General features: G+C 69.8%; 92 protein-coding genes and 1 pseudogene (1 of these 93 running past the window's edge). 39 read left to right on the top strand and 54 right to left on the bottom strand.

Annotated elements, in window-relative coordinates:
• The first annotated feature begins 677 nt into the window (after nt 1–677).
• Nucleotides 678–1,688, top strand: coding sequence for a tryptophan--tRNA ligase (trpS, locus tag ACWFRJ_RS30020; protein ID WP_453537637.1), 1,011 nt, complete (start codon nt 678–680; stop codon nt 1,686–1,688).
• Between the two features lie 46 nt (nt 1,689–1,734).
• Here trpS and proC read toward each other — a convergent pair whose 3' ends face one another.
• From proC to ACWFRJ_RS29995, 5 genes are all read right to left on the bottom strand, one after another.
• Nucleotides 1,735–2,547: a pyrroline-5-carboxylate reductase gene (proC, locus tag ACWFRJ_RS30015; RefSeq protein WP_453537634.1), complete on the bottom strand. Its 813-nt coding sequence runs from the start codon at nt 2,545–2,547 to the stop codon at nt 1,735–1,737.
• Between the two features lie 75 nt (nt 2,548–2,622).
• Nucleotides 2,623–3,360, bottom strand: coding sequence for an ABC transporter permease (locus ACWFRJ_RS30010; RefSeq protein ID WP_453537631.1), 738 nt, complete (start codon nt 3,358–3,360; stop codon nt 2,623–2,625).
• Nucleotides 3,357–4,154 carry an ABC transporter ATP-binding protein gene (locus tag ACWFRJ_RS30005; RefSeq protein WP_453537628.1) on the bottom strand — a complete coding sequence of 266 codons (798 nt, stop codon included), beginning with the start codon at nt 4,152–4,154 and terminating at the stop codon, nt 3,357–3,359. The genes ACWFRJ_RS30010 and ACWFRJ_RS30005 overlap by 4 nt, the downstream gene beginning before the upstream one ends.
• 121 nt (nt 4,155–4,275) lie before the next feature.
• Complete coding sequence (locus ACWFRJ_RS30000; protein WP_453537625.1) at nt 4,276–5,037, bottom strand: class I SAM-dependent methyltransferase; 762 nt, start codon at nt 5,035–5,037, stop codon at nt 4,276–4,278.
• A 56-nt stretch (nt 5,038–5,093) separates the two neighbouring features.
• On the bottom strand, nt 5,094–5,606 hold the full coding sequence (locus tag ACWFRJ_RS29995) for an EamA/RhaT family transporter (protein ID WP_453537622.1): 513 nt from the start codon (nt 5,604–5,606) through the stop codon (nt 5,094–5,096).
• Nucleotides 5,607–5,807: 201 nt separating this feature from the next.
• Between ACWFRJ_RS29995 and ACWFRJ_RS29990 the strand changes: the two genes are divergently transcribed.
• Entirely contained in the window at nt 5,808–8,102 is a 2,295-nt protein-coding gene (locus ACWFRJ_RS29990) for a protein kinase domain-containing protein (protein ID WP_453537620.1), read from the top strand.
• A gap of 54 nt (nt 8,103–8,156) precedes the next feature.
• Here ACWFRJ_RS29990 and ACWFRJ_RS29985 read toward each other — a convergent pair whose 3' ends face one another.
• The 3 genes from ACWFRJ_RS29985 to ACWFRJ_RS29975 all read right to left on the bottom strand — a co-directional run bounded on the left by ACWFRJ_RS29985 (nt 8,157) and on the right by ACWFRJ_RS29975 (nt 10,401).
• Nucleotides 8,157–8,450, bottom strand: coding sequence for an SH3 domain-containing protein (locus tag ACWFRJ_RS29985; protein ID WP_453537617.1), 294 nt, complete (start codon nt 8,448–8,450; stop codon nt 8,157–8,159).
• A 121-nt stretch (nt 8,451–8,571) separates the two neighbouring features.
• Nucleotides 8,572–9,651 carry an alkene reductase gene (locus tag ACWFRJ_RS29980; RefSeq protein WP_453537614.1) on the bottom strand — a complete coding sequence of 360 codons (1,080 nt, stop codon included), beginning with the start codon at nt 9,649–9,651 and terminating at the stop codon, nt 8,572–8,574.
• A gap of 99 nt (nt 9,652–9,750) precedes the next feature.
• Nucleotides 9,751–10,401 (bottom strand): SAM-dependent methyltransferase, encoded by a 651-nt coding sequence (locus tag ACWFRJ_RS29975; protein WP_453537611.1) that lies wholly within the window; start codon nt 10,399–10,401, stop codon nt 9,751–9,753.
• A 236-nt stretch (nt 10,402–10,637) separates the two neighbouring features.
• On the opposite strand from ACWFRJ_RS29975, the gene ACWFRJ_RS29970 reads away from it, so the two are divergent.
• Nucleotides 10,638–11,210, top strand: a complete 573-nt coding sequence (locus tag ACWFRJ_RS29970; protein WP_453537609.1) for a helix-turn-helix domain-containing protein — start codon at nt 10,638–10,640, stop codon at nt 11,208–11,210.
• A gap of 116 nt (nt 11,211–11,326) precedes the next feature.
• Here ACWFRJ_RS29970 and ilvD read toward each other — a convergent pair whose 3' ends face one another.
• The 4 genes from ilvD to ACWFRJ_RS29950 form a co-directional block, all read right to left on the bottom strand.
• Nucleotides 11,327–13,180 carry a dihydroxy-acid dehydratase gene (ilvD, locus tag ACWFRJ_RS29965; RefSeq protein WP_453537606.1) on the bottom strand — a complete coding sequence of 618 codons (1,854 nt, stop codon included), beginning with the start codon at nt 13,178–13,180 and terminating at the stop codon, nt 11,327–11,329.
• Nucleotides 13,181–13,349: 169 nt separating this feature from the next.
• Nucleotides 13,350–13,982: a TetR/AcrR family transcriptional regulator gene (locus tag ACWFRJ_RS29960; protein WP_453537603.1), complete on the bottom strand. Its 633-nt coding sequence runs from the start codon at nt 13,980–13,982 to the stop codon at nt 13,350–13,352.
• Nucleotides 13,979–14,803, bottom strand: coding sequence for a sugar phosphate isomerase/epimerase family protein (locus ACWFRJ_RS29955; protein ID WP_453537600.1), 825 nt, complete (start codon nt 14,801–14,803; stop codon nt 13,979–13,981). Before ACWFRJ_RS29955 ends, ACWFRJ_RS29960 begins: the two co-directional genes overlap by 4 nt.
• Nucleotides 14,804–14,950: 147 nt before the next feature.
• Nucleotides 14,951–15,883, bottom strand: a complete 933-nt coding sequence (locus ACWFRJ_RS29950) for a Ppx/GppA phosphatase family protein (RefSeq protein ID WP_453537597.1) — start codon at nt 15,881–15,883, stop codon at nt 14,951–14,953.
• Between the two features lie 71 nt (nt 15,884–15,954).
• On the opposite strand from ACWFRJ_RS29950, the gene ACWFRJ_RS29945 reads away from it, so the two are divergent.
• A complete protein-coding gene (locus ACWFRJ_RS29945) occupies nt 15,955–16,788 on the top strand; it encodes a hypothetical protein (RefSeq protein WP_453537594.1) in 834 nt (277 codons plus the stop codon).
• Nucleotides 16,789–16,933: 145 nt separating this feature from the next.
• Here ACWFRJ_RS29945 and ACWFRJ_RS29940 read toward each other — a convergent pair whose 3' ends face one another.
• The gene (locus ACWFRJ_RS29940) at nt 16,934–18,667 is read right to left on the bottom strand and encodes a BACON domain-containing protein (RefSeq protein ID WP_453537591.1); all 1,734 of its coding nucleotides are present in this window, start codon (nt 18,665–18,667) and stop codon (nt 16,934–16,936) included.
• A gap of 192 nt (nt 18,668–18,859) precedes the next feature.
• On the opposite strand from ACWFRJ_RS29940, the gene radA reads away from it, so the two are divergent.
• Nucleotides 18,860–20,269, top strand: a complete 1,410-nt coding sequence (gene radA / locus ACWFRJ_RS29935) for a DNA repair protein RadA (RefSeq protein ID WP_389901612.1) — start codon at nt 18,860–18,862, stop codon at nt 20,267–20,269.
• Nucleotides 20,270–20,348: 79 nt separating this feature from the next.
• Nucleotides 20,349–21,473 carry a DNA integrity scanning diadenylate cyclase DisA gene (gene disA, locus ACWFRJ_RS29930; RefSeq protein ID WP_383274788.1) on the top strand — a complete coding sequence of 375 codons (1,125 nt, stop codon included), beginning with the start codon at nt 20,349–20,351 and terminating at the stop codon, nt 21,471–21,473.
• Nucleotides 21,474–21,565: 92 nt separating this feature from the next.
• Here the strand turns inward: disA and ACWFRJ_RS29925 are convergent, their stop codons facing one another.
• Nucleotides 21,566–22,390 (bottom strand): hypothetical protein, encoded by an 825-nt coding sequence (locus ACWFRJ_RS29925; protein WP_453537587.1) that lies wholly within the window; start codon nt 22,388–22,390, stop codon nt 21,566–21,568.
• 185 nt (nt 22,391–22,575) lie between these two features.
• On the opposite strand from ACWFRJ_RS29925, the gene ACWFRJ_RS29920 reads away from it, so the two are divergent.
• Nucleotides 22,576–23,241 (top strand): phosphatase PAP2 family protein, encoded by a 666-nt coding sequence (locus tag ACWFRJ_RS29920; RefSeq protein WP_453537584.1) that lies wholly within the window; start codon nt 22,576–22,578, stop codon nt 23,239–23,241.
• Between the two features lie 41 nt (nt 23,242–23,282).
• On the opposite strand, the gene ACWFRJ_RS29915 is transcribed toward ACWFRJ_RS29920, so the two are convergent.
• The gene (locus tag ACWFRJ_RS29915; protein WP_453537683.1) at nt 23,283–23,936 is read right to left on the bottom strand and encodes a response regulator transcription factor; all 654 of its coding nucleotides are present in this window, start codon (nt 23,934–23,936) and stop codon (nt 23,283–23,285) included.
• Between the two features lie 29 nt (nt 23,937–23,965).
• On the bottom strand, nt 23,966–25,621 hold the full coding sequence (locus ACWFRJ_RS29910; protein WP_453537581.1) for a sensor histidine kinase: 1,656 nt from the start codon (nt 25,619–25,621) through the stop codon (nt 23,966–23,968).
• Nucleotides 25,622–25,805: 184 nt separating this feature from the next.
• Between ACWFRJ_RS29910 and ACWFRJ_RS29905 the strand changes: the two genes are divergently transcribed.
• The 5 genes from ACWFRJ_RS29905 (at nt 25,806) to cseC (ending at nt 30,383) form a co-directional block, all read left to right on the top strand.
• Nucleotides 25,806–26,750, top strand: coding sequence for an A/G-specific adenine glycosylase (locus ACWFRJ_RS29905; RefSeq protein ID WP_453537578.1), 945 nt, complete (start codon nt 25,806–25,808; stop codon nt 26,748–26,750).
• Between the two features lie 229 nt (nt 26,751–26,979).
• Nucleotides 26,980–27,528: a SigE family RNA polymerase sigma factor gene (locus ACWFRJ_RS29900; RefSeq protein WP_453537575.1), complete on the top strand. Its 549-nt coding sequence runs from the start codon at nt 26,980–26,982 to the stop codon at nt 27,526–27,528.
• A gap of 20 nt (nt 27,529–27,548) precedes the next feature.
• Nucleotides 27,549–28,169 carry a hypothetical protein gene (locus tag ACWFRJ_RS29895; protein ID WP_453537572.1) on the top strand — a complete coding sequence of 207 codons (621 nt, stop codon included), beginning with the start codon at nt 27,549–27,551 and terminating at the stop codon, nt 28,167–28,169.
• A 9-nt stretch (nt 28,170–28,178) separates the two neighbouring features.
• Nucleotides 28,179–28,892, top strand: a complete 714-nt coding sequence (gene cseB / locus ACWFRJ_RS29890; RefSeq protein ID WP_453537569.1) for a two-component system response regulator CseB — start codon at nt 28,179–28,181, stop codon at nt 28,890–28,892.
• A gap of 105 nt (nt 28,893–28,997) precedes the next feature.
• On the top strand, nt 28,998–30,383 hold the full coding sequence (gene cseC / locus ACWFRJ_RS29885) for a two-component system sensor histidine kinase CseC (protein WP_453537680.1): 1,386 nt from the start codon (nt 28,998–29,000) through the stop codon (nt 30,381–30,383).
• 82 nt (nt 30,384–30,465) lie between these two features.
• Here the strand turns inward: cseC and ACWFRJ_RS29880 are convergent, their stop codons facing one another.
• Nucleotides 30,466–32,217, bottom strand: a complete 1,752-nt coding sequence (locus ACWFRJ_RS29880) for an MDR family MFS transporter (protein WP_453537566.1) — start codon at nt 32,215–32,217, stop codon at nt 30,466–30,468.
• Between the two features lie 157 nt (nt 32,218–32,374).
• Between ACWFRJ_RS29880 and ACWFRJ_RS29875 the strand changes: the two genes are divergently transcribed.
• Nucleotides 32,375–32,986, top strand: a complete 612-nt coding sequence (locus tag ACWFRJ_RS29875; RefSeq protein ID WP_453537563.1) for a TetR/AcrR family transcriptional regulator — start codon at nt 32,375–32,377, stop codon at nt 32,984–32,986.
• A gap of 23 nt (nt 32,987–33,009) precedes the next feature.
• Here ACWFRJ_RS29875 and ACWFRJ_RS29870 read toward each other — a convergent pair whose 3' ends face one another.
• The gene (locus ACWFRJ_RS29870) at nt 33,010–33,672 is read right to left on the bottom strand and encodes a M23 family metallopeptidase (protein WP_453537560.1); all 663 of its coding nucleotides are present in this window, start codon (nt 33,670–33,672) and stop codon (nt 33,010–33,012) included.
• Between the two features lie 499 nt (nt 33,673–34,171).
• Between ACWFRJ_RS29870 and ACWFRJ_RS29865 the strand changes: the two genes are divergently transcribed.
• Together ACWFRJ_RS29865 and ACWFRJ_RS29860 are read left to right on the top strand one after the other, a co-directional pair.
• Nucleotides 34,172–37,369: an NACHT domain-containing protein gene (locus ACWFRJ_RS29865; protein WP_453537557.1), complete on the top strand. Its 3,198-nt coding sequence runs from the start codon at nt 34,172–34,174 to the stop codon at nt 37,367–37,369.
• 18 nt (nt 37,370–37,387) lie between these two features.
• Complete coding sequence (locus tag ACWFRJ_RS29860; protein WP_453537554.1) at nt 37,388–40,501, top strand: NACHT domain-containing protein; 3,114 nt, start codon at nt 37,388–37,390, stop codon at nt 40,499–40,501.
• Here ACWFRJ_RS29860 and ACWFRJ_RS29855 read toward each other — a convergent pair.
• On the bottom strand, nt 40,491–40,910 hold the full coding sequence (locus tag ACWFRJ_RS29855; protein ID WP_453537551.1) for an ATP-binding protein: 420 nt from the start codon (nt 40,908–40,910) through the stop codon (nt 40,491–40,493). The genes ACWFRJ_RS29860 and ACWFRJ_RS29855 overlap by 11 nt on opposite strands.
• Before the next feature lie 364 nt (nt 40,911–41,274).
• Between ACWFRJ_RS29855 and ACWFRJ_RS29850 the strand changes: the two are divergent.
• The 6 genes and pseudogenes from ACWFRJ_RS29850 to ACWFRJ_RS29825 form a co-directional block, all read left to right on the top strand.
• Nucleotides 41,275–41,424 (top strand): annotated as a pseudogene (locus ACWFRJ_RS29850) (helix-turn-helix domain-containing protein); the annotation flags it as partial.
• Between the two features lie 84 nt (nt 41,425–41,508).
• Nucleotides 41,509–42,177, top strand: coding sequence for a DUF5753 domain-containing protein (locus ACWFRJ_RS29845; RefSeq protein WP_453537677.1), 669 nt, complete (start codon nt 41,509–41,511; stop codon nt 42,175–42,177).
• Complete coding sequence (locus ACWFRJ_RS29840) at nt 42,174–42,359, top strand: DUF397 domain-containing protein (protein WP_453537548.1); 186 nt, start codon at nt 42,174–42,176, stop codon at nt 42,357–42,359. Before ACWFRJ_RS29845 ends, ACWFRJ_RS29840 begins: the two co-directional genes overlap by 4 nt.
• 73 nt (nt 42,360–42,432) lie before the next feature.
• Nucleotides 42,433–43,200, top strand: coding sequence for a VOC family protein (locus ACWFRJ_RS29835; protein WP_453537545.1), 768 nt, complete (start codon nt 42,433–42,435; stop codon nt 43,198–43,200).
• A gap of 208 nt (nt 43,201–43,408) precedes the next feature.
• Nucleotides 43,409–43,861, top strand: a complete 453-nt coding sequence (locus tag ACWFRJ_RS29830) for a PPOX class F420-dependent oxidoreductase (protein ID WP_453537542.1) — start codon at nt 43,409–43,411, stop codon at nt 43,859–43,861.
• A gap of 170 nt (nt 43,862–44,031) precedes the next feature.
• Complete coding sequence (locus ACWFRJ_RS29825) at nt 44,032–46,596, top strand: NACHT domain-containing protein (RefSeq protein ID WP_453537539.1); 2,565 nt, start codon at nt 44,032–44,034, stop codon at nt 46,594–46,596.
• A 151-nt stretch (nt 46,597–46,747) separates the two neighbouring features.
• Here the strand turns inward: ACWFRJ_RS29825 and ACWFRJ_RS29820 are convergent, their stop codons facing one another.
• Nucleotides 46,748–49,273 (bottom strand): ATP-dependent Clp protease ATP-binding subunit, encoded by a 2,526-nt coding sequence (locus ACWFRJ_RS29820; RefSeq protein WP_383267724.1) that lies wholly within the window; start codon nt 49,271–49,273, stop codon nt 46,748–46,750.
• Between the two features lie 441 nt (nt 49,274–49,714).
• Here ACWFRJ_RS29820 and ACWFRJ_RS29815 point away from each other — a divergent pair, with 441 nt between their 5' ends.
• Nucleotides 49,715–50,308, top strand: a complete 594-nt coding sequence (locus ACWFRJ_RS29815) for an SCO3374 family protein (protein ID WP_453537536.1) — start codon at nt 49,715–49,717, stop codon at nt 50,306–50,308.
• On the opposite strand, the gene ACWFRJ_RS29810 is transcribed toward ACWFRJ_RS29815, so the two are convergent.
• From ACWFRJ_RS29810 to ACWFRJ_RS29760, 11 genes are all read right to left on the bottom strand, one after another.
• The gene (locus tag ACWFRJ_RS29810; RefSeq protein WP_453537533.1) at nt 50,287–50,625 is read right to left on the bottom strand and encodes a histone-like nucleoid-structuring protein Lsr2; all 339 of its coding nucleotides are present in this window, start codon (nt 50,623–50,625) and stop codon (nt 50,287–50,289) included. The two genes, ACWFRJ_RS29815 and ACWFRJ_RS29810, sit on opposite strands and share 22 nt — an antisense overlap.
• 223 nt (nt 50,626–50,848) lie before the next feature.
• Entirely contained in the window at nt 50,849–51,382 is a 534-nt protein-coding gene (locus tag ACWFRJ_RS29805) for an amino-acid N-acetyltransferase (protein WP_453537530.1), read from the bottom strand.
• A 9-nt stretch (nt 51,383–51,391) separates the two neighbouring features.
• Complete coding sequence (locus tag ACWFRJ_RS29800; protein ID WP_453537674.1) at nt 51,392–51,847, bottom strand: BlaI/MecI/CopY family transcriptional regulator; 456 nt, start codon at nt 51,845–51,847, stop codon at nt 51,392–51,394.
• 227 nt (nt 51,848–52,074) lie between these two features.
• Entirely contained in the window at nt 52,075–52,245 is a 171-nt protein-coding gene (locus tag ACWFRJ_RS29795; protein WP_383267737.1) for a hypothetical protein, read from the bottom strand.
• 13 nt (nt 52,246–52,258) lie between these two features.
• Entirely contained in the window at nt 52,259–52,909 is a 651-nt protein-coding gene (locus ACWFRJ_RS29790) for a hypothetical protein (protein ID WP_453537526.1), read from the bottom strand.
• Between the two features lie 93 nt (nt 52,910–53,002).
• On the bottom strand, nt 53,003–53,425 hold the full coding sequence (locus ACWFRJ_RS29785) for a hypothetical protein (protein ID WP_453537523.1): 423 nt from the start codon (nt 53,423–53,425) through the stop codon (nt 53,003–53,005).
• 138 nt (nt 53,426–53,563) lie between these two features.
• Nucleotides 53,564–54,370, bottom strand: a complete 807-nt coding sequence (locus ACWFRJ_RS29780; protein ID WP_453537520.1) for a type III pantothenate kinase — start codon at nt 54,368–54,370, stop codon at nt 53,564–53,566.
• Nucleotides 54,371–54,377: 7 nt separating this feature from the next.
• The gene (gene nadC / locus ACWFRJ_RS29775; protein ID WP_453537517.1) at nt 54,378–55,361 is read right to left on the bottom strand and encodes a carboxylating nicotinate-nucleotide diphosphorylase; all 984 of its coding nucleotides are present in this window, start codon (nt 55,359–55,361) and stop codon (nt 54,378–54,380) included.
• Nucleotides 55,362–55,363: 2 nt separating this feature from the next.
• Entirely contained in the window at nt 55,364–57,103 is a 1,740-nt protein-coding gene (locus tag ACWFRJ_RS29770) for an L-aspartate oxidase (RefSeq protein WP_453537514.1), read from the bottom strand.
• Entirely contained in the window at nt 57,100–58,101 is a 1,002-nt protein-coding gene (gene panC / locus ACWFRJ_RS29765; protein ID WP_453537511.1) for a pantoate--beta-alanine ligase, read from the bottom strand. Before panC ends, ACWFRJ_RS29770 begins: the two co-directional genes overlap by 4 nt.
• Entirely contained in the window at nt 58,098–59,033 is a 936-nt protein-coding gene (locus ACWFRJ_RS29760) for a Rossmann-like and DUF2520 domain-containing protein (protein ID WP_453537508.1), read from the bottom strand. The genes panC and ACWFRJ_RS29760 overlap by 4 nt, the downstream gene beginning before the upstream one ends.
• Nucleotides 59,034–59,180: 147 nt before the next feature.
• On the opposite strand from ACWFRJ_RS29760, the gene ACWFRJ_RS29755 reads away from it, so the two are divergent.
• A complete protein-coding gene (locus ACWFRJ_RS29755) occupies nt 59,181–60,377 on the top strand; it encodes a threonine aldolase family protein (RefSeq protein WP_453537505.1) in 1,197 nt (398 codons plus the stop codon).
• On the opposite strand, the gene ACWFRJ_RS29750 is transcribed toward ACWFRJ_RS29755, so the two are convergent.
• Nucleotides 60,334–60,579 carry a hypothetical protein gene (locus ACWFRJ_RS29750; protein WP_453537502.1) on the bottom strand — a complete coding sequence of 82 codons (246 nt, stop codon included), beginning with the start codon at nt 60,577–60,579 and terminating at the stop codon, nt 60,334–60,336. The two genes, ACWFRJ_RS29755 and ACWFRJ_RS29750, sit on opposite strands and share 44 nt — an antisense overlap.
• A 217-nt stretch (nt 60,580–60,796) precedes the next feature.
• On the opposite strand from ACWFRJ_RS29750, the gene ACWFRJ_RS29745 reads away from it, so the two are divergent.
• Complete coding sequence (locus ACWFRJ_RS29745) at nt 60,797–61,909, top strand: DUF5937 family protein (protein ID WP_453537671.1); 1,113 nt, start codon at nt 60,797–60,799, stop codon at nt 61,907–61,909.
• Nucleotides 61,910–61,930: 21 nt separating this feature from the next.
• Here ACWFRJ_RS29745 and ACWFRJ_RS29740 read toward each other — a convergent pair whose 3' ends face one another.
• Both ACWFRJ_RS29740 and ACWFRJ_RS29735 read right to left on the bottom strand, forming a co-directional pair.
• Nucleotides 61,931–62,605: a response regulator gene (locus ACWFRJ_RS29740; RefSeq protein ID WP_453537499.1), complete on the bottom strand. Its 675-nt coding sequence runs from the start codon at nt 62,603–62,605 to the stop codon at nt 61,931–61,933.
• 110 nt (nt 62,606–62,715) lie between these two features.
• Nucleotides 62,716–63,918, bottom strand: a complete 1,203-nt coding sequence (locus ACWFRJ_RS29735; protein ID WP_453537496.1) for a sensor histidine kinase — start codon at nt 63,916–63,918, stop codon at nt 62,716–62,718.
• A gap of 161 nt (nt 63,919–64,079) precedes the next feature.
• Here ACWFRJ_RS29735 and ACWFRJ_RS29730 point away from each other — a divergent pair, with 161 nt between their 5' ends.
• Nucleotides 64,080–65,066 (top strand): SAM-dependent methyltransferase, encoded by a 987-nt coding sequence (locus tag ACWFRJ_RS29730; protein WP_453537668.1) that lies wholly within the window; start codon nt 64,080–64,082, stop codon nt 65,064–65,066.
• Here the strand turns inward: ACWFRJ_RS29730 and ACWFRJ_RS29725 are convergent.
• Nucleotides 65,031–66,182 carry an NADH-quinone oxidoreductase subunit D gene (locus tag ACWFRJ_RS29725; RefSeq protein WP_453537493.1) on the bottom strand — a complete coding sequence of 384 codons (1,152 nt, stop codon included), beginning with the start codon at nt 66,180–66,182 and terminating at the stop codon, nt 65,031–65,033. The genes ACWFRJ_RS29730 and ACWFRJ_RS29725 overlap by 36 nt on opposite strands.
• 63 nt (nt 66,183–66,245) lie before the next feature.
• Here ACWFRJ_RS29725 and ACWFRJ_RS29720 point away from each other — a divergent pair, with 63 nt between their 5' ends.
• The gene (locus tag ACWFRJ_RS29720; RefSeq protein ID WP_453537490.1) at nt 66,246–66,782 is read left to right on the top strand and encodes a PH domain-containing protein; all 537 of its coding nucleotides are present in this window, start codon (nt 66,246–66,248) and stop codon (nt 66,780–66,782) included.
• Nucleotides 66,779–68,122 (top strand): PH domain-containing protein, encoded by a 1,344-nt coding sequence (locus tag ACWFRJ_RS29715; protein WP_453537487.1) that lies wholly within the window; start codon nt 66,779–66,781, stop codon nt 68,120–68,122. Before ACWFRJ_RS29720 ends, ACWFRJ_RS29715 begins: the two co-directional genes overlap by 4 nt.
• A 109-nt stretch (nt 68,123–68,231) precedes the next feature.
• Here ACWFRJ_RS29715 and ACWFRJ_RS29710 read toward each other — a convergent pair whose 3' ends face one another.
• The 4 genes from ACWFRJ_RS29710 to ACWFRJ_RS29695 all read right to left on the bottom strand — a co-directional run bounded on the left by ACWFRJ_RS29710 (nt 68,232) and on the right by ACWFRJ_RS29695 (nt 71,901).
• Nucleotides 68,232–69,269, bottom strand: coding sequence for a hypothetical protein (locus tag ACWFRJ_RS29710; protein WP_453537484.1), 1,038 nt, complete (start codon nt 69,267–69,269; stop codon nt 68,232–68,234).
• Between the two features lie 174 nt (nt 69,270–69,443).
• A complete protein-coding gene (locus tag ACWFRJ_RS29705) occupies nt 69,444–70,424 on the bottom strand; it encodes an ABC transporter substrate-binding protein (protein WP_453537481.1) in 981 nt (326 codons plus the stop codon).
• A gap of 71 nt (nt 70,425–70,495) precedes the next feature.
• Nucleotides 70,496–71,176, bottom strand: a complete 681-nt coding sequence (locus tag ACWFRJ_RS29700; RefSeq protein WP_453537478.1) for an ABC transporter permease — start codon at nt 71,174–71,176, stop codon at nt 70,496–70,498.
• The gene (locus ACWFRJ_RS29695; protein WP_453537474.1) at nt 71,173–71,901 is read right to left on the bottom strand and encodes an ABC transporter permease; all 729 of its coding nucleotides are present in this window, start codon (nt 71,899–71,901) and stop codon (nt 71,173–71,175) included. Before ACWFRJ_RS29695 ends, ACWFRJ_RS29700 begins: the two co-directional genes overlap by 4 nt.
• Nucleotides 71,902–72,033: 132 nt before the next feature.
• Between ACWFRJ_RS29695 and ACWFRJ_RS29690 the strand changes: the two genes are divergently transcribed.
• On the top strand, nt 72,034–73,191 hold the full coding sequence (locus ACWFRJ_RS29690; protein ID WP_453537471.1) for an ABC transporter ATP-binding protein: 1,158 nt from the start codon (nt 72,034–72,036) through the stop codon (nt 73,189–73,191).
• Between the two features lie 63 nt (nt 73,192–73,254).
• Here ACWFRJ_RS29690 and ACWFRJ_RS29685 read toward each other — a convergent pair whose 3' ends face one another.
• Nucleotides 73,255–74,373, bottom strand: coding sequence for an alpha/beta hydrolase (locus tag ACWFRJ_RS29685; protein ID WP_453537468.1), 1,119 nt, complete (start codon nt 74,371–74,373; stop codon nt 73,255–73,257).
• A 187-nt stretch (nt 74,374–74,560) separates the two neighbouring features.
• Here ACWFRJ_RS29685 and ACWFRJ_RS29680 point away from each other — a divergent pair, with 187 nt between their 5' ends.
• The 6 genes from ACWFRJ_RS29680 to ACWFRJ_RS29655 all read left to right on the top strand — a co-directional run bounded on the left by ACWFRJ_RS29680 (nt 74,561) and on the right by ACWFRJ_RS29655 (nt 79,524).
• Nucleotides 74,561–76,411, top strand: coding sequence for a phosphatidylglycerol lysyltransferase domain-containing protein (locus ACWFRJ_RS29680; RefSeq protein WP_453537465.1), 1,851 nt, complete (start codon nt 74,561–74,563; stop codon nt 76,409–76,411).
• 30 nt (nt 76,412–76,441) lie between these two features.
• Nucleotides 76,442–77,314 (top strand): dihydropteroate synthase, encoded by an 873-nt coding sequence (gene folP / locus ACWFRJ_RS29675; RefSeq protein WP_453537462.1) that lies wholly within the window; start codon nt 76,442–76,444, stop codon nt 77,312–77,314.
• The gene (locus tag ACWFRJ_RS29670) at nt 77,311–77,865 is read left to right on the top strand and encodes a nuclear transport factor 2 family protein (RefSeq protein WP_453537459.1); all 555 of its coding nucleotides are present in this window, start codon (nt 77,311–77,313) and stop codon (nt 77,863–77,865) included. Before folP ends, ACWFRJ_RS29670 begins: the two co-directional genes overlap by 4 nt.
• Nucleotides 77,866–77,998: 133 nt before the next feature.
• Nucleotides 77,999–78,358, top strand: coding sequence for a dihydroneopterin aldolase (folB, locus tag ACWFRJ_RS29665; RefSeq protein ID WP_383267804.1), 360 nt, complete (start codon nt 77,999–78,001; stop codon nt 78,356–78,358).
• Nucleotides 78,355–78,966: a 2-amino-4-hydroxy-6-hydroxymethyldihydropteridine diphosphokinase gene (gene folK, locus ACWFRJ_RS29660; RefSeq protein WP_453537456.1), complete on the top strand. Its 612-nt coding sequence runs from the start codon at nt 78,355–78,357 to the stop codon at nt 78,964–78,966. The genes folB and folK overlap by 4 nt, the downstream gene beginning before the upstream one ends.
• Before the next feature lie 72 nt (nt 78,967–79,038).
• Complete coding sequence (locus tag ACWFRJ_RS29655) at nt 79,039–79,524, top strand: DUF3180 domain-containing protein (RefSeq protein ID WP_453537453.1); 486 nt, start codon at nt 79,039–79,041, stop codon at nt 79,522–79,524.
• A 98-nt stretch (nt 79,525–79,622) separates the two neighbouring features.
• Here the strand turns inward: ACWFRJ_RS29655 and folE are convergent, their stop codons facing one another.
• The 6 genes from folE to dacB all read right to left on the bottom strand — a co-directional run bounded on the left by folE (nt 79,623) and on the right by dacB (nt 87,520).
• A complete protein-coding gene (gene folE / locus ACWFRJ_RS29650) occupies nt 79,623–80,228 on the bottom strand; it encodes a GTP cyclohydrolase I FolE (RefSeq protein WP_453537450.1) in 606 nt (201 codons plus the stop codon).
• Nucleotides 80,229–80,347: 119 nt separating this feature from the next.
• Nucleotides 80,348–82,372 (bottom strand): ATP-dependent zinc metalloprotease FtsH, encoded by a 2,025-nt coding sequence (ftsH, locus tag ACWFRJ_RS29645; RefSeq protein WP_453537447.1) that lies wholly within the window; start codon nt 82,370–82,372, stop codon nt 80,348–80,350.
• A gap of 203 nt (nt 82,373–82,575) precedes the next feature.
• Nucleotides 82,576–83,136, bottom strand: coding sequence for a hypoxanthine phosphoribosyltransferase (gene hpt, locus ACWFRJ_RS29640; protein WP_389901979.1), 561 nt, complete (start codon nt 83,134–83,136; stop codon nt 82,576–82,578).
• Between the two features lie 51 nt (nt 83,137–83,187).
• On the bottom strand, nt 83,188–84,297 hold the full coding sequence (gene tilS, locus ACWFRJ_RS29635) for a tRNA lysidine(34) synthetase TilS (RefSeq protein WP_453537443.1): 1,110 nt from the start codon (nt 84,295–84,297) through the stop codon (nt 83,188–83,190).
• 237 nt (nt 84,298–84,534) lie between these two features.
• Nucleotides 84,535–85,656, bottom strand: a complete 1,122-nt coding sequence (locus ACWFRJ_RS29630; RefSeq protein ID WP_453537441.1) for a zinc-dependent metalloprotease — start codon at nt 85,654–85,656, stop codon at nt 84,535–84,537.
• Nucleotides 85,657–85,906: 250 nt separating this feature from the next.
• On the bottom strand, nt 85,907–87,520 hold the full coding sequence (gene dacB / locus ACWFRJ_RS29625; protein WP_453537438.1) for a D-alanyl-D-alanine carboxypeptidase/D-alanyl-D-alanine endopeptidase: 1,614 nt from the start codon (nt 87,518–87,520) through the stop codon (nt 85,907–85,909).
• An 85-nt stretch (nt 87,521–87,605) separates the two neighbouring features.
• On the opposite strand from dacB, the gene ACWFRJ_RS29620 reads away from it, so the two are divergent.
• Together ACWFRJ_RS29620 and ACWFRJ_RS29615 are read left to right on the top strand one after the other, a co-directional pair.
• Complete coding sequence (locus ACWFRJ_RS29620) at nt 87,606–88,094, top strand: inorganic diphosphatase (RefSeq protein ID WP_135330561.1); 489 nt, start codon at nt 87,606–87,608, stop codon at nt 88,092–88,094.
• A gap of 164 nt (nt 88,095–88,258) precedes the next feature.
• Nucleotides 88,259–89,947 carry a threonine/serine exporter family protein gene (locus ACWFRJ_RS29615; protein WP_453537435.1) on the top strand — a complete coding sequence of 563 codons (1,689 nt, stop codon included), beginning with the start codon at nt 88,259–88,261 and terminating at the stop codon, nt 89,945–89,947.
• A gap of 36 nt (nt 89,948–89,983) precedes the next feature.
• On the opposite strand, the gene ACWFRJ_RS29610 is transcribed toward ACWFRJ_RS29615, so the two are convergent.
• Complete coding sequence (locus ACWFRJ_RS29610) at nt 89,984–90,676, bottom strand: DedA family protein (protein ID WP_453537432.1); 693 nt, start codon at nt 90,674–90,676, stop codon at nt 89,984–89,986.
• Between the two features lie 136 nt (nt 90,677–90,812).
• Between ACWFRJ_RS29610 and ACWFRJ_RS29605 the strand changes: the two genes are divergently transcribed.
• Nucleotides 90,813–91,181: a YbjQ family protein gene (locus ACWFRJ_RS29605; protein WP_453397058.1), complete on the top strand. Its 369-nt coding sequence runs from the start codon at nt 90,813–90,815 to the stop codon at nt 91,179–91,181.
• Nucleotides 91,182–91,257: 76 nt separating this feature from the next.
• On the opposite strand, the gene ACWFRJ_RS29600 is transcribed toward ACWFRJ_RS29605, so the two are convergent.
• Nucleotides 91,258–92,016: a MerR family transcriptional regulator gene (locus tag ACWFRJ_RS29600; RefSeq protein WP_453537428.1), complete on the bottom strand. Its 759-nt coding sequence runs from the start codon at nt 92,014–92,016 to the stop codon at nt 91,258–91,260.
• A 193-nt stretch (nt 92,017–92,209) separates the two neighbouring features.
• Between ACWFRJ_RS29600 and ACWFRJ_RS29595 the strand changes: the two genes are divergently transcribed.
• Nucleotides 92,210–93,631 carry a glutamate decarboxylase gene (locus ACWFRJ_RS29595; RefSeq protein ID WP_453537425.1) on the top strand — a complete coding sequence of 474 codons (1,422 nt, stop codon included), beginning with the start codon at nt 92,210–92,212 and terminating at the stop codon, nt 93,629–93,631.
• A 66-nt stretch (nt 93,632–93,697) separates the two neighbouring features.
• Here the strand turns inward: ACWFRJ_RS29595 and ACWFRJ_RS29590 are convergent, their stop codons facing one another.
• The 3 genes from ACWFRJ_RS29590 to ACWFRJ_RS29580 all read right to left on the bottom strand — a co-directional run bounded on the left by ACWFRJ_RS29590 (nt 93,698) and on the right by ACWFRJ_RS29580 (nt 96,244).
• Complete coding sequence (locus ACWFRJ_RS29590) at nt 93,698–94,537, bottom strand: ABC transporter permease (RefSeq protein ID WP_453537422.1); 840 nt, start codon at nt 94,535–94,537, stop codon at nt 93,698–93,700.
• The gene (locus tag ACWFRJ_RS29585) at nt 94,534–95,505 is read right to left on the bottom strand and encodes an ATP-binding cassette domain-containing protein (RefSeq protein ID WP_453537419.1); all 972 of its coding nucleotides are present in this window, start codon (nt 95,503–95,505) and stop codon (nt 94,534–94,536) included. Before ACWFRJ_RS29585 ends, ACWFRJ_RS29590 begins: the two co-directional genes overlap by 4 nt.
• A 97-nt stretch (nt 95,506–95,602) precedes the next feature.
• Nucleotides 95,603–96,244, bottom strand: a complete 642-nt coding sequence (locus ACWFRJ_RS29580; protein WP_453537416.1) for a PadR family transcriptional regulator — start codon at nt 96,242–96,244, stop codon at nt 95,603–95,605.
• Between the two features lie 43 nt (nt 96,245–96,287).
• On the opposite strand from ACWFRJ_RS29580, the gene ACWFRJ_RS29575 reads away from it, so the two are divergent.
• Nucleotides 96,288–96,992, top strand: a complete 705-nt coding sequence (locus tag ACWFRJ_RS29575) for a bleomycin resistance protein (RefSeq protein ID WP_453537413.1) — start codon at nt 96,288–96,290, stop codon at nt 96,990–96,992.
• A 32-nt stretch (nt 96,993–97,024) separates the two neighbouring features.
• Here the strand turns inward: ACWFRJ_RS29575 and ACWFRJ_RS29570 are convergent, their stop codons facing one another.
• The 3 genes from ACWFRJ_RS29570 to ACWFRJ_RS29560 form a co-directional block, all read right to left on the bottom strand.
• Nucleotides 97,025–97,570, bottom strand: coding sequence for a DinB family protein (locus ACWFRJ_RS29570; protein ID WP_453537410.1), 546 nt, complete (start codon nt 97,568–97,570; stop codon nt 97,025–97,027).
• Nucleotides 97,571–97,707: 137 nt separating this feature from the next.
• Nucleotides 97,708–99,165 carry an aldehyde dehydrogenase family protein gene (locus ACWFRJ_RS29565; RefSeq protein WP_453537407.1) on the bottom strand — a complete coding sequence of 486 codons (1,458 nt, stop codon included), beginning with the start codon at nt 99,163–99,165 and terminating at the stop codon, nt 97,708–97,710.
• 57 nt (nt 99,166–99,222) lie between these two features.
• A protein-coding gene (locus ACWFRJ_RS29560; protein WP_453537405.1) for a helix-turn-helix domain-containing protein crosses the window boundary here: on the bottom strand, nt 99,223–99,502 show its 3' portion. 584 nt of this gene lie beyond the right edge of the window; only the last 280 of its 864 coding nucleotides appear in the window; its start codon lies off the right edge, out of view; it ends in the stop codon at nt 99,223–99,225.

The raw sequence follows: 99,502 nt of genomic DNA, 5'->3' as shown, positions 1-99,502 counted from the left end.
TTTCCTCCGGGCGCTTCCCTTCGGTGTTTCTTTTTTGTCTTGCTGTGTTTCGTTCTTGCGTTTCCGACTCTATCAGACTCTTTCGTGTCCGATTTCCCTCGGTGCCTTTCAGGTTTCCGCTCCGGCCTTTCGGCTTTCGCGTTTCCCTTTCCGGCGAGTCCGACTCTACCAGATCCTTTCGGGCCTGATTCCCAGTCAGCGGGGTTTGTCTTCCCGGCTGTTGGGCCGTTCCGACGAGTGAGACTTTAGCGGAATCCTGGCTCCCGATCCAAATCGGGGCGTCCTTTCGAACGCGGATTCCTCATTTCGCAAAAGCGCATGAAAACGAGCAGACGGCGGGGCATCGAAGATGACACGACATCGATCGTTTGAATGGTTCTGTTCTTGCGGAATGGCTGCCCGGGGACCGACCAAGGGTCGACGCTCACGTCGGGCAACTCGGAGAACACTACGTACGCGGTCTTGGCGTGTCAACCCTGGTCCGTGCCGCCCCTCGCTCGCTACTGTAGGAGGCGTGACAACGCATGCGCACACCCAGCTGTGGTGGGCCGCCTGACGGCGGCCGTACACACGCATGTACTCAACGGCTGCCGACTCGGCGGCCGTTTCTTGTTTCTCCCCCTGGAGGATCCGGAGCCCGGTCGTCGGGCCGGCGGTCCTGACCAGGAGGTGGAGAGATGACGAGGATCTTCAGCGGGATCAAGCCGACGGGGCATCTGACCCTGGGGAACTACCTGGGCGCCGTGCGCCAGTGGGCAGAGGTCGATCAGCACCGCGCCGAGTCGCTGTTCAGCATCGTCGATCTGCACGCCCTGACCGTGGACCACGATCCCGGTCGGGTGCGCAGGCTCAGTAGGCAGGCGGCGACACTGTTGCTCGCGGCGGGGATCGATCCCGAGCGGGCCACCGTGTTCGTGCAGAGTCATGTGGACGAGCACGCCCGGCTCTCGTATCTGCTCGAGTGCGTCGCGACGGACGGCGAGATGCGGCGGATGATCCAGTACAAGGAGAAGTCCGCGCTCGAGCGGGCCCGCGGCGGGAGTGTGCGGCTCTCGCTGCTCACCTATCCCGTGCTGATGGCGGCGGACATCCTGGCGTACGGGGCCGATCAGGTGCCGGTAGGGGACGACCAGGTGCAGCACGTCGAGCTCACCCGGGATCTGGCCGTGCGGTTCAACCAGCGGTACGGCCATACGTTCGTCGTGCCTCGGGCCACGTATCCCAAGGTGGCCGCCAGGGTCATGGATCTGCAGGATCCGATGTCGAAGATGGGCAAGTCCGGCGATGCGGGCGCCGGGATCGTCTATCTGCTCGACGAGCCCGACGTCGTACGGAAGAAGATCCTGCGCGCTGTCACGGACAGCGGGAGCGAGGTCGAGTACGACCGGGAGGCGAAGCCGGGGGTCTCGAATCTCCTGGAGATCCTGGCGTCCTGTGAGGGCGGGAGTCCCGAGGGCTTGAGCGGTGTGTACGAGACGTACGGAGCCTTGAAGAAGGACACCGCCGACGCCGTCGTGGAGATGCTGAGGCCCTTGCAGGAGAGGCACAAGGAGTTGGTCACCGATCCCGCGTACATGGACGAGGTGCTGCGGCGGGGGGCTGCGCGGGCCAGAGAGATGGCCAGGCCGACGGTGGACGCCGCCTATCGCGCGATCGGCTTGCTGCCGCCGGTGAGCGAGCCGCAGTAGGTGCTGGTCGAGGGGCGCGCGCCCTCGCGCGCCCCGAGGCCGGACGTCAGCTGTTGTTGCCGGAGGCCAGTTCGCGGCTGCGGTCGCGGGCTGCTTCGAGGGCGGCGATGAGGGCTGCTCGTACGCCGTGGTTCTCGAGTTCGCGGATGGCGTTGATGGTGGTGCCCGCCGGGGACGTGACGTTCTCGCGGAGCTTGACCGGGTGCTCGCCGCTGTCGCGGAGCATCACGGAGGCGCCGATCGCGGCCTGGACGATGAGGTCGTGGGCCTTGTCGCGGGGCAGGCCGAGGAGGATGCCCGCGTCGGTCATGGCCTCGACCAGGTAGTAGAAGTACGCCGGTCCCGAGCCGGAGAGGGCGGTGCAGGCGTCCTGCTGGGTCTCGGGGACACGCAGGGTCTTGCCGACTGCGCCGAAGATCGCTTCGGCCTGGGCGAGGTGCGTCGCAGTGGCGTGGCTGCCTGCGGAGATGACGGACATGCCTTCGTCCACGAGGACCGGGGTGTTGGGCATGACGCGGACGACGGGGGTGCCGTCGGCGAGGCGCTCTTCGATGAAGGCGGTGGTGATGCCCGCGGCTGCGCTGATGACCAGGCGGTCGGACGTGATGTGCGGGGCGAGTTCGTCGAGGAGGCGGCCCATGTCCTGCGGCTTGACCGCGAGGATGAGAGTGCCGGCCTTCTTGGCGGCCTCGGCGTTGCTGACGGGGTCGACTCCGTAGCGGGTGCGCAGTTCCGCTTCGCGCTCGGAGCGGCGGGTGGTGACCACGAGGTCGGCGGGGGCCCAGCCGGCCCGGATCATTCCGCTGAGGAGGGCTTCGCCGATCTTGCCGGTGCCGAGGACTGCGACGGGCTGGGGCATGTGAGGGTCACCCTCCAGGTGCGGGGCTAGCGGGTCAGCGCTTCAGCTGGGTGGGGTCATCCTCGCATTGGTGGGTCAGGCCGTGCGGCGGCGGAGGGTGGCGGCGCCGAGCGCGAGGACGAGTACGGCGCAGCCCGCGACGATGACGGCGTCGCGTACGAAGGTGCCGGTGACGGAGGGGTGGCGCAGGACTTCGTTCATGCCGTCCACGGCGTACGACATGGGCAGGACGTTCGAGATCGCTTCGAGGGCGGGCGCCATCTTGTCGCGCGGGGTGAACAGGCCGCAGAGGAGCAGCTGGGGGAAGATCACGGCCGGCATGAACTGGACGGCCTGGAACTCGGAGGCCGCGAACGCCGAGACGAAGAGGCCGAGCGCCGTGCCGAGCAGGGCGTCGAGCAGCGCGACCAGGAGCAGCAGCCAGGCGGATCCCGTGACATCGAGGCCCAGGGCCCACAGGGCGAGGCCGGTGGCGAGGATCGACTGGATGACGGCGATGAATCCGAAGGCGAGGGCGTAGCCCGCGATGAGGTCGCCCTTGCCGAGGGGCATCGCGAGGAGGCGTTCGAGGGTGCCGGAGGTGCGTTCGCGGAGGGTGGCGATGGAGGTCACCAGGAACATCGTGATGAGGGGGAAGATGCCGAGGAGCGAGGCGCCGATGGAGTCGAAGGTCGCCGGGCTGCCGTCGAACACGTAGCGCAGGAGCAGCAGCATCACGCAGGGGACGAGCAGCATCAGCGCGATGGAGCGGGGGTCGTGGCGGAGCTGCCGCAGGACACGGGCCGCGGTGGCGAGGGTGCGGTGGGTGTTCATCGGGGGCTCCTGGTGGGGGTGGTGGCGTCGCTCTTGGCTGCGGCGGTGGCCTCGTCGACCAGGTGGAGGAAGGCCGCTTCGACGGTCTCGGAGGCTGTACGGGTGCGCAGGGCGTCCGGGGTGTCGTCGGCGAGGAGCTCGCCTTCGCGCATGAGGAGGAGGCGGTGGCAGCGTTCGGCCTCGTCCATGACGTGCGAGGAGACGAGGATCGTGGTGCCCCGGTCGGCGGCGATGGAGTGGAAGAGGTTCCACAGGTCGCGGCGGAGTACGGGGTCGAGGCCGACGGTGGGTTCGTCGAGCACGAGGAGTTCCGGGGCGCCGAGGAGGGCCACCGCCAGGGAGACGCGGCTGCGCTGGCCTCCGGAGAGGTTGCCCGCGAGGGCGTCGGCGTGGGTCGTCAGGTCGACGTCTTCGATGACTCGGGTGACGTGGTCGCGGCGGCGGTGGGTGGCGGGGCCTCGGCCGGGGTCGAGGACGGCGGCGAAGTAGTCGAGGTTCTGGCGGACGGTGAGGTCGTCGTAGACGGAGGGGTCCTGGGTGACATAGCCGATGCGGGAGCGGAGGCCGGGGGCGCCCGCCGGGTGGTCGAGGACGTTCAGGGTGCCGGTGACCTTGGCCTGGGTGCCGACCGTCGCGCGCATGAGGGTGGATTTGCCGCATCCCGAGGGGCCCAGTAGCCCGGTGATCTGGCCCTTCGGGACGGTGAAGTCCAGGGCGCGGAGGACTGTGCGGGGACCTCGGACGACGGTCAGGCCCCTCGCCTCGATGGCAGGAGGTTCGTCGATATTCATCATGTGATGATTATTGCGCGCCGGGCTGCGGGGACGTCAAGGGCGGGCGGGTGATTTCGGGGGTTGTGACGGGTGGCGGGCGCTGCTTTGCGCCGGGGTGGCGGGCGCTGTCGTAAGGGGAGGTTCAGGAGGTGGGTCGGGGTGCCAGGAGGAGGTCGGTTGTGTAGGTCTCCTCGATGAGGCCGTCCGGGAAGATCTTCAGGAGTTCCGTGCGCTCCTCCGCGAGGAAGGCGGCCGTGCGTTCCTTGCCGAGGACCAGGAAGGCCGAGTGGCTGCCGATGTTGGCGAGGTGGGAGTCGACAGGGATACGGCGGCTCCAGCGGACCCGGTCCCTGCGGAAATCCAGGGCCGTCGTCAGCTCGCTCGTCCGGTCCGCGGTGCGCCGCGCGCCGTCGTCGAAGCCCAGGCAGCGGGCGATCCTCGTGTCCTGCGCGGCGATCCACTCCAGCGTGTGGTCCGCGATGTTCCACCACAGGGCGAGCGCGCCGCCGGGGCGCAGCACGCGGACGGCCTCGGGGACGGAACGCTCCTGGTCCGTCCAGTGCCAGGCCTGGGCGTACGTGATGAAGTCGGCCGAGCCGTCAGCGAACGGCAGGCTGTCGCCGTCGCCCCGCACCAGGGGCACGGCGGGCAGCGTACGGCGGAACTCCCGCGCCATTCCCTCGCCCGGCTCCACCGCGACGACGTGGGCGCCGCGGTCGGCGAGGAGGGTGGTCGCGATGCCCGTGCCCGCGCCGACGTCGAGGACACGGGCGCCGGTGAGGGAGCGGCCCGCCAGGTTCTCGACGGCGTCGAGGAGGGCGGGCGGATAGGAGGGGCGGTGGGCCGCGTACTGGGCGGCCGCCGCGTTGAAGGAGTGCGCGCGACGCGAAGATGCTGCAGTCATGCGGTTCAGTCTCGACCCGTGGCCCCGGGCCGCGTCACTCCCTCACTCGTTGCGGTTCAGGCCTTTTTCTTCTTCCGGGACGGGTTGCCCGTGCGCCGTGACGTGCGCTTGGCGTACTGCTCGCGGGCCGTCTCGTACTCCTCGCGGTGGAGCTTCTCGCCGGGGGCCTCGGTGAGGGAGCGGAAGAAGTAGGCGAGGAGTACGCCGACGAAACCGATCGTCATGAGGCCGAGCATCGACGACTGGGACGCGGGGTCGTGGCGGCGGGTGAAGCCCTCCCAGGTGCGGCGGAAGGCGATCGCGCCGCAGATCGAGAACATGATGAGGACCAGGAAGTTCACGAACGTCCCCACGTCCGCGATCGACATGCCCTCGTACGCGAAACGCAGCACGAAGCAGCCGGCCGCGGCGGCGAGCAGCGACCCTGCCGCGACGCCCGCGCGGCGTGCGCCGTAGCCGTTGTCGTGGCCGACCCAGGTCGTGCCGAAGAAGCGGATGGGCTCGGGCTGCGGGCCTGGGGCCGTCGCCGCCGTCGCCGTGCGGTCGGGGGTGCTGGAATCTGCGCTCACCCGCCGAGTATCGCCCGGGGCGGCGTGAGTACGCGGCATGAGTACGCGGCGGAGTGGGTGCGTGGCGGTCTGTGGGCAGGCTCGCCCTATTCGTCCCCCGCCTTGCCCCGCACTACCACTCGGCGGCTACTTTGTGGGGCAGGACGGATACACGGACGCATGCGGGAACTGGTGCACGGGAGGACGGGGAGGTCGGGAAGAGTGTCGTTGCGCGGAGGTGACCCAGCTGAGATCGGCGGCTACCCGCTTGAGGCACGTCTCGGCTCGGGCGGCATGGGCACGGTCTTTCTGGCACGTACGGCATCGGGGCGCCCGGTCGCGATCAAGCTGATCCACCAGCACTTCGCCGGGGACGAAGAGTTCCGCATCCGTTTCCGGCAGGAGGTGGCGGCGGCGCGGCGGGTGAGCGGCGCGTTCACCGCGGCCGTGGTCGACGCCGACCCGGAGGCCGAGTATCCATGGATGGCGACCTCTTATATCGAGGGGCGCACGCTCGCCCAGCGCATCACGGAGACGGGCCCGCTGACCGGCCGGGACCTGCGCATGCTCGCCATCGGTCTGACGGAGGCGCTGCGTGACATCCATCGCGCGGGCGTCGTGCACCGTGACCTGAAGCCCTCGAACGTCGTACTCTCGCCCGAGGGCCCGCGCGTCATCGACTTCGGCATCTCGCGCGCCGCGGACCAGCAGACGCTGACGATGACGGGCCGGGTCATAGGCACGCCGCCTTTCATGTCGCCGGAGCAGTTGCAGGCGCCGCGTGGGGTCGGGCCACGGTCCGACGTCTTCTCCCTGGGTACGTTGCTGGTGTACGCGGCGACGGGGCAGGGGCCGTTCGACGCGGACAGCCCGTACATGACGGCGTATCAAGTGGTGCACGAGCCGCCGGAGTTGGATGCCGTACCGGCCGCCCTGCGCGCGGTGGTCGAGCCGTGCCTCGACAAGGACCCGGACGCCCGTCCGTCGGCGGACCAGCTGCTCGAGCGGCTGCGGGATCTGCCCGCCGAGCTGGGGGAAGCGGCGCCGGGGGCGCGGGGCAGCCTTACGCGGGACACGGATACGCAGCATCACCGGTCATCGGCGGGCGGGACCGGGACTGGGGCCGGGACCGGGGCCGAGGGCGATACCGACGACAGTGCCGGGGTCACCCGGGCGTCCGGCTCGGGCGAAGGCACCCTCGTCGGCCGTGGTTCGCGCCGCCGTTGGCGCCCCGTGCTCGCCGCCGCCGTAGCCGTGGCCGCGCTCGGGGGCGGGATCGCCGCGCTCCAGCTCGGCTCGTCCGGCGCCCCCTCCGGTGGCGGGGACGGTGACGGCAGCGACAAGGAACGCACGGTCGCCGCGGCCGAAGCGCCCCTGCCCGACGGCTTCCGGCCGTGGCGCGCGACCGTGCCCAACGACCGCGACATCCCGGACGAGGTGCGCTGCGTACCGCGCAAGGACGCCTTGTTCTGCGGGGGCGGCGGGGTCGTCGCGACCCGGCTCCGGATCTCCGACGGCAAGGAGGTCTGGAAGGTCAAGAGCCCCGGCGTGCCCACGCAGGGCATGCACATCGTGGGCGCCACGAGCGACACCGTCCTCGGCTACCGCCTCCCGGCGGAGGGGTCGGGGCAGCCGGAGAAGCTGGTGGCCCTGGACGCCGACACCAGCAAGGAACTGTGGTCCCGGCCGATCAGCGGCCAGTCGACGGCCGTCGCGGGGCGGACGAACGACGCGGTCCTGTCAGGATCGACCGTCCTTTCCGTCGACACGGGCCGTACGCGGGTCGAGGCCAGGGACGCGCGCACCGGGCGCACGCTCTGGTCGACGCCGTTCCCCGCGGGTTCGGAGTGCACGCCGGTCGCGGCAGGTCAGCGGATGTGGGCGATGTGCGCGCCGGCCGCCGAGATCGCGAACGTCGACGTGCGCCACCCCGCCTTCCACACCGTCGACCTCACGTCGGGGACGTTCGGCAAGGGCATCGCGGTCCAGGGGGCCGTGCACCCGATGGGTGTGAGCGAGGGCAAGCTCGTGCTGCTCCACCAGCGGCGCAACGGGCCCGAGTTCCTCGGGTACGACAAGGTGCTGCGGGTCGACCCGGCCGGCGGTCGCGTCGCGTCCCGGCCGCTGAAGAAGACGTACGACGCGGCGCCCGGCATCGCGGACGGCACCGTCTACTTCGCCGAGCAGACGGGGCGGATCAGCGCGGTGGATCCCGCGACCGGACGCCAGAAGTGGACCCGGCAGACGAGTGTGGAGGGTGCTTCGGGGCCGGTGCCCGCCGCGAAGGCCGGGTCCGGGGGCGGCTCCCTCTATTTCAGCTCCGCCAGCGGGCGGGTCGTCGCCCTCTCCACGCGGAGCGGCGAGCCGCTCTGGAGCACGGGGCCGCGGGCGGACGGGCTGACCGGGGACACGAACGCGAGTCCGCGGGTCGCGGTTTCGGGGCGTGTGGTGGTCGTGGCGGCGGCCGAGAACACGGTCTTCACCTTCGACGCGACGAAGCCGCCGAAGTCCGAGTGAGCTGACTTCGGCGGCTTCGGTAGTGCGTGCCGGTAGTGCGTGCCGGGCCGTGACTCAGCAGCGGGGTGCCACGTAGCCGCTGCTGCCCGTGCGGATGTACGTGTCGGAGACGTAGCGGCCGCTGCCGACGCGGTCCCAGAGCTTCGATGTGCCGGTCGGGCCCGTGACCTTCTCGCCCGGCTTCTGGCAGAGGATCGTCACTCGGGTTCCCGCCGAGAGGCGGCCGACCTTGCCGTACGACGTGCCCGGACGGGAGCGGACGTTGACGTCCGCGACGATCGCGTACGTCTTCGCCGCCGCGGCTGCGATCTCCTCCGCGGACTCCGGTGCTATGACGTTCTCGCTCATGCTTCTCTCCCCCGTGAAGCGGCGGCTCGGGGCCGCCCTTGGCATGTTCGTCACTGGGTGGACGCGTGGGCGGGGTGGGGTGGTTGCGGTGGTTGGTCGTCTTTACCCGGGCTCGCTCTCGTCAGATGGACGGGTACAGGGACGGGTAGTCGGTGTAGCCGCGGTGGTCGCCGCCGTAGAACGTCTTCGCGTCGGGCTGGTTCAGGGGTGCCCCGGTCTGCCAGCGCCGCACGAGGTCGGGGTTCGCGATGAAGGCGCGGCCGACAGTGACGAGGTCGGCCCGGTCCTCGTCGAGGAGGGTCTGGGCGATGGCGGCGTCGGTGACCGGGTCCCAGCCGTTGCTGACGATGCGAGAGCCGGCGAAGCGGCGGGAGAGATCCTCGATGAGGGGCGTGGTGGGGTCTCCGATGGTGTGCAGATAGGCCAGGCCCATGGTGGAGAGGGCGTCCACGAGCGTGCGGTAGGTGGTGGCGGTGTCGTCCGCGTTGTCCTCGATGGCGCCGTGGAGGTTGATGGCGGGTGAGACGCGGATGCCGACGCGTTCGCTGCCGATGGCGTCGGAGACGGCCTGGGCGGCCTCGATGACGAAGCGGGCGCGTGCCTCGGGGGTGCCGCCGTAGGAGTCGGTGCGCTGGTTGGTGTTGGGGGCGAGGAACTGGTGGAGCAGGTAGCCGTTGGCGGCGTGGAGCTCGATGCCGTCGAGTCCGGCGTCGACGGCGGCCCGTGCGGCGTGGGCGTATTCGTCGATGACGGAGGGGATTTCGTCGGTGCCCAGTGCTCGGGGGGTGGGGTGGGGCTGGGGGCCGGTGGTGGTGAACATCTGACCGGGTGCGGCGATGGCGCTGGGGGCGACGGTTTCGGCGTGGTGTTTGTTGTCGGGGTGCGAGATGCGTCCGGCGTGCATGATCTGCGCGACTATGCGGCCGCCGCGCTGGTGGACCGCGTCGGCGACGGTGCGCCAGGCGGCGGTCTGGGCGGGGGTGTGCAGGCCGGGTGAGTTCATGTACCCCTGGCCCACGGTGCTGGGCTGCACGCCTTCGGTGATGATCAGCCCGGCGGTGGCTCGCTGGCCGTAGTAGGTGGCCATGAGGTCGGTCGGTACGCCGTCGGGGGTGGCGCGGTTGCGGGTCATGGGGGCCATGACGATGCGGTTGTTCAGTGTCCACTTGCCGACGGTCACCGGCGCGAAGAGGTCTGCCATGGGGGGCTCCTGGAAAAAATGCGGCTGCGCGCGTCGTGACGAGGGTCAGCCGAAGTGCGGTGCGGGTGCGGTGCGGGTGCGGTGCGGTTCCGTGGGTTCTCAGGTGCGCCGGACGGTCACGACGGTGTCGGTCACGGTTGCTTTCCGGCCGTCCGGTCCTGTCGCCTCGCGCTCGGGGGATGTCAGGCGGGCGGCGGTGAACCGGGCGGGGTCCAGGGCGAGTTCGTCGAAGATTTCCTCGGGGCTGGGGAAGCGGGTGTCGGGGTCGGTGTTCCAGGCCCAGGGGCGCACCGAGCCGTGGTCGACGACGAGGAGGAGCCCGCCGGGGGTGAGGGTGTGGGCGGCCCGGCGCAGGACGTCGGTGCGGGGCAGGTCGTAGGGGGTCTGGAGGTACTGGGCGCTGACGAGGTCGAACGTCCCGGCGGGGAAGGTTTCGGCGAGGTCGTGCTGCTGGGGGCTCACGCGGTCGGCGACGCCTGCGCGGGCTGCGTGCCGGGTGACGCGCCGCAGTGCGGTGGGGGCGATGTCGACGGCGGTGACCTGCCAGCCGTGGGTCGCGAGCCAGACGGCGTCGCCGCCTTCGCCGCAGCCCAGGTCCAGGGCGCGTCCGGGCGGGGTGAACCGTGCGGCGGTTTCGGCGAGCACCGGGTTGGGGTCGCCCTTCCACACGGCGTCCTTGCCGCGGTAGAGGTTCTCCCAGAACCGTGCCGCATCGGCGGGGGCCTGAGCTCCTCGGGTGGGGTCGTTCATCGGGGTGGCGCCTTTCCGGTCAGTGGGCGGAGGCGGAGGCAGTGGGCTGTGTGTCCGCGGGGGTCCTGGGTGTTTTCACCAGGACGGTCAGGGCTCTCCTGAGCGATGAGGGCCTGAGCGACGAGGGGCGGGATTGCCTCGGTGAGCCACGAGGTGCGTGGCTCACGTCGCAAGGAGAGTGCCCCCGGGCCCCGAAAAGTTGCAATCCTTCATGCCGGTTCAGCAAGATGCGGCGCATGGACGAATTCGAGAACGTGCTGGCCGGAGTCGGACCCCGACTGCGGGACCTGCGCCGTCGGCACGCCATCACGCTGGCCGCGCTCGCCGAACTCACCGGGATCTCGGAAAGCACGCTCTCCCGCCTGGAGGGCGGCGGCCGCAAACCCAACCTGGAACTCCTGCTGCCCCTGGCCAGGGCCTACAACGTCCCGCTCGACGAGCTCGTCGGCGCTCCGGAGACGGGCGATCCCCGCCTTCATCTGCGACCCGTCACGCGCGACGGCATGACGTACGTACCGCTGACCCGCAGGCCGGGCGGCATGCACGCGCACAAACTCGTCATCAGCCCCAGCGCCACCGAGCCCGAGCTCCGGACGCACGAGGGCTATGAATGGATCTACGTCCTCAACGGCAGGTTCCGCCTTCACCTCGGCGACCGCGTCCTGGTCATGGCCCCGGGGGAAGTCGCGGAATTCGACACCCACGTCCCACACTGGCTCGGCCCCGACGACGACCAGCCGGTGGAGCTGCTGATCATCTTCGGCAAGCAGGGCGAACGCGCCCACCTGCGCGCCCGCCCCGCCTCCTGAGGCCTGACAGTGCTCTTGCCGAACCGGCAACCCCACGACGGGCTGAAACGACGCTGGACCGGGCTGGATGTATATCCAGCCCGGTCCAGCGAACAGACACCGTCAAAAGGCAGGCGCTAGCCCAGCTTCGACACGTCACGCACCGCGCCGCGGTCCGCGCTCGTGGCCATGGCCGCGTAGGCCCGCAGGGCCGCCGAGACCTTGCGCTCGCGGGACTTGGGGGCGTAGACGCCTCCCAGGGCCTCGCGGCGGCGGGTCAGCTCCGCGTCGTCCACGAGGAGTTCGATGCCGCGGTTGGGGATGTCGATGCGGATGCGGTCGCCGTCCTCGACCAGGGCGATCGTGCCGCCGGACGCCGCCTCGGGCGACGCGTGGCCGATCGACAGGCCCGACGTGCCGCCGGAGAAGCGGCCGTCCGTGACCAGGGCGCAGGCCTTGCCGAGGCCGCGGCCCTTCAGGAACGAGGTGGGGTAGAGCATTTCCTGCATGCCGGGGCCGCCCTTGGGGCCCTCGTAGCGGATGACGACCACGTCGCCTTCCTTGATCTGCTTCTTGAGGATCTTGTCGACGGCCTCTTCCTGCGACTCGCAGACCACGGCCGGTCCCTCGAACGTCCAGATCGACTCGTCGACGCCCGCCGTCTTCACGACGCAGCCGTCCTCCGCGAGGTTGCCCTTGAGGACCGCGAGGCCGCCGTCCTTCGAGTACGCGTGGGCCGCGTCCCTGATGCAGCCGCCCGCGGCGTCCGTGTCCAGGGTCGCCCAGCGCTTCGACTGGGAGAAGGCCGTCGCCGAGCGCTCGCAGCCCGGGGCCGCGTGCCACAGCTCGACGGCCTCGTCCGACGGAGAGCCGCCGCGCACGTCCCAGGTCTCCAGCCAGTCCTTGATGGACGTGGAGTGGACCGTGTGCACGTCCTCGTTCAGGAGGCCGCCGCGGTACAGCTCGCCCAGGATCGCGGGGATGCCGCCGGCGCGGTGCACGTCCTCCATGTAGTACGTGCCGCCGGGCGCCACGTTCGGGGCGACCTTGGCCAGGCAGGGAACGCGGCGCGAGACCTCGTCCATGTCGGCGAGGGTGTATTCGAGTTCCGCTTCCTGCGCCGCGGCGAGCAGGTGCAGGATCGTGTTCGTGGAGCCGCCCATGGAGATGTCGAGCGCCATGGCGTTGTCGAAGGCGGCACGGGTGGCGATGTTGCGCGGCAGGACCGAATCGTCGTCACCGTCGTAGTACCGCTTGGTGATCTCGACGACCGTTTCGCCCGCCTTCTCGTACAGCGCCCTGCGGGCGGTGTGCGTGGCGAGCACCGAGCCGTTGCCGGGCAGGGAGAGGCCGATGGCCTCGGTCAGGCAGTTCATGGAGTTGGCCGTGAACATGCCGGAGCAGCTGCCGCAGGTCGGACAGGCGTTCTCCTCGATACGGAGGATGTCCTCGTCCGAGACGCTCTCGTCGACCGCGTCGCTGATCGCGTTGACCAGGTCGAGTTTTCGGACCGTGCCGTCCACAAGGGTGGCCTTGCCGGCCTCCATCGGGCCGCCGGAGACGAAGACCGTCGGGATGTTGAGGCGCAGGGCCGCGTTCAGCATGCCGGGGGTGATCTTGTCGCAGTTGGAGATGCAGATCAGGGCGTCGGCGCAGTGCGCCTCCACCATGTACTCCACGGAGTCCGCGATCAGGTCGCGGGAGGGGAGGCTGTACAGCATGCCGCCGTGGCCCATCGCGATGCCGTCGTCCACGGCGATCGTGTTGAACTCGCGCGGGATGGCGCCCGCCGCGGTGATCGCCTCGGAGACGATCCGGCCGACCGGCTGCAGGTGGGTGTGGCCCGGCACGAACTCGGTGAAGGAGTTGGCGACGGCGATGATCGGCTTCCGCCCGATGTCCGCGCCGGGTACACCGGAGGCACGCATAAGGGCGCGCGCGCCGGCCATGTTGCGGCCGTGGGTGACTGTGCGGGACCTGAGCTCGGGCATCGTCGCTCGCTCCTTCTGAGATCTCAGAGACATAGGAATCGACTGTTTTCGAGGGTACGCCGACGCTCCACGATCTGGACAGCCCGTCCGAATAGCGGGATATCTGTCTCGGTGAGCGGCCGACGAAAAGGGGGACGTAAAGAGGGACGCAAAGAGGTGGGCGGCGAGGTCAGGGCCCGGTCAGATGGCCCTGCACCACCGGCGCGATCCGCGCGATGATCGCCTCCGGGTCGGCGGAAGCCAGCGGCTCCACCCGGATCACGTACCGCAGCATCGCCGTGCCCACCAGCTGCGCGGCCGCCAGTTCGGCACGCAGCTCGGCGTCCGGCTGATCGACCCTGCGCGCCACCCTGCCGAGCAGCTGCGCCGCGATGAGGCGGCGGAAGACGGCCGCCGCCGTGTCGTTGTTCACCGCCGAGCGCACGATCGCGAGCAGCGGTACGCGGGTCGCAGGGTTCTCCCAGACGCCGAAGATGAAACGGGTCAGGCGCTCGCCGACACCTTCGAGCGGGCCCTCGTCGATCGCCGCGGGCGCGTCGACGGCGAGCGAGAAGGCCACCTCGATCGCCGACTCGAAGACCTGCTCCTTCGTACCGAAGTAGTGGTGCACGAGCGCCGAGTCCACCCCGGCCGCCTTGGCGATCCGGCGCACGGACGTCTTGTCGTACCCATGGGCGGAGAACTCGGTGCGGGCCGCCTCCAGGATGCGGTCGCGCGTCGCGGGGCCCTCGGCGGACTGCGTACGGGAAGGACGTCCCCGGCGGCGCGGAGCCGCGGCATCGCCCTGAGTCGCTTCTTTCACGAGCGGGGCACCTTCACCGCGGACGCCAGGTGCAGCCGCGTATAGGCGAGGGCCTCGGCGAGGTCCGCCTCGCGTTCGGCGCTGGACATCGCGCGCCGCGTATTGACCTCGATGACGACGTGTCCGTCGAAGCCGCTCGTCGCGAGGCGCTCCAGGAGCTCGGCGCACGGCTGCGTGCCGCGCCCCGGCACCAGGTGCTCGTCCTTGGCCGAGCCCTTGCCGTCGGCGAGGTGGACGTGCCCGAGGCGGTCGCCCATGCGGTCGATCATCTGCATCGCGTCCGTGCGGGCGGTCGCGGTGTGGCTGAGGTCGACCGTGAAGTGGCGGTAGTCGTCCTTGGTGACGTCCCAGTCGGGGGCGTACGCGAGCATCTCGCGGTCGCGGTAACGCCAGGGGTACATGTTTTCGACAGCGAAGCGGACGTCCGTCTCGTTCGCCATGCGCCAGATGCCGTCGACGAAGGCGTTCGCGTACCCGCGCTGCCAGCGGAAGGGCGGATGCACGACGACGGTCGACGCGCCGAGCTTCTCGGCGGCGGTCTGCGCGCGCTGGAGTTTGACCCAGGGATCCGTGGACCACACGCGCTGCGTGATCAGCAGACACGGCGCGTGGACGGCGAGGATCGGGATCTGGTGGTAGTCGCTGAGTCTGCGCAGGGCCTCGATGTCCTGGCTCACGGGGTCGGTCCACACCATGACCTCGACACCGTCGTAGCCAAGGCGCGCGGCGATCTCGAAGGCCGTCGCCGTCGACTCCGGATAGACCGAGGCCGTCGACAGGGCGACCTTCGCATCCGGGATGCGCACCACTGGTTCTGCCACGAGGGACAGCGTACGGGCCCTGCCTCGGCACCGGGGAGGTGGTCTCCCACACACCCGAGTCCTGTGTGACGTATGTCTACTGGAGGGGAGACGCGCGCCTACGCACCGGCGAGGGCCGATGTTCCCTGCTACCGCCCGACCACCGCCCTATGGCGTCGGAAGATGGTCGAGTCGGCGCAGGATCACGCCCTCGCGCAGCGCCCACGGACAGATCTCGAGCGTCTCGACGCCGAAGAGATCCATCGCACCCTCGGCGACGAGCGCACCCGCGAGCAGCTGTCCGGCCCGCCCCTCGGAGACCCCGGGCAGCTCGGCGCGCTGCTCGGCCGTCATCGCGGCCAGTTGCGGGACCCAGTCCTCCAGGGACCTCCGCTTCAGCTCGCGCTGTACGTAGAGGCCGTCGGCGGAGCGTGCGGCGCCCGCGAGCCTGGCCAGCTGCTTGAACGTCTTCGACGTCGCCACGACGTGGTCCGGGGCGCCGAAGCGGCTGAACTCCCCCACCGTGCGGGCGATCTGGGCGCGCGCGTGCCGCCGCAGCGCCTTCACGTCGGTGGGGTCCGGCGGATCCTGGCTCAGCCAGGAGGACGTCAGACGGCCTGCGCCGAGCGGCAGGCTGACCGCCGCGTCCGGTTCCTCGTCGATGCCGTACGCGATTTCGAGGGAGCCGCCGCCGATGTCGATGACCAGGAGCTTTCCCGCAGACCAGCCGAACCAGCGGCGGGCGGCGAGGAAGGTGAGGCGGGCCTCCTCGGCGCCGGTGAGGACCTGCAGATCGACGCCGGTCTCCTCCTTGACCCGGGCGAGGACCTGATCGGCGTTGCTGGCCTCGCGCACGGCGGAGGTCGCGAACGGCAGCAGGTCCTCCACGCCCTTGTCCTCCGCGGCCTCCATCGCGTCGCGGACGGTGCCGACCAGGAGGTCGACGCCTTCGGGGCCGATCGCCCCGGCGTCGTCGAGGAGTTGGGCGAGGCGCAGGTCCGCCTTGTGCGAATACGCGGGCAGCGGGCGCGCGCCGGGGTGGGCGTCCACCACCAGCAGATGCACCGTGTTCGAACCTACGTCGAGGACACCGAGTCTCATATACGGAACGCTACTGCGCGTACGGCTGTCGCTGGTCCTCGGACCGGGTACCGCACGCATACCCTGGAGACGTGCCAAAGACGAAAAAGGCGAAGACCGACAAAACGAAGCCGAAGAATAAGTCGGGGAAGCCGGGGAAGCCTGGGAAGGCGCAGCCGGACGAGAAGGGGCTCGACTTCGCCCGCGCCTGGGTGGAGTTCCCGGATCCCGCGGACGACGAGCAGGTCTTCCGCTGCGATCTGACATGGCTGACCTCTCGGTGGAGCTGCATCTTCGGCAGTGGCTGCCAGGGCATCCAGGCGGGCCGGGCGGACGACGGTTGCTGCACGCTGGGCGCGCACTTCTCCGACGAGGACGACGAGAAGCGGGTCGCCGAGTCCGTGGCGCGGCTCACTCCCGATATCTGGCAGCACCACGACATCGGTACGGAAACCGGCTGGGTGGCGACGGACGACGACGGCGAGCGCCAGACCCGCCCGTACAACGGCTCCTGCATCTTCCAGAACCGGCCCGGTTTCGCCGGGGGCGCGGGGTGCTCGCTGCACATCCTCGCGCTGAAGGAGGGGCGCGAGCCGCTGGAGACGAAGCCGGACGTCTGCTGGCAGTTGCCGGTCCGACGGACGTACGAGTGGATCGACCGGCCCGATGACACGCGCATCCTTCAGGTGTCCATCGGGGAGTACGACCGGCGGGGCTGGGGTCCCGGTGGCCACGATCTGCACTGGTGGTGCACGTCGGCGACGTCGGCGCACGGTGCGGGTGACCCGGTGTATGTCTCCTATCGCCCCGAACTGACGGAGCTGATGGGCAAGGAGGGGTACGACCGGCTCGCGGAGCTGTGCGAGGAGCGGCTGGCTTCTCAGTTGCCTCTGCTTGCACCGCATCCGGCGGATCCCTCTCGCTGAAGGAAATGTCCTCAATCGCCGGACGGGCTGAAATCTTTCAGCCCGTCCGGCGATTGAGGACATCTTGTACGGGGTCTGGGGCGGAGCCCCAGGTAGGCCCGGGGCGCAGGCACGGTTTTCGGGAAGGGGCGGGGTTGGGGAGGAATTAGCCCTCGCTCGGGCTCGGGTCGCCGCTGTCGCTGGGCGGCGGTGTCGAGTTGCCCGGGTCCGATGGTGTCGGGGTCGGGTCCGGGGTCGTCGGAGTTGGGTCCGGAGTCGAGGGTGTGGGCGTCGGGTCCGGGGTCGTCGGGGTCGGCCTGGGTTTTGGTGGGGTCGGGGTAGGCCTGGGGCCGGGGTGTGTCGGGCGGCCCGATCCGTTGCCGTAACCGTCGAGCGAGACGATCGCCCCCGAGGGGGCGATGGAGATGCGTGCGCTCCAGTGGCCCGCCGGCTCCCGCGCACGGTCGACGTACACCCGGATCATGACCGTCTGCCCCGGCGCGAGCGTCCCGGACGACCGGCTCAGGTTGAGCCAGGGCGCCCCCGAGCTCGCCGACCAGTGGACGGGATCGCCCCCTGACGCGGAGAGCGTGATCAGTGTCGTACCGCCGCTCGACTGCGCCGTGACGGTCAGGCGTCCCGCGCCGGTCCCCGAGCGGGACGGCGGCGATCCGGCGCTGATGACCTCCACGGAGACGTCCGGTGAGTGGCTGCCCGCGGTGAAGCGGGGGTCGGGAGGCGTGTCGGCGTTGCCCGCGTTCTCGTAGTCCTCGCGCCTGCGGTCGCCGTTCGCCCCGTCGGACCCGGACTCGCTCGCGCTGACCGAGCGGCCGTCCTGGCCCTCACCGGTCAGCGGCGCCCCGCGGTACGCCGCCCAGAGCGCGAGCACCGGCGCGGCCACCACGGTGGCGACGACCGTCGTCGTCACGGCACGCGCGCGCATCCGGTCGCGGCGGGCGGCGTGGTCCTTGGGGTCCATCGGGAATCCGCGCCGGTCGAAGCGCGGACCGCCGCCCCTCGCGCGCGGGACGTGCGCCATCGCCACGTGCACGGCGGCCCGCGGGGCCTCGATGACGGGCAGCGCGGCCGGGGACACCGCCGTGCCCGGCCAGGACCCTGACCCGGCGCGCTCGGCGGTGCGGCGGCAGCGCGGGCAGTCGTCGACGTGCCGGACGAGTTCGCGGCGCAGGGCCGTGCCCAGGAGGAGTTGGTTGTCGCCGGTGAGGCGGGCGACGATCGGGCAGGTGCCGGTCTCCACGACGGCGAGCGCGGCCCGGGTGCGCTCCACCTCGCAGGCGGCGGACGCGAGGAGGTCGCGGGTTCTCGCCACGTCCATCCCGATGACCGCGGCGACCTCCTGCGGGGAGAGCTGATGGCGTACGGCGAGCTCCAGGGCCTCGCGCTGCTCGGGCGTCGTGCCCGCGGCCTCGGGCCAGGCGAGCTGGGCGAGTTCACGGCGGCGCTGCCGCAGCTGCTCCGTCTCGTCCGGCGGCGTCGCGGAGTCGGTGGAGTCGGCGGACTCGGTGGACTCGGTGGGCTTCGGGACGCGGGCGGCCGATCCGGAGGCGTGCGCGCCCTGGCGCTTGCGCTTGGCGTCGGCGAGGGCACGCAGGCAGACCCAGCGGGCGAGCGCGTACAGCCAGGACCTCAGTTCGGCCTCGCCGACGGGGCCGCGTGAGCCGCGGCGCTCGGCGATGGCGAGCACGTCGCCCAGGGCGGCGGTCGCGGCATCGTGATCGCAGAGCACGGAAAGGCAGTACGTGAACAGGCCGTCCAGACAGGGCTCATAGCGTGTGGGAGGCGCCTGCGGCACCGAGCGGGGCACAACGCGCTGGCGCACGTCTCGATGCGCCCGGTGTGCGCCGGTTGCTTGCGTGGGGGTTTCCGGCCTGCTGCTCATCACCCGTGCGAAGTTAGGCGGATGCTGGCGAGTCCCTCCTCCACCTTGAGCACATTTAATCCTTACGGGTGAATAGATCCCTCAAAAGGGGACACGAACTCGCGATGCCATGACTCACGGTCCCGTGACTCGCGCCTCCGGCGGACCGGATCACGTACGCCACTGTCAGTGGTGCCCGCTACGGTTCCGTTCATGGCTGCTCGTACGAAATCCGGCAAAGACCGGCCGTCCTACCGCTGCACCGAGTGCGGCTGGCAGACGGCCAAGTGGCTCGGCCGCTGCCCCGAGTGCCAGGCCTGGGGCACGGTCGAGGAGTACGGCGCGCCCGCGGTCCGCACCACGGCCCCCGGCCGTGTCACCTCCTCCGCCCTGCCCATCGGCGAGGTCGACGGCCGCCAGGCCACCGCACGCTCCACCGGAGTGCCCGAGTTCGACCGCGTCCTGGGCGGTGGCCTCGTCCCCGGCGCCGTGGCGCTCCTCGCGGGCGAGCCGGGCGTCGGCAAGTCGACGCTGCTCCTGGACGTCGCGGCCAAGTCGGCGAGCGACGAGCACCGCACGCTCTATGTGACGGGCGAGGAGTCGGCGAGCCAGGTCCGGCTGCGCGCCGACCGCATCAAGGCCATCGACGACCATCTCTATCTGGCGGCCGAGACCGATCTCGCCGCCGTTCTCGGGCACTTGGACGCGGTGAAGCCGTCCCTCCTGATCCTCGACTCGGTCCAGACGATCGCGTCGCCGGAGATCGACGGGGCACCGGGCGGCATGGCCCAGGTCCGCGAGGTGGCGGGCGCGCTGATCCGCGCCTCCAAGGAGCGCGGCATGTCCACGCTCCTGGTCGGCCACGTCACCAAGGACGGCGCGATCGCGGGACCCCGCCTCCTCGAACACCTCGTGGACGTCGTCCTGTCCTTCGAGGGCGACCGCCACGCGCGCCTGCGTCTCGTCCGGGGCGTCAAGAACCGGTACGGGACGACGGACGAGGTCGGCTGCTTCGAACTGCACGACGAGGGCATCACCGGCCTCGCCGACCCCAGCGGCCTCTTCCTCACCCGGCGCACGGAGGCCGTCCCCGGCACCTGTCTGACGGTCACGCTCGAAGGCCGCCGCCCCCTGGTGGCCGAGGTCCAGGCCCTCACCGTCGAGTCCCAGATCCCCTCCCCCCGCCGCACCACGTCCGGCCTCGAGACCTCCCGCGTCTCGATGATGCTGGCCGTCCTGGAGCAGCGCGGCCGCATCACCGCCCTCGGCAAGCGCGACATCTACAGCGCGACGGTCGGCGGAGTGAAGCTCTCCGAGCCGGCCGCCGACCTCGCGATCGCCCTCGCCCTGGCCAGCGCGGCGAGCGACACCCCGCTGCCGAAGAATCTCGTCGCGATCGGCGAAGTGGGCCTGGCGGGCGAGGTCAGACGGGTCACAGGGGTCCAGCGCAGACTGTCCGAAGCGCACCGTCTGGGCTTCACCCACGCCCTTGTTCCTGCCGATCCGGGCAAGGTCCCGCCCGGTATGAAGGTCATCGAAGTCGCCGACATGGGGGACGCGCTGCGTGTTCTTCCGACGTCGCGTCGCAGAGAGGCCCCACGGAAGGACGAAGAGCGCCGGTAGACTTTGCCCTGGTCTCGCCCATCCGTACGAAGCAGTCGTGTGGACCGGGGCTAGGACAACCCGCGACCCGAGGAGTGCAGTGGCAGCCAACGACCGGGCGTCAGCTCCCGGCAAGTCCGGTGGAAGCTCCGGTGCCGACGGGCTGATGCGTGCCTCCCTGAGCGCGGTCGCGCCCGGCACAGGCCTGCGCGACGGACTCGAGCGCATCCTCCGCGGCAATACCGGAGGGCTCATCGTCCTCGGCTGGGACAAAACCGTCGAATCCATGTGTACGGGCGGCTTCATCCTGGACGTCGAGTTCACGGCGACCCGGCTGCGCGAGCTGTGCAAGCTCGACGGCGGCATCGTCATCGACAAGGACGTCACCAAGATCCTGCGGGCGGGCGTGCAGCTCGTCCCCGACCCGATGATCCCCACCGAGGAGACGGGCACCCGGCACCGCACCGCGGACCGCGTGTCCAAGCAGGTGACCTTCCCGGTGGTCTCCGTCTCCCAGTCCATGCGCCTCATCGCGATCTACGTGGACGGTCAGCGCAAGGTCCTGGAGGACTCGGCGGCGATCCTGTCCCGCGCGAACCAGGCCCTCGCGACCCTTGAGCGCTACAAGCTGCGCCTCGACGAGGTGGCGGGCACGCTGTCCGCCCTGGAGATCGAGGACTTGGTGACGGTCCGCGACGTCACGGCGGTCGCCCAGCGCCTGGAGATGGTGCGCCGCATCGCCACGGAGATCGCCGAGTACGTGGTGGAGCTCGGCACCGACGGCCGTCTCCTCGCCCTCCAGCTGGACGAGTTGATCGCTGGCGTCGAGCCCGAGCGCGAGCTGGTCGTCAGGGACTACGTCCCCGAGCCGACCGCCAAGCGCTCCCGCACGGTCGAGGAAGCGCTCTTCGAACTGGACAAGCTCTCGCACGCGGAGCTGCTCGAACTGCCCATCGTGGCGCGGGGTCTTGGCTACACCGGCTCTCCGGAGGCTCTGGACTCCGCGGTATCCCCGCGGGGCTTCCGCCTCCTGGCCAAGGTGCCGCGCCTGCCCGGCGCGATCATCGACCGGCTCGTCGAGCACTTCGGGGGGCTGCAGAAGCTTCTCGCCGCGAGCGTCGACGACTTGCAGACCGTGGACGGGGTGGGGGAGGCGCGGGCCCGGAGCGTACGCGAGGGGCTCTCGCGGCTCGCCGAGTCGTCGATCTTGGAGCGGTACGTCTAGGGGTGCGTCCAGCGGTACGTACGTCTAGAGGGTGCTGCTGGGTGGGTGGGGATTTTCCCGCCCACCCAGCCACCCGCCAGATCGCCCCGCAATCAGCTGTCTTCGAGTACGAACGAGGCCTGCGCCGATCCCAGACCGGAAGACTTGGCCTCGACCAGGTACGTTCCCGGCGCCGCACTCCCCGCCGAAGGCGTCGCGCAGTGGGGCTCGCTCCCCCGGCGGTTCCACTCGACGGTGTGCGTGACGCGCCCGTCGCCCGGCACCCGGAGCAGCAGGCTCCCGCCGCCCGCGGGGCAGTCCTCCGAGGACCAGATCACCTTGTCGCTGTCTGCCTGAGTGATCGTCAGGACCGTCTTCTTGCCGCCGAGGTCCGCCTTGCAGGCCTTGCCCGCGCTGTTCTGGGCGATGAGCTCGAACTTCGGCTTCTGACCGACCTCGTACCTGTTGTGCACGCTCCGCAGCTTCAACTTCACGTCGCCGCTCGAACAGTTGGGGAGGCTCGACCCGGCGGGCAGCTGTCCGCCCGCACCGCCGCCGCCCTTGGCGCCGTCGTCCGAGCCGCTGCCGTCTCCGTCGCCGGAGCTCCCCGAGCCGCCGGAACCCGCGGAATCACCCGAGCCGTCGCCCGAGCCACCGGAGCCGGAGCCGGAGCCGCCGTCGCCCTCGTCGCCCGACTCGTCGCGCCCGCCCGGGTTTTGACTGATGGCGGGCCCGGATCCGGAAGGTCCGGGTGTGATGGACGTGGCGGGATCGGAACCCGACGGGCCGTCGGCGCCGTTCTTCTGGCCCCCACCCCCCAGGGTGAGCACCCACACGACCAGCAGAGCCATCAGTCCGATCAGGGACAGCAGAATGGCCCTCCGACGCCAGTAAATACTGGAGGGAAGCGGCCCGACCGGATTGCGCATAGATCCCACGGCCCAAACCTTACGAGAGATCCGCGCCGTGTCCTGCCCCACCCGCCGCCCTGAACGACAAAGTTTACGGATCATCATCACGGAACAACTGATTCCGCTTTCCGTACCCCTGTCTTTCGTCAGGGGCTGTGACGGGTCGATCGCCGGATGTGACGATTCGGACCTACTCCGTACCGTCCGTAATCATGGACACCATGGACGACGATCTCTATCGCGATGTCACCGACTTCGCCCACGACACCCCCACCTGGTTCCAACATCTCGCCGAGGTGTGGACGGAGCTCGGACTGCTGCTCTTCGGCGTGCTTTTCATCGTCGCCTGGTGGCGGGCACGGCGCGGTGACCCCCGCGCCCTCGCGATAGCTGTTCTCGCGCCCCTCGTCACGGCGGTGGCCTACGTGTGCAGCGAGCTGCTCAAGTCCGCGATCACCGAGGAACGCCCGTGCCGGGCCGTCTCCGGGGCACTCAACTCGCTCGTCGAGTGCCCGGCGTACGGCGACTGGTCCTTCCCCAGCAACCACTCGACGATCGCGGGCGCCGCCGCCGTCGGGCTCGCGCTCGCCTGGCCGCGGATCGCGGCCCTCACCCTGCCGATGGCCGTGCTCATGGCGTTCTCGCGGGTCTTCGTGGGCGTGCACTATCCGCATGACGTGGCGGTGGGTCTGCTCCTCGGAGCCGCGCTCGCCTTCCTCCTCGTACGTCTGGCGACCCGCCCGGTGGCACGTGTCGCCGAGACGATGCGCGGGTCGTCGACGGGCGTCGTCAGGTGGTTCGCGGGCCCGGGCAGCCCGACGCCGAACGCGACGTCGAACGCGACGTCGCACCGGCGGCCCCCGTCGCACCGCCGCTGAGACGTCCGAGATTTTGAGGTGCCCGAAATCCTGAGGTGGCGTCAGAGCCGCACAAGTCCCGCCTCGTAGGCGACGATCGCCGCCTGGACGCGGTTCTTGACCCCGAGCCGGTCGAGGACCGCGCTCACGTACGCCTTGACCGTGCCCTCCACCAGGTGGAGCCGGGCGGCGATCTCCGGATTGGAGAGCCCCTCCCCGACGAGCCCGAGCACTTCGCGCTCGCGCGGGGTGAGGGCCACGGTCCTGGCGCGGGCGTCGGCGCCACGGCCCATGCGCTGTGCGCCGTATCCGTCGATGACGTGGCGGGCCACCTTGGGCGAGAGGAAGGCGGCGCCTCCGGCCACCGCGCGCACACCCGCGATGAGTTCGTGCGGGTCGCCCGACTTCAGCAGGAAGCCGGTGGCTCCGCCGCTCAGCGCCCGCGCCACGTACGCGTCCTCGGAGAAGGTCGTCAGCATCGCGACCGCGGTGCCGGGCACCGTCCGTACGATCTCCTCGCCTGCGGCCAGGCCGTCGAGCCCCGGCATGCGGATGTCCAGCAGCACGACGTCCGGGCGATGGGCCTGCGCGAGCGCGACGGCCTCTCTGCCGTCACCGGCCTCCGCGACGACCTCGATGTCGTCGCCCGCGCCGAGGATCGCGCGGACGCCGGCGCGGATCATCGCCTCGTCGTCGGCCAGCAGTACGCGGATCACCGCACCCACCTCTTCACTCCTTCACTCCTTCACTCCTTCACTTGGTCCCGTACTTCACCTACGGCTCCGGTCCCGACCCCGGCCTTGGGGATCACGCTCTTCTCCACAAGGACCCCGTCGTCGAAACAGACCCTGAAGTGCTCGACTGTGACGAAGAGTTCGCCGCTGGCGCGGTAGTAGCGGCAGTCGGCACCCTCGGGGGGCGGGGCCGGGGCGCGCTCGTCGGGCGGATCGGATGCTTCTCTGTCGGGCAGTAGTCGTACGGCGTCGGCCTGGGCCTGACCAACCATGAGGCGGGCGAAGTCGGCCGGTTCGAGTACGGCGTGCGAGCGCGAGTACGCGTACCAGGCGAAGGCGCCGCCCACGAGGAGTACTCCGGTGGCCAGGGCGGCTCCGAAGGCGAGGACTGTTCGGCGTCTCGCGTATGCGGGGCCGTTGGGGGCGGCGGGGGCCGGTGTCGCCGGGAGCGGTTCCTCGCCCTCTGCGGGGAGCCGTGCGACGACCCGGAATCCGTCGCCGTGCGGCCCCGCGTCGAGCGTGCCGCCGAGGTCCTCGACCCTGGCCCGCAGGCCTACGAGGCCGGAGCCGACGCCCGGCCCCGAACCAGGCTCCGTGGCGGGCCCGTTGGTGACGACGACGGCCGCCGCGCTCACCTCGACGGTCACGGAGGCGCCGGGGGCGTGCTTGGCGGCGTTGGTGAGGGCTTCCTGGACTATTCGGTGGACGGTTCGGTCGGTCTCTTCTGTCCTGGCCGACTGCTCTTCTGTTCTGATCGACTGTTCTTCTGTTCTGATCGACTGTTCTTCTGTTCCGGTCGCCTGCTCTTCTGTCTGAGGTGACTCCGTACGGTGCTCATCCGCGTCCCCCGCTATGTACCGGACCGGCAGGCCCGAGTCGGCGGCCCGCTCCACCAGGGCCCGCACGCTTTCGCCCGCCGGGGCGAGCGGCGCGACCTCGTCCCCCTCTTCCCTCAGCAGCCCGATGATCTCGTGCAGCCGGTCCGTGGCGTCCGACGCGGCCACGCGCAGGTCGGCGGCGGCGCCCCGGTGGCGTTCGGGCAGGTCGGCGGCGACTTGGAGTGCGCCGGCCCGTACCGCGATGAGGCTCAGCTCGTGCCCCAGGGAGTCATGCATGTCCTGCGCGATCCGGGCCCGTTCCCGCAGCCTGGCCCGGTCGGCGACGATGCGCTGCTCGCGCTCGAGCTGACCGGCGCGGGCCCATCCCGCGGCGGCGAGCTCCCGGCCCTGCCGGAGATAGCGCCCCGCGAGCCAGGGAAAGACCGCGCCGAAGAGCAGGGTGCCCATGAGGACGAGCCACTCCACGACGGGGTCGACCCCGCGTACGACGATCTTGACCGTGCCCAGCAGGGCGATGGCCCCGAAGAGGAGGAGCGCGGGCCGCACGCGGGTGGCTTTGCGCCCCATGAGCAGGGCGAACACCGCGAGGGCCGTGCCGTACGAGAGCGTGAACAGGGAGGGCGCCGCTGCGAGCTCCAGGCCTGCTGCCGCTGCGAAGCCCGCCTGGGGCCAGCGGCGCCAGGCCGCTGCGGCGAGGCCCAGTACCGCGATGCCCGCTGCCTGTTGCCAGGCCGGGCGGGGCTCGTTCAGGCCCATCCTGTCCACCGTCAGCGCGGGGATGGCCAGCGCTGCCCAGAGGAGGGCGTCCGCCCGGCGTCTGCTTCTCACCTGCGTGACGCTACTTGCCGGGTCCCTTTGGGCGCCCCTGCCGATCGTCAGGTCCTGGGGGCCCTCGCGGGCGGGGCTCCGCGCCGAACAACCCCGCCCGAGCGCCCCGCATGCCCCCTCCACGGAAACGCGACCGCCCCGCCTGTCCCGCCCCCCGCCGCCCCCATGGCAGGATCGTCCTGCCATGACTGCGCCCACGAAGCCCATGCCGCCCATGCCGATGTCAGACACCTCTGAGCCCGCCCCAGAGCCCGTCCCCGAGGCCCTGCACAGTCCCGTCATCGCCTGGTTCGACGCGAACGCGCGCGATCTGCCCTGGCGTCGGCCCGACGCCGGGCCCTGGGGCGTGATGGTCAGCGAGTTCATGCTGCAGCAGACGCCGGTCAGCCGCGTCCTGCCCGTGTACGAGCAGTGGATCGCCCGCTGGCCCCGCCCCGCCGACCTCGCCAAGGAAGCCCCGGGCGAAGCCGTCCGCGCCTGGGGACGCCTCGGCTACCCGCGCCGCGCGCTCCGGCTGCACGGCGCCGCCGTCGCCATAACGGAACGGCACGGCGGCGACGTACCGGCGAAGCACGCACAGCTGCTCGCGCTGCCCGGCATCGGCGAGTACACCGCCGCGGCCGTCGCCTCCTTCGCGTACGGCCAGCGTCACGCCGTCCTCGACACGAACGTGCGGCGCGTCTTCGCCCGCGCCGTCACCGGCGTCCAGTACCCGCCCAACGCCACCACCGCAGCCGAGCGCAAGCTCGCCCGTGCCCTCCTGCCCGATGACGAGCGCACGGCGTCCCGCTGGGCCGCCGCCTCCATGGAGCTCGGTGCTCTCGTCTGCACCGCCAAGAACGAGAACTGCGCGCGCTGCCCCATCGCCGAGCAGTGCGCGTGGCAGGCGGCGGGCAAACCGGCGCACCAGGGTCCGGCCCGCCGGGCTCAGACGTACGCGGGTACGGACCGCCAGGTCCGCGGCAAGTTGCTCGCGGTGCTTCGGGAGGCCGTGGCTCCCGTTCCGCAGACGGTCCTCGACCGGGTGTGGGACGAGCCCGTGCAGCGGGCCCGCGCGCTGGACGGCCTTGTCTCCGACGGCCTCGTCGAGCCGCTCGCCGGGAACCTCTACCGTCTGCCCCTCACCTGAGGAAGCAACTCAAGTAGCTCCCGCAGCTGACAGATCGACTGACAGATCGTCCGATAAACAGCCCCGCTTTACGCCCCGCCTACATCTGTTACACAACCGACGGAAGGCCGTGCGCCCTCCGGCGGCTGCTCCGCACAGCCTCGTGACAAGCCGTCCGTAGCTTCATTGCTGTACCGCACAGGCAAGGACAGCGGTCGAAGCAGACGGTGGGAACGAGAGGCGGTCAGAGATGGCGCACGGCGAGGTGCTCGAGTTCGAAGAGTACGTCCGCACACGGCAGGACGCCCTGCTGCGCAGTGCCCGGCGCCTGGTCCCTGACCCTGTGGATGCCCAGGACCTGCTTCAGACCGCGCTCGTGCGGACGTACGGCCGCTGGGACGGCATAGCCGACAAGCGGCTCGCGGACGCCTACCTGCGCCGCGTCATGATCAACACGCGTACGGAGTGGTGGCGGGCCCGCAAGCTCGAAGAGGTCCCCACCGAGCAGCTGCCCGACGCGAGCGTGGAAGACTCCACCGAACAGCATGCGGACCGCGCCCTCCTGATGGACATCATGAAGGTGCTCGCACCCAAGCAGCGCAGCGTCGTCGTGCTGCGACACTGGGAGCAGATGTCCACAGAGGAGACCGCCGCGGCACTGGGCATGTCGGCGGGAACGGTCAAGAGCACACTGCACCGGGCGCTCGCCCGGCTCCGCCAGGAGCTGGAGAGCCGGGACCACGCGAGGCCCGCCACCGGCGCGCTCGAACGTGAGGAGCGGGAGCGTTGCGCGGCCTAAGCACTCGGTCTTGCAGGACCATGAGGGCGGGGAGTGCGGCAGGGGCCGCGCTCGCCGCCATAGGTCTTTCGCTCACCGCCTGCTCGACCGGCGGCTCCGGCGCCCGCGACGAGGGTCCCGGCAACAGGGGCGAGGCGGTGATGTCCCCGACGCCGTCCCCTTCGCCTTCGGAGACGTCCGCACCCTCGCCGCCCTCCACGCGTGAGGCCGTCAGGCTCATAGAGGACGATCCGAAGGTCAGCCAGGCGGTCAAGCGGGATCTGAAGCCCTGCGTCGCCGATGAGTACCCGGTGGACGTCTCGTACGGCAAGCTGACCGGAGGCTCCGCCTCCGACGTCGTCATCAACATCATGACCTGCGGCGATGCGGTCGGTACCAGCACTTATGTGTATCGCACCGAGGGCAAGAAGTACGAGAATGTCTTCCAGGACGAGGAGCCGCCCGTCTACGCGGAGATCGACCGGGGCAATCTGGTCGTCACCAAGCAGCTGTACGAGAAGGGCGATCCGGTGTCGTATCCATCCGGCGAGGACGTCATCACGTACGAGTGGGCCGCGAATCATTTCCGGGAGACGGACCGCATCCGCAATCGCTACAGCAGCGCGGCGGGCGGCGATGCTCCCGCCCCGACGGAGAACTGAGAGCACCCGATGGCAGAGCACACGCATGTCCTGTTCGTCGAGGACGACGACGTCATCCGCGAGGCGACGCAGCTCGCGCTCGAACGGGACGGCTTCGTCGTCACCGCGATGCCCGACGGCCTGCTGGGCCTTGAGGCGTTCCGTGCCGACCGCCCGGACATCGCGCTGCTCGACGTGATGGTGCCGGGCCTTGACGGCGTCTCGCTGTGCCGCCGCATCCGCGACGAGTCCACGGTCCCGGTGATCATGCTGTCGGCGCGTGCCGACTCCATCGACGTCGTACTGGGTCTTGAGGCGGGGGCCGACGACTACGTGACGAAGCCGTTCGACGGCGCCGTCCTTGTGGCCAGGATCCGCGCCGTGCTGCGCCGCTTCGGCCACGCGAGCGGGCCCGACTCGGCGGGGCCCACCGCCGGTGAGGGCGGTTCGATGGACGGCGGTGTGCTGCACTTCGGCGATCTGGAGATCGACACGGAGGGCATGGAGGTCCGCAGGGACGGCGCTCCGGTGGGGCTGACGCCGACCGAGATGCGTCTGCTGCTCGAATTCTCGTCCGCGCCCGGCACGGTCCTCTCCCGCGACAAGCTCCTTGAGCGCGTGTGGGACTACGGCTGGGGCGGTGACACCCGCGTCGTCGACGTCCATGTGCAGCGACTGCGTACGAAGGTGGGTCAGGACCGGATCGAGACGGTCCGCGGCTTCGGCTACAAGCTCAAGGCATGAGCCGACGTATGAGCCGACGTATGAGCCGACGGCATGGCTGAACTGAGCGGCGCGAACGACACGGCGCGTCTCGACGACCACGACAAGGCGCACTCCGGGGGACATATGAGCAGCAGGACGGTGGCCGCGCTGCGCGCCCGCCTGCGCGCACGCCTTGGCACCCGCCTGCGCACGGGCGTGCGCTGGAAGATCAGCGCGGCGATCGCGCTGGTCGGCGCCCTTGTCGCGGTGGCGTTGAGCCTGGTCGTGCACAACGCGGCGCGCGTCTCGATGCTCGACAACGCGCGTGACGTGCAGGACGAGCGGATCCTGTACGCCCAGCGGATCTACGAGACCTCCGGGCGCACGTCGCAGTTCGGCATGAAGATCGACGACCCCGCAATGCCGAAGGAGCTCCTCGCGAAGGTGCTCGCCGGGCGCCGCGCGACGTACGTGGCGAACGACGGGGGCGGCGTACCGGACATCTGGGCCGCGGTGCCGCTGAGCGACGGTCACATCCTGTCGCTGCACACCCGCTTCACCGACCGCAGCGCCACCGTCATGCGGGACCTCGACCAGGCCCTGGTCATCGGCTCCATCTCGGTGGTCTTCGGCGGCTGCGCGCTCGGCGTGCTCATCGGCGGCCAGCTCTCGCGGCGCCTGCGCAAGGCGGCGACCGCGGCGCAGGAGGTCGCTCAGGGACAGACGGACGTCAGCGTACGAGACGCCATCGGCGGTGTCGTACGCGATGAGACCGACGATCTTGCGCGCTCGGTGGACGCGATGGCCGACGCGCTCAAGCAGCGGCTCGAAGCCGAGCGGCGGGTGACGGCGGACATCGCGCACGAGCTGCGTACGCCGGTGACGGGTCTGCTCACGGCGGCCGAGCTCCTTCCGCCGGGCCGCCCGACCGAGCTGGTCAGGGACCGGGCGCAGGCGATGCGCACGCTCGTCGAGGACGTACTGGAAGTGGCCCGTCTGGACAGCGCGGCCGAGCGGGCCGAGTTGCAGGATCTGATGCTCGGCGAGTTCGTGACGCGCCGGATCGCGGTGCTCAACTCGGACGTGCGGGTGACGGTGGTGCACGAGTCGGAGGTCACCACCGACCCGCGCCGCCTGGAGCGCATCCTGGGCAACCTCCTCGCCAACGCGGCCAAGCACGGGAAGCCGCCGGTCGAGGTCAGCGTGGAGGGCCGCGTGGTGCGGGTCCGCGACCATGGGCCCGGTTTCCCCACGGGTCTCCTGGAGGAGGGCCCGAGCCGTTTCCGCACCGGCAGCACGGACCGTGCGGGCGTCGGTCACGGCCTGGGTCTGACGATCGCGGCGGGCCAGGCGCGGGTCCTCGGCGCACGGCTCACGTTCCGCAACGTGACCCCCGCGGGCGCGGGCCCCGACGATCCGGCGGAGGGCGCGGTGGCTGTCCTCTGGCTCCCGGAACACGCCCCGACGAACACGGGCAGCTACCCGATGCTGCAACTCTCGGACAAGTACAAGCCGGACAAGTACAAGTAGCTGCCTTCGTCGCGCACAGCGAAAAACGGGCCCCGCACCAGAAGGTGCGGGGCCCGTTCAGCCGAGGGGGTAGGACCGCAGGTCAGACGGACTCTGCCACCGCTTCCCGCGTCCCAGGCGCGGCGTCCCCAGCCGCACCCTCGGCCGGCTTCTCGACCCCGGAGTCCGTGGCCCCGGAGCTCGCGGGCTCGGAGTCCTTCGGCTCGGAGTCCTTCGCTTCGGAGTCCCCGGAGTCCTTGGGCTCAGAGTCCTTGGGCCCGGCCCCCCGCAGGGGAACCTCCTTGACGAACAGCGCAGCGATCAACGCCGCGACCCCGATGATGGCGCCCAGCAGGAACGCGGAGTGCGTACCGGCCGACACCGCGTGCTGATACGCGTCCCGCACCGGCGCCGCCAGCTTCGCCAGGCTGTCCGCGTCAAGCTGCGCGGACTGCTCGGTGACCTTGCCGCCAAGCTGCCCGGCGCGCTCGGACATCGTGTGGTCGACCCGGTTGTTGAAGAGCGCGCCCATGATCGCGACGCCGAACGAGGAGCCGAGCGTACGGAAGAGCGTGGCCGAGGACGACGCGACGCCCATGTCCTTCATCTCGACGCTGTTCTGCGCGACCAGCATGGTGATCTGCATCAGGCAGCCCATGCCCGCACCGAGCACCGCCATGTAGACGCCCGACATGAACCGCGTGGTGTCGGTGTCCATCGTGGAGAGCAGGAACAGACCGAGGACCATCAGTACGGTGCCGGCAATCGGGAAGATCTTGTACTTGCCGGTCGAGGTGGTGAACCGGCCCGAGAAGAACGAGACGACCATCATCGAGAGCAGCATCGGCAGGAGCAGCAGACCGGAGTTGGTGGCCGAAGCGCCCTGCACCGCCTGCTGGTAGAGCGGCAGGAACAGCATCGCGCCGAACATCACGAAGCCGGTGAGGAAGCCGATCACCGACATGAGGGTGAAGTTGAGGTTGCGGAAGATGTGCAGCGGCAGAATCGGTTCCGCGGCCTTCTTCTGCACGATGACGAAGCTGATGAGCGCGACGACGCCGATCGCGATGAGCTCCATGATCACGGTCGAGGTCCAGGCGTACTCGGTGCCGCCCCAGGTGGTGACGAGGACCAGCGAGCTGATGCCGACGGTGAGCAGCGCCGCACCGAGGTAGTCGATGCGCCCCTTCGACTTCTTCTTCGGCAGGTGCAGCACGGCGGTCACCATCGCGAGGGCGACGACGCCGAGCGGCAGGTTGATGTAGAAGGCCCAGCGCCAGCCGAGGTGGTCGGTGATGGTGCCGCCGACGAGCGGCCCGCCGATCATGGCGACCGCCATGACGCCGGTCATCATGCCCATGTACTTGCCGCGCTCCCGCGGCGTGACGAGCTCACCGATGATCGCCATGACGCCGACCATCAGACCGCCGGCGCCGAGTCCCTGTACGGCACGGAAGCCGATCAGCTGGCCCATGTCCTGCGCCATGCCGCTGAGCACCGAACCGAGCAGGAAGATGACTATGGAGGTGAGGAAGACGCCCTTGCGTCCGTACATGTCGCCGAGCTTGCCCCAGATGGGGGTCGAGGCCGCCGTCGCCAGCATGTACGCGGTGACGACCCACGACAGGTGCTCCATGCCGCCGAGGTCACCGACGATCGTCGGCATCGCGGGGCTCACGATCATGTTGTCGAGCATCGCGAGCAGGATCGTGACCATCAGCGCCATCATCACGACGCGCACGCTGCGCGGCTGAGGCGCGTCCTTGGCCTGCTCCTGCGGCTTCACCGCGTCTCGCGGCTCCGCCGACCCCTGCGGCTTCACCCGCTCCTCCGTCTGTTTCTTGATCTCCGCCATGTCCCCTACTCCCCGGTTCACCCGACTGCCCTCTGCCACTTACTTGCCGACCGGCAAGCTGGCTACACTGAGGGAAACTAGACCCCTAACTAGCCGGGCGTCAAGTAAGTAAAATCGGGTCCAAGGATTCGAGTCGAGGGAGCCGAGGAGCACCAAGATGGTCACGGGCACAGGCGCGGGCACGGGTACGAACACGGTCAGCGGCAAGCAGCAGCGCCGCGGGGACACCCGCCAGCGCATCCAGGACGTGGCCCTCGAACTCTTCGCCGAGCAGGGCTACGAGAAGACGTCACTGCGCGAGATCGCGGAACACCTCGAAGTCACGAAGGCGGCGCTGTACTACCACTTCAAGACCAAGGAAGACATCCTCACCAGCATCTTCGAGGATCTGACAAGGCCCATCGACGAGCTGATGGAGTGGGGCAAGGACCAGCCGCGCACGCTGGAGACCAAGCGGACGATCCTGACCCGCTACAGCGAGATCCTGAAGGACGCGTCCCCGCTCTTCCGCTTCATGCAGGAGAACCAGGCGACGATGCGGGACCTGAAGACGGGCGAGACCTTCAAGGACCGCATGATCGGCCTCCTCGACATCCTCAGGGAGCCGGGCACGCCGATGACGACGCAGGTGCGCTGCTTCAGCGCGCTGTTCACGATGCACGGCGGGATGTTCGTGCTCAAGGACGTCGAAGGCGACCCCGAGGAGAAGCGCAAGGCCATCCTGGAGGTCGCCATCGAACTGGTGACAAGGGCGCACGAGGGCCCCTGAGCGGCTACCGGGTCAGAACTGGATCAGACGTTGACGCCGTTGGAGCGCAGGAACGCGACCGGGTCGACGGCCGAGCCGTAGTTCGGGGTCGTACGGATCTCGAAGTGCAGGTGCGGGCCGCTGGAGTTGCCGGTGTTGCCGGAGGCGGCGATGTGCTGACCGGCGCCGACGGTCTGGCCGACGCGCACGTCGATCTTCGACAGGTGCGCGTACTGCGAGAACGTGCCGTTGTCGTGCTTGATCACGATGGCGTTGCCGTACGCGGGACCGTCCCCGGCGCCGTTGCCGCCGGCCTTCACGACGGTGCCGTTGTGCACGGCCTCGACGGAGGTGCCGATCGACACCGCGAAGTCCTGGCCGGAGTGCTTGCTGGACCACATGTTGCCGCCGAGCCCGAAGGACGCGGAGAGCGTGTACTTGTCGACCGGGTCCTGCCAGGAGATGGCCTTCTTGGCGGCGGCCTGCTTGGCCTTGCCCGCGGCCTTGGCCTGCGCGTCGGCCTGAGCGGAGATCGAACCGGCGGAGACACCGGGCAGCGCGCCGCCCTTGGCGTTGTCAGCGGCGGCCGCGACTCCGGACCCGAGAACGGCCGAGGCGCCGAGCCCGACGGTGGCGACGGTGACGACGGCCGTCCGCGTGCGGAGCAGGGACAGACCGGACTGGTTGGACGTGGCGCGCTTCGACATGCGGATGGCCTCCGGGATGGGGAGCGTGTGGCATGCGGCGCATGCCGGGACATGGGGCACCCGGCACAGGCCGGGACATAAAGGGACCCGGCATACGCAGCTCTGCGTCCCGCCGGGTTGGCCATCCCTTGGTAACCCGCACCCCCGCACCCACCCAAACCCCCCATCTACTACCGAAAGCCGTAGCCACTCGCCCGACTTTCTACTCCTTGACACCCCCAAATCCAGACAATTCCCCCTTCAACTACTTGCCGGATTCACCCGCCGAAGTCAGGTTTAACCCCACTTCGGAGAAGCCCTCCGCGCCAGCACCGACCCTCACCAAGGCCCAGCCACCCCGCCGAGGCGAAGGTCCCGAAGCCCGCAGACCGAAGGTCCTTCCCGCCGCCCCGAACAGTCCCACTATTCCGCCTAGTACCGGACATAACGCCTGTGCGTCATGTCACCGGCCCCCGAGATCCACACCCTCCGGAATGTGACGGGCACTACGCTGCGGCGCATGGATCCCGCGGTCATAGGCACCCGGCTCGCCTCCAGCGTCGTAGCCCCTCTGATCAAGAAGCTGTTCGTACGGGAGGGACCGGGCGCGGGCCTGGTGGACAGGCCGGTGCGGCTGTCGGGGCTTGTGTCTTTCAAGGGAGAGAAGCGGACCCTCGACGAGAAGGACTTCCGCAAGCTGGCAGCCGAGCTGACGCGGCGCGCGGCCCAGGAGGTCCGCGAGCAGCCGACAGCGGACGGCATCGAGCTGGAGGCCCTCACCGACGCCCTGGAACGAACGCTGTACGCACTCGCGGACCTGGACCTCAGCGACGTCGAGGCGGTCCGCCTCGGTCAGGGACCGCTGGCAACCAAGCTCTTCGAGCAGGCGGGCGGCGACCGGTTCGTACGAGACCTCAACCAGGACACGGCGTCCCTCTACATCCAGCTCCTGGACAGCGCCTGCCTTCACATCCTGCACTTCCTCACGCAGCGCTCCACTTTCATCGCCCGCTCCCTGGTCGAGCAGAGCCGACAGCTGGACGACCTGATCGCCCGCACCGACGTCCTCATCCAGCGCCTCGCCTCCCAGTCCGCGCAGGACGCGGGTTTCGAGGAGCGCTACGGGTCGTACGTCGCGAAGAAACACAGCCGCCTCACGATCTACGGCGTCGACCTCGACGAGTGCCGCGACTGGCCCCTGGACACCGCCTATCTGAGCCTGCGGGCATCCCGGAGCGCGGATCACCTGCCCGCCCCCGAGGGCACTTACGCGGCGGGGAGCCCCGAGGGGATGCCGTCCCTGTCCGGCCCCTGGGCCTCCTCCCCCGTCGAGGGAGTGTTCGCCGGAACCGAGCGGCTCCTGCTGCGCGGGGCGGCCGGTTCCGGCAAGACCACACTCGTGCAGTGGCTCGCGGTCACCACCGCCCGCCAGGACCAGCTCACGGGCGACCTCGCCCACCTCATCGGACGCGTGCCGTACGTCCTCCCCCTGCGCACCCTCACACGCGGCGGCGCCTCCTTACCCACCCCCGGAGACTTCCTGAGCGCGGTCGGCAACCCGCTCGCCGGCGCCCAGCCCGTCGGCTGGACGGACCGCGTCCTGTCCGCAGGACGCGGACTCCTGCTGATCGACGGTATGGACGAGGTCCCGGACCAGGAACGCGAACGCACCCGGCGCTGGCTCTCCGACCTCCTGACCGCCTACCCCGGGAATCTGTGGCTCGTCACCTCGCGCCCATCGGCCGTACGCGAGGACTGGCTCGGCGCGGAGGACTTCACCGACCTCACGCTCTCCCGGATGAGCCGGGAGAACATCACGGTCTTCATCCGGCGCTGGCACGAAGCGGCCGGAGCCGACGCGACCATGGGCGAGACACTCCTGGACGCCGTACGCACCAAACAGGACCTCGGCCGACTCGCCACCAACCCCCTGATGTGCGCGCTCGTCTGCGCCCTGCACCGCGAACGCCGCGGCTTCCTCCCACGCGGCAGAAAGGCGCTGTACGACGCGGCACTCTCCATGCTCCTGGAACGCCGGGACCGCGAACGCGACATGGCTGTCGAACTGGACGAGGAGTCCCAGATCGAGCTCCTCCAGAAGCTCGCGTACTGGCTCATCCGCAACGGCCGCGCGGAGATGGACCACACGGACGCCGTGCACCAGCTGGAGCGGCTGCTGCCGTCCATGCCGTACGTGGCCGAGCAGGGCACGGCCGAGGACATCCTGCGCCACCTGCTCGTACGGTCGGGGCTACTGCGTGAACCGGGCCCGGGAGCCGTCGACTTCGTGCACCGCACCTTCCAGGACTACCTCGGCGCACGGGCGGCGGTGGAGGAGCGCGACTTCGACCTGCTGCTGCGGCACGCGCATCTCGACCAATGGGAGGACGTCGTACGCATGGCGATCGCCCACGCCCGCCCGGACGAGCGTGTGGGGCTGCTGCGGGGTGTCATGAAACGCGGGGACACCGAGCCCGAACACCGCGTACGGCTGCATCTGCTGGCCATGGCGTGCCTGGAGCATGCGGCCAAGCTGGACCCCGAGGTGCGGGGGGAGGTGGAGCGGCGGGCGGGGGAGCTGATTCCGCCTCGGAGCTATCCGGAAGCGAACGAGCTCGCCGAACTCGGGCCCATTGTGCTGGAGTTGCTGCCCGGGCCGGAAGGCGTATCGAACGACGTGGAGGCCGGTTACGTGGTCATCGCGGCGGGCCAGATCGGCGGGGACGCGGCGCTGCCTTGTCTGGTGAAGTACAGAAACCAGGAGAGCACGCCCGTCCGCGCCCAACTCGGCTCCTACTGGCACCGGTTCGACACGGAAACCTACGCGCGGGAGATCATCAGTCATCTGCGCCACAAGACCACCACGACGATCGTCGTCCATTCCACGGCCGAACTCTCCACGCTGACCCGCATGGGCGGTCACAGCCGCGTCGAGCTCACGGGCGACTTCACGGAGAGGCAGATCACGGAAGGCCTGGGTGACGCCCAGTTGGAGCAGCTCACCCTGACCGACAATGCCGTGATCGACAGCCTGGAGTTCGTCGGCCGGTTCAGGAACCTGAAGTTCCTCAGCCTGAGGTCGTGCCCCGCCATCGAATCCTTCGCACCGGCCGCAGGGCTCCCCCTGAACCATCTGGTGCTCTTTGAGCTTCCCCAGCTGGGAGACCTCAGACCCCTGCGGGAGTTCGATCAGCTCCAGATGGTCAGCGCGCGAGCGGAATCAGAGTGGCCGATCCTCGATCTGATACCGCACGACGCCCCGCTGGAATGCATCTTCCCGCCCAAGAACACCATCGGACTCACCGGTCTCAGGAACTTCAAGTCATCGCTGGGCCAGCTCGGCCTTGAGCTGGAGGCCCCGATCTCCGAAGAGGACTGGCGGGCGATCGCGGACCTGAACCACCTAACCTATCTGAGCCTGAGCCCGCAAGAGCTGGCCGACCTGGCGGACTCCGGAGTCCAACTGGACACGGTGAGCGAGGTATCGGTCATGACCCGCCGCACCGACTGCGACCTGCGGCACGCGGTTACGGCGTTCCCCGCGATGACCGGCCTGCACGTGTACGAGCCGCAGTCCCTGGACCTCACCCCGCTGCGTGCGCGCACCCGCCTGGAACGGGTGACGGTGACGCAGACACACGCCACAGTCGACGCCACCCAACTGCCCGCCTCCATAACTCTGACGGTCAATGGCCGCCCCGTTGCCCGGCCCTCGTGAGCCATTACGCTCACGCCCATGGATCCCCTGGCCACACGGCTCGCGTCGAGCGTCGTCACTCCGCTGGTCAAGCGGCTGTTCGTACGTGAGGGCCCCGGCGCGGCCCTGGTGGAGAAGCCCGTCCGCCTATCGGGGCTCGTCTCCTTCCGTGGCGAGAAGCGGAAACTGACCGACAAGGACCTGGCGAGGCTGGCGGCGGAGCTGGTGCGTCAGGCCGTACGGGCGTCCGGGGAGCGCGCGGTTCCCGCCGACGAGGAGCAGGCCGTCGTCGACGCCCTGGCCCGCACCCTGCACGCGCTTGGCGACCTCACCCTCACGGACGTCCAGGCGGTGGAGCTCGGGCACAGCGCGCTGGCCCTGCGCTTACGCCGGGCGAGCGGCAACCCGGACCGTCACCTGTCGGCGGACGCGACGTACTTCTACGACAGCCTGCTCGACACGACGTGCCTGCACATCCTGCACTTCTTCACGCAGCGGTCGGCCTTCGTGGCGAGGACTGCGGTGGAGCAGAGCCAGAAGCAGGCTGAACTGATCGCCAAGATGGACGAGTTGATATCCCGGAATCCGCTCCCCGGCGCGGAGGACGTGCCGTTCGAGCAGCGGTACCTCGCGTACGTCGCGAAGAAGCACGGGAAGCTGACGATCTTCGGGATCGATCTGGCGAATTCGCCGGGGCGGTGGCCGTTGGATGCGGCTTATATGTCGCTGGAGACGACGGCGGACTCCTCGCTGGTCTACATGTCGGCCAGGAGGATGACCTACGAGCTTTCCCAGGAAGGGGCTGAGCACGAGCAGTGGGTCAACCAGGTGGAGCAGACCGCCGCCCCCTACCCTGCCGACCAGGCCCTGGCCAGCCACGACCGCGTACTCCTGCGGGGCGAGGCGGGCTCCGGCAAGACGACCCTGGTGCAGTGGCTGGCGGTCAGCGCCGCGCGCACCGCCCCGGGCGACGACGACCGCATGACGTACCTCTACGACCGCATCCCCTACGTACTCCCCCTGCGCACCCTCACCCGCCACGGCGAGCGCCTCCCCGCCCCGGCGGACTTCCTCTCGGCGGTCGGCTCCCCACTGGCGGGTACGCAGCCCAAGGGCTGGGAATCCCGCGTACTGGCGGCCGGCCGCGCCCTGATCCTGGTGGACGGGATCGACGAGATCCCGGAGTCGGAGCGCTCGCGCACCAAGGAGTGGCTCGGCGACCTGATCGACGCGTACCCCGGCAACCGGTGGCTGGTGACGTCGCGCCCTTCGGCGGTGCGGGAGGACTGGCTGACCGCCGAGGATTTCACGGAGCTGACGCTCTCCCCGATGAGCCGGGCGGATGTAGCGGCGTTCATCAGCCGCTGGCACGGTGCCGCAGGTACCGGCGCGGCGGAGGAGGACGCCGAGCTCATCTCGTACGAGACGCAGCTCTTGGAAGCGGTCCGGTCCAAGCCCGATCTCGCGCGCCTGGCGACCAACCCCCTGATGTGCGGCCTCATTTGCGCCCTGCACCGCGACCGCCGAGGCTTCCTCCCTCTGGGGCGCAAGGATCTCTACTCTGCCGCTCTGTCGATGCTGCTGGTCCGGCGGGACCGCGAGCGCCACATGGATGTACCGGAGCTGCGCGAGGAACCGCAGCTCCAGCTCCTGCAGCGCCTCGCGTACTGGCTCATCCGCAACGGCCGTACGGCAATGGACCGTTCCCGCGCGGAGACGATCATCGCCGACGCGCTGCCGGCCGTCCCCGAACTCACGACCCTCGGCGACGCGAAGGCGGTCTACACCCACTTCCTGCACCGCAGCGGCCTCCTGCGGGAGCCGGGGCCCGACACGGTCGAGTTCATCCACCGCACCTTCCAGGACTTCCTGGGTGCGCGGGCAGCGGTGGACGAGGGCGACTTCGGAATGCTTGCCGGGCATGCGGCGGACGACCAATGGGAGGACATCATCCGGATGGCGGTGGCACACGCGCGGCCCCGTGAACGGACGGAGATCTTCCGCGAACTGCTCGCGTACGGGGACAGGCACGCGCAGAGACGTGACCGCAAGCGTGTCCAGTTGCTGGCTGCGGCCTGCCTGGAGCATGCGGCCGAATTGGCGCCCGCGATACGCGAAGAGGTGGAGTGGCGGACGGCTGAGCTCATCCCGCCCCGCAGCCCCTCGGACGCTCGCGCCCTCGCCAGGGTCGGGCCTGTCGTGCTCGACCTGATGCCGGGCCCGGACGCTCGCCTGTCCGACGAGGACGCCCGGAACATTGCCATCACCGCGACGCACATCGAGTCGGAAGCGGCAATCGCGTTCCTCAGCCGCTTCGCCGAACACCCCTCCTTGGACGTTCGCAGCCAGCTCATGTGGGGCTGGGACCGTTACGACTGCCGCACCTACGCGGAACGGGTCATCGCCCTCCTTGACGACGGCAGAACCCACTTCACCCTGCGCACCGATGAACAGGTCTCGGAACTGGAGAGGCTGGGGGTACGCCCCCGGCTCCTGGACATCCGGGACGCCGTCTCCCCTGCGGCCGCCTCCCGCCTGATCGCGGCCTGCGCGCCTACGTTCCTGTCGCTCGGGATCCCTCCCGAGCGGCTGTCGGCGGAAGCCATGCGTGCGCTGAGCGGGTTGGAGCAGCTTCGGCTCCGCCAGTACGCCGGGGGCCTCGGCCTGTTCCCTGCCGAAGCCCCGCTCCGGACCCTCGGCGTCTTCGACTCCGTCGGCACGCCGGCCGACCTGCCCACCATGGAGAGGTGGCAGGAGCTGGAGTGGGTCATCTTCGGCTATATGGACGCTCCCGTCCCACCCGCTGCCTGGAACTCCCTCACGCGCCTACCGCACCTGGTCCGGCTGGACGTGACGTCCAGCGACCTCGCCCAGGCACCGGCCGGGCTGACGTTGCCCGGTATGACGGAACTGTCCTTGCTGCACGAGGGCGACGACTGGACATCGACGACAGCCCACGTCACGCGTCTCTTTCCAAACATCACGCACTTGTCCGTGTACGGGCTCACGGCCCAAGAGACGGTGAGCGTCACTCCGCTGACGCGCCTCTCCACCCTGAAGCACCTGACGATCTCCACTGCCCAGGTGTCCGACCTCGCCACCCTCCCCTCGCGCATCGAGATACGCGACCCCCGCCCCGCCCTCACCGATTGAGCTGAAACCACACCCCTTTACCGCCCCCGGTCGGCATCACCCCGCAGACGTCCGACAGCGCGGTCACGAGAAAGAGCCCCCGCCCGCCTTCGTCCTCGGCGGGGGCCCTGCGGGGCGAGGGCAGCTGGGGGCTTCCGTCATACACGCCAACGCGTACGTGGGTCGCGGCAACGGCCGCCCTCAGGTGCACGTCACCTTTGGCGTGTTGATGGACGTTGGTCACCAGCTCCGACGTACAGAGCGCGGCGACGTCGGCGAGGTGGCCGAGCCCCAGCGTGACCAGGGCGCTGCGCACGAAGTCCCGGCAGATCTTCGGCGAACTGGCGTCGGCGGGGGCGAACAAGGTGTAGGTATGCGGGAGTTCGGGATCGGGCTCGCATGCGGAGTAGTCATGCACGGTTACGCCCATTGAGACGCCTCCAAGGCGCGCGTCGGGGGTTCACTGTGGGGGTTCGCTGGGGGGCTGTGACGGTGATTCGCCGATCCGCCTGCCCTGCTGATCGTCGCCCGGCCGCAGTGGCCTACTACCCCTCGCCAACAAGTCCCCGTCCGGCACGGCAACTTGGATCGGGCAGTGCGCTTCTGCGGTCAGGCAGGGTTGTGCTGCGTGCTGGGTGCTGCGTCGACAGCGAGGCTTCCACCATCAGCGTGTGAGCGCCGCCCTACTTAACGTAGCGATTGAGTCAGCAATCGTGCAACCTATTCCTCAAAGCAAGTGGACCAGCCACTCCTACGGGGGCACACTCTGATCAAACCTGCGGGGAGGCCAACGCGTGGCACTGAGAACGCTGATCACTGAACGGCAGCGCCGACTCGGCTCAGAGCTGCGTAAGTTGCGCATACTGGCGGGACTGTCTGTTGCTGAAGGGGGTCACCTGATCGACATGGGTGCACCCCACCTCAGTCACATCGAGGCGGCGCGAACCGCGATCCCGCCCCAGCGTCTCCAAGACTTGGCTCACGGCTATGGATGCAAGGATGAGCCCTACATCAGTGAGCTCATCCGCATGTCTCAGAGCAACGGAAAGGGCTGGTGGTCCGAGTACCGCAGGTCACGTCCGCAAGCATGGCTCGACCTCGCCGAACTCGAATCCACGGCCACGTCCATCCGAAGCCACGAGACTCTCCTCATCCCGGGCCTCCTTCAGTGCGCGTCGTACATCCGCGCGCTCGTCAGCACGGGCTTGCCCGAGGCCTCGCGTGAAGAGGTCGAGACGGCCGTGCGATACCGCTTGGCGCGCCAGCCCGTACTCGACGAACCTCACTCAACCGACTTCCACGCCGTCATCCATGAGGCAGCCCTGCACGTGGTGGTCGGCGATTCCCACGTCATGCGGGAGCAGCTGACTCACCTCGTGCGCGTGGCGGCACAGCCCAACGTGACGATTCAGATCCTGCCCTTCGACGCTGGCCCCGGAGCCTGGCGCAGCGCCCCCTTCCTCCAAGTCGAGCCCGCAGTTCCCCGCTTGGGAACGGTCATCCTGGAGCATCCAGGCTCCCGTGTCGTCCTCGACGACGAAGAGTCGCTGGCCCAGTACCGGGCTACCTTCGAAGAGCTGTGCCGCAGCGCCCTCCCGCCGGTCGTGTCGACCGAGCGCCCGGAAGCTCACGAGCACCGCGACTCGTGGGGTCTGATCCAGCACCTGCTCTACGCCCACCGAGGGAAGACACCATGACTGAACTCCACTGGCAGAAGTCATCTTTCAGCGAGGCCGCAGGCGCCAACTGCGTCTACGTCGCCGCGACCCACGCCACCGAGCCCCCCAAAACCATCCACCTCCGCGAGAGCGACGCACCGGAGACAGCCCTCACCACAACCCCCGCAGCCCTCGCCGCACTGATACGCACCCTCAAATAGGCCAGCCCCCGCCCTACTTGCCGCCTACCGTCAGCGCTCCCCTCCCCCGAAGGACACGAGGAGCGAACGAGCGATGAGCCACGTAACGACCGCCCAGCCCGACGGCACCCCCACCTGGATCGACCTCCGCCTGCCCGAGTTCGACCGTGCGCTGGAGTTCTACGGCGCCCTCTTCGGCTGGGAGTACGACGAGGTGCCCACGGAGAGGGCCGGGCAGCGCGCCGCGACATGCCTCCTGCACGGAAAGCCCGTCGCGGGGATCACGCAGGCCGGGGCCACCACAGGCTTCGGATGGAACATGTACTTCGCCACCGCCGACTGCGACGGCACAGCAAAACGCGTCACGGAGGCGGGCGGCACCCTGCTCAAGGGGCCCGGGGACATCACAGGCCAGGGCGCCCGCACGGCCATCGCCGAGGATTCCGTGGGCGCCCGCTTCGGCCTCTGGCAGGCCCGTACGCACATCGGCTGCGAAGTCGTGAACGAGCCGGGCTCCCTCGTCCGCAACGACCTGCTCACCCCGTCCCCAGGACAGGCCCGCGCGTTCTACACCTCAGTCTTCGGCTACACCCTGGACCTCAACGACGTCATGCCGGACGCGGACTTCACCTTCCTGCGCCGCCCCGACGGCCACGAGATCGGCGGAATCTTCGGCGCCCCGGCCGCCGACTCCGCGTCGACGTGGGCCACCACCTTCGAGGTCGCCGACACCGACGCGGTGGCCCGGCAAGCCACAGCACGCGGCGGCACATCCACCACCCCGCAGGACATCCCGTACGGCCGGATCGCCACCCTCAACGACCCCGCAGGCAACGAGTTCTCGGTCATCACGAGGCTCTGAACTGCACCGCGGCACGACCAGCGCGGATACGACCGCCCATTCGGGTGGGGACCGCACCTAGCCGGACCCAGTTGTGCAACAGGCTGTTGCACAATTGCCTCCCACATCTGGTCGGACCCCAATTGTCCAACAGCCTGTTGGACAACTGCCTCTCTCTGGCCCAGGGCACGTCGGAATACCCCGCGTCCGTAACCGAGTTGGGCCAGACATGACCACAGACGCAGACGCGCACGCAGACGCACCCTTCGACCCCCACGCCCTGCTCGCGCAGAGCACCCTCGGCGTGCTGGCGACGATCAAGTCCGACGGCCGACCGCAGCTCTCGCCCGTCATGCCGTCGTACGACCGCTCCGCCGGCGTCATCCGCGTATCGACGACGGCGAAGACCGCGAAGATCGCGAACCTGCGTCGCGACGCCCGCGCCACCCTTGAGGTGACAAGCCCGGACGGCCGCGCCTGGGCCACCGTCGAAGGCACCGCCACCCTCACCGGCCCCGGAACCGACCCGAAAGGACCCGAGGTCCAGGCCCTGGTGGACTACTACCGCGCCGCCGCAGGCGAGCACCCGAACTGGGACGAGTACCGCGCGGTCATGGTCGCCGACCGCAGGGTACTCATCACGATGACGGTCGACAACGTGTACGGCACTCGCATCGGTTGAGGGGATTGCAGAAAAGTCCCGCGACGCGCCGTGTGGGGGCGGGGTGTCGCGGGACTTTGTTGCAGGCGCCAAACCGGAACGAACCCATCACCCCGCCACCTGGGCCGAGTTGACCTACCCTTGACGCTCCACGACACGCGCAATCCCAGCCGCAGGGACCCCCTATGTCCATGGAGCCCGTTGTCCGCATCCCCTCGACGCTCGCAGCGCCCCTCGTACAGCGGCTCATCCGGCTGCCTCCCCCGTCGCCGCCCGACACGCCCGACCTGATCGCCGCCCTCGCCGCCTGGCGCGGCGCCGATGCCCCCGCGACGCCGGACGACGTGCGCCGCACGGCCGCCGATCTCGTCCATCTCGCCGCCGAGTCGCACACCGTCCCCGCGAACGAACTCGGCTCCGTGGTGGAAGTGTTGACGCGTACGTTGCTCGCCATCGGGGAGTTGGATCTCACTGACGTGGACGCCGTGCGCCTGGGGCCGCAGGACTACGCGCGGCGGCTGCGCGGTGCCGTGCAGGGCGCGGACCGGTCCCTCTCCCCCGGAGCCGCCGGGTTCCACGACGAGTTGCTCGTGGCTGTTTGTTTGCATGTTTTGTACCACTTCGTCCGGCGCTCCCCGCACATCCAGCGGCACATGGCCGAGCGGGCGAGCCGCATCCGCCAGCTCATCGACCTGAACGACGCGGAGGCCGCGGCCCGCCAGCCCGAACGGTCGCAGGAGGACAGGGACTTCGAGGCCGCGTACGCCGAAGAGGTCGTACGGCAGCACGGCTGGCTGACCATCGTCGGCGTGGACCTCGCCAACGCGCCCGACCGCTGGCCCCTCGAGGACACCTACCTCAGCCTGGAGGCCGAGGAGAGCAGCGGCAGCGGCGTTCCGGGCGAGCCGCAGACCGTGCTGCTCGCCGACCGGGCCCTTGAGGGGCACGAGAGGGTGCTGCTTCGCGGTGTCGCGGGCTCGGGCAAGACGACCCTCATCCAGTGGCTCGCGGTGGCGGCGGCGCGCGAGGGCGTCCGCGTGCCCTTCGTCCTGCCCGTACGCCGCTTCGCCCGCGAGGGCTTCCCCGCCCCTGACGACTTCCTGCACGCCGTCCGGCATCCGCTCGCCGACCAGGCGCCGGAAGGGTGGATCGTCCGTACGCTCCTCGCGGGACGCGCCATTCTCTTGGTCGACGGGATCGACGAGGCCCCGGAGGCGACCCGCGGCGAGCTGCGCAAGCAGCTGCGGCGGCTGCTTCGCATCTACTCCGGGAACGGGTGTCTGGTCACCTCCCGGCCCTCCGCCGTCGAGGACGGCTGGCTCGCCCAGGAGCGCCTTGCCGAGGAGGGCTTCAAGGAACTCTTCCTCGCGCCGATGTCACGCGACCAGGTCACGCACTTCATCCGTGACTGGCACGCGGCGGCGATGAGCGACGAGCAGTGCAAGGAGCAGGCGGAGCGCGACAAGCTGAAGGAGTACGAGCAGCGGCTCCTGCACTCCGTACGGATCTTCCGCGAGCTGCGCCAGCTCGCCACCAATCCCCTGATGTGCGGCCTGATCTGCGCCCTCAACCGCGACCGCTCGGGCTCACTGCCCAAAGGCCGCAAGGAGTTGTACGACGCCGCCCTGGAGATGCTCCTCCAGCGCCGTGACCCCGAGCGCGACGTTCTGTACGCCGATGATGTGCGGCTCCAGCAAGGGCCGCGGGAGCTGCTCCTGCGCAAGCTCGCCCACGCGATGCTGGAGGAGGGCGTCTCGGAGCTGCCGCGACAGCGTGTCGTCGCCATCCTGGACGGCGCCCTGCCCGCCATTCCCTCCGCGCGCGCCGAGGGCGACGGCGAGAAGATCTTCCGTCATCTGCTGCACCGCACGGGGCTGCTTCGTGAACAGGCGGGCTTGTCGGTGGACTTCATCCACCGCACCTTCCAGGACTATCTGGCCGCCAAGGAGATCGTGGCCCGCGGGCAGTTGCGCACCCTCGTCGAGCACGCGCACCAGGCCGAGTGGGAGGAGGTCATCCTCATGGCCGCCGCCCACGCACGGCCCGAGGAGTGCGCCGACTTCCTCGAGCGGCTCCTGGCCGCCGCCCCGAACCTGCGCCGCCCGCACATCAACCACCGGCGCCTGATGGCCGCGGCCTGCCTGGAGCACGTCACCGAGCTCGATCCGGCGGTGCAGCAGCTCGTGCAGGCCCGCACCAAGAACCTCGTACGCCCCACGACGGAACTGGCCGCCCGCAGCCTCGGCTGGGTCGGCCCCATCGTCCTGGAGCAGCTGCCGGACCCCGCGCAGGTGCCCAGCGACCAGGAGGCGCTCCTCCTGGCGATCACGGCGACCCACGTCGCGGACGACGCCGCCATCGACTACCTCGCCCGCCTGCGCCACCGCTCGGCCCTTTCCATCCGGGTCGAGCTGGTCCGCCCGTGGCGGCACTTCGACACGGAGCGGTACGCGCGCGAGATCATCGCCCATCTCGATCCGGTCGGCCTGTACTACCCCGTCGCCGACACCGCCGAGCTCGCCGCCCTTCGGCAGCTCGGCGGGCGGCCGTGGATCCAGGTCGTCGGCGTCATGCCCACCGAGGAGCTCCTCGACGGCCTGGAGCACGAGCAGCTCACCCATCTGTGGCTCACCGCCGAGCTGGCCGACACGGACGTCTCATGGCTCTCGCGCTTCCCGAACCTGAGCGTGCTGCGGGTGAACCCCCGCCTGCCCCGCGTGCGGAACGTACCGGAGGGGGTCACGATCACGTCGTAGTGCCCCAAAGGGGCGCGGGGAACTGCGCGACCATCCACGAAGCCCCCGCAGTCGAAATCGAAGCCAGATCAAACGCAAAAAGGGGCTGCCCCGGACCGAAACGGTCCGGGGCAGCCCCTGCAAGCCTGTACTGCGGCTGTAAGCCGGAGGCTTACGCCTCCTTGCTCAGGTTCGGCCCGGCGCCACCAGCCGCCTGCTCGATCGGCGGGACATCCGGAAGCGCCGCCTTCTCCTCGCCGCGGAAGGTGAACTTGGCTTCTTCGCCCTCACCCTCCGTGCCGACGACCACGATGTGGCCGGGGCGGAGCTCGCCGAAGAGGATCTTCTCCGACAGGATGTCCTCGACCTCGCGCTGGATCGTCCGGCGCAGCGGCCGGGCGCCCATGACGGGGTCGTAACCCTTCTTGGCCAGGAGCTTCTTCGCGTCACCGCTGAGCTCGATGCCCATGTCGCGGTCCTTGAGACGCTCGTCCACCTTGGCGATCATGAGGTCGACGATCTGGATGATGTCTTCCTCGGTGAGCTGGTGGAAGACCACCGTGTCGTCGACACGGTTCAGGAACTCCGGGCGGAAGTGCTGCTTCAGCTCGTCGTTGACCTTGGTCTTCATGCGCTCGTAGTTCGTCTTGACGTCACCCGCGGCGGCAAATCCGAGGTTGAAGCCCTTGGAGATGTCACGCGTGCCGAGGTTGGTCGTCATGATGATGACCGTGTTCTTGAAGTCCACGACCCGGCCCTGGGAGTCGGTCAGGCGACCGTCTTCCAGGATCTGCAACAGCGAGTTGAAGATATCCGGGTGGGCCTTCTCGACCTCGTCGAAGAGCACGACCGAGAACGGCTTGCGGCGGACCTTCTCCGTCAGCTGACCGCCCTCTTCGTAACCGACATATCCGGGCGGCGAACCGAAGAGTCGCGAGACCGTGTGCTTCTCGCTGAACTCCGACATGTCGAGGGAGATCAGGGCGTCCTCGTCACCGAAGAGGAATTCGGCGAGCGTCTTGGAAAGCTCCGTCTTACCGACACCGGACGGACCGGCGAAGATGAACGAACCACCGGGACGCTTCGGGTCCTTCAGACCCGCACGCGTACGACGAATCGCCTGCGAAAGCGCCTTGATGGCGTCCTTCTGGCCGATGACCCGCTTGTGGAGCTCGTCCTCCATGCGCAGCAGGCGCGAGGACTCCTCCTCGGTCAGCTTGAAGACCGGAATGCCCGTCGCCGTGGCGAGGACCTCGGCGATGAGCTCGCCGTCGACCTCGGCGACGACGTCCATGTCGCCGGCCTTCCATTCCTTCTCGCGCTTGGCCTTCGCCGCGAGCAGCTGCTTCTCCTTGTCGCGGAGAGAGGCCGCCTTCTCGAAGTCCTGGGAGTCGATGGCCGACTCCTTGTCGCGACGCACGCCCGCGATCTTCTCGTCGAACTCGCGGAGGTCCGGCGGCGCGGTCATCCGGCGGATGCGCATCCGGGAACCGGCCTCGTCGATCAGGTCGATCGCCTTGTCCGGCAGGAAGCGGTCCGAGATGTACCGGTCGGCCAGGGTGGCGGCCTGCACCAGCGCCTCGTCCGTGATGGAGACCCGGTGGTGGGCCTCGTAACGGTCGCGCAGACCCTTGAGGATCTCGATGGTGTGCGGCAGGGACGGCTCCGCGACCTGGATGGGCTGGAAGCGGCGCTCGAGGGCCGCGTCCTTCTCCAGGTGCTTGCGGTACTCGTCGAGCGTCGTGGCACCGATGGTCTGCAGCTCGCCTCGCGCCAGCATCGGCTTGAGGATGCTCGCGGCGTCGATCGCGCCCTCGGCGGCGCCGGCACCCACCAGGGTGTGGAGCTCGTCGATGAACAGGATGATGTCGCCGCGGGTGCGGATCTCCTTGAGGACCTTCTTCAGGCGCTCCTCGAAGTCACCGCGGTAGCGCGAACCGGCGACCAGCGCGCCGAGGTCAAGCGTGTAGAGGTGCTTGTCCTTCAGCGTCTCGGGGACCTCGCCCTTGACGATGGCCTGCGCGAGGCCCTCGACGACGGCGGTCTTGCCGACGCCGGGCTCGCCGATGAGCACGGGGTTGTTCTTCGTACGGCGGGACAGCACCTGCATGACCCGCTCGATCTCCTTCTCGCGCCCGATGACCGGGTCGAGCTTGGATTCACGAGCGGCCTGGGTGAGGTTCCGGCCGAACTGGTCGAGCACCAGGGACGTGGAGGGCGTGCCCTCCGCAGGACCGCCTGCCGTGGCGGTCTCCTTGCCCTGGTAACCGGAGAGCAGCTGGATGACCTGCTGCCGCACCCGGTTGAGATCGGCGCCCAGCTTCACGAGGACCTGGGCTGCGACGCCCTCGCCCTCGCGGATCAGGCCGAGCAGGATGTGCTCCGTGCCGATGTAGTTGTGGCCCAGCTGAAGGGCCTCGCGGAGCGAAAGCTCCAGCACCTTCTTGGCACGGGGGGTGAAGGGGATGTGCCCGGACGGGGCCTGCTGGCCCTGACCGATGATCTCCTCCACCTGCTGGCGGACCGCCTCGAGCGAAATCCCGAGGCTCTCCAGGGCCTTAGCGGCGACACCCTCGCCCTCGTGGATCAAGCCCAGGAGGATGTGCTCGGTGCCGATGTAGTTGTGGTTGAGCATCCGGGCTTCTTCCTGAGCCAGGACGACAACCCGCCGCGCGCGGTCGGTGAACCTCTCGAACATCGTTAATCGCTCCTCAGAGCGGTCAGGCAGTAAGGGGGCTGTCCCCTCCCTGTCCTTCCGCAGCTTAGTCCCGCAAGCGGGGACCGCTCATTCCAACTGCCGACACCCGGCCGAGAACAAGAGGTGCCTCCTGACCCCGAACGCCGACAACTGCTCCAACCCGATGGTGCGAGACGATGTTCCCGCAGGCCAAGCACTTACCCTCACCTCAGCTACGCCGATGGCGAACGTGAGACGGCCTCGCGCGTGTGTCGCCCCTCCCCACTAGGGATGTCTTACCCGCAAGGACTGACACTCCATGCGGCGCGCGCCGGTTCCCTCCGCTACGGGCGAACACCCTTGCGCCGCCGAACATGTCCGTACGCCTCTTTTCCGGACACCGCGTGCGTTCGCGGCGACACTCTGCGTAACCCGAAGCCCCTCCGGCCGGTTGCTCCGGACATGGCCATCACCGTTCCCCAGCCTCGTGAACCGGTCGAGCAGAGCGACCCGGTCCGGCAGTGGTACGCGAACGAGCTCGGCTGGGCGACGGCCGAGCGCCGCCCCGGGCTTCCGGTGCAGCTCCTGACGGGGCTCCGCTTCGATGTACTGCAACTGCCCGCCGAAGCCGGTTTCGCCGCCCTGCGGCATGTCGGGCCGAAGGCTCCGGTGGCTCTGCGGGGTGATTCGATGCGGCTCTTCGTGGCCGCGGGGAGCGCCGAGGAACTGCCGGGGCTCCTGGAGTGGCTCGAATGGGGCGACATCGCGCTGGATCTCACGGCCATCGGAGCGGACGGTCTCATCGACGCGCCCACGCCTCCGGGGTGGTCCGGCACGCAGGGGGCCGCCGTATGGCTGCGACCCCCGGAGCCCGGGTGCGAGGTGGAGCCGACGCTGCCGGCACTGCCTTCCCTGTCCTGCGTGGGGGGTGGCGCGGTGTCCCACAGCGATCCCGCCGTGGGCTCCGGTCTCGTACGACTTGTGGACACGGCGGCAACGCACTGCCACCGGGTCCGGTTGAGACGAACCCGTCGTCAGCCGTTGGCCTTCTCGTAGGCCTCGCGAATGGAAGCGGGGACGCGGCCGCGGTCGTTGACCTCGAAGCCGTTCTCCTTCGCCCAGGCGCGGATCGCCGCGGTGTCCTGACCGCCGCTCGTGGCAGAGGCGCGGGCTTTGGCGCGCCCGGCCGAACCACGGCCACCGGTACGACGACCACCCTTGAGGTACGGCTCAAGAAGACCGCGGAGCTTGTCCGCGTTCGACGTGGTGAGGTCGATCTCGTAAGACTTGCCGTCCAGCGCAAACGTCACGGTCTCGTCTGCCTCGCCACCGTCGAGGTCATCGACAAGAAGGACCTGAACCTTCTGTGCCACCGGATTTCCTTTCATCGATAACTTCGGGCCGGATCGAACGGCGTGAGCCGCTGAATCGCCGCCCCCTGTTATATGCAGTACTGCAGTACGTCGGAAAGCAAACCGCTTTTGCTGGGAAAACACAAACCCCCGGGAGAGACCGGTGACCACGGGAACCCAGGAAACATGCGCGTTTCGGACATAGGGAACCCGGGCAGCGGACAGCCCGGAATACCGGCGACGATCACAGATGCAGAAGCATCCGACTGTTGCCCAAGGTGTTCGGTTTCACTCGTTCGAGGCCGAGGAACTCCGCGACACCCTCGTCTTTGGAACGCAGCAGCTCGCTGTAGACATCTCCGTCGACAGGTGTCTCACCGATCTCCACGAACCCGTGCTTCGCGAAGAAGTCGACTTCGAAGGTGAGACAGAAAACCCGCCGGACTCCGAGCCAACGAGCGGTCTGCAGCAACTTCCCCAACACCTGATGACCCACTCCGGCGCCCTTGACGTCGGGGTTCACCGCGAGAGTGCGTACTTCCGCGAGGTCTTCCCACATCACATGCAGGGCACCACAGCCGACGACGTCGGCGTTGTCGTCGCGTTCCGCCACCCAGAACTCCTGGATGGACTCGTAAAGGGCGACCGTCGCTTTGTCGAGCAGGATCCCCTGGCGTGTGTAGGAGTCGAGGAGGTTGCGCACGACCGGCACATCGGCTGTGCGCGCCCGGCGTACGGAGACTGCTTTAGCGCTGAGTTCAGGGGGTTCTGCTGGCATGAGCGGACGCTATCGCTCTGCTTCGGACTCAGCCGCGCCGGGGTTCTCCGGGGCTTGGCCGACGGCGCCTTCGGAGATCGGGACTTGAGAGAGGGGTGCTTGAGCGGCCGGGCCGATGATGCGCATCGCGTCACTGAGTGCCTCGCGCTGTTCCGCCGACATCATCCCGAAGAAGGCGACGAGAGCGGCGGCGGGGTTGTCGCTCCGCGACCATGCTTCGTTCATCAGTGCGGCGGCGTAGGCGGCCCGAGTGGAGACCGCCTCATATCTATAGGCGCGGCCTTCCGCTTCACGGCGCACCCAGCCCTTCTGATGAAGATTGTCCAAAACGGTCATGACAGTGGTGTACGCGATGGACCGTTCCTGCTGAAGGTCTTCCAGGACTTCTCGAACGGTCACGGGGCGGTTCCACTTCCACACCCGTGTCATGACTGAGTCTTCGAGTTCTCCCAAGGGGCGAGGCACACCAGAACAATAGTGGGAGATGTCACTAATCCCATGACGGACGTGGCGGAGGGGCCATTTCCCCAACAAAAAGGGCGTACGACTCGGAATGTGAGCGAGTCGCACGCCAAGAGTGTGCGGGCGGTGACCTCGGGTCACCGGGAACGCCTGGAATCGGGCCTGGTCAGGCCTTGAGCGGGACTGTTCAGACCTTGGGCGGGACCGTTCAGGCCTTGGTCAGGCCTTGGTCAGGCCTTGGGCGTCTGCTGGGCGCCTTCGGCGCGGGCGAGCACGGCGTCGACGGCCGCGTCCTCCTTGGCCTTGTTGGCGCCGCCCTGGGTCTTCACGATCGTCACGATGAGACCGCCGAAGAACACGGCCATCACTACGGGGGGCAGGAGCGCGGAGACGTATTCCATGCCCCCAGAGTAGCTAGCCCGCGGCGAGCTGGTGCGGCGGGTCCGTCGGTCTGCGCTTGGGCGGGAAGACCTCGGCCGGGGTCGGCACGGGGCGGGGCGGCTCGGGACTGGCCGGCTTCGTCGGCGGGGCGCTCGGCGTACCCGGCTTGGGCGCCGCCCGCTCGTCGCGCTCGCTCAGGCCGCCGGGGAGGGCGAGCAGGCGCGTGCGTGAGGCGGGGACGAGGGGGCGGGGCGCAGGGGCGGACGCGGCGGACGTATGGGACCGGCCCGCGAGGCGGGCGCGTACGGCCCGTTCGGCGACGGTCCGGCAGCGTTCGAGGAGGGCGGCGGCGACCGGGTTGCCGCGCAGGGCGCGCAGCGCGGCGAGGTCGTCGGGGCCCGGCTGGTAGCCGGAGGCGAGGACGTCCTCCAGGAGTGCGAGGTAGCCGGTCGCGGTGCCGGGCAGGGCCGCCCGGTAGCGGGCGAGGTCGGCAAGGAGGAAGGCGCGGAGCCTGGCGCCCTCGCTGACCGCTTCGTCGACGGCGTCGGCGAGGCGGTGGCAGTCCTGGACGTCTCGGTCGGAGGCGGGTCTTGGATGCAGGGCGAGGGCCAGAGCGCGGCGGAGCACACGCAGCTCCTCCGTACCGAAGGCCATGCCGCCGCGAGATCCATATGGCGTGGGCATGAGCCGAAGATACGTGTTAAACGGACAAAATCCTCTTAACGCCAATATGTGGCGTGGCTACGGGTTGCGTGGACGGCTTGCGTGGCTACCGGTTCACTCCGAGCGGCGGCGGATCATCGCGAAGACGACCGCGCCGACTCCGAGGGCCCCGGCCGCGGCGGCTGTGATCCAGGGGAGCACGCCGGCGCCGGTGTCCGCGATGATGCCGTCAGGGCCGTCGGCGGGGTCGTCCCGGGCGTCGGACGACGTCTTTGAGGTGGCCGACGTGGAGGGGACGGCGGACGGGGACACCGTCGCGGTCGCACCGCCGGTGGAGTCGTCCACCGCGTACGTCACCGCGTGCGTCACCGCGTCCGTCACGGTCCGCGTCACCGCGTACGTCGCTGTGTGCGCCGCACGACCGCCCTCGAACCCGCCGTCGAAACCGCTGACCGCGCTCGCCGCCGTGGCCGGTCCGGCGAGCCCGGCCAGCACCCCGGCCGCCGCTGTCGCGACCAGTCGTCCCCTACGCCCCATTATCTCCACGCCCGCTCGAACCCGCCCAAGTCCCGTCCCTGCGCAGACCCTTGTATGGGGCGCAGGGTCGTGCGCGCAAGTCGCGCTTATGAGCCGCCAGTTATGAGCCGACGGCCCCCGGGACCGCGACCGGAGCGCTCAACTCCGGGCGATGTTGCGCTCGTAGACCAGGCGCAGGCCGATGAGCGTCAGCCACGGCTCGTGCTCGTCGATGACCGACGCCTCGCCGAGGACCATGGGCGCGAGGCCGCCGGTCGCGATGACCGTGACGTCGTCGGGGTCGCCGCCCGGGCCCGCAAGTTCGCGGGCCATGCGCTGTACGACGCCGTCGACCTGGCCCGCGAAGCCGTACAGGATGCCCGACTGCATGGCCTCCACGGTGTTCTTGCCGATGACGCTGCGCGGCCGGGCAAGCTCGATCTTGCGGAGCTGGGCGCCCCGCACACCGAGTGCCTCGACGGAGATCTCGATGCCGGGGGCGATGACGCCGCCGGTGTACTCCCCGCGCGCGGAGACTGCGTCGAACGTCGTCGCCGTGCCGAAGTCGACGACGACGGCCGGGCCTCCGTAGAGCTCGACCGCCGCGACCGCGTTGATGATGCGGTCGGCGCCGACCTCCTTGGGGTTGTCCATGAGGATCGGGACGCCGGTCTTGATGCCGGGCTCCACGAGGACGGCGGGCACGTCTCCGTAGTAGCGGCGGGTGACCTCGCGCAGTTCGTGCAGGACGGAGGGGACCGTCGAGCAGATGGCGATGCCGTCGATCCCGTCGCCCAGCTCCTCTCCGAGGAGCGGGTGCATGCCCATCAGGCCGTTGAGGAGTACGGCGAGTTCGTCCGCGGTGCGGCGGGCATCGGTGGAGATGCGCCAGTGCTCGACGATGTCTTCGCCGTCGAAGAGGCCGAGGACGGTGTGGGTGTTTCCGACGTCGATGGTCAGCAGCATGTCGTCGTCACTCCGCCGCGCGCAGGTCGAGGCCGATGTCCAGGATCGGCGAGGAGTGGGTGAGGGCGCCCACCGCGAGGAAGTCGACGCCCGTGTCCGCGTACGCGCGGGCGTTCTCCAGGGTGAGGCGGCCCGAGGACTCCAGGATCGCGCGGCCCGCCACGAGGGCGACGGCCTCCTCGGTCTCGCCCGGCGTGAAGTTGTCCAGGAGGATCAGGTCGGCGCCCGCGTCCACGACCTCGCGCAGCTGGTGGAGGGTGTCGACCTCGACCTCCACGGCGAGGTCGGGGAAGGCCTCGCGCACGGCCTTGAAGGCCTGCTGCACGCCTCCCGCGGCCACCACGTGGTTGTCCTTGACCAGGGCCGCGTCGGAGAGCGACATGCGGTGGTTCACGCCGCCGCCCATGCGCACCGCGTACTTCTCCAGGGCGCGAAGACCGGCCGTCGTCTTGCGGGTGTCGCGGACCTTGGCGTTCGTGCCCTCCAGTGCGTCGGCCCACGCGCGCGTGGCCGTCGCCACGCCGGAGAGGCGGCACAGGAGGTTGAGCGCGGTGCGCTCGGCGGTGAGCAGGTCGCGGGTGCGGGTGGTGACGCTGAGCAGCCTGGCGCCCGCCTCCACGCGGTCGCCGTCCTCCACGTGCCGCTCGACCTCGAAGGTGTCCGTGCAGACGAGGGAGATGACGGCTTCGGCGATGCGCAGGCCCGCGACCGTGCCGCCCTCGCGCGCGGTGAAGTCGCCGGTGGCGACGGCCTCTTCGGGGATCGTGGCGACGGAGGTGACGTCCACGCCGCCGTCCAGGTCCTCCTCGATCGCCATGTGCGCGATGTCCTCGACCTGTACGGGGTCGAGCCCCGCGTCGGTCAGGAGCTGCGCGAGGGCGGGGTCGAGGCCGCACTCCAGGGGGTCGTACGCGTCGTCCGAGCCGCAGCCGCAGGCATCGCCGCAGCCGCCGCCCGTGGGGGCGAGAGGGAGGTCGTCGGGGGTGCTCACGGTCACTTCTCCTGAAGGCTGGCGGTCGGGGGGAAGTCTGCGGTTTCGGTCGTGTGCGCGGCCAGGGTCCTGTCCGCGTTCAGGCGTACGACGATGTGGCGCCGCCATGCCTCGTCGTCGCGGTCGGGGTGGTCCTCGCGCCAGTGGCAGCCCCGGGTCTCCTCGCGGCGCTGCGCGGCGGCCACCAGGACGCGGGCCACGCACAGGAGGTTGGTGGTCTCCCAGGTGTCGACGCCGGGCTCGGCGGTCTTGCCGTCATCGGCGAGCGCCCCTGCCGCCTCGGCGTGGATGCGGGCGAGGCGGGCCGCGGCGTCGGAGAGGGAGTCGGCGGACCTGAGCACTCCGGCGCCGTCGGTCATCACGCGCTGGATGGCGAAACGGGCCTCGGGGGGCAGCAGGGGGTGCGCCGGGGTGTCGGGGTGGGGCACCGGTGCGGGCGGGGGCACGGGGACGGGCACGGCCGCGTAGAGAGGCGGGAGGGCCTTCTCCGCGTGCCGCGCCGCGATGTCCGCCGCGATGCGCTCGGCGTAGACCAGGCCTTCCAGGAGGGAGTTGGAGGCGAGGCGGTTGGCGCCGTGGACGCCGGTGCAGGCGACCTCGCCGCAGGCGTACAGGCCAGGGACCGTGGTGCGGCCGTGCGGGTCGGTGCGGACGCCGCCGGAGGCGTAGTGCGCGGCCGGGGCGACGGGGACGGGCTCGGTCACCGGGTCGATGCCGTGGGCGCGGCAGGCGGCGAGGATCGTCGGGAAGCGGTTCTCCCACATGTCGGCGCCGAAGTGCCTGGCGTCCAGGTACATGTGCTCGGCGCCCTTCTCCTGCATGCGCCGCGTGATGCCCTTGGCGACGATGTCCCGGGGCGCGAGCTCCGCGAGTTCGTGCTGGCCCACCATGAAGCGCACGCCGTCCGCGTCCACGAGGTGCGCTCCCTCGCCGCGCACCGCTTCGGAGACCAGCGGCTGCTGGCCCTCCGCGTCGGCGCCCAGGAAGAGCACGGTGGGGTGGAACTGCACGAACTCCAGGTCGCTGACCTCGGCGCCTGCGCGCAGGGCGAGCGCGACGCCGTCGCCCGTCGACACGGAGGGGTTCGTGGTCGCCGAGAAGACCTGGCCCATGCCGCCGGTGGCGAGGACGACCGCGGGGGCGTGGACCGCGCCCACGCCGTCGTGCTGGCCCTCTCCCATGACGTGCAGGGAGACACCGGCCGTGCGTCCTTCGGCGTCCGTCAACAGGTCGAGGACCAGGGCGTTCTCGACCGTCGGTATGCCACGCGCGCGTACCGCTTCGACCAGGGCGCGGGAGATCTCCGCGCCGGTCGCGTCGCCGCCCGCGTGCGCGATGCGGCGCCGGTGGTGGCCGCCCTCGCGGGCCAGCTCGATGTCGCCTTCGGGTCCTGTGTCGAAGTGGGCGCCGGTCTCGATGAGGCGGCGTACGGCGTCGGGGCCCTCGGTGACCAGGGTGCGCACGGCCTCCTCGTCGCAGAGACCGGCGCCCGCCACGAGGGTGTCGTCCAGGTGCTGTTCGGGGGTGTCGCCCTCGCCGAGCGCCGCGGCGACGCCGCCCTGGGCCCAGCGCGTGGAGCCGTCGTCCAGGCTGGCCTTGGTGACCACGACGGTCTTCAGGCCCGCCGCCGAGCAGCGCAGGGCCGTGGTCAGTCCGGCCACTCCGGAGCCGACGACGACGATGTCGGCGGCCAGGGACCAGCCGGGGGCGGGGGCGTGCAGACGTATTCCGGTAGCACTCATGCGGTGGCTCCGAACGTGAGCGGAATGTTGTCGATCAGACGGGTCGCGCCGACCTTGGCGGCAACGGCGAGGACCGCCTCACCGATGTGGCCCGGCTGTACGTCCGTGAAGTCGGCCGGGTCGACAAGCGCCAGGTAGTCGAGCTCCAGCGGGGGTCGGCGGCGGGCCGCCTCGTCCAGGACCTGCCGGGCGGCGGCGCGGACGGCTGCGGGGCCGCCGGGCACGGCCGGCGTGACGGACTGGGCGAGGGCGTGGGTGTCGGCCGCGGCGCGGGACTCCCCCAGGGCGTTCAGGGCGTCGGCGCGCGCGTGCGTGACGGGGGCGAGCGCCGCCCGCGCGTGGAGGGCCTCCTGCGCGGCGTGCCGGTCGCGGCCCGCGAAGAGGGCACCGGAGAGCGCGAGTGCGGTGCGCCGCTCGGCCGGGGAGAGATAGCGGTTGCGGCTGGAGAGTGCCAGGCCGTCGTCCTCGCGCACGGTGGGTACGCCGACGATCTCGACGCCGAAGTTCAGGTCCGCCGCCATGCGGCGGATGAGGGCGAGCTGCTGGGCGTCCTTCTGGCCGAAAAGCGCCGCGTCGGGGCGTGTGAGGTGCAGCAGCTTGGCGACGACCGTGAGCATGCCGTCGAAGTGCCCGGGGCGCGCGGCTCCTTCGAGGAGTGTGCCCATGGGGCCCGCGCTGATCCGGACCTGCGGTTCGCCGCCCGGGTAGACCTCGTCGACGGACGGGGCGAACACGAAGTCCGCGCCCTCCTGTTCGGCGATCTTGACGTCGGCGTCCAGCGTGCGGGGGTAACGGTCGAGGTCCTCTCCCGCGCCGAACTGGAGGGGGTTCACGAAGACCGTGACGACGACTTCGCCGTCTTCGCCCGCTATGCGGCGTGCGGTGCGGATCAGCGTGGCGTGGCCCTCGTGCAGGGCTCCCATGGTCATGACGACGACCCGGCGGCCCACGCGCGTGCGTGTGCGCAGTGGTTCGGCGGTGTGCACCAGGCTGGTCATCGCGTCCCTCCCCCGGCGCCGCTCCCGCCCCCGCCGTCGGCCAGGACCCCCAGGAGGTCCTCGGCGAGCTCGGGCTTGAGCAGTCCGTGGGCGAGCGCCCGGTCGGCGGTCGCGCGGGCCATCGCCAGATATCCGGCGACGGTCTGCGGCGCGTGCTTGCGCAGCTCGGCGACGTGCGCGGCGACGGTGCCCGCGTCCCCGCGCGCGACGGGCCCGGTGAGGGCGGCGTCGCCGGACCGCAGCGCGTTGTCCAGGGCGGCTCCGAGCAGCGGGCCGAGCATCCGGTCGGGGGCCTGGACGCCCGCGTCCTTGAGCAGGTCCATGGACTCGGCGACCAGCGTGACCAGGTGGTTCGCGCCGAGCGCGAGCGCCGCGTGGTAGAGCGGACGGGACTCCTCGGCGATCCACTCGGGCTCGCCGCCCATCTCGATGACAAGGGCCTCTGCGGCGAGGCGCAGTTCCTCGGGAGCGGTGACGCCGAAGGAGCAGCCCGCCAGGCGCTGCACGTCTACGGGGGTGCCGGTGAACGTCATGGCGGGGTGCAGGGCGAGCGGCAGGGCGCCTGCTCGCAGCGCGGGCTCGAGCACCTTGGTGCCGTACCGCCCCGAGGTGTGCACCATGAGCTGGCCGGGGCGGACCGCTTCGGTCTCGACGAGGCCTTCCACGAGGCTCGGCAGGGCGTCGTCCGGCACGGTCAGAAGGACCAGGTCGGCGCGCTCCAGGACCTGGGCGGGCGTGACGAGGGGAACGTCGGGCAGCAGGAGCGCCGCGCGTCTCACGGACGCCTCGGAGACTCCTGACACGGCGACCGGGCGGTGCCCGGCGAGCTGGAGTGCCGCGGCGAGCGCGGGGCCGACACGGCCCGCTCCCACGACGCCCACCGTGAGCCTCGCGGGGCGGTCCCGCGGGTCTGGCTGATGAGGTGCGTTCACGTGATGACGCCTTCCCGTTCCAGTCCGCTCGGGGTACCGGACGATTTCTCGTCATGCTAACGCGATTGGTCCGCGCCGCGTCCTGCGCTGTCCACAGGCTGTGGGTATTGATATGACCGGCGGCCGGTCGCACGGCATGCTCGGGGGATGACGTCACACGACGAAGCACCGGGGCCGGAGCAGCAGGCGGACGGCGACGGAGCCGAGGTGAGCGCGGAGGACCTGCTGGCCGCCCGCCGCCGGGCCGCGGGATTCGGTGCCGACCGGACCCTGCACCGCTGGTCCGCGCACCTCCCGCTCGCCACACGGCTCTCGGCACTCGCGGAAGCGGCCTCGGAGGTAGTGGGTCCTGACGAGCCCGTCGACATCTACGGCAACGCCGTCGTCGGGCGCCTGGAGGACGAGGTCGCGCGGCTGCTCGGCAAGGAGGCCGCCGCGTTCTTCCCGACCGGCACGATGGCCCAGCAGGTCGCCCTGCGCTGCTGGGCGGGCCGCACGGGCGACGCGACCGTCGCCCTGCATCCGAGGGCCCACCCCGAGGTCCACGAAAGGGGCGCCCTGTACGCGGTGAGCGGCTTGCGCACGGTGCATCCGACGAGAGAGCCGCGGCTGCCGACGGCCGAGGAAGTGCGTGACTTCGAAGAGCCCTTCGGGACGCTGATGCTCGAACTGCCCCTCCGGGAGGCCGGTTTCGTCCTGCCGTCCTGGGAGGAGCTCGAAGAGGTCGTGGCGGCGGCCCGCGAACGCGACGCCGTGGTGCACTTCGACGGTGCGCGCCTGTGGGAGTGCACGCCGCACTTCGGCCGCTCCCTCGCGGAGATCGCCGGGCTCGCGGACACCGTGTACGTGTCGTTCTACAAGTCCCTGGACGGCCTGAGCGGCGCGGCGCTGGCGGGCCCGCGCACCCTGATCGACGAGGCGAAGACCTGGCGGCACCGTTACGGCGGCCTGGTCTTCCAGCAGTACCCGGCCGCCGTCGCCGCCCTGCTCGGCCTGCGGAACACGCTGCCGCGCCTGCCGGATTACGTCGCCCACGCGCGCGTGGTCGCCGACGCGCTGCGCGAAGGGTTCGCGGCCGCCGGGGTGCCCTGGTCGCGCGTGCACCCCGAGCAGCCGCACATCCATCAGTTCCAGGTCTGGCTGCCCTACGACGCCGAGGTCCTGACCGAGGCGGCGCTCGGGCAGGCGGAGGAGACCAAGACCCATCTGTTCAGCCGCTGGTTCCCCGACGGTCCGCCCGGCCTCTCGGTCACGGAGGTCACCGTGACCGGGGCGGGCCTGGAGTGGACGCCCGACGACGTCAATGATGCGGTCGCGGAGTTCGTGCGGCGGATCCCCGGCTGAGCCCGGCGCGGGCGACGAAGCCGGCCAGGGCGGCGCGGAACCGACCGTGGGCGGGGCGTTCCTCGACGACGGCACGGAAGCGTCCGTATTCGCGCACCTCACGGACGACCTGCCAGTCCTGCTGACCGGGAGCGGGCGGGGTGCGTTCGTCGTGCTGGGCGGCGCGGTAGCTGTCGAGCAGGTACTGCTGCGTGATGCTCATGACGGGTTCGCCTCTCAAGACAAAGGTTACTTATCAGGCACTCATGAGCCGACGGGAAACAGAGTCGGCGCAGGAGTGGGTTGCGGTGGGCCGCTGTGAATGCCGGCCCGGTCACCACAGACTGCGCCCGCCACCGAGCCGCCGTCGCGCCGATTGACACCGGGCGTCAATCGGCGGCCGAGATGTCAGTGGCGCGGTGCACGATGGGTCCATGAGCGTGCACATCGAGATCGCGGGCCTGCCGCAGGAGCGGATCTTCTTCGACCCTTCGCCCCTGGCCGAGCTGGGCGTCGCCCTGCACGCGCTGGCCGAGCCGGGACACCATCCGGGTCTGCACGGCTGGGCCACGGCGACCACCGCCTGCCTCAAGCCGGACCTCGCCGACCGACTGTGCGAGGCCGACTTCCTGTGGCGGAACTCGTTCTCGGACGTCTTCATGCCGTTCGCGGGCCTCGCGGACGGCGACGGCAGGCCGGGGGCGACACTCGCCGAGGAGCTGGACCTCCTCGACCTTCTGGACGACGACCGATTCGTCATGGCGGCCCTGGAGTTCACCTGCGGCACGACGTACGACGAAGGCGGTCCTTCGCCGCTCTCCGACCCCGTCAGGGGCGCCCGCGCCCTGGAGATCGCCGCCACGCGCGGCACCCGGCAGCTGAACTTCGCCGAGCGGCTCCTGACCGACCCGCACGCCGTCCGGGCCTGGCTGCGCCGCCTCCTGGAGGACTGCGACGAGGCGTTCTTCGCCGACACCTGGCGGCGGGTGCGCGTCCAACTGGCCGCCGACGCCCGTCACAAGACCGAGATACTGCGCCGCAAGGGCCTCGCCGAGGTGCTCACCTCAGTGTCGGCGGCGCTCTCCGTGGACGCGGACGGGCGCCGCATCACCGCGGACAAACTGGTGCCGGGCACCACGACGGCCCTGGACCACACCCTGGGTGCGGGGCTCACGTTCGTGCCCTCGCACTTCGCCTGGCCGCACCTGATGGTCCTGCACGCCCCGGGCTGGCGCCCGGTGATCCATTACCCCGTGTCCGCCCCCGACCTGGCCAGGCCCACCTCCGTGGAGACCCTGGAGCGGCGGCTGACGGCCCTCGCGCACCCCGTGCGCCTGCAGCTGTGCCGCAACATGGCCCGCGCGCCCTTCAGCACCGGCGAGCTGGCCCACGCCACCGGGCTCACGGCGCCGGAGGTCTCCCGGCACCTCACGCTTCTGAAGAAGGCGGGCCTGGTCACCACGACGCGGCGCGGCCGGTACGTGATGCACCAGCTGGACGTCACCGTGGTGGCCCGCCTCGGCAGCGACTTCCTGGAGGGCATCCTGCGCTGACCCCGCGGCTTCGGAAAGCCGTCAGGCCGCCCCGCCGCCCGCCCGCACCAGACCCGTCTCGTACGCGAGGACCACCACCTGCACCCGGTCCCGAAGGCCGAGCTTGGTCAGGATGCGCCCCACGTGGGTCTTCACCGTGGCCTCCGACAGGACGAGCCGCGCCGCGATCTCCCCGTTCGAAAGCCCCTGGGCGACCAGGATCATGACCTCGCGCTCGCGGCCCGTGAGCCGCTCGAGCTCCTTGTGCTGCGGCTGCCCGCCCGCGTTCGGCAGCATCGGCGCGAAACGGTCGAGGAGGCGCCGGGTGGTGGACGGCGCGACCACCGCGTCACCGCTGTGCACGGAGCGGATCGCGGCGAGCAGCTCCCCCGGAGGCACGTCCTTCAGCATGAAGCCGGAGGCGCCCGCCTTCAGCCCCGAGAAGGCGTACTCGTCGAGGTCGAAGGTCGTCAGGATGAGGACCTTCGGCGGGTTCTCGTCCTGGCAGATGCGCCGGGTCGTCTCCACGCCGTCCAGTTTCGGCATGCGTACGTCCATGAGCACCACGTCGACCTCGGTCGTCCGCAGCACCTGAAGCGCCTCGACCCCGTCGCCCGCCTCCGCGACGACCTCCATGTCGGGCTGTGCGGCGAGCACCATGCGGAACCCTGTGCGCAACAGCGCCTGGTCGTCGACGAGCATGACGCGGATCGACATCAAAGGCCCTCTCCTGAATGTGTTCTGGCCGTGTTCATGAGCGAATTCATGGTTCACGAGCGAATCGGTGTGGCCACGAGCCTAGGGCGTGGACGAATCGGTGACAGGTGTCAATTTGCGGGCTTGAGCGGGAGCAGCGCAGAGATGCGGAAGCCGCCGCCCGGGCGCGGGCCCGCGTCAAGCGTGCCGCCGACCATGCCGACGCGTTCCCGCATGCCGATCAGGCCGTGCCCGCTGCCGTCGGCACCGCCGTCCTCGTACAGCTCGTGCGGCGCGCCCTTGCCGTCGTCCTCGACGAGCAGCCCCAGGCCGTCGTCGAAGTAGACGAGGCGCACGCTCGCGCCGGTGTTCTCGCCGCCGTGCTTGCGGGTGTTGGTGAGCGCCTCCTGCACGATGCGGTACGCCGTGAGCTCCACGCCGCTGGGCAGCGGGCGCGGGGTGCCCTCGACCTTGAAGTCGACCGGGAGCCCTGCCGTGCGCACCTGCTCGATGAGCTCGTCGAGCTGCTCGACGTCGGGCTGCGGAACGTACTCACCGCCCTCCTCGTGCTCGCCGGTGCGCAGCACGCCGAGCAGCCTGCGCATCTCGGCGAGCGCCTGGCGCCCGGTGCCCGAGATGGTCTCGAGGGCCTGCTTGGCCTGCTCGGGGGCCGCGTCGAGGACGTACGCGGCGCCGTCGGCCTGGACGACCATCACCGAGACGTTGTGCGCGACCACGTCGTGCAGCTCGCGGGCGATCCTGGCCCGCTCGGCCGCCACCGCGACCTTGGACTGCGCGGCCCGCTCCTTCTCCAGGCGGTCGGCGCGCTCCTCGAGCTGGGCGAAGTAGGCGCGACGGGTGCGGATGGAGTCGCCGAGCACCCAGGCGAGGGCGAAGGGCACCATCTGGAAGACCGTGTAAAGGACGTTGGCGAAGCCGCTTATGCTCTCCTCCGGCCAGCGCATCGACGAAAGCGGAGCCGCGCACAGACCGCCGATCAGGGCGAACCGCGAGGCCCACTTGGCGCCGTCGACCGACGCCGTATAGATGATCACCAGCATCGCGAAGTCGGCGGGCATCGTTCTGATGTCGAAGATCAGCTGGACGACGCCGAGGACGACGGCGAGCAGCAGCATCTTCTCGGTGCACTTGCGGCGCAGCGCCACCACGACGGACATGCCGACGGTGACGACGGCGGCCACGACCGCCTGGTCATAGCCTGTCACCTCGCCGCTGGAGACCAGACTGATGCCGGAGATCCCGAGCAGGACGACGGCCCAGAAGCCATCGACCCCGGTCGGGTGTCTGCGGAGGAAGTCATAGACGCGTTGCACGTCACCCAGCGTAGGCAGCGGTATGGCCCTCCGGGGTCAACCGGAGGGCCGATCCGTATCGCTCGCATGTACTCCCCAAGGTGGAGGCCGCTTAGCCTTCTCGCGTGACGAACGAGGTCCGGGGCGAACGGAAAGACGCGCGGCGTGGCTGGCAGGAGGCCATGGAGGCCGCCCTCTACGGGCCTGACGGCTTCTATCTGCGCCCCGAAGGACCCGCGGGGCACTTCCGTACGTCGGTGCACGCGTCGGCGCTCTTCGCGGGCGCGCTGGCCCGGCTGCTGTGCCGCGTGGACGAGGCGCTCGGTCACCCGGAAGAGCTGGCCTTCGTCGATCTTGGCGCGGGCCGAGGTGAGTTGACCGCGGGCGTCCTCGCCGCACTGCCGGCCGACGTGACGGCACGCGCGCGTGCCTTCGCGGTCGAGCGTGCCGAACGCCCGGAGGGGCTCGATCCGCGCATCGAGTGGTGCGGCCGGGCGCCGGACGGCGTCACGGGCCTGCTCTTCGCCAACGAGTGGCTGGACAACGTCCCTCTGGACGTCGTCGAGGTGGCGCCGGACGGTGTCGTCCGCCGTGTCCTCGTACGCGACGACGGCACCGAATCGCTGGGCGGCCCCGTCGAAGGGCCGGACGCCGAGTGGCTCGCGCGCTGGTGGCCGCTCGCCCCGGAGCCGGGCCTGCGCGCGGAGATCGGCCGTCCACGGGACGAGGCGTGGGCGAGCGCGTCGGCGACGCTTGCGCGCGGTCTGGCGGTCGCGGTCGACTACGCGCACGACCGCGCGGGACGGCCGCCCTTCGGCACCCTGACCGGTTTCCGCGCGGGCCGCGAGACGTCGCCCGTGCCGGACGGCACGTGCGACATCACGGCCCATGTGGCACTGGACGCGTGCGCGCTGCCCGGAGCGGCCCGGCTGACCCAGCGTGCGGCCCTGCACGCCCTTGGGGTGAGCGGTGGCCGACCGCCCCTCTCCTTGGCCTCCAGTGATCCGGTGGCGTACGTACAGGCCCTCACGCGCGCGGGAGAGGCTGCCGAGCTGACCGCTCCGGGCGGGCTCGGCGACTTCGGATGGCTGACCCAGCCGATGGGGTCCAGCGAACCGCTACTTGCCGATGTCCTACTTGTCGATGTCGCCGACCACGAAGAACAGTGACCCCAGGATCGCCACCATGTCGGCGACCAGCTGTCCTGGCAGCAGTTCGGCGAGTGCCTGGATGTTGTTGAACGACGCCGAGCGGAGCTTGAGGCGGTACGGGGTCTTCTCGCCCTTGGAGACCAGGTAGTAGCCGTTGATGCCGAGGGGATTCTCGGTCCACGCGTACGTGTGGCCCTCGGGGGCCTTGAGCACCTTCGGGAGGCGCTGGTTGATCGGCCCCTGCGGCAGCTCGGCGAGCCGCTCCAGGCAGGCGTCGGCGAGGTCGAGGGCGTTGTGGGTCTGCTCCAGGAGCACCTCGAAGCGGGACAGGCAGTCGCCCTCCTGCCGCGTGACGACCTTCAGGGTGTCCTGGAGCTCCCCGTACGCGAGGTAGGGCTCGTCACGGCGCAGGTCGAAGTCGACTCCGGAGGCGCGGGCGATGGGACCGCTGACTCCGTAGGCGTGCACGGCCTCCGGGGAGAGCACTCCGACGCCGCGCGTACGGCCGCGGAAGATCTCGTTGCCGAGGACCAGCTTGTCGTAGACATCCATCCGGGAGCGGACCGACGCGACAGCGCCGCGCGCGCGTGTGGCCCATCCGGCGGGCAGGTCCTCCTTGAGGCCGCCCACCCGGTTGAACATGTAGTGCATGCGGCCGCCGGAGATCTCCTCCATCACGTTCTGGAGCTCCTCGCGCTCCCGGAACGCGTGGAACACCGGGGTGATCCCGCCCAGTTCGAGGGGATACGAACCGAGGAACATCAGGTGGTTGAGGACGCGGTTCAGCTCGGCGAGGAGCGTGCGCATCCAGACGGCGCGCTCGGGCACCTCCATGCCGAGCATCCGCTCCACGGCAAGGACGACACCGAGTTCGTTCGAGAACGCGGAAAGCCAGTCGTGCCGGTTGGCGAGCACCACGATCTGCCGGTAGTCACGCGCCTCGAAGAGCTTCTCGGCGCCGCGGTGCATATAGCCGATGACCGGCTCCGCCTGCTCGATCCGCTCGCCGTCGAGGACGAGCCGCAGGCGCAGCACGCCGTGCGTGGACGGGTGCTGCGGGCCGATGTTGAGCACCATGTCGGTGCTCTCCGCGGCGCCGCCGATGCCGAGCGTGGTCTCCGTCGTGGGGCTCATGCGCGCATTCTCTCGTACGCGCGCTCCTACGCGACTGTCACCTCGGCTACGTAGGCTTGCGGCATGGAAACGGGGACGGCACAGCCGGCACAGCCCGCAGGGCCGGGACAGTCGGGACAGCCGGGACAGTCGCAGGCGGAGCCGGTGTGGACCGGGCTGCCACGAGGGCTGCTGCGCATGCGGCGACTGCTCCTCGTGGTGTGGTTCGTGCCGCTCGCGGTGGCCGTCGGAGTGCTCCTGGGGATCTTCGCCGGGCCCGTGTGGGCGGCCTTCGCGGCCCTTCCGCTGGCCTTCGTGGCCTGGGGCTGGCCGATGCTGGGGCGCAACTGGCGCTCCTGGCGGTACGCGGAACGGGCCGACGACCTCCTGATCAGCCGGGGCGTGCTCTGGCGCGAGGAGACGATCGTCCCGTACGGCCGCATGCAGCTCGTCGAGGTGACATCGGGGCCCGTGGAGCGGCACTTCGGCCTGGCCAGCGTGCAGCTGCACACGGCCGCCGCCGCCACGGACGCCCGGATCCCCGGCCTCATCCCCGAGGAGGCCGAGCGCCTGCGCGACCGGCTCACCGAACTGGGCGAGGCCCGCTCGGCGGGGCTGTGAGCGGCGTACAGGAGGTGTCGGGGGAGGAGACGGCCCCGGGCGCCGAGAACGTACGAGAGCGGCGTCTGCACCCCGTCACGCCCCTGCGCAGGGCCTGGGCGCCGGTGGCGGTCCTCGTGGGCCTCGCGGTGCACGACCCGAGCGGCACACAGCGCCGGGTGTCCGAGCTCCCCGTGACCCAGATTCTCGCCGGGATCGCCGTAGTCCTCCTGGGCGGCGCCCTCTACGGCTTCATGAGCTGGTGGTTCACGCACTTCGCCGTCACCGACACCGAACTACGCATCCGCACGGGACTGGTCTTCCGGCGCACCGCGCACATCCGGCTCGACCGGCTCCAGGCCGTGGACGTGACGCAGCCGCTCGCGGCCCGCATAGCGGGCGTCGCCAAGCTCAAGCTGGATGTCGTCGGGGCGGAGAAGAAGGACGAACTGGCCTATCTGGGCCAGGAGGAGGCCTCCGTCCTGCGGGCCGAACTCCTCGCGCGAGCGGCCGGTTTCGCGCCCGATGCGGCCCGCGAGGTCGGTGAGGCGCCGGTCAACAACCTGGTGCACGTACAGCCGCGCATGCTCGCGATCTCCCTGCTCCTGACCGGCACGACATGGGGCATGCTCGTCGCCACGCTGATCGTGCCGCCCTTCCTGTGGTTCGCCACCCACAACCCGTGGACGGTCCTCGCGACCGGACTTCCCATGCTGGGCGGCGCGTTCGCGAGCAGCATCGGGCGGTTCATCGCGGAGTACGACTGGAAGGTGGGCGAGTCCCCCGACGGCCTGCGCATCGACCACGGGCTGCTCGACAAGGCGCACGAGACCGTCCCTCCGGGACGGGTGCAGACGGTGCGCGTCGTGGAGCCGTGGCTGTGGCGGCGGCGCGGATGGGTGCGCGTCGAGCTGGACGTGGCGGGCTCGTCCAACGGCGTACTGGTCCCTGTCGCACCGCGGGAGGTCGCGGACTCCGTGATCGCACGCATCCTGCCGGGAGTCCGGGTACCGGCCGAGGCCGAGCTGATCCGCCCTCCCGCGCGGGCCGCGTGGTGCCTTCCTGTGTGGTGGAAGGGGTACGGCCTCGCGGTGACGGACACGGTGTTCGCGGCGCGACACGGCCTGTTGCGGCGGCGCCTGTCCCTGGTGCCGCACGCGAAGGTGCAGAGCGTGCGGCTCACGCAGGGGCCCTGGGAGCGCTTCAAGGGCGTGGCGGACGTGCAGGTGGACACGGGGGCGAACAAGACGGTGACGGCGCGGTTGCGTCCTGCGGGGGAGGCGGTTGCGCTGCTCTCAGCTCAGGCGGAGAGGTCTCGCACCGGGCGCAGGACGGCGCGGCCCGACCGGTGGATGGCGTGACGGTCTGGAAATCCAGCCCGTCCGGCGTTTGAGGACATCTTGTACGGGGTCTGGGGCGGAGCCCCAGTTTCGGGAAGGAGCGGGATGGGGGAGGCCCCGCAGGGCCCGCTTACGCGCGCAGAGCGGTCCGCAGCTCCGCCACGTCGATCTGCTCGGTCTCGTCATGTGCCGTCAGGTCGATGACCTGACCCACGCCCCGCTCGGCATCGCCTTCGGGCGCCTTCTTGAACTCCGCCTCGGCCTCCGCCTTGTGCACGGCGAGTGCCTCCTCGCCCACCACGTCGGCAAGGTCCACGTTCTGTACGGACTCCAGCGCCCCGGCGCTCGCCTCGCTCTTCGTACCGAAGAAGTCGAAGCCACCCTGGACGGCCGGACGAAGCCTCTGCGCGGGCGGCGCGACGGCGACCGCGCGCTCATGCCCGCCGTACCCCTCGGCCGCCCCGGACTTCCCCCGCGCTTCGTCCCCGTCCGCACTCCGGCGGGAAGCCACGCCGTCGCGGGCAGCCACGCCGTCGCGGGAAGGTTTCGGCATCATGCGGTCGAGCGCCGTGTTCGCGCGCTCGTACAACGACGGGGGCGCGATCGCCCCCGGGCGCACGACGGGAGCCGGTGCCTCGACACGGGCCTGGGGCTGCACAGGAGGCGTGGTCTGCTCCCGGACCGGAGCCGGAGGCAGCGCTCTCACCGGAGCGGACGCCTCTATGGCCAGAAGGCGCCGCCCCTCAAGGGCGCTCGCCCGCTCGGTCTCCGCGGTCGCGTACCGCCGCAGCAGTGCCGCGTGTTCGTTGCGCAGGGCGGCCAGCTCGGCCCGCTTGGACCGCAGCTTGGTCTCCAGGCGGCCCCGCAGCTCGCGGGACTCGTCGAGATCGGACTCGCACTCGGCTATGCGTTCCTCGTAACGCCACTCGTCGCTCTTGCGGCCACGCTCGAGCTCGGCGACACGTTTGCCCGCCGCCAGATCCCAGCGGCGCATGACGACCGAGCCCACGACGGTCGCCGCGGCCGCGGCGGCGACCAGGCCGCGGAGCACGACGGGTTCCGCGAACAGCCAGGCGCCACCGGCGCAGACAAGAGAGAGGCTTGCGACCGTCGAGGGAGGAAGCAGCCTGTGCAAGGGTGGGGAATGGCGGTGACGTCCACGTGGCATGGCCAGAAACTTACCGCGCGTGGGCGAACTCTGGTGCCCCGCCCGCCAAAATGACAACGCCACAGTGCCGACTCCCCACTCTTGTCGCTCGTCTTCGGCACTCTTGTCGCTCCTCTTCGGCCACTCAACTCCATTTTCGGCCGAGCCACTTCGAGGATGCCGCCTTCGGCCGCGCTACTTCTTGATCAATCCCTTCGACTCCAGATACTCCTTGGCGACATCGGCTTCCTTCTGCCGCTCGACATCGACCTTCCGGTCGAGTTCCGCGAGATCTTCCGTCGTCAGCGTCTTGGTCAGCTTCCCGAGCGCGTCGGCTATCGCCTTGCCGCCCGCGTCCTTGGCGTTCACCACGGGAAGGATGTTGTCCGCGTTCTGGAGCTTCTTGTCGTCCTCGAGGGCCACAAGGCCGAAGCTGTCGAGCGTCGCGTCGGTGGTCGTGGTCAGCACCACCTGGTCCGTGCCGTTCTTGACGGCCTGCTTGGACTGCGTGGTGCCGACGCCCTTGGGGTCGATTCCCGCGACGTCGATGCCGTACTTCTTCTTCAGCCCCGGAGCGCAGAACGGCCGCGACTCGCATTCGTCACTCGCGGCGATCTTGACCTTCTCGCCGGACTTACCAAGATCGGAAAGCGTCTTGAGGCTGTGCTCCTTGGCGTATTTCTTGCTCACCGCGAACGCGTTCTGATCGACCGCCTCACCGACCGGAAGGATCTTCAGGCCGAGCGGTTCGGCGAGCTTCTTCAGCTCGGTCACCGTGGCGTCCACATCATTCGAGGCGACCGGCTTCGCCTTCGGGCCGTTCTTGCCGAGGTTGAGGAACTCCGCGAGCGTCGCCGCGTATTCGGGAGCGACGTCGATCGCGCCCTTCTTCAGCTCGGGTTCGTAGACCTCGCGGTTCTGGACGGTCTTGACCTCGGCGTCGTACCCGGCGTTCTCGAGGACTCCCGCGTAGAGCTCGGCGAGCACCTTCTGCTCGGTGAAGCGGGCGGAGCCGACCACGATCTTGCCCTTGCCGCCCGAATCGCCCGCGCTGTCGCCGCCCTTGCCGTCCTTCTCCAGGCTGTCACCGCCGCACGCGGTGAGCCCCGCGGTCAGCGCCACGACGGCCACGGCCGCCCCTGCCATCCGTCGCGCGCGACGCGTTGTGCTGTTCATCGGTGAACCACCATTTCGAAAGCCATGGGAAACAAACGCCCTGGAAAACACTGGAAACTGCCGCCCGGAGATCACTGCGCGACCCCCGAGCGCCCGCGCATGGGATTGAAGACCTTCCCCACCACGACGAGCACCACCTCCACGAGGAGCGCGAGCAGCGCCACCAACAGCGCTCCCGCCACCACCTGGGGCGTGTTCTGCAGGTTGAACCCGGCCGTGATGATCCGGCCGAGGCCCCCCTCGCCCGCCATGGCGGCCAGCGTCGCCGTGGCGACGACCTGCACGCCGGCGGACCGGACTCCGGTCATGATCAGTGGGTACGCGAGAGGCAGCTCGACCCGCGCGAACAGCTGGCGGCCGCTCATGCCCATCCCCCGCGCGGCCTCCACCACCGACCGGTCGACCTCGCTCATCCCGATGTACGCGTTGGTCAGGAGCGGCGGCACCGCGAACAGGACGAGCGCGATCAGCGTGGGTATGTCCCCGTGTTCGCCGAGCGGGGTGAGCGTGAGCAGCACGAGCACCGCGAGCGTCGGCACCGCACGGCCGATGTTCGAGATGTTCACCGCGAGGGCGCCGCCCTTGCCGATGTGGCCGAGGTACAGGGCGATCGGCAGCGCGATCACACACGCGACGGCGAGGCACACCCCGCTGAAATAGAGGTGTTCGGCAAGCCGGTGCCACACCCCCTTCTCGCCCTGCCAGTTGGCGTCCGTGGTCAGCCAGTCGTACGCGCCGGATATCGCGTTCATGCAGGTTCAGCCACCTTGGCCGGGCGCTTCGCGCGGGCGGAACGGTTCGTACGTATGCGGTGGACGCGCGTCCAGGGCGTCAGCAGGCGCTGGAGGGCGAGGAGGAGCAGGTCGGCGACGACGGCGAGGAGCACACAGAGCACGGAGGCGGTGAGCACCTGCGCCTTGAAGGTCGTGTCGAGGCCGTCGAGGATGAGCGAACCGAGGCCTCCGTAGTCGACGATCGCCCCCACGGTCGTCAGGGCCACCGTCGCGACCGTGGTGATGCGGACGCCGGCGAGCAGCGCGGGGAGCGCGAGCGGCAGCTCGACCTCCCACAGCAGCCTCAGCGGGCCGTACCCCATCCCCTTGGCCGCTTCCCGCGCCTCCTCCGGCACGGCCTGGAGCCCCGCCAGGATGTTCCGCACCAGGATCGTCAGGGAGTACAGCACGAGGCCCGTGACGACCAGCGAGGCCGAGAGGCCGAAGAAGGGCAGCAGGAGCGAGAACATCGCGAGTGAGGGCACCGTGTACAGCACGGTCGTCAGGCCGAGGATCGGGCCCGCGAGGAAGCGCCAGCGCCGCGCCAACAGCGCGAGCGGCAGCGAGACGGCGACGCCGATGGCGACCGCTGCCGCGGTGATGCCCACGTGCTGCACGGTGGCGTCGATCAATTCCTGGCTGCGGGAGCGCACGTACTCCCCGCAGATCCAGTCGTTCGTCACCAGACAGTTCTGCTCGCTCATCGCGCCCCACTCCCCCCGAGTACCGATTCCTGAGGCCGTCTGGCGACCATAACGCGCAGCACTGACAATCGCCGAGACTCGTCGTACTGGCGCAACATGGGCTTTACATATCGCCCGCAACAATGGGGAATCATGATCCGGTTCGAGCACGTCACCAAGCGGTACGAGGACGGCACCACGGCCGTCGACGACCTGTCCTTCGAGGTCAACGAGGGCGAACTGGTCACGCTCGTCGGCCCGTCGGGCTGTGGCAAGACGACGACGATGAAGATGGTGAACCGTCTCATCGAGCCGAGCGAGGGCCGGATATTCGTCGAGGACGATGACATATCGACCATCGACCCGGTGCAACTCCGGCGCCGTATCGGCTATGTCATCCAGCAAGTCGGGCTCTTCCCGCACAAAACGGTCCTGGAGAACACGGCGACCGTCCCGCATCTCCTCGGCGTGAAGCGTGCCAAGGCCCGCGAGCGTGCCGCCGAACTCCTCGACCTGGTCGGCCTCGACCCCGCGACCTTCGGCGACCGCTACCCCGAGCAGCTCTCCGGGGGCCAGCGTCAGCGCGTCGGCGTGGCACGGGCGCTCGCGGCCGATCCGCCCGTGCTCCTGATGGACGAGCCGTTCGGCGCCGTCGACCCCGTGGTGCGCGAGCACCTGCAGAACGAGTTCCTCCGCCTTCAGCAGGCCGTCCGCAAGACCGTTCTCTTCGTCACGCACGACATCGAGGAGGCGGTCCGCCTCGGCGACCGCATGGCCGTCTACGGAAACGGCCGCATAGAGCAGTTCGACACCCCCTCGACGATCCTGGGCGCACCGGCAAACGGCTACGTGGCGGACTTCGTCGGCGCGGACCGCGGCCTCAAGCGCCTCTCCGTGACGCCCATCGAGGAGGGCGACCTGGAGCAGCCGCCCGTCCTGCACCTGGACGACCCGCTGCCCGCGAAGCTCGACGCCCGCTGGGCCGTTGTCCTCGACGGCGAGAACAACCTGCACGGCTGGATCTCCGCCGAGCACGCGCACGGCGGCCCGGGGACGGTCAGGGACCACGCGCGCCGCATGGAGGCGTGGCTTCCGGTGGGCGCGACCCTGAAGCAGGCGTTCGCGACGATGCTCCAGCACGACGCGGGCTGGATCGCGGTCATCGACAAGGACAGCGAGGGCCGCTTCCTCGGCATCCTCACCCCGGCCCGGCTGCACGAGGCGCTGCGCAGGTCGACGGCGGCGGACGCGCGTGACATCGCGCGCGGCGATGTCGAGTTGGAGACCATCACGGCCATCGGCAAGAGCTGAGGCCCGACAACGGGCTGCCGACCCTCTACATGGCGTTCGGCGGCCTACTTGGCGTTCAGGGGCCTACTTGCCGTTCAACCGCCCGCTGATCCACTCCAGCGTCGCGGGGATCTCACGGCGCCACGTGTTGAAGTTGTGCCCGCCGCTGTCGAGCGTGATCGACGAGACCCGGGTCGGGGGCATCACCTTGTCGATGAACGCCTTGGTGTCCCTGTAGTTGTCCTCTCCTTGTTTGCTGGTGGTGACAAGGAGAGACGTCTTGGGCGGCGGCATGTGGTCGAGGTACCACATGAGGTCGGCACGCCGCTGCAACTCCTTGTCGCCCCGGAAGAGATCACCGGTCGTGACGTCGATCGGCGCCTTGTAGTACGCGGAGAGGCCCGCCCCCGCCGCGTACACGCCGGGGTGGTGCACGGCGAGCTTCAGAGCGCAGTATCCGCCCGTGGAGTCGCCGACGGCGCCCCAGCTCCCCGCCGTCCGACCCGCCCTGTAGTGCGCCGAGATGGCGCCGGGCAGGTCCTTGGCGAAGAACGTCTCCGTCTGCGGGCCACCGGGGATGTCCACGCACTCGGTGTCCCGGGGCGGTGCCACGGTGGGCCGCATCATCACCAGAATCATCGGCTGCATCCGGCCGCGCTTGGCGAGGAGATGGGCGGTCTGCGGGTAGTGCAGGCCCTTGACCAGCGCCTCGGCGGTGCCGGGATAGCCGGTCAGGACCACGGACACCGGGAACCTGCGGTCCTTGTACCGCGGCTGGAAGTACTCGGGCGGAAGGTAGACGTACGCCGGGCTCGCTATGTCCGACTCCTTCCCGCTGACGACGACCTTCTGGATCTGGCCGGCAGTCGACGGCCTGTCGCCGCCGGGCACGTTCACGGGCCGGGTGCTGAGTACGTCGACAGGCGTACCCCCTTTGGCGGGATCGTGGTCGACGACGACACCGGGGCTCGTCTCCTGACCGAAGAGATCCGCCCACGTGGCGTAGAAGCCGAAGGCCTGGTTGGTGGCGAGGCCGACCGAGGCGAAGATCGCCAGCTGTGTGGCGATGAGGAGCCCGATACGGCCGGTGACGGCCCGCCAGGACCGCCTGGCCAGGCGCGGCCAGAGCCATACCGTGCCGATGAACAGCACGACGGCGAGGAGCACCGCCAACGCGAGGACCGCTTTGCTCGTCAGACCCATGGGGTGTTCTGCCTACGCTTTCTTCCTGTTCCGTCGTTCTTTTTCTACGGTTTTCCGGTCGGGAGTGAACCCGATTCCCGGAAGGAACGTCCTAGAGGTCGCAATGTCGCCGGATGCCGTTTTGGTGCCGGATTCAAGCTCTCTCGCAGAACCACGGGATGCGATGTCTGTCAGGATAGATGCGGAAATGTCGGGCGGGGTTCCGGAGACTGAGGGCAGCCGCCCCGAAGGTCGGCGCCGTACCGGCGGGCTCCGTGACGGCAGACTCGGACGACTGCTCCACGGCCCGCGCCCCGAGGCCGTACCGACCATCGTCGCCCGCGCCTGCACGCTCGTGGGCCTGCTGAATGTCGCGGCCGGAGTCTTCCCGCGCTTCCGCAACAGCCGGATGCACGCTATCGCCGAGGTCCTGCCCGGCGCGCTCGGCCCCTTCGCCGCCGCGCTCGCGCTCAGCACCGGCGTGCTCCTGCTGCTGCTCGCGCACGGCCTGCGCCGCCGCAAACGGCGGGCCTGGCGGGCCGCCGTGGTGCTGCTTCCGGCAGGCGCCGTGGCCCAGTTCGCCTACCGGCACTCGGTCGTCGGCGTACTGATCTCGCTCGCGCTCCTCGCGCTCCTTCTGCGCCACCCGCGTGAGTTCGCCGCGCTGCCCGACCCGCGCAGCCGCTGGCGGGCGGTTGCCAACTTCGTGCTCCTCGGGGCCGGTTCCATCCTGCTCGGCCTGGTGATCGTCAGCGTCCACCCGGGCAGGGTCATCGGGGACCCGAGCATCACGGACCGCCTCACACACGTCCTGTACGGCCTGTTCGGCCTGGAGGGCCCGGTCGGCTACTACGGACGGACGTCCTGGACGGTCGCCTACTCGCTGGGCGCCCTGGGACTGCTCACCGCGATCACCACCATCTATCTGGCCTTCCGCCCCGAACACCCGGCCGCGCGCCTCACCGAGGACGACGAGACGAAGCTGCGCGCCCTGCTCGACAAGCACGGCGCACGCGACTCGCTCGGCCACTTCGCGCTCCGCCGCGACAAGGGCGCCGTCTTCTCCCCCAGCGGCAAGGCGGCGGTCACCTATCGCGTCGTATCCGGCGTGATGCTCGCGAGCGGTGATCCGATCGGCGACGTGGAGGCCTGGCCCGGCGCGATCGAGCGCTTCATGGACGAGGCGAAGGCCCACTCCTGGACGCCCGCCGTCATGGGCTGCTCCGAGACGGGCGGCGAGGTCTGGACCCGCGAGACCGGCCTTGACGCCCTCGAACTGGGCGACGAGGCGGTGGTGGATGTCGCGGATTTCTCCCTGTCCGGGCGTGCGATGCGCAACGTACGCCAGATGGTGAAGCGGATCGAGCGCAATGGCTACGAGACGCGCGTACGGCGCGTGCATGACCTGGGGGGACGCGAGCTGGAGCGTATCCAGCGCGCGGCCGACGACTGGCGCGGCACCGACACCGAACGCGGCTTCTCCATGGCGCTCGGCCGCATCGGTGACCCGGACGACGGCGACTGTCTGATCGCGACCGCGCACAAGCAGGACGACGAACCGGGCCCCTACGGAGACCTCAAGGCCGTCCTGCACTTCGTCCCCTGGGGCAAGGACGGCGTCTCCCTGGACCTCATGCGCCGCGACCGCTCGGCCGACCCCGGCATGAACGAGCTGCTCATCGTGGCCGCCCTCCAGGCCGCCCCCAAGCTCGGCGTCGCCCGGGTCTCGCTCAACTTCGCGATGTTCCGCGCGGCACTCGCGCGCGGCGAGAAGATCGGCGCGGGCCCGGTGCTCCGCGCCTGGCGCGGCCTGCTCGTCTTCCTGTCGCGCTGGTTCCAGATCGAGTCCCTGTACAAGTTCAACGCGAAGTTCCGCCCCCGCTGGGAGCCCCGCTTCGTCGTCTACCGCTCCTCCAAGGACCTCCCCCGCATCGGTTTCGCGGCCATGCAGGCCGAGGGCTTCGTCACCCTCGCGCTGCCCCGCTTCCTGCGCCGGGGCAGCGCACAGCTCCGCCCCTGCCCGCACGGGACGGCGGAGCACGAGGTCCGGGCGGCATAGAGCCCTCCCGCACGGGCCTAGGCTGGAGGCATGAGTACGTTGCGCGGGCGGGGAACGGTCGAAGGGCTGCCGGAGTGGGGCCGCTGTGCGGTCATGGGGGTCGTGAACGTGACCCCCGACTCCTTCTCCGACGGGGGCCGCTGGTTCGACACCACGGCGGCCGTCAAGCACGGCATCGACCTGGTCGCCCAAGGCGCCGACCTGGTCGACGTCGGTGGTGAGTCGACCCGTCCCGGCGCCCCGCGCGTCGACGAGGACGAGGAGCTGCGGCGCGTGGTCCCCGTCGTGCGGGGCCTCGCGTCCGAGGGCGTGACGGTGTCCGTGGACACGATGCGCGCCACCGTCGCCGAGCAGGCGCTCGCCGCGGGCGCCGTCCTGGTGAACGACGTCAGCGGCGGCCTCGCCGACGCGCGCATGGTCCCCGCGGTCGCCGCCGCCGGGGCGCCCTTCGTGGTGATGCACTGGCGCGGCTTCCTCACCGACATCCACGCCAAGCCCGTCTACGAAGACGTGGTCTCCGAAGTCGTCGACGAGCTGCACGCGCGCGTGCAGGCCGCCATCGAGGGCGGCATCGCCCCCGAGCGCATCGTCGTCGACCCGGGCCTCGGCTTCTCCAAGGACGTCGAGCACGACCTGGCGCTCCTCGGCAGCCTGGACCGCCTCCGTGAGCTCGGCCACCCGATCCTGGTCGCCGCGTCCCGCAAGCGCTTCCTCGGCCGCGTCCTGGCGGGCCCCGAGGGCGCTCCGCCGCCCGCCCGCGAGCGCGACGCGGCCACCGCGGCCGTCTCCGCCATCGCCGCCCACCAGGGCGCCTGGGCGGTCCGCGTGCACGAGGTGCGGGCCACCGCCGACGCCGTCCGCGTCGCACACGCCGTGGCCGGCGCGGCGGGCGGTCCTCAGTGACCGGGGCCAAGACCGACGCGGAACAGGTCGAAGCGGCCAACACGGCCTTCTACGAAGCACTGGAGCGCGGCGACTTCGACGAGCTCTCCGACCTCTGGCTGGACGCGGACACGGCGCCGGAACCGGCGGGCTCCGCCGACGACCCCGACCCGGACGACCTCGAAGGGCGGGACGACGAGGACATCGCGGAAGACGGCGACGAAGCCGCGATCTCCTGCGTCCACCCCGGCTGGCCCGTCCTCACGGGCCGCGGCGAGGTCCTCAGGTCGTACGCGCTGATCATGGCGAACACCGAGTACATCCAGTTCTTCCTCACCGATGTGCACGTCGGTGTCGCCGGTGACACCGCCCTGGTGACCTGCACCGAGAACATCCTCAGCGGCGGCCCGCCGCCGGAGGGCGGCGGTGAACTAGGCCCGCTCGTCGGGCAGCTCGTCGTCGCCACCAATGTGTTCCGCCGCACAGTCGACGGATGGAAGCTCTGGTCACACCACGCCTCACCCGTACTCGCAGAAACCGACGACGAAGAGGGCGAGGAGTCACCCTCCTGAGTGGGTAGGTGCGGTTCCAAGAGCCCCCGCGGGCAAGGACTGTCAGTGCGCGCAGGTAGATTCGATCGAGGCTGGTGTGCCGACCGCACTCGGTGCAGGCCTGCCGATACCGACGATTGCAGGAGTGATTCGCGTGGATCGTGTCGCGCTGCGCGGCCTCAAGGCCCGTGGGCACCACGGTGTCTTTCCGCGGGAACGCGAAGAGGGCCAGACCTTCATCGTGGACCTGGTTCTTGGCCTGGACACCCGTGCGGCCGCCGCCGACGACGACCTGGCGAAGACCGTGCACTACGGCGTCGTGGCCGAGGAGGTCGTGGCCGCCGTCGAGGGTGATCCCGTCGACCTCATCGAGACGCTCGCCGAGCGCATCGCCCAGACGTGTCTCAAGCACGACGGAGTCCTGGAGGTCGAGGTGTGCGTCCACAAACCGGACGCCCCGATCACCGTCCCCTTCGACGATGTGACCGTCACCATCACCCGGAGCCGAGTATGACCGCGTTTTCCACGCAAGGGCAGAGCGATCCGACCGTCCAGCCGGTGCCCACCGCCGTGGTGGAACAGGTCGACGCCGCCGACACCACCCTCTCCAACCCCAAACGAGCCGTGATCTCCCTCGGCAGCAATCTCGGCAACCGCCTGGAGACGCTGCAGGGCGCGATCGACGCCCTGGAGGACACCCCGGGCCTGCGCGTCAAGGCGGTCTCTCCGGTGTACGAGACGGAGCCCTGGGGCGTCGATCCCGGCAGCCAGCCGTCGTACTTCAACGCGGTCGTCGTGGTGAAGACCACCCTGCCGCCCTCCTCGCTCCTGGAGCGGGCCCACGCGATCGAGGAAGCCTTCCACCGCGTACGGGACGAGCGCTGGGCCGCCCGCACGATCGACGTCGACATCGTGTCGTACGCCGACATCGTCTCGGACGACCCGGTCCTCACGCTCCCCCACCCGCGTGCGCACGAGCGCGCCTTCGTCCTCGCCCCCTGGCACGACGTGGAGCCCGAGGCACAGCTCGCGGGACGCGGCGCGGTCGCCGACCTGCTCGCGAAGGTCACCCGCGACGGCGTCGCACCCCGTGTCGACCTGGAACTCAGGCTGCCCGAATAGTCGTTAGGGTCTATCGGACCCGCACGACGAGAAGCGGGTCCGTACGACGACGAAGGCGACGAGGGGTCATCCGTGGAGCACCTGCGCATCAGGACACTGGCCGGCCTCTTCGTGGTGGCCGGAGTGCTGTCCTGGGCGGGCGCCAGGCTGTGGGACTCCGTCGGCACGCTGCCGCGGGTCCCGCTGGCCGCGCCCATCGTGCTCGCGGTGATCGCCGCGGTCCTTCTCGCCACGGCGCTCTCGCTGCGCTCCCGGCTGCGCGCGCAGCGCGAGCGGCGTCCCGGGGCGAAGGGCGTCGAACCGATGATGGCCGCACGCGCCGTCGTCTTCGCCCAGGCGAGCGCCCTGGTGGCCGCCCTGGTCGCCGGGATGTACGGCGGCACGGGCGCCTTCCTCCTGGAGTACCTGGACGTCCCGGCCCGCCGCGACCAGGCGATCTACGCAGGGCTCTCGCTCCTTGCGGGCATCGCGGTGATAGCTGCGGCCTTCTTCATGGAGCGGGTCTGCAGCCTCCCCGAGGACGACGACGAGAACGGCGGGACGGCCGCAGCCACCTGAAGCAACCCGGCAGGGAGCGCCCCGCAGGGGCGCGGGGAACTGCGCGACCAGCCACGACGCGCCCGCCGACGAACTCGCAAGTCCCGCAGAGCCCGCGCCTAGCGCGCCATGATGAGGCTCATCGCCTCAGCCCGCGTCGCAGGGTCACGGAGCTGACCCCGCACCGCCGACGTGATCGTCTTGGCGCCCGGCTTCCGCACCCCGCGCATGGTCATGCACATGTGCTCGCACTCGACGACCACGATGACGCCGCGCGGCTCGAGGATCTCCATCAGGGAGTCCGCGACCTGCGTGGTCAGCCGCTCCTGGACCTGCGGACGGCGCGCGTACACGTCCACGAGACGGGCGAGCTTGGACAGACCCGTGATCTTCCCGTCGGACGACGGGATGTAGCCGACGTGCGCGACGCCGTGGAACGGGACCAGGTGGTGTTCGCAGGAGCTCTGCACCTCGATGTCCTTCACCAGGACCATCTCGTCGTGGCCGAGGTCGAACGTCGTCGTCAGGACATCCTCGGCCGTCAGCCACAGGCCGCCGAATATCTCCTTGTACGCCCGCGCCACACGCCCCGGGGTCTCCCGCAGACCCTCGCGGTCCGGGTCCTCGCCGACCGCGATGAGCAGCTCGCGCACGGCATTCTCGGCTCGCTTCTCGTCGAACTCGCCGATCGTGCCCTCGCCGTCCAGCGTCACGGGGTCGGTCATGTGTGCCTCGTTCCTAGCGTTCCACGCGTCAATGCGTCAGAGGTGCGAAAAAGCTGCACCCCCCAGGCTAGAACCAGGGGGGCGCAGCTTCCATTCCGGGCCTGCTGAGACGCCGGGGATCAGCTCTCGGAGCGATCCTCCTTGGTCACATCGACGGGTGTGTCCGTCGGGCCCGCTGTCACCGCGGGGGTGGCGCCGTTCGCACCGTTCGTCAGTGACAGCTCCCGGGGGGAGAGCACCGGCGGGCGGGTCGAGGGCGTACGCCGCGAGGAACCGGTCCACGCCGGGCGGGCCGGGCGCTTCACAAGGCCGGAGAAGACCTCGGCGATCTGCTCCTTGTTGAGGGTTTCCTTCTCGAGGAGCTGGAGGACCAGGTTGTCGAGAACGTCGCGGTTCTCGACGAGGATCTCCCAGGCCTCGTTGTGCGCGGTCTCGATGAGCTTCTTGACCTCTTCGTCGACCAGCGCGGCTACCTCTTCGGAGTAGTCACGCGGATGACCCATCTCGCGGCCGAGGAACGGCTCCGAGTTGTCGCCACCGAACTTGATCGCGCCGAGCCGCTCGGTCATGCCGTACTGCGTGACCATGGCCCGTGCGGTCGCGGTGGCCTTCTCGATGTCGTTCGCCGCGCCCGTCGTCGGGTCGTGGAAGACGAGCTCCTCCGCCGCGCGCCCGCCCAGCATGTACGCCAGCTGGTCGAGCATTTCGTTGCGCGTGGTGGAGTACTTGTCCTCCTCCGGCAGAACCATGGTGTAACCCAGGGCCCGGCCGCGCGACAGGATCGTGATCTTGTGGACCGGGTCCGAGTTCGGAGACGCCGCCGCTACCAGGGCGTGTCCGCCCTCGTGGTACGCGGTGATCTTCTTCTCCTTGTCGGACATGATCCGTGTCCGCTTCTGCGGACCGGCCACGACACGGTCGATCGCCTCGTCGAGCGAGAGGTTGTCGATCAGCTTCTTGTCGCCGCGCGCCGTCAGGAGCGCCGCTTCGTTCAGCACGTTCGACAGGTCGGCACCCGTGAAGCCCGGCGTACGCCGCGCCACCGCACCGAGGTCGACGTCCGCCGCGACCGGCTTGCCCTTCTGGTGAACCTTGAGGATCTCCAGACGGCCCAGCATGTCCGGACGGTCGACCGCGATCTGGCGGTCGAAACGGCCGGGGCGAAGGAGCGCCGGGTCGAGGATGTCGGGGCGGTTCGTGGCGGCGATCAGAATGACGCCGCCCTTCACGTCGAAGCCGTCCATCTCGACGAGCAGCTGGTTCAGCGTCTGCTCGCGCTCGTCGTGACCGCCGCCCATACCGGCACCGCGGTGCCGGCCGACGGCGTCGATCTCGTCGACGAAGACGATCGCCGGGGCGTTCGCCTTGGCCTGCTCGAAGAGGTCACGCACACGCGAGGCGCCGACACCGACGAACATCTCGACGAAGTCGGAACCGGAGATCGAGTAGAAGGGGACGCCGGCCTCACCCGCGACAGCGCGCGCGAGGAGCGTCTTACCCGTACCGGGCGGGCCGTACAGGAGCACACCCTTGGGAATCTTGGCTCCGACGGCCTGGAACTTCGCCGGCTCCTGGAGGAACTCCTTGATCTCGTGGAGTTCCTCGACGGCCTCGTCCGATCCGGCCACATCCGAGAACGTCGTCTTCGGAGTGTCCTTGGTGATCAGCTTGGCCTTGGACTTCCCGAACTGCATGACCCGGGAGCCGCCGCCCTGCATCTGATTCATCAGGAACAGGAATACGACGACGATGAGTACGAAGGGGAGCAGGGAAAGCAGGATGCCGACGAACGGGTTCTGCTTCGACGGCGAGACGGTGTAACCGTCCGGGATCTTCTTGTCCTGGTACTTGTCCTGCAAGGTCTTGGCGATGGCAACACCTTGGTTGCCGATGTAGCTCGCCTGGATCTTGCTGCTGTCCTTGACCTTCTGGCCGTCCTTGAGCTCGACCTTGATGGTCGACTCGTCACCGGTGGTGAGCTTGGCTGATTCGACCTTGTCGTCGTTGATCGCCTGCACAACCTGGCCGGTGTCCACCGTTTTGTAGCCGCCGGACGAACCGACGACCTGCATCAACACGACCACGGCAAGGACGGCCAGCACGATCCACATGACTGGCCCACGGAAGTATCGCTTCACGTCCATCCATACGGAGCGATGACGCCCCGTCCCTCCTGCCATAGTGAGTTTGATAAAGACTGTTCTTCGGACGGTACCCCAGCATTGTCACCCGAAGCCGCACGGGAGGGCTGACAAACCCGTCTTCGCATGCTCCAACGCCGGGAAACGGGTGAGGGTTCCCGGCCGCATCCGTGGAGTTGGCCGGGGAGCCTTCGGGTAACCCGGTGTCAGCCGCCGTAGACGTGCGGAGCGAGCGTGCCGACGAACGGCAGATTGCGGTACTTCTCCGCGTAGTCCAGGCCGTACCCGATGACGAACTCGTTCGGGATGTCGAAGCCGACCCACTCCACGTCGATCGCGACCTTGGCCGCCTCCGGCTTGCGAAGGAGCGTGCACACCTTCAGCGACGCGGGCTCGCGCGAGCCGAGGTTGGAGAGCAGCCAGGACAGCGTCAGACCGGAGTCGATGATGTCCTCGACGATCAGGACGTGCCTGCCCTTGATGTCGGTGTCCAGATCCTTGAGGATCCGCACGACACCGGAGGACTGGGTGCCCGCGCCGTACGACGACACGGCCATCCAGTCCATGGTGAGCGGGGTGGACAGCGCACGCGCCAGGTCCGCCATGACCATCACTGCGCCCTTGAGCACTCCGACGATCAGCAGGTCCTTGCCCGCGTACTCCGCGTCGATCTTCGCGGCCAGCTCAGCCAGCTTGGCGTCGATCTCTTCCTTGGTGATGAGCACCGACTGAAGGTCGGTGCCCATGTCTTTCGCGTCCACCCGCATCACTTTCGGTCGTCCGTCCCACCGGCTGCGCGAGGATCAGGAGCCCCTCGGTCAACAGCCTTGCCGGATGACCAGTCTGCCACCCTGACGCTGGGCGACGACTTTGCCCGGGAGATTGATGGCTCCCTGGCCGCGCCAGCCCGTGATCAGCCGGTCGACCTCTTCGAGGTGCCGGGCGAACAGCGCACCGGCCGGGGCACCCGCGTCGATGGCGGCGCGGCGCACGATGCGGCGGCGCACGGCGGGCGGCAGGGCGTAGAGCTTGGCGCACTCCAGGAGGCCCGCGGCATCGCGCACGGAGGCTTCCGCCTGTGCGGCCCAGTGGTCCAGGGCGTCGGCGTCGTCCCGGGACAACTGGGCCGTACGGGCGAGTGCCTCCACGACGCCTTTGCCCAGCGCCTTCTCCAGGGCGGGCAGACCTTCGTGCCGCAGCCGCGAGCGGGTGTAGGCGGGGTCGGTGTTGTGCGGGTCGTCCCAGACGGGCAGCGACTGGACCATGCAGGCCTTGCGGGCGGTCTGCCGGTCGATGTGCAGGAAGGGGCGGCGGTAGCGGCGGTCGGCACCGGGTCCGCCGGACACCGCCGCCATCCCGGACAGCGAACGGATGCCGGACCCGCGGGCGAGACCGAGCAGGACGGTCTCCGCCTGGTCGTCGCGGGTGTGGCCAAGGAGGATCGCCGCGGCGCCGTGGCGTTCGGCGACGGCGTCGAGCGCGCCGTACCTCGCGTCGCGGGCCGCGGCTTCGGGGCCGCCGTCCCGGCCGACGTCGACGGCGACGGACTCGATCGGTTCGAGGCCGAGGGCGGTGAGCCGCGAGACGACCTCGGCGGCGCGCAGATCGGACCCGTCCTGCAGTCCGTGGTCGACGGTGACGCCGCCGGCGCGGATGCCGAGCTTGGGGGCCTCGAAGGCGAGGGCGGAGGCGAGCGCCATGGAGTCGGCGCCGCCGGAGCACGCGACGAGCACGAGTGGCGCCGGGGCCTGCGCGCATGGAGGGTGGGAGTGAGCGGGGCGTGCGGGAACGTGCTCGGGGGTGCGCTGTGCTTCGGGGCGCCGCAGATCGGCGCGATGGGCTTCGGTGCGCTGTACGTCGGTCAGTACGTCGTGGAGTACGCGGCGGACCGCCAGGCGTATCGCCGCGACCGCAGGATGGGGACCCATGTCCGGTTCCCTTCATGAAGTTCGGGGGTGAGCCTCGGACCTGTCACTCAGGACCACATTTCGAGAGATCAGGCCTCAGGCAGATCCCACGAGGTTAGTCACTCAGAGTGTGTCGATGGTGACAGAGCCGAGCCGTTCCCCGAGCATTGCACGCCTACCCATGGCTCACGGTCCCTCGGACGGGTGATTGCGGAGGCGTTCTCCTGCCGTCGGCCGCAACTCGCTCCCTTGCTGCGCTCACTCTCCCTTACGGTGCACCCGCGCGACCCAATCCGCCGGTTTGGCGATCTCCGACTTGGTGGGCAGCGTGTTCGGCGAGGTCCACACCCGGTTGAAGCCGTCCATTCCGACCTCGCCCACGACCGCACGTACGAAACGCTCGCCGTCGCGGTATTGGCGCAATTTCGCGTCGAGGCCGAGCAGCTTGCGCAGGGCCTGGTCGAGGCGGCTCGCGCCGCGCGCCCTGCGCTGTTGGAACTTCTCCCGGATCTCGCCGACGGAGGGCACGACGTCGGGGCCGACTCCGTCCATCACGAAGTCCGCGTGCCCTTCGAGGAGCGACATCACGGCGGTGAGGCGGGCGAGGATCTCGCGCTGGGCGGGGGTCTGCACGAGCTCCACGATGGAGCGGCCCCCGTCGTCGTCCTCGCCCTCGGGGCGGCCGCCGGCGAGCGACTGGGCCGTCTCCCTGATGCGCTCGATGACCGTCATCGGGTCGACTTCGGTCTCCGAGAGGAATGACTGGATCTCACCTTCGAGGTGGTCCCGCAGCCAGGGCACGGCCGAGAACTGCGTGCGGTGCGTCTCCTCGTGCAGGCAGACCCAGAGCCTGAAGTCATGGGGGTCCACGTCGAGTTCGCGCTCGACGTGCACGATGTTCGGCGCCACGAGGAGGAGCCTGCCGCCGCCACCGCTCTGCCCTGCGGGGAGGTCACGGGTGGCCGGGGCGAAGGTCTCGTACTGCCCGAGGACGCGTGAGGCCAGGAAGGAGAGCAGCATCCCCAGCTCTACGCCCGTCACCTTGCCGCCGACCGCACCGAGCATGGCGCCGCCGGGGCCGCTGCGCCGGTCCTGCATCTTGTCCAGGAGGGGCTTGAGGATCTCCCGGAACCCGGCGACGTTCGCCCGGATCCACCCGGCACGGTCGACGACGAGCACCGGGGTGTCGTGGGTGTCCTCCGTGCCCATCCGAGTGAAGGCCCGGACGTGCTCCTCCGAGGACTTCGCATGCTTCCGGAGCTCGGCGACGATGGCCCGCGCCTCGTCCCGGCTCACTTCTGGACCCGGCCGGACGAGCCGGGTCGCGGTCGCCACCGCGAGATTCCAGTCGACCATCTCCGCACCACCGATGCTCGTCATGCGTCAACGGTACGTGGTCGGCTCCCCCTGCGGAGGGGGTTGACCCCCGAGATTGCCCTACTCCGGCCCCGTAGGGGCCACCGGGAGCCTCCGCCCCCTGAGACCACCACCGCCGGTTCACCGCCACAGCGCCGCAAGCGACACACGCCCTACCGGCCGGGGGTCCGGGGGTTGCCCCCCCCCGCAGGGCCCCTCATGGACTCAGCGGAGAGACACCGGGCCAGTGCGACTCACCAGCACTCGCCGGGGCTCACCGGCACCCGCACTTCGCCACCGCCGACGCCATGTGGTCGAGTGCCGCCTGGGCCGCCATGGGGTCCGTGGTGCCTGTCGTCATGAAAGCGAAGACCAAGAGGCGGCCGTCCGTGTCGACGACCGTGCCCGCGAGGGTGTTCACGCCCGTCAGGGTGCCGGTCTTGGCGCGTACGACGCCGGTGCCCGGGGAGCCCTTGGGGTAGCGGTCGACCAGCGTGCCCGTGAAACCGGCGACGGGCAGGCCCGTCACCACCGAGCGCAGTTCGGGGTGGGCGGGGTCGGCGGCGCGGGCGAGGAGCGCGGCGAGCAGGTCGGCGGAGCTGCGGTCGGCCCGGTCCAAGCCGCTTCCGTCGGCGAACTTCGTTCCGGAGAGAGGGAGTTGGGCTTTCTTCAGCTGTGCGTCGATCGCCTTGCCCGCGCCGTCGAAGCTCACCGGCTCCTTGGCGGCGAGCGCCGTCTGGCGGGCAAGCGCCTCGGCGATGTCGTTGTCGCTGTGCGTCAGCATCCGCTCGACGAGGGCGGACAGCGGCGGGGACTCGACCTTGGCGAGGGACTCGGCGCGGTCGGTCGCCTTGGACGGGCCGGGGTCCTTCTCCTTGCCCCCCTTGCCCTTATTGCCTTTCTCGTCCTTCTTGTCCTTTGCGTGCGTCTCGATGCCCTCGTCCTCCAGGAAGCCCGCGAACTTCTTCGCCGCGTCGGCCGCCGGGTCGCCCGCGCGCGGGGCCGGGCCACTGGACGAGTCGTCGAGGCGCCCCTCGTCGGCCATCAGGGCGCTGACCAGGGTCAGGTTCTCGTTCGGGCCGATGGGGTGCTGCTGCTCCCCCGAGTAGAGGGAGGTGTCGTACGACAGGTTCACCTTGTCGGCGCCTCGGTCCTTCAAGGCGCGCGCGGTGTCCTGAGCCAGGTCGCGCAGGCTCGCGGCGCTCCCCGAGTAGGGGCCGTCCTTGCGGGCGGTGAGCGTGGGGTCGCCGCCTCCCACCAGTACGACGTCCTTCGAGTCCGGCTCGATGACCGTCTTCGTGGTGATGCGGTGGTCGGCCCCGGCCGACGTCAGCGCCGCGACCGCCGTGGCGATCTTGGTGGTGGACGCGGGCATCAGAGCGTCACCGCCGCCCTTGCCGTAGACCTGCCGCCCGGTGCCCGCGTCGATGACGACCGCCGAGCGCTCGGGCCCGAGCGCCTTGTCCTTCAGGAGCGGATCGAGGACGCCCGCGAGCGCCTTGCCGTCCGGGGCGGGCGCCGAGCCACCGTGCGCGGAACCCGCGGGTGCGCCGAGCCCCTTGAGCACGGAGGGGGCGCTCGGGGCGGCCCCGGGCGCCCGTCCGGACGTACGACCGCCGTGATCTGCGCCACCCCCGGCCTCCTGGGAAGCCGCCCGGTCCCGCTCGGCCGTACGCTGACCGGAGGAGTCCCAGGGTCCGGCCGTGGCCACCGCACCGGCCGCGATCGCGAGTCCGACGGTGGCGGCACCCGCCGTGAGCTGCCAGGTCTTGAGCTTCGATGGAGTCCTGAGAGCGGCAGGGATCTTGGGAGCCGGAGGCTTGGGAAGCTGCCCCGCAAGACCCCGAACCTGCTGCCAGGTCTTCTGCCAAGGCTTGAGCTCGGGCACGACAACCAGCCCCTTTCGCGATCACACATCTGCGTGAGGGACACTTAACCACCCGAAGTATGTGCTGATCATGGAGGAGCCACCCGTGGAGTTCGACGTCACCATCGAGATTCCGAAGGGTTCGCGGAACAAGTACGAGGTGGACCACGAGACCGGCCGGATCCGCTTGGACCGTCGCCTCTTCACGTCGACCAGCTACCCCGCTGACTACGGATTCGTCGAGAACACCCTCGGCGAGGACGGTGACCCGCTGGACGCCCTCGTCATCCTGGACGAGCCGACCTTCCCGGGCTGCCTCATCAAGTGCCGCGCGATCGGCATGTTCCGGATGACCGACGAGGCGGGCGGCGACGACAAGCTGCTCTGCGTCCCGGCGTCCGACCCGCGCGTGGAGCACCTGCGCGACATCCACCACGTCTCCGAGTTCGACCGCCTGGAGATCCAGCACTTCTTCGAGGTCTACAAGGACCTGGAGCCCGGCAAGTCCGTCGAGGGCGCCGACTGGGTCGGCCGCGCGGACGCCGAGGCCGAGATCGAGAAGTCGTACAAGCGCGCCGAGGCGCAGGGTCACTGAGTGGCCGAGGCACAGGGTCACTGAGTGATCGACCCCTGCCTCTGAATTCCTCTGACGGGCCGCGTGATCTTCACGGAGACCACGCGGCCCGTTCGCGTATCTGTGCGCATACTGTTCGTACTGGAGGTTGCACAAGGTACGTATGTGGGAGCGAGGCAGTGAAAGTGGCTGATCAGGAGGCCGAGGACCGAAAGCCACAGTCGGACGAGGCACGGAGTGCGTTCACTCAGCCCACCGGCGTGCTGGCGCAGCCGACGGCACCCGAGGACGAGTCGCAGACGACCTCCGAGTTCGCGATCCCGACCGGTCTGCCGAACCTCACGTCGCCGAACCTCTCCTCGACCACCCAGGAGACCGAGAAGTCGGCGTTCACCACGCCGCACACCTACAGCTCCCGCAACGCGCCGCCCGCCTTCACTCCCCCGCAGGGCATACCTCTGGTGAAGCTCACCAAGGAGACGCCCTGGCAGGACCAGATGCGCACGATGCTGCGCATGCCGGTGGCCGAGCGGCCCACTCCTGAGGCCTCGCAGAAGCACGAGGACGAGACCGGTCCCGCCGTGCCGCGCGTGCTCGACCTCACCCTGCGTATCGGCGAGCTGCTGCTCGCGGGCGGCGAGGGCGCCGAGGACGTGGAGGCGGCGATGTTCGCCGTCTGCCGCAGTTACGGCCTCGACCGCTGCGAGCCGACCGTGACGTTCACGCTGCTCTCGATCTCGCACCAGCCGTCCCTGGTCGACGACCCGGTCACGGCGTCGAGGACGGTGCGCCGCCGGGGCACCGACTACACGCGTCTGGCGGCCGTCTTCCAGCTGGTGGACGACATCAGCGACACGGACACCGAGATCTCCCTGGAGGAGGCATACCGCCGTCTGGCGGCAATTCGCCGTAACCGTCACCCCTACCCCGGCTGGGCGCTCACGGCGGCCGGCGGGCTGCTCGCGGGCTCGGCGTCCGTGCTCGTCGGCGGTGGCGCTCTGGTCTTTGTGATCGCCGCGGTCGGCGCGATGCTCGGCGACCGTCTCGCCTGGCTCTGCGCGGGCCGCGGGCTTCCGGAGTTCTACCAGTTCGTGGGGGCCGCGATGCCGCCCGCCGCGATGGGCGTCACGCTCAGCCTCGTGCACTCCCAGGAGGTCAACGCGTCCGCGGTCATCACGGGTGGCCTCTTCGCGCTGATCCCCGGAAGAGCCCTGGTCGCCGGGGTCCAGGACGGCCTGACCGGCTACTACATCACGGCGGCCGCCCGCCTCCTCGAGGTCTGCTACCTCGTCGTGGGCATCGTCTGCGGCGTACTGCTCGTGCTCTCGCTCGGCGTGATGCTGGACGCGACGAGCCTGCAGCCGGAGACGACGTTCGTAGAGGTCGACTCGCGCCCGGTGATCCAGATCCTGGCGTCGATGGCCCTGAGTCTCGCCTTCGCGATACTCCTCCAGCAGGAACGTCACACCGTGCTGATCGTGACCCTCAACGGCGGCATCGCCTGGATCATGTTCGGCGCACTCGCGCAGACGTCGCTCGCGCTCTCGCCGGTCGCGTCGACGGCCATCGCGGCCGGGCTCGTGGGCCTGTTCGGTCAGCTCTTCTCGCGCTACCGCTTCGCGTCCTCACTGCCGTACGTCACTGCGGCCATCGGCCCGCTGCTGCCCGGTAGCGCGACGTACTTCGGGCTGCTCGCCCTCGCCCAGAACGACATGACCACGGGCATCAACTCGCTCACCAAGGCGGCGGCGACGGCACTGGCCATCGCGATCGGCGTGAACCTGGGCAGCGAGGTCTCGCGCCTGATCCTCAAGGTGCCGGGCGCGACCACCGCGGCGAACCGCCGTGCGGCCAAGCGGACCCGAGGATTCTGACCCCGGGTCCCCTGCCTTGTCGGGCGTCTCGGGTACTTACCGCTTGGCGTGGCGGCCACGCGACGCCGGGGCATCCCCCGGGGCGTCGCCCTCGGCCGCCGCGGCCTTCTTGGACTTGCTGCGTGCCCGCAGGAACTCGATCGCGATCGGCACCACCGAGATCAGGACGATCAGGATGAGGATCGCCTCGATGTTCTTGTGCACGAAGTCGATGTTGCCCAGCCACGCGCCGAGCATCGTCACGCCGGCGCCCCACAGGATGCCGCCGATGATGTTGAACGTGATGAACGAGCGGTACCGCATGCCGCTGACGCCCGCGATGATCGGCGTGAACGTCCGCACGATGGGCACGAAGCGGGCCAGGATCAGGGACTTCGGGCCGTGCTTCTCGAAGAACTCGTGCGCCTTGGCCACGTTCTCCTGCTTGAACAGCTTGGAGTCCGGGCGGTTGAAGAGCGAGGGGCCGACCTTCTTGCCGAAGAGGTAGCCCGCCTGGTCGCCGAGGATCGCGGCGACGCAGATGAGGACCACACAGAGCCAGAGCGGGAAGTCCAGCTGCTTCGTCGTGATCAGCAGACCCGTCGTGAACAGCAGCGAGTCACCCGGCAGGAAGAAGCCGATGAGCAGGCCGGACTCGGCGAAGACAATCGCGAGCAGGCCCCAGACCCCGAACGTGTTCAGAAGGTAGTCCGGGTCCAGCCAGCTTGGTCCGAGCGCAAGCGTCGTCACGGTTCCGGGCTCCTGAGGGTGAGAGGGCGATGCGGCGGGGACGGCCGCCCAAAGCTATCAACGTGAGGTGACGTGCCCAGGTTCCACCGCCCTTCCCAGAGTGCGCTGTGCGGGATCTGGGACAAAGCTGTGTGCCATGGGTATCGAAGATTTCGGCGGCGGCACCGATCCGCACTCCGACGTACTGGTCGTGACGACGAACGACGTACCGGGATACCGCGTACAACAGGTTATCGGTGAAGTCTTCGGCCTCACCGTGCGCTCCCGGCACTTGGGCAGCCAGATCGGCGCCGGCCTGAAGTCCATGATCGGCGGCGAGTTGAAGGGCCTCACGAAGACGCTGGTGGAGACCCGCAACCAGGCCATGGAACGCCTCATCGAGCAGGCACGCGCGCGTGGCGGCAACGCGGTCCTGATGATGCGCTTCGACGTCACCGAGGCCGCGGACGTGGGGACAGAGGTGTGCGCCTACGGCACGGCGGTCGTGATCGTGCAGGAGCAGTGACGCGAAACTAGCGAAAGTAAGGGGCACCCGCCACAGCCGGGTGCCCCTTACCGGTCAGCTCCCCTGCCGGTACCTCTCAGCTGTTCCGCACCCCGTTCGCGAGGATCGCGTCCCGCAGGTAGACGGCCAGTCCGGGGCGGATGGCCTCGTAGGTGGCCGTGAACCGCTCGTCCGCCACGTACATCTCGCCGAGGCAGGTGTGGGTCTCGTACGAGCAGTCGTAGTGGAAGCGCGAGATGAAGCGGCGGTGTTCCTCCGCCACGTCCATCGCCTCGTCGGAGTCCGCGGGCAGGCCCCGGGAGAGCAGATCGGCCACGCGCGCGTGCACCGCGGCGAACTCGTCGTTGATCCGCTGCCAGTCCTCCTTGGTGTACGAGGCGGCCTTGCGCTGCGACTCCTTGTAGGCGTCGGTGTCGCCCCAGCGCCGCTCGACCTCCTGCGCGTACTGGTCGGGGTCGTGGTCCCCGAAGACCTCGAACTTCTCCTCGGGCGTGAGGTTGATGCCCATCTTCTTCGCCTCCATGGCGGTCTCGACGGCGGCGGCCATCTCCTGGAGCTTGGTGATCCGGGCGGTCAGCAGCTCGTGCTGGCGGCGCAGGTGCGCGCGCGGGTCCGCATCCGGGTCGTCCAGGAGGGCCGCCACCTTGTCGAGGGGGAAGCCGAGTTCCCGGTAGAACAGGATCTGCTGCAGCCGGTCCAGGTCTCCGTCGCTGTAGCGCCGGTGGCCCGCGTGGCTGCGCTCGCTGGGCACGAGCAGGCCGATCTCGTCGTAGTGGTGCAGCGTGCGCACCGTCACTCCGGCGAAACCGGCCACCTGTCCCACGGAGTAGCCCATGGCTCCCGCCCTCCCTCTCGGTACGCGTTCTCGGTACGCGTTTCAGCCTGATTCCTCACGCCGCGTGAGGTGCAAGTGCAGAACCCGGCCGACGGCCATATTCTCGCCAGCAGGTAGGGAGTACGCGCCTGCAAGGACAGGAACAGACAGGGACACACAGGGATAGAAAACCTCAGCCACGAGGAGACCGCCCATGCCCCGCCAACACCCGGGCCCCGAACAGCCCGCGAAGCGCACCCTCTCGGTGAACCCCTTCTACGGGGAGGCCAACCCGGTCAGCGGCATGACCGAGGCGCCGCCGAAGCACCGCCTCCCCGACGGGCCGCTGCCGCCCATGACGGCGTTCCAGCTGGTGCACGACGAGCTGATGCTGGACGGCAACTCACGCCTCAACCTCGCGACCTTCGTCACGACGTGGATGGAGCCGCAGGCCGGTGTCCTCATGGGCGAGTGCCGGGACAAGAACATGATCGACAAGGACGAGTACCCGCACACCGCCGAGCTGGAGCGGCGCTGCGTGGCCATGCTCGCCGACCTGTGGCACGCGCCGGACCCGATGGGCGCCGTCGGCTGTTCGACGACCGGGTCGAGCGAGGCGTGCATGCTCGCCGGTATGGCGCTCAAGCGCCGCTGGACCAACGCCAAGCGGAACATCGACCGCTACCCGTCGCCCACCGTGCGCCCCAACCTCGTCATGGGCGTCAACGTCCAGGTCTGCTGGGAGAAGTTCTGCAACTTCTGGGAGGTCGAGGCGCGCCAGATCCCCATGGAGGGCGACCGGTTCCACCTCGATCCGGCGGCCGCGGCCGAGCTCTGCGACGAGAACACGATCGGTGTCGTGGCGGTGCTCGGCTCCACCTTCGACGGGTCGTACGAGCCGGTGGCCGAGCTCTGCGCGGCCCTCGACGACCTCCAGGAGCACACGGGGCTCGACATCCCCGTGCACGTCGACGGCGCGTCCGGCGCGATGGTGGCGCCGTTCCTCGACGAGGACCTGGAGTGGGACTTCCGGCTTCCGAGGGTGGCGTCGATCAACACGTCGGGCCACAAGTACGGCCTGGTCTATCCGGGCGTCGGCTGGGCGCTGTGGCGGGACGAGGAGGCGCTGCCGGAGGAGCTGGTCTTCCGCGTGAACTACCTCGGCGGTGACATGCCGACGTTCGCACTGAACTTCTCCCGGCCAGGGGCTCAGGTCGTCGCGCAGTACTACACGTTCCTGCGCCTGGGCCGGGAGGGCTACCGCGCCGTCCAGGAGGCGGCACGGAACGTCGCCCGCGGCCTCGCCGACCGCATCGAGGCGCTCGGCGACTTCCGGCTGATCACCCGGGGCGACGAGCTGCCGGTGTTCGCCTTCACGACGCTGGAGGACGTGAAGGCGTACGACGTCTTCGACGTGTCCCGGCGCCTTCGCGAGCGGGGCTGGCTGGTGCCGGCGTACACCTTCCCGGCGCATCGCGAGGATCTGGCGGTCCTCCGCGTGGTCTGCCGCAACGGCTTCACGGCGGACCTCGCGGCGCTCTTCCTGGCGGACCTGAGCAGCCTGCTGCCCGAACTGCGCAACCAGCCGCACCCGATGACCCGGGACAAGGGCGCGGCGACGGGGTTCCACCACTAGGGCCCTAGAGGCCTAGTGCCCTAGTGCCCTAGAGGCCGCATGGCGTCATCGGCGTCATCGGCGTCATTACTTACTGAGGGCTCCGAACCTCCGCACCGCCAGCGGCATGAACGCCCCCACAAGGACCACGGGCCACACCACGGCCATCAGGCCCGCGTGCTCGGCGGCCCATGAAGTACCCACCACCCCGGGGTCGTTGCCGAACAGGTCACGGACCGCGGTGGCCGTCGCCGACATCGGGTTCCACTCGACCACGGCGCCGAGCCATCCCGGCATGTTCTGCGGGACCGTGAAGGCGTTGGAGAGGAAGCCGACAGGCCAGACCAGGACCTGCACGGCCACGACAAGCTCCGGCCTGCCCGCGACCATCGCCAGGTAGATGCCGATCCACAGCATCGCGAACCGCAGCAGGAGCAGCAGGCCGACCGCGCCGACGGCCGCACCGAACGAGCCGTGCCAGCGCCAGCCGATCGCGAGCCCGACGCCGATCATGACGAGCAGCGAGGCGAGCGACTGGAGCATGTCCGCGACCGAACGCCCCACCAGGACGGCCCCGTTGGTCATCGGCATGGACCTGAAGCGGTCGACCACCCCCTTGTTGAGATCCTGCGTGACGGCGACCATCGTCGCGTCGAGGCCGAAGGCCATGGTCAGCGCGAACATGCCGGGCACCAGGAACTCGGCGTAGTCACCCGCGATGCCCTTTCCACCGCCGATCAGGTAGTTGAACATCAGCAGCAGCATCACCGGGAAGACCAGGCCGACGAGCACCTGCACGGGCTGCCGCGCCCAGTGCGCGAGTTCGCGCCGCGTCATGGTCCATGAGTCGACCGCGGCCCACCTGACGGGCGCACCGCCGGCCACCGGTACGGGGCTGGTCGCCCCCGTGCTCGTAGTCGCGCTCACACGGTCTCCTTCGTACGTTCCTGATCCTGGGCAGGACCCCCTGCATCAGCACGGCCCGTCAGGCGCAGGAACACCTCGTCCAGGGTCGGCCTGCGCACCGCGATGTCCTCCGCGTCGACACCGGCGTCCCGCAGGGCCTGTACGACCTCGGTGAGCGCCTCCATCCGGTCCGCCACCGGCGCGCTGGCCAGGCGCCGGTCCGCGTCCAGTGTGGCGACGCCGGGCAGCAGGCGGGCCGCACGGTCAAGTTGGCCCGCGTCCCGCACCACCACGTCGATCCGGTCGCCGCCCGTCTTCGACTTCAGCTCGTCCGCAGTGCCGGCCGCGATGACACGGCCCCGGTCGATCACCGAGATGCGGTCGGCGAGCTGGTCCGCCTCTTCGAGGTACTGCGTGGTGAGCAGCACCGTCGTACCGCCGTCGACCAGTGAGCGCACCGCATCCCAGACCTCCGTACGGCCCCGCGGGTCGAGGCCCGTCGTCGGCTCGTCGAGGAACAGCACATCGGGTTCCGTGATGAGCGAGGCGGCGAGGTCGAGGCGGCGCCGCATGCCGCCGCTGTACTGCTTGACCGCCTTGCGCCCCGTGTCCCCGAGCCCGAAGCGCTCCAGGAGCTCTTCGGCCCGCACGCCCGCGCGCCGGGCACCCAGGTGGTACAGCCGCCCGAACATGTCCAGGTTCTGCCGCCCGCTCAACTCCTCGTCGAGGGCCGCGTGCTGGCCGAGCAGGCCGATGCGCCTGCGCACCTCGTCGGGCCTGCGCCGCACGTCGAACCCGGCCACCTCCACCCGTCCCTCGTCCACCCGCAGCAGCGTGGCGAGCACCCGCACCGCGGTGGTCTTGCCCGCGCCGTTCGGGCCGAGCACGCCGTGCACCGTGCCGCGCCCGACCGCCAGGTCGAGACCGTCGAGCGCCCACTTCTCCCCGTACCGCTTCCGTGCGCCCTCGACGACGATCGCGTCCGTCATCCGTCTCCCTCCGAGCCCCGGCTACCCTGTAATCAAACTTGACTACAAGGGTGACGCGAAGGAAGGTATCCCCGAACGCAAGGTTAGTCAAACTTGATCAGTGATCGTCCTCGACATGCGGCTCCCCCGTCGCGTACGGGTTCTCCTCCCCCTCGGCGAGGACGCCCACGAACAGGTCACCCTCCCCCGCGAACGTGTACGCCCCGCCCTCGATCCGCCGGATCAGGCCGTGCGCCCACTCCACGCCCCCGTCGGCCGTGTGCACCCAGTAGTTCATGATCTCGCCGATGTGCCCGAGCTGTTCCGGGCCGTCCTCGGGGATGTAGTGCTCCGTGACGGACCCGCGCCATTCCTCGATGCTCCGCACCCGCTGCCTCAGCAGATCGACCACCTCGTCGCGGGGCAGCTCGACGATGAATCCGATCGCCGCCGTGAGCATGTCAGGACGCTGGTCGTACGAGACCAGGTTGGACCGGAGCAGGGTCAGGAACTCCTCGGTGCCCGCCTCCGTGATCTCGTACTCCGTGCGCGGCGGGCCGCCCGCCGTCGACGGAGCGATCTCGTGCGCGCGCAGCAGGCCTTGCTTGGCCATCTGTTTCAGCGCGTGGTAGATCGAGCCGGGCTTCGCGTTGGACCACTCGTGGGCGCCCCAGTACTCCAGGTCGTTGCGCACCTGATAGCCGTGGGCCCGCCCGTGCTGACGGACGGCACCGAGGACAAGGAGTCGGATCGCCGACATAAAAAGACACCTCCTCCTAATCAACTTTGATTAGAGTAGCGGTATGGCCGAGACAATGATCCCCTTGTTCCCCTGCCACGAGCTCGACGAGACCCTCGACTTCTACAGAGCCATCGGCTTCGAGGTGACCTTCCACCAGAAAAGCCCCTACCAGTACGGCGTCGTCGAGCGCGGCGACATGCAGTTCCAGTTCTTCCGTATGAAGGGCTACGACCCCAAGGAGTCCTACAGCTCCTGCTACGTCGTCACCGACGACGTGGACGCCCTCCACGCCTCCTTCCGAACCGGCCTCAAGCAGACCCTCGGGCGGATACCGACCCGCGGCCTGCCCCGCATCGGCGCCCTGAAGGACATGAGCTACGGGATGCGGCAGTTCCTGATGTCGGACCCCGCGGGCAACTGCATCCGGGTCGGACAGCCTGTCGCCGAGTCCTTCGAGCACTCAGCGGTGCCGAAGGAGCGGTACGCACGCGCCCTGCACCAGGCCGTACTCCTGGGCGAGTCCAAGGAGGACCACGCGGTCGCCGCCCGCATCATCGACCACGCGCTGGCGGGAGACGGCACCCCCGCCCCCGCACTGCTGGTGAAGCTGTACGTCGTGCGGGCCGAGATGGCCGCACAGCTGGGCGAGCCGGAGCGCCCGGCCGAGTGGCTCGACCGGGTCGAAGGGGTCCAGCTCACGGAGGATGAGCGGCAGTCGGTGCGCGACGAGCTACTGCGGGCCGAGGAACTGCGCGGCTCCCTCTAGCCCCGGCTCCAGCCCCGGCTGTCGCCCCAGCCCTAACCCCAGCTTTCGCCGCGCTCCAGTGCCACCAGCTCGAAGGCCGTCTTGCCGTCGAGGGACTCGCGGATGATGTCGGCGTGGCCCGAGTGCCGGGACACCTCGCTGATCAGGCGGAGCAACACCCACCGCATCGACACGTCCTCCTTCGGGAACCACGGCTGATCGGGGAGCGCGAAGGTCTCGTCGAGGGTGGGCAGGGAGCGGATGAACTCCTCGGTACGGTCGGCCACTTGACCCCAGTACGCGAGGACCGACTCGACCGTCTCGCCCTCGACGAGGCGGAAGCACTCGTCCCAGTTCGCCTCGGTGCGCTCGACCGCGGGGTCGACGCCCTTCGCCCGCGAGATCCAGCTCTCCTCGACCTCCGCGACATGCTTGAGCAGCCCGGAGAGCGAGAGCTCGCTGGCGCTCGGCCTGGTCGCCGCCTGCTCGTCGGTCAGGCCGATCAGGGCCCGCCGGATGCCGCCGCGCTCGGCGTCGAGGAAGGCGAGCAGCGCGCCGCGCTCGTCGCCGGGGGCCTCTGCGTTGACGTGGGTGACCATGGGTCCGCCTCTCCGAGCCTGTGGAGCCTGCCGGGCTTTCCGGCCTTCCGGCTTTTCGACACCACTGACGTTACGGACCCTTGCGGTCAGCTTCTGTCCGCAAGGGTCCGGGAGTCATGACATACGCAGATGCGTGCTCAGAACGGGAACTGGGAGCGCCCGTACTGCACCGAGATCCACTTCTGCGTGGTGAACGCCTCCACCGTCGACTCGCCGTTGAGGCGCCCGGTGCCCGAGCGCTTCTCGCCGCCGAAGGGCACGATCGGCTCGTCGTGCACGGTGCCGTCGTTCACGTGGAACATGCCGCTGTCGATCCGCCGCGCGAACCGCACGCCGCGCTCGATGTCGGCAGTGTGGACGGCGCCGCTGAGCCCGTACGGGGTGTCGTTGGCGATGCGTACGGCCTCTTCTTCGCCGTCGAAGGGCACGAGCAGCGCCACCGGGCCGAAGATCTCCTGGCGCAGGACCGGGGAGTCAGCGGGCAGGTCCGTCAGGACGGTGGGCGCCACGAGGTTGCCCTTGGTGCGGCCGTGCAGGAGGGCCTTGGCGCCCGCGGCCACCGCCTGGTCGACGACCTTCGTCACCGCGTCGGCCTGCGAGGAGTTGATCAGCGGGCCGATGTGGGTCGCCGGGTCCGCCGGGTCGCCGACCTTCAAGGACGCGACCTTGGCGACGAACTTCTCGGTGAACTCCGCCTCGATGGACCGGTCCACGAGCACGCGGTTGGCGGCCATGCAGACCTGCCCCTGGTGCACGAAGCGGCTGAAGACCGCCGCGTCCACGGCGTAGTCAATGTCCGCGTCGTCCAGGACGACAAGGGCGCTGTTGCCGCCGAGCTCCAGGATCGACCGCTTGAAGTGCGAGGCGCAGACCATGGCGACATGGCGGCCCACGCGGTCGGAGCCGGTGAAGGAGATGACGCTCGGCACCGGGTGCTCGATGAACGCGTCACCGATCTCGGCGATGTCGGTGACGACCACGTTCAGTACGCCGGCCGGAAGGCCCGCGTCCTCGAACACCTTCGCAAGGAGGCCACCGCCCGTCACCGGGGCGTTCTGGTGCGGCTTGAGCACCACCGCGTTGCCGAGGGCGATCGCCGGGGCGATCGTCTTGGTGGAGAGGAGAAGCGGGAAGTTGAAGGGGCTGATGACCCCGACCACGCCCACCGGCTCGCGGAAGAGACGATTCTCCTTGTCCGCACCGGGCGACGGCAGGATGCGGCCCTCGGGAAGCAGCGCGAAGTTGACCGCCTCGCGCAGGAATTCCTTGGTCAGGTGGATCTCGAAGGCGGCCTTGACCCGGGTGCCGCCCAGCTCGGCGACGATGGCCTCGGCTATCTCTTCCTCACGGTCCTCGATGATGCGCAGGGCACGCTCGAAGACCGCACGCCGGGCGTAAGGGCTTGTCCTGCCCCACTCCTTCTGGGCGCGGTCAGCCGCTCGGTAGGCCTGGTCCACCTCGTCGGCCGTCGCGACGGTGATCGACGCCAGCTTCTCCCCGTTGTACGGGTTGAAGTTGATGATGTCCCAGGAGCCGGTACCGGCCTTCCACTCACCGTCGATGTACTGGTGAGCCAGGTCAGTGAAGAAGGACATGAGACCCCTTGCCGCCGTCTGTTCAGACATCAGAATGCCCGTCATCGTACTGACGTCTCAGATGAGTTGGAGCAGACCACGGAGAAGGTCGCGACTATCGGCCGGATTCGGGCTGTCGCTCTGCAGTTGGCCCACCACCCGCTCGTACTGGCCGACTTCCTCCGCCTTGTCGAGGTACAGGGCTCCCGTCAGCTGTTCCACGTACACGACGTCCGAGAGGTCCGATTCCGGGAAGCGCAGCATGGTGAACGCTCCGCTCTCGCCCGAGTGCCCTCCGAAGCTGAACGGCATGATCTGAAGAGTGACATTCGGCCGTTCTGAGATGTCGATCAGATGC

Source organism: Streptomyces sp. NPDC055239, from assembly GCF_053606205.1.
The sequence above is the reverse complement of the archived record's forward strand: the minus strand, read 5'-3'. Positions and strand labels throughout refer to the sequence as shown.

Coding starts and splice junctions, on each gene's coding strand:
- folE (WP_453537450.1), bottom strand. CDS start 80,228: ATGACCGACCCCGTGACGCTGGACGGCGAGGGCACGATCGGCGAGTTC.
- ACWFRJ_RS29825 (WP_453537539.1), top strand. CDS start 44,032: ATGGAGCCCGTTGTCCGCATCCCCTCGACGCTCGCAGCGCCCCTCGTA.
- radA (WP_389901612.1), top strand. CDS start 18,860: ATGGCTGCTCGTACGAAATCCGGCAAAGACCGGCCGTCCTACCGCTGC.
- ACWFRJ_RS29875 (WP_453537563.1), top strand. CDS start 32,375: ATGGTCACGGGCACAGGCGCGGGCACGGGTACGAACACGGTCAGCGGC.
- ACWFRJ_RS29565 (WP_453537407.1), bottom strand. CDS start 99,165: ATGTCCTTCTTCACTGACCTGGCTCACCAGTACATCGACGGTGAGTGG.
- ACWFRJ_RS29700 (WP_453537478.1), bottom strand. CDS start 71,176: ATGAACGCGATATCCGGCGCGTACGACTGGCTGACCACGGACGCCAAC.
- ACWFRJ_RS29725 (WP_453537493.1), bottom strand. CDS start 66,182: ATGAGCCCCACGACGGAGACCACGCTCGGCATCGGCGGCGCCGCGGAG.
- ACWFRJ_RS29685 (WP_453537468.1), bottom strand. CDS start 74,373: ATGGGTCTGACGAGCAAAGCGGTCCTCGCGTTGGCGGTGCTCCTCGCC.
- ACWFRJ_RS29835 (WP_453537545.1), top strand. CDS start 42,433: ATGAGCCACGTAACGACCGCCCAGCCCGACGGCACCCCCACCTGGATC.
- ACWFRJ_RS29630 (WP_453537441.1), bottom strand. CDS start 85,656: ATGACGAGCATCGGTGGTGCGGAGATGGTCGACTGGAATCTCGCGGTG.
- ACWFRJ_RS30010 (WP_453537631.1), bottom strand. CDS start 3,360: ATGAACACCCACCGCACCCTCGCCACCGCGGCCCGTGTCCTGCGGCAG.
- ACWFRJ_RS29830 (WP_453537542.1), top strand. CDS start 43,409: ATGACCACAGACGCAGACGCGCACGCAGACGCACCCTTCGACCCCCAC.
- ACWFRJ_RS29985 (WP_453537617.1), bottom strand. CDS start 8,450: ATGAGCGAGAACGTCATAGCACCGGAGTCCGCGGAGGAGATCGCAGCC.
- ACWFRJ_RS29780 (WP_453537520.1), bottom strand. CDS start 54,370: ATGCTGCTGACCATCGACGTCGGAAACACCCACACCGTCCTCGGCCTC.
- folK (WP_453537456.1), top strand. CDS start 78,355: ATGACCGCGTTTTCCACGCAAGGGCAGAGCGATCCGACCGTCCAGCCG.
- ACWFRJ_RS29695 (WP_453537474.1), bottom strand. CDS start 71,901: ATGAGCGAGCAGAACTGTCTGGTGACGAACGACTGGATCTGCGGGGAG.
- ACWFRJ_RS29790 (WP_453537526.1), bottom strand. CDS start 52,909: ATGCCCACGCCATATGGATCTCGCGGCGGCATGGCCTTCGGTACGGAG.
- ACWFRJ_RS30000 (WP_453537625.1), bottom strand. CDS start 5,037: ATGACTGCAGCATCTTCGCGTCGCGCGCACTCCTTCAACGCGGCGGCC.
- ACWFRJ_RS29690 (WP_453537471.1), top strand. CDS start 72,034: ATGATCCGGTTCGAGCACGTCACCAAGCGGTACGAGGACGGCACCACG.
- ACWFRJ_RS29595 (WP_453537425.1), top strand. CDS start 92,210: ATGCCCCGCCAACACCCGGGCCCCGAACAGCCCGCGAAGCGCACCCTC.
- ACWFRJ_RS29710 (WP_453537484.1), bottom strand. CDS start 69,269: ATGCCACGTGGACGTCACCGCCATTCCCCACCCTTGCACAGGCTGCTT.
- ACWFRJ_RS29950 (WP_453537597.1), bottom strand. CDS start 15,883: ATGAGACTCGGTGTCCTCGACGTAGGTTCGAACACGGTGCATCTGCTG.
- ACWFRJ_RS29895 (WP_453537572.1), top strand. CDS start 27,549: ATGAGGGCGGGGAGTGCGGCAGGGGCCGCGCTCGCCGCCATAGGTCTT.
- ACWFRJ_RS29680 (WP_453537465.1), top strand. CDS start 74,561: ATGTCGGGCGGGGTTCCGGAGACTGAGGGCAGCCGCCCCGAAGGTCGG.
- ACWFRJ_RS29970 (WP_453537609.1), top strand. CDS start 10,638: ATGGACGAATTCGAGAACGTGCTGGCCGGAGTCGGACCCCGACTGCGG.
- ACWFRJ_RS29905 (WP_453537578.1), top strand. CDS start 25,806: ATGACTGCGCCCACGAAGCCCATGCCGCCCATGCCGATGTCAGACACC.
- ACWFRJ_RS29940 (WP_453537591.1), bottom strand. CDS start 18,667: ATGAGCAGCAGGCCGGAAACCCCCACGCAAGCAACCGGCGCACACCGG.
- ACWFRJ_RS29815 (WP_453537536.1), top strand. CDS start 49,715: ATGGCCATCACCGTTCCCCAGCCTCGTGAACCGGTCGAGCAGAGCGAC.
- ACWFRJ_RS29820 (WP_383267724.1), bottom strand. CDS start 49,273: ATGTTCGAGAGGTTCACCGACCGCGCGCGGCGGGTTGTCGTCCTGGCT.
- ACWFRJ_RS29900 (WP_453537575.1), top strand. CDS start 26,980: ATGGCGCACGGCGAGGTGCTCGAGTTCGAAGAGTACGTCCGCACACGG.
- ACWFRJ_RS29920 (WP_453537584.1), top strand. CDS start 22,576: ATGGACACCATGGACGACGATCTCTATCGCGATGTCACCGACTTCGCC.
- ACWFRJ_RS29750 (WP_453537502.1), bottom strand. CDS start 60,579: ATGAGCATCACGCAGCAGTACCTGCTCGACAGCTACCGCGCCGCCCAG.
- ACWFRJ_RS29865 (WP_453537557.1), top strand. CDS start 34,172: ATGGATCCCGCGGTCATAGGCACCCGGCTCGCCTCCAGCGTCGTAGCC.
- cseC (WP_453537680.1), top strand. CDS start 28,998: ATGAGCAGCAGGACGGTGGCCGCGCTGCGCGCCCGCCTGCGCGCACGC.
- ftsH (WP_453537447.1), bottom strand. CDS start 82,372: ATGGACGTGAAGCGATACTTCCGTGGGCCAGTCATGTGGATCGTGCTG.
- ACWFRJ_RS29860 (WP_453537554.1), top strand. CDS start 37,388: ATGGATCCCCTGGCCACACGGCTCGCGTCGAGCGTCGTCACTCCGCTG.
- ACWFRJ_RS29770 (WP_453537514.1), bottom strand. CDS start 57,103: ATGAGTGCTACCGGAATACGTCTGCACGCCCCCGCCCCCGGCTGGTCC.
- ACWFRJ_RS29570 (WP_453537410.1), bottom strand. CDS start 97,570: ATGGTCACCCACGTCAACGCAGAGGCCCCCGGCGACGAGCGCGGCGCG.
- tilS (WP_453537443.1), bottom strand. CDS start 84,297: ATGGGTCCCCATCCTGCGGTCGCGGCGATACGCCTGGCGGTCCGCCGC.
- ACWFRJ_RS29840 (WP_453537548.1), top strand. CDS start 42,174: ATGACTGAACTCCACTGGCAGAAGTCATCTTTCAGCGAGGCCGCAGGC.
- ACWFRJ_RS29870 (WP_453537560.1), bottom strand. CDS start 33,672: ATGTCGAAGCGCGCCACGTCCAACCAGTCCGGTCTGTCCCTGCTCCGC.
- ACWFRJ_RS29880 (WP_453537566.1), bottom strand. CDS start 32,217: ATGGCGGAGATCAAGAAACAGACGGAGGAGCGGGTGAAGCCGCAGGGG.
- ACWFRJ_RS29720 (WP_453537490.1), top strand. CDS start 66,246: ATGGAAACGGGGACGGCACAGCCGGCACAGCCCGCAGGGCCGGGACAG.
- ilvD (WP_453537606.1), bottom strand. CDS start 13,180: ATGCCCGAGCTCAGGTCCCGCACAGTCACCCACGGCCGCAACATGGCC.
- ACWFRJ_RS29705 (WP_453537481.1), bottom strand. CDS start 70,424: ATGAACAGCACAACGCGTCGCGCGCGACGGATGGCAGGGGCGGCCGTG.
- trpS (WP_453537637.1), top strand. CDS start 678: ATGACGAGGATCTTCAGCGGGATCAAGCCGACGGGGCATCTGACCCTG.
- ACWFRJ_RS29575 (WP_453537413.1), top strand. CDS start 96,288: ATGGCCGAGACAATGATCCCCTTGTTCCCCTGCCACGAGCTCGACGAG.
- proC (WP_453537634.1), bottom strand. CDS start 2,547: ATGCCCCAGCCCGTCGCAGTCCTCGGCACCGGCAAGATCGGCGAAGCC.
- folP (WP_453537462.1), top strand. CDS start 76,442: ATGAGTACGTTGCGCGGGCGGGGAACGGTCGAAGGGCTGCCGGAGTGG.
- ACWFRJ_RS29605 (WP_453397058.1), top strand. CDS start 90,813: ATGGGTATCGAAGATTTCGGCGGCGGCACCGATCCGCACTCCGACGTA.
- ACWFRJ_RS29755 (WP_453537505.1), top strand. CDS start 59,181: ATGACGTCACACGACGAAGCACCGGGGCCGGAGCAGCAGGCGGACGGC.
- ACWFRJ_RS29585 (WP_453537419.1), bottom strand. CDS start 95,505: ATGACGGACGCGATCGTCGTCGAGGGCGCACGGAAGCGGTACGGGGAG.
- panC (WP_453537511.1), bottom strand. CDS start 58,101: ATGACCAGCCTGGTGCACACCGCCGAACCACTGCGCACACGCACGCGC.
- ACWFRJ_RS29980 (WP_453537614.1), bottom strand. CDS start 9,651: ATGGCAGACCTCTTCGCGCCGGTGACCGTCGGCAAGTGGACACTGAAC.
- ACWFRJ_RS30005 (WP_453537628.1), bottom strand. CDS start 4,154: ATGATGAATATCGACGAACCTCCTGCCATCGAGGCGAGGGGCCTGACC.
- ACWFRJ_RS29855 (WP_453537551.1), bottom strand. CDS start 40,910: ATGGGCGTAACCGTGCATGACTACTCCGCATGCGAGCCCGATCCCGAA.
- ACWFRJ_RS29795 (WP_383267737.1), bottom strand. CDS start 52,245: ATGGAATACGTCTCCGCGCTCCTGCCCCCCGTAGTGATGGCCGTGTTC.
- ACWFRJ_RS29975 (WP_453537611.1), bottom strand. CDS start 10,401: ATGAACGACCCCACCCGAGGAGCTCAGGCCCCCGCCGATGCGGCACGG.
- ACWFRJ_RS29805 (WP_453537530.1), bottom strand. CDS start 51,382: ATGCCAGCAGAACCCCCTGAACTCAGCGCTAAAGCAGTCTCCGTACGC.
- cseB (WP_453537569.1), top strand. CDS start 28,179: ATGGCAGAGCACACGCATGTCCTGTTCGTCGAGGACGACGACGTCATC.
- ACWFRJ_RS29730 (WP_453537668.1), top strand. CDS start 64,080: ATGGAGGCCGCCCTCTACGGGCCTGACGGCTTCTATCTGCGCCCCGAA.
- ACWFRJ_RS29785 (WP_453537523.1), bottom strand. CDS start 53,425: ATGGGGCGTAGGGGACGACTGGTCGCGACAGCGGCGGCCGGGGTGCTG.
- ACWFRJ_RS29740 (WP_453537499.1), bottom strand. CDS start 62,605: ATGTCGATCCGCGTCATGCTCGTCGACGACCAGGCGCTGTTGCGCACA.
- ACWFRJ_RS29600 (WP_453537428.1), bottom strand. CDS start 92,016: ATGGGCTACTCCGTGGGACAGGTGGCCGGTTTCGCCGGAGTGACGGTG.
- hpt (WP_389901979.1), bottom strand. CDS start 83,136: ATGCGGGTGGACGCGAAAGACATGGGCACCGACCTTCAGTCGGTGCTC.
- ACWFRJ_RS29580 (WP_453537416.1), bottom strand. CDS start 96,244: ATGTCGGCGATCCGACTCCTTGTCCTCGGTGCCGTCCGTCAGCACGGG.
- ACWFRJ_RS29845 (WP_453537677.1), top strand. CDS start 41,509: ATGTCTCAGAGCAACGGAAAGGGCTGGTGGTCCGAGTACCGCAGGTCA.